The sequence below is a fragment of the Brachybacterium sillae genome (genome assembly GCF_025028335.1).
In the GTDB taxonomy this organism is placed as follows: domain Bacteria; phylum Actinomycetota; class Actinomycetes; order Actinomycetales; family Dermabacteraceae; genus Brachybacterium; species Brachybacterium sillae.
Genome location: NZ_JAFEUW010000001.1, coordinates 1,257,980 through 1,373,322, shown reverse-complemented (window position 1 = coordinate 1,373,322; position 115,343 = coordinate 1,257,980). Strand labels below are relative to the sequence as shown.

General features: G+C 70.7%; 92 protein-coding genes, 1 tRNA gene and 4 pseudogenes (2 of these 97 running past the window's edge). 57 read left to right on the top strand and 40 right to left on the bottom strand.

The annotated features are described in order from the left end of the window. Both JSY14_RS06290 and JSY14_RS06285 read left to right on the top strand, forming a co-directional pair. Positions 1–856: pseudogene (locus JSY14_RS06290) on the top strand (ISL3 family transposase); its annotated part reaches 290 nt to the left of the window's first position; the annotation flags it as partial. Between the two features lie 58 nt (positions 857–914). Then, positions 915–2,960: a glycosyltransferase family 2 protein gene (locus tag JSY14_RS06285; RefSeq protein ID WP_259557932.1), complete on the top strand. Its 2,046-nt coding sequence runs from the start codon at positions 915–917 to the stop codon at positions 2,958–2,960. A 194-nt stretch (positions 2,961–3,154) separates the two neighbouring features. Here the strand turns inward: JSY14_RS06285 and JSY14_RS06280 are convergent, their stop codons facing one another. Both JSY14_RS06280 and JSY14_RS06275 read right to left on the bottom strand, forming a co-directional pair. Continuing rightward, positions 3,155–4,567, bottom strand: coding sequence for an IS1380 family transposase (locus JSY14_RS06280; RefSeq protein ID WP_432803608.1), 1,413 nt, complete (start codon positions 4,565–4,567; stop codon positions 3,155–3,157). A gap of 121 nt (positions 4,568–4,688) precedes the next feature. Beyond that, the gene (locus tag JSY14_RS06275) at positions 4,689–6,101 is read right to left on the bottom strand and encodes an IS1380 family transposase (RefSeq protein ID WP_432803607.1); all 1,413 of its coding nucleotides are present in this window, start codon (positions 6,099–6,101) and stop codon (positions 4,689–4,691) included. Between the two features lie 124 nt (positions 6,102–6,225). Between JSY14_RS06275 and JSY14_RS06270 the strand changes: the two genes are divergently transcribed. The 3 genes from JSY14_RS06270 to JSY14_RS06260 are packed head-to-tail and all read left to right on the top strand — an operon-like array spanning position 6,226 to position 8,383. Continuing rightward, the gene (locus tag JSY14_RS06270; protein WP_259557931.1) at positions 6,226–6,771 is read left to right on the top strand and encodes a CgeB family protein; all 546 of its coding nucleotides are present in this window, start codon (positions 6,226–6,228) and stop codon (positions 6,769–6,771) included. Beyond that, on the top strand, positions 6,771–7,232 hold the full coding sequence (locus tag JSY14_RS06265) for a glycosyltransferase family protein (RefSeq protein WP_259557930.1): 462 nt from the start codon (positions 6,771–6,773) through the stop codon (positions 7,230–7,232). Before JSY14_RS06270 ends, JSY14_RS06265 begins: the two co-directional genes overlap by 1 nt. 20 nt (positions 7,233–7,252) lie before the next feature. Next, positions 7,253–8,383 carry a glycosyltransferase family 4 protein gene (locus tag JSY14_RS06260; RefSeq protein ID WP_259557929.1) on the top strand — a complete coding sequence of 377 codons (1,131 nt, stop codon included), beginning with the start codon at positions 7,253–7,255 and terminating at the stop codon, positions 8,381–8,383. Between the two features lie 507 nt (positions 8,384–8,890). On the opposite strand, the gene JSY14_RS12410 is transcribed toward JSY14_RS06260, so the two are convergent. Then, on the bottom strand, positions 8,891–9,448 hold the full coding sequence (locus JSY14_RS12410) for an acyltransferase (RefSeq protein WP_285892255.1): 558 nt from the start codon (positions 9,446–9,448) through the stop codon (positions 8,891–8,893). A gap of 611 nt (positions 9,449–10,059) precedes the next feature. Here JSY14_RS12410 and JSY14_RS06245 point away from each other — a divergent pair. The 3 genes from JSY14_RS06245 (at position 10,060) to JSY14_RS06235 (ending at position 13,767) form a co-directional block, all read left to right on the top strand. After that, positions 10,060–11,337, top strand: a complete 1,278-nt coding sequence (locus JSY14_RS06245; RefSeq protein WP_259557928.1) for a glycosyltransferase family 4 protein — start codon at positions 10,060–10,062, stop codon at positions 11,335–11,337. Beyond that, positions 11,247–12,659, top strand: coding sequence for an IS1380 family transposase (locus tag JSY14_RS06240; protein WP_432803606.1), 1,413 nt, complete (start codon positions 11,247–11,249; stop codon positions 12,657–12,659). Before JSY14_RS06245 ends, JSY14_RS06240 begins: the two co-directional genes overlap by 91 nt. A 244-nt stretch (positions 12,660–12,903) precedes the next feature. After that, positions 12,904–13,767, top strand: coding sequence for a glycosyltransferase (locus JSY14_RS06235; RefSeq protein WP_259557927.1), 864 nt, complete (start codon positions 12,904–12,906; stop codon positions 13,765–13,767). Between the two features lie 3 nt (positions 13,768–13,770). On the opposite strand, the gene JSY14_RS06230 is transcribed toward JSY14_RS06235, so the two are convergent. Beyond that, on the bottom strand, positions 13,771–14,262 hold the full coding sequence (locus tag JSY14_RS06230; RefSeq protein WP_432803650.1) for an acyltransferase: 492 nt from the start codon (positions 14,260–14,262) through the stop codon (positions 13,771–13,773). Positions 14,263–14,473: 211 nt separating this feature from the next. Here JSY14_RS06230 and JSY14_RS06225 point away from each other — a divergent pair, with 211 nt between their 5' ends. The 8 genes and pseudogenes from JSY14_RS06225 to JSY14_RS12465 all read left to right on the top strand — a co-directional run. Further along, positions 14,474–16,540 carry an NAD-dependent epimerase/dehydratase family protein gene (locus JSY14_RS06225; RefSeq protein WP_259557925.1) on the top strand — a complete coding sequence of 689 codons (2,067 nt, stop codon included), beginning with the start codon at positions 14,474–14,476 and terminating at the stop codon, positions 16,538–16,540. Positions 16,541–16,583: 43 nt separating this feature from the next. Next, positions 16,584–17,522, top strand: a complete 939-nt coding sequence (locus JSY14_RS06220) for a glycosyltransferase family 2 protein (RefSeq protein WP_259557924.1) — start codon at positions 16,584–16,586, stop codon at positions 17,520–17,522. Between the two features lie 2 nt (positions 17,523–17,524). Further along, on the top strand, positions 17,525–18,670 hold the full coding sequence (locus JSY14_RS06215; RefSeq protein ID WP_259557923.1) for a glycosyltransferase: 1,146 nt from the start codon (positions 17,525–17,527) through the stop codon (positions 18,668–18,670). After that, positions 18,667–20,604 (top strand): ABC transporter ATP-binding protein, encoded by a 1,938-nt coding sequence (locus tag JSY14_RS06210; RefSeq protein WP_259557922.1) that lies wholly within the window; start codon positions 18,667–18,669, stop codon positions 20,602–20,604. Before JSY14_RS06215 ends, JSY14_RS06210 begins: the two co-directional genes overlap by 4 nt. A 174-nt stretch (positions 20,605–20,778) precedes the next feature. Next, the gene (locus JSY14_RS06205; protein WP_259557921.1) at positions 20,779–21,402 is read left to right on the top strand and encodes an alpha-1,2-fucosyltransferase; all 624 of its coding nucleotides are present in this window, start codon (positions 20,779–20,781) and stop codon (positions 21,400–21,402) included. Positions 21,403–21,472: 70 nt separating this feature from the next. Then, positions 21,473–22,024, top strand: coding sequence for a glycosyltransferase family 2 protein (locus tag JSY14_RS06200; RefSeq protein ID WP_349773593.1), 552 nt, complete (start codon positions 21,473–21,475; stop codon positions 22,022–22,024). Positions 22,025–23,326: 1,302 nt separating this feature from the next. Then, entirely contained in the window at positions 23,327–24,856 is a 1,530-nt protein-coding gene (locus JSY14_RS06195) for a sugar transferase (RefSeq protein WP_259557920.1), read from the top strand. Between the two features lies 1 nt (position 24,857). Beyond that, positions 24,858–25,253 (top strand): annotated as a pseudogene (locus tag JSY14_RS12465) (VanZ family protein); the annotation flags it as partial. Positions 25,254–25,368: 115 nt separating this feature from the next. Here the strand turns inward: JSY14_RS12465 and JSY14_RS06185 are convergent. Next, the gene (locus JSY14_RS06185; protein ID WP_259557919.1) at positions 25,369–26,268 is read right to left on the bottom strand and encodes a nucleotidyltransferase family protein; all 900 of its coding nucleotides are present in this window, start codon (positions 26,266–26,268) and stop codon (positions 25,369–25,371) included. 44 nt (positions 26,269–26,312) lie between these two features. Here JSY14_RS06185 and manA point away from each other — a divergent pair, with 44 nt between their 5' ends. From manA to JSY14_RS06170, 3 genes are read left to right on the top strand one after another with little or no spacing between them, the layout of a single operon-like run. Beyond that, positions 26,313–27,515, top strand: a complete 1,203-nt coding sequence (gene manA, locus JSY14_RS06180; protein WP_259557918.1) for a mannose-6-phosphate isomerase, class I — start codon at positions 26,313–26,315, stop codon at positions 27,513–27,515. Next, a complete protein-coding gene (locus JSY14_RS06175) occupies positions 27,515–27,805 on the top strand; it encodes a hypothetical protein (RefSeq protein WP_259557917.1) in 291 nt (96 codons plus the stop codon). The genes manA and JSY14_RS06175 overlap by 1 nt, the downstream gene beginning before the upstream one ends. Then, positions 27,802–29,001 carry a nucleoside/nucleotide kinase family protein gene (locus JSY14_RS06170; protein ID WP_259557916.1) on the top strand — a complete coding sequence of 400 codons (1,200 nt, stop codon included), beginning with the start codon at positions 27,802–27,804 and terminating at the stop codon, positions 28,999–29,001. The genes JSY14_RS06175 and JSY14_RS06170 overlap by 4 nt, the downstream gene beginning before the upstream one ends. Here JSY14_RS06170 and JSY14_RS06165 read toward each other — a convergent pair. Continuing rightward, positions 28,981–30,144 (bottom strand): DoxX family protein, encoded by a 1,164-nt coding sequence (locus JSY14_RS06165; protein ID WP_259557915.1) that lies wholly within the window; start codon positions 30,142–30,144, stop codon positions 28,981–28,983. The genes JSY14_RS06170 and JSY14_RS06165 overlap by 21 nt on opposite strands. Further along, complete coding sequence (locus tag JSY14_RS06160) at positions 30,141–30,725, bottom strand: arsenate reductase/protein-tyrosine-phosphatase family protein (RefSeq protein WP_259557914.1); 585 nt, start codon at positions 30,723–30,725, stop codon at positions 30,141–30,143. The genes JSY14_RS06165 and JSY14_RS06160 overlap by 4 nt, the downstream gene beginning before the upstream one ends. A gap of 66 nt (positions 30,726–30,791) precedes the next feature. On the opposite strand from JSY14_RS06160, the gene JSY14_RS06155 reads away from it, so the two are divergent. The 8 genes from JSY14_RS06155 to JSY14_RS06120 all read left to right on the top strand — a co-directional run bounded on the left by JSY14_RS06155 (position 30,792) and on the right by JSY14_RS06120 (position 40,883). Then, positions 30,792–32,237 carry an aldehyde dehydrogenase family protein gene (locus tag JSY14_RS06155; RefSeq protein WP_259557913.1) on the top strand — a complete coding sequence of 482 codons (1,446 nt, stop codon included), beginning with the start codon at positions 30,792–30,794 and terminating at the stop codon, positions 32,235–32,237. Between the two features lie 150 nt (positions 32,238–32,387). After that, entirely contained in the window at positions 32,388–33,635 is a 1,248-nt protein-coding gene (locus tag JSY14_RS06150; RefSeq protein ID WP_259557912.1) for a M48 family metallopeptidase, read from the top strand. A gap of 50 nt (positions 33,636–33,685) precedes the next feature. After that, positions 33,686–35,152, top strand: coding sequence for an MFS transporter (locus tag JSY14_RS06145; RefSeq protein WP_349773592.1), 1,467 nt, complete (start codon positions 33,686–33,688; stop codon positions 35,150–35,152). 92 nt (positions 35,153–35,244) lie between these two features. Further along, positions 35,245–36,180 (top strand): methylenetetrahydrofolate reductase, encoded by a 936-nt coding sequence (locus JSY14_RS06140; protein ID WP_259557911.1) that lies wholly within the window; start codon positions 35,245–35,247, stop codon positions 36,178–36,180. Further along, a complete protein-coding gene (gene metE / locus JSY14_RS06135; RefSeq protein WP_259557910.1) occupies positions 36,180–38,510 on the top strand; it encodes a 5-methyltetrahydropteroyltriglutamate--homocysteine S-methyltransferase in 2,331 nt (776 codons plus the stop codon). The genes JSY14_RS06140 and metE overlap by 1 nt, the downstream gene beginning before the upstream one ends. Before the next feature lie 164 nt (positions 38,511–38,674). Beyond that, the gene (locus JSY14_RS06130; RefSeq protein WP_259557909.1) at positions 38,675–39,190 is read left to right on the top strand and encodes an aminoacyl-tRNA deacylase; all 516 of its coding nucleotides are present in this window, start codon (positions 38,675–38,677) and stop codon (positions 39,188–39,190) included. 35 nt (positions 39,191–39,225) lie between these two features. After that, complete coding sequence (locus tag JSY14_RS06125) at positions 39,226–40,113, top strand: HipA domain-containing protein (protein WP_259557908.1); 888 nt, start codon at positions 39,226–39,228, stop codon at positions 40,111–40,113. Positions 40,114–40,226: 113 nt separating this feature from the next. After that, entirely contained in the window at positions 40,227–40,883 is a 657-nt protein-coding gene (locus JSY14_RS06120; protein ID WP_259557907.1) for a hypothetical protein, read from the top strand. Positions 40,884–41,050: 167 nt separating this feature from the next. Here JSY14_RS06120 and JSY14_RS06115 read toward each other — a convergent pair whose 3' ends face one another. Next, positions 41,051–42,442: an MATE family efflux transporter gene (locus JSY14_RS06115; RefSeq protein ID WP_259557906.1), complete on the bottom strand. Its 1,392-nt coding sequence runs from the start codon at positions 42,440–42,442 to the stop codon at positions 41,051–41,053. Positions 42,443–42,804: 362 nt separating this feature from the next. Continuing rightward, positions 42,805–44,217, bottom strand: a complete 1,413-nt coding sequence (locus JSY14_RS06110; RefSeq protein ID WP_432803605.1) for an IS1380 family transposase — start codon at positions 44,215–44,217, stop codon at positions 42,805–42,807. Positions 44,218–44,432: 215 nt separating this feature from the next. Here JSY14_RS06110 and JSY14_RS06105 point away from each other — a divergent pair, with 215 nt between their 5' ends. The 4 genes from JSY14_RS06105 (at position 44,433) to JSY14_RS06090 (ending at position 47,901) form a co-directional block, all read left to right on the top strand. Next, the gene (locus tag JSY14_RS06105) at positions 44,433–44,774 is read left to right on the top strand and encodes a lactococcin 972 family bacteriocin (RefSeq protein WP_259557905.1); all 342 of its coding nucleotides are present in this window, start codon (positions 44,433–44,435) and stop codon (positions 44,772–44,774) included. An 86-nt stretch (positions 44,775–44,860) separates the two neighbouring features. Beyond that, on the top strand, positions 44,861–46,825 hold the full coding sequence (locus tag JSY14_RS06100) for a hypothetical protein (protein ID WP_259557904.1): 1,965 nt from the start codon (positions 44,861–44,863) through the stop codon (positions 46,823–46,825). A gap of 9 nt (positions 46,826–46,834) precedes the next feature. After that, positions 46,835–47,503 carry an ABC transporter ATP-binding protein gene (locus JSY14_RS06095; protein ID WP_259557903.1) on the top strand — a complete coding sequence of 223 codons (669 nt, stop codon included), beginning with the start codon at positions 46,835–46,837 and terminating at the stop codon, positions 47,501–47,503. A 2-nt stretch (positions 47,504–47,505) separates the two neighbouring features. After that, entirely contained in the window at positions 47,506–47,901 is a 396-nt protein-coding gene (locus JSY14_RS06090) for a hypothetical protein (protein WP_259557902.1), read from the top strand. A gap of 40 nt (positions 47,902–47,941) precedes the next feature. On the opposite strand, the gene JSY14_RS06085 is transcribed toward JSY14_RS06090, so the two are convergent. The 3 genes and pseudogenes from JSY14_RS06085 to JSY14_RS06075 form a co-directional block, all read right to left on the bottom strand. After that, positions 47,942–48,892, bottom strand: coding sequence for an integrase core domain-containing protein (locus tag JSY14_RS06085; RefSeq protein WP_259557901.1), 951 nt, complete (start codon positions 48,890–48,892; stop codon positions 47,942–47,944). Continuing rightward, entirely contained in the window at positions 48,889–49,206 is a 318-nt protein-coding gene (locus tag JSY14_RS06080; RefSeq protein WP_259557899.1) for a transposase, read from the bottom strand. The genes JSY14_RS06085 and JSY14_RS06080 overlap by 4 nt, the downstream gene beginning before the upstream one ends. 14 nt (positions 49,207–49,220) lie before the next feature. Next, a pseudogene (locus JSY14_RS06075) lies at positions 49,221–50,198 on the bottom strand (IS481 family transposase). A 510-nt stretch (positions 50,199–50,708) separates the two neighbouring features. Between JSY14_RS06075 and JSY14_RS06070 the strand changes: the two are divergent. The 5 genes from JSY14_RS06070 to JSY14_RS06050 are packed head-to-tail and all read left to right on the top strand — an operon-like array spanning position 50,709 to position 57,179. Next, a complete protein-coding gene (locus JSY14_RS06070) occupies positions 50,709–54,041 on the top strand; it encodes an efflux RND transporter permease subunit (RefSeq protein ID WP_259557898.1) in 3,333 nt (1,110 codons plus the stop codon). 9 nt (positions 54,042–54,050) lie between these two features. Next, positions 54,051–54,182 carry a hypothetical protein gene (locus JSY14_RS06065; RefSeq protein WP_259557897.1) on the top strand — a complete coding sequence of 44 codons (132 nt, stop codon included), beginning with the start codon at positions 54,051–54,053 and terminating at the stop codon, positions 54,180–54,182. Between the two features lie 5 nt (positions 54,183–54,187). Next, positions 54,188–55,723: a sensor histidine kinase gene (locus tag JSY14_RS06060; RefSeq protein WP_259557896.1), complete on the top strand. Its 1,536-nt coding sequence runs from the start codon at positions 54,188–54,190 to the stop codon at positions 55,721–55,723. Then, positions 55,704–56,411, top strand: a complete 708-nt coding sequence (locus tag JSY14_RS06055; RefSeq protein WP_259557894.1) for a response regulator transcription factor — start codon at positions 55,704–55,706, stop codon at positions 56,409–56,411. The genes JSY14_RS06060 and JSY14_RS06055 overlap by 20 nt, the downstream gene beginning before the upstream one ends. Before the next feature lie 57 nt (positions 56,412–56,468). Beyond that, positions 56,469–57,179, top strand: coding sequence for a hypothetical protein (locus JSY14_RS06050; RefSeq protein ID WP_259557893.1), 711 nt, complete (start codon positions 56,469–56,471; stop codon positions 57,177–57,179). Between the two features lie 105 nt (positions 57,180–57,284). Here the strand turns inward: JSY14_RS06050 and JSY14_RS06045 are convergent, their stop codons facing one another. Further along, a complete protein-coding gene (locus tag JSY14_RS06045; RefSeq protein WP_259557892.1) occupies positions 57,285–58,949 on the bottom strand; it encodes an ABC transporter transmembrane domain-containing protein in 1,665 nt (554 codons plus the stop codon). After that, entirely contained in the window at positions 58,936–60,204 is a 1,269-nt protein-coding gene (locus tag JSY14_RS06040; protein WP_259557891.1) for a DUF1611 domain-containing protein, read from the bottom strand. The genes JSY14_RS06045 and JSY14_RS06040 overlap by 14 nt, the downstream gene beginning before the upstream one ends. A 277-nt stretch (positions 60,205–60,481) precedes the next feature. Between JSY14_RS06040 and JSY14_RS06035 the strand changes: the two genes are divergently transcribed. Beyond that, positions 60,482–62,422 carry a hypothetical protein gene (locus tag JSY14_RS06035; RefSeq protein WP_259557890.1) on the top strand — a complete coding sequence of 647 codons (1,941 nt, stop codon included), beginning with the start codon at positions 60,482–60,484 and terminating at the stop codon, positions 62,420–62,422. A gap of 30 nt (positions 62,423–62,452) precedes the next feature. Here JSY14_RS06035 and JSY14_RS06030 read toward each other — a convergent pair whose 3' ends face one another. From JSY14_RS06030 to JSY14_RS06020, 3 genes are all read right to left on the bottom strand, one after another. Beyond that, the gene (locus JSY14_RS06030) at positions 62,453–62,707 is read right to left on the bottom strand and encodes a hypothetical protein (protein WP_259557889.1); all 255 of its coding nucleotides are present in this window, start codon (positions 62,705–62,707) and stop codon (positions 62,453–62,455) included. An 89-nt stretch (positions 62,708–62,796) separates the two neighbouring features. Further along, entirely contained in the window at positions 62,797–63,153 is a 357-nt protein-coding gene (locus JSY14_RS06025) for a helix-turn-helix transcriptional regulator (RefSeq protein WP_259557888.1), read from the bottom strand. 80 nt (positions 63,154–63,233) lie between these two features. Then, a complete protein-coding gene (locus JSY14_RS06020; protein WP_259557887.1) occupies positions 63,234–63,704 on the bottom strand; it encodes a hypothetical protein in 471 nt (156 codons plus the stop codon). Positions 63,705–64,263: 559 nt separating this feature from the next. Here JSY14_RS06020 and dnaB point away from each other — a divergent pair. After that, positions 64,264–65,643, top strand: a complete 1,380-nt coding sequence (gene dnaB / locus JSY14_RS06015; RefSeq protein WP_259557886.1) for a replicative DNA helicase — start codon at positions 64,264–64,266, stop codon at positions 65,641–65,643. A gap of 92 nt (positions 65,644–65,735) precedes the next feature. Here the strand turns inward: dnaB and adhE are convergent, their stop codons facing one another. From adhE to JSY14_RS05995, 4 genes are all read right to left on the bottom strand, one after another. Further along, entirely contained in the window at positions 65,736–68,627 is a 2,892-nt protein-coding gene (gene adhE, locus JSY14_RS06010) for a bifunctional acetaldehyde-CoA/alcohol dehydrogenase (protein WP_285892254.1), read from the bottom strand. A 493-nt stretch (positions 68,628–69,120) separates the two neighbouring features. After that, positions 69,121–70,203 (bottom strand): ATP-binding protein, encoded by a 1,083-nt coding sequence (locus JSY14_RS06005; RefSeq protein WP_259557885.1) that lies wholly within the window; start codon positions 70,201–70,203, stop codon positions 69,121–69,123. Further along, complete coding sequence (locus JSY14_RS06000) at positions 70,200–70,334, bottom strand: hypothetical protein (RefSeq protein ID WP_259557883.1); 135 nt, start codon at positions 70,332–70,334, stop codon at positions 70,200–70,202. The genes JSY14_RS06005 and JSY14_RS06000 overlap by 4 nt, the downstream gene beginning before the upstream one ends. Before the next feature lie 188 nt (positions 70,335–70,522). After that, positions 70,523–72,067 carry a pyridoxal phosphate-dependent decarboxylase family protein gene (locus tag JSY14_RS05995; RefSeq protein WP_259557882.1) on the bottom strand — a complete coding sequence of 515 codons (1,545 nt, stop codon included), beginning with the start codon at positions 72,065–72,067 and terminating at the stop codon, positions 70,523–70,525. 57 nt (positions 72,068–72,124) lie between these two features. Between JSY14_RS05995 and JSY14_RS12460 the strand changes: the two are divergent. Further along, positions 72,125–72,616, top strand: a pseudogene (locus JSY14_RS12460) (YetF domain-containing protein); the annotation flags it as partial. Positions 72,617–72,717: 101 nt separating this feature from the next. On the opposite strand, the gene JSY14_RS05990 reads toward JSY14_RS12460, so the two are convergent. Continuing rightward, the gene (locus JSY14_RS05990; RefSeq protein WP_259557881.1) at positions 72,718–75,369 is read right to left on the bottom strand and encodes an excinuclease ABC subunit UvrA; all 2,652 of its coding nucleotides are present in this window, start codon (positions 75,367–75,369) and stop codon (positions 72,718–72,720) included. A 167-nt stretch (positions 75,370–75,536) separates the two neighbouring features. Next, on the bottom strand, positions 75,537–76,481 hold the full coding sequence (gene rarD, locus JSY14_RS05985; protein ID WP_259557880.1) for an EamA family transporter RarD: 945 nt from the start codon (positions 76,479–76,481) through the stop codon (positions 75,537–75,539). A gap of 136 nt (positions 76,482–76,617) precedes the next feature. Between rarD and JSY14_RS05980 the strand changes: the two genes are divergently transcribed. Beyond that, positions 76,618–77,712, top strand: a complete 1,095-nt coding sequence (locus tag JSY14_RS05980; RefSeq protein WP_259557879.1) for an acyltransferase family protein — start codon at positions 76,618–76,620, stop codon at positions 77,710–77,712. A gap of 28 nt (positions 77,713–77,740) precedes the next feature. Here the strand turns inward: JSY14_RS05980 and JSY14_RS05975 are convergent, their stop codons facing one another. After that, positions 77,741–78,211 carry an SRPBCC family protein gene (locus tag JSY14_RS05975; RefSeq protein ID WP_259557878.1) on the bottom strand — a complete coding sequence of 157 codons (471 nt, stop codon included), beginning with the start codon at positions 78,209–78,211 and terminating at the stop codon, positions 77,741–77,743. A gap of 115 nt (positions 78,212–78,326) precedes the next feature. On the opposite strand from JSY14_RS05975, the gene JSY14_RS05970 reads away from it, so the two are divergent. Further along, entirely contained in the window at positions 78,327–79,637 is a 1,311-nt protein-coding gene (locus JSY14_RS05970) for an MFS transporter (RefSeq protein WP_259557877.1), read from the top strand. A 100-nt stretch (positions 79,638–79,737) separates the two neighbouring features. After that, positions 79,738–80,739, top strand: coding sequence for an alpha/beta hydrolase (locus tag JSY14_RS05965; protein WP_259557876.1), 1,002 nt, complete (start codon positions 79,738–79,740; stop codon positions 80,737–80,739). Positions 80,740–80,963: 224 nt separating this feature from the next. On the opposite strand, the gene JSY14_RS05960 is transcribed toward JSY14_RS05965, so the two are convergent. Together JSY14_RS05960 and JSY14_RS05955 are read right to left on the bottom strand one after the other, a co-directional pair. Then, positions 80,964–82,007, bottom strand: a complete 1,044-nt coding sequence (locus tag JSY14_RS05960; protein WP_259557875.1) for an LLM class flavin-dependent oxidoreductase — start codon at positions 82,005–82,007, stop codon at positions 80,964–80,966. A gap of 235 nt (positions 82,008–82,242) precedes the next feature. Continuing rightward, a complete protein-coding gene (locus JSY14_RS05955; protein WP_259557874.1) occupies positions 82,243–82,875 on the bottom strand; it encodes a GNAT family N-acetyltransferase in 633 nt (210 codons plus the stop codon). Positions 82,876–82,913: 38 nt separating this feature from the next. Here JSY14_RS05955 and JSY14_RS05950 point away from each other — a divergent pair, with 38 nt between their 5' ends. Further along, positions 82,914–83,486: a hypothetical protein gene (locus JSY14_RS05950; RefSeq protein WP_259557873.1), complete on the top strand. Its 573-nt coding sequence runs from the start codon at positions 82,914–82,916 to the stop codon at positions 83,484–83,486. Here JSY14_RS05950 and JSY14_RS05945 read toward each other — a convergent pair. Both JSY14_RS05945 and JSY14_RS05940 read right to left on the bottom strand, forming a co-directional pair. After that, entirely contained in the window at positions 83,430–84,701 is a 1,272-nt protein-coding gene (locus tag JSY14_RS05945) for an alkaline phosphatase family protein (RefSeq protein WP_259557872.1), read from the bottom strand. The genes JSY14_RS05950 and JSY14_RS05945 overlap by 57 nt on opposite strands. Positions 84,702–84,948: 247 nt before the next feature. After that, the gene (locus JSY14_RS05940) at positions 84,949–85,218 is read right to left on the bottom strand and encodes a hypothetical protein (RefSeq protein WP_259557871.1); all 270 of its coding nucleotides are present in this window, start codon (positions 85,216–85,218) and stop codon (positions 84,949–84,951) included. A gap of 87 nt (positions 85,219–85,305) precedes the next feature. Here JSY14_RS05940 and JSY14_RS05935 point away from each other — a divergent pair, with 87 nt between their 5' ends. Next, on the top strand, positions 85,306–86,394 hold the full coding sequence (locus JSY14_RS05935) for a serine/threonine-protein kinase (RefSeq protein ID WP_259557870.1): 1,089 nt from the start codon (positions 85,306–85,308) through the stop codon (positions 86,392–86,394). Positions 86,395–86,406: 12 nt separating this feature from the next. On the opposite strand, the gene JSY14_RS05930 is transcribed toward JSY14_RS05935, so the two are convergent. Continuing rightward, the gene (locus tag JSY14_RS05930) at positions 86,407–87,960 is read right to left on the bottom strand and encodes a serine hydrolase domain-containing protein (RefSeq protein WP_259557869.1); all 1,554 of its coding nucleotides are present in this window, start codon (positions 87,958–87,960) and stop codon (positions 86,407–86,409) included. Positions 87,961–88,119: 159 nt separating this feature from the next. Here JSY14_RS05930 and JSY14_RS05925 point away from each other — a divergent pair, with 159 nt between their 5' ends. Beyond that, the gene (locus JSY14_RS05925) at positions 88,120–88,314 is read left to right on the top strand and encodes a CsbD family protein (RefSeq protein ID WP_259557868.1); all 195 of its coding nucleotides are present in this window, start codon (positions 88,120–88,122) and stop codon (positions 88,312–88,314) included. On the opposite strand, the gene JSY14_RS05920 is transcribed toward JSY14_RS05925, so the two are convergent. From JSY14_RS05920 to upp, 6 genes are all read right to left on the bottom strand, one after another. Continuing rightward, entirely contained in the window at positions 88,292–89,113 is an 822-nt protein-coding gene (locus JSY14_RS05920) for an SWIM zinc finger family protein (protein ID WP_259557866.1), read from the bottom strand. The genes JSY14_RS05925 and JSY14_RS05920 overlap by 23 nt on opposite strands. After that, positions 89,110–92,250: a DEAD/DEAH box helicase gene (locus JSY14_RS05915; protein ID WP_259557864.1), complete on the bottom strand. Its 3,141-nt coding sequence runs from the start codon at positions 92,248–92,250 to the stop codon at positions 89,110–89,112. The genes JSY14_RS05920 and JSY14_RS05915 overlap by 4 nt, the downstream gene beginning before the upstream one ends. A 130-nt stretch (positions 92,251–92,380) precedes the next feature. Next, positions 92,381–93,916 (bottom strand): MinD/ParA family ATP-binding protein, encoded by a 1,536-nt coding sequence (locus JSY14_RS05910; RefSeq protein WP_259557863.1) that lies wholly within the window; start codon positions 93,914–93,916, stop codon positions 92,381–92,383. An 832-nt stretch (positions 93,917–94,748) separates the two neighbouring features. Next, entirely contained in the window at positions 94,749–95,567 is an 819-nt protein-coding gene (locus JSY14_RS05905; RefSeq protein ID WP_259557862.1) for a winged helix-turn-helix domain-containing protein, read from the bottom strand. Positions 95,568–95,754: 187 nt separating this feature from the next. Next, positions 95,755–95,883 carry a hypothetical protein gene (locus tag JSY14_RS05900; RefSeq protein ID WP_259557861.1) on the bottom strand — a complete coding sequence of 43 codons (129 nt, stop codon included), beginning with the start codon at positions 95,881–95,883 and terminating at the stop codon, positions 95,755–95,757. Between the two features lie 175 nt (positions 95,884–96,058). Further along, a complete protein-coding gene (upp, locus tag JSY14_RS05895) occupies positions 96,059–96,697 on the bottom strand; it encodes a uracil phosphoribosyltransferase (RefSeq protein ID WP_259557860.1) in 639 nt (212 codons plus the stop codon). 194 nt (positions 96,698–96,891) lie between these two features. Here upp and tadA point away from each other — a divergent pair, with 194 nt between their 5' ends. From tadA to JSY14_RS05855, 8 genes are all read left to right on the top strand, one after another. After that, positions 96,892–97,362 carry a tRNA adenosine(34) deaminase TadA gene (tadA, locus tag JSY14_RS05890; RefSeq protein WP_259559573.1) on the top strand — a complete coding sequence of 157 codons (471 nt, stop codon included), beginning with the start codon at positions 96,892–96,894 and terminating at the stop codon, positions 97,360–97,362. A gap of 173 nt (positions 97,363–97,535) precedes the next feature. After that, positions 97,536–98,372, top strand: a complete 837-nt coding sequence (locus tag JSY14_RS05885; protein WP_259557859.1) for an ABC transporter ATP-binding protein — start codon at positions 97,536–97,538, stop codon at positions 98,370–98,372. Then, positions 98,369–99,244, top strand: coding sequence for an ABC transporter permease (locus tag JSY14_RS05880; RefSeq protein ID WP_259557858.1), 876 nt, complete (start codon positions 98,369–98,371; stop codon positions 99,242–99,244). The genes JSY14_RS05885 and JSY14_RS05880 overlap by 4 nt, the downstream gene beginning before the upstream one ends. A 50-nt stretch (positions 99,245–99,294) precedes the next feature. Further along, positions 99,295–100,341 carry an ABC transporter substrate-binding protein gene (locus tag JSY14_RS05875; RefSeq protein WP_259557857.1) on the top strand — a complete coding sequence of 349 codons (1,047 nt, stop codon included), beginning with the start codon at positions 99,295–99,297 and terminating at the stop codon, positions 100,339–100,341. A 187-nt stretch (positions 100,342–100,528) separates the two neighbouring features. Continuing rightward, on the top strand, positions 100,529–101,545 hold the full coding sequence (locus JSY14_RS05870; protein ID WP_259557856.1) for a methionine ABC transporter ATP-binding protein: 1,017 nt from the start codon (positions 100,529–100,531) through the stop codon (positions 101,543–101,545). After that, a complete protein-coding gene (locus JSY14_RS05865) occupies positions 101,542–102,237 on the top strand; it encodes a methionine ABC transporter permease (RefSeq protein WP_259557855.1) in 696 nt (231 codons plus the stop codon). Before JSY14_RS05870 ends, JSY14_RS05865 begins: the two co-directional genes overlap by 4 nt. Positions 102,238–102,436: 199 nt before the next feature. Next, positions 102,437–103,285, top strand: coding sequence for a MetQ/NlpA family ABC transporter substrate-binding protein (locus JSY14_RS05860; RefSeq protein ID WP_259557854.1), 849 nt, complete (start codon positions 102,437–102,439; stop codon positions 103,283–103,285). A 739-nt stretch (positions 103,286–104,024) separates the two neighbouring features. Further along, positions 104,025–104,570: an endonuclease domain-containing protein gene (locus JSY14_RS05855; protein ID WP_259557853.1), complete on the top strand. Its 546-nt coding sequence runs from the start codon at positions 104,025–104,027 to the stop codon at positions 104,568–104,570. A gap of 338 nt (positions 104,571–104,908) precedes the next feature. On the opposite strand, the gene JSY14_RS05850 is transcribed toward JSY14_RS05855, so the two are convergent. Further along, the gene (locus JSY14_RS05850) at positions 104,909–106,312 is read right to left on the bottom strand and encodes an amino acid permease (protein ID WP_432803604.1); all 1,404 of its coding nucleotides are present in this window, start codon (positions 106,310–106,312) and stop codon (positions 104,909–104,911) included. 208 nt (positions 106,313–106,520) lie between these two features. After that, positions 106,521–108,665 carry a S9 family peptidase gene (locus JSY14_RS05845; RefSeq protein WP_259557852.1) on the bottom strand — a complete coding sequence of 715 codons (2,145 nt, stop codon included), beginning with the start codon at positions 108,663–108,665 and terminating at the stop codon, positions 106,521–106,523. Positions 108,666–109,129: 464 nt separating this feature from the next. On the opposite strand from JSY14_RS05845, the gene JSY14_RS05840 reads away from it, so the two are divergent. The 4 genes from JSY14_RS05840 (at position 109,130) to JSY14_RS05825 (ending at position 112,352) form a co-directional block, all read left to right on the top strand. Further along, positions 109,130–109,699 carry a hypothetical protein gene (locus JSY14_RS05840; protein WP_259557851.1) on the top strand — a complete coding sequence of 190 codons (570 nt, stop codon included), beginning with the start codon at positions 109,130–109,132 and terminating at the stop codon, positions 109,697–109,699. 98 nt (positions 109,700–109,797) lie between these two features. Then, positions 109,798–109,885: transfer RNA gene (locus tag JSY14_RS05835), tRNA-Ser, on the top strand. 187 nt (positions 109,886–110,072) lie between these two features. Further along, positions 110,073–111,791 (top strand): phosphoenolpyruvate--protein phosphotransferase, encoded by a 1,719-nt coding sequence (gene ptsP, locus JSY14_RS05830; RefSeq protein WP_259557850.1) that lies wholly within the window; start codon positions 110,073–110,075, stop codon positions 111,789–111,791. 12 nt (positions 111,792–111,803) lie between these two features. Continuing rightward, positions 111,804–112,352, top strand: coding sequence for an NYN domain-containing protein (locus tag JSY14_RS05825; RefSeq protein WP_259557849.1), 549 nt, complete (start codon positions 111,804–111,806; stop codon positions 112,350–112,352). 87 nt (positions 112,353–112,439) lie between these two features. On the opposite strand, the gene JSY14_RS05820 is transcribed toward JSY14_RS05825, so the two are convergent. The 3 genes from JSY14_RS05820 to JSY14_RS05810 all read right to left on the bottom strand — a co-directional run. Continuing rightward, complete coding sequence (locus JSY14_RS05820) at positions 112,440–112,712, bottom strand: HPr family phosphocarrier protein (RefSeq protein ID WP_259557848.1); 273 nt, start codon at positions 112,710–112,712, stop codon at positions 112,440–112,442. A 71-nt stretch (positions 112,713–112,783) separates the two neighbouring features. Next, positions 112,784–113,926 (bottom strand): mannitol-1-phosphate 5-dehydrogenase, encoded by a 1,143-nt coding sequence (locus tag JSY14_RS05815; RefSeq protein WP_259557847.1) that lies wholly within the window; start codon positions 113,924–113,926, stop codon positions 112,784–112,786. Positions 113,927–114,058: 132 nt separating this feature from the next. Further along, positions 114,059–115,343: the 3' portion of a PTS sugar transporter subunit IIA gene (locus tag JSY14_RS05810; protein WP_259557846.1), read on the bottom strand. It continues 869 nt past the right edge of the window; only the last 1,285 of its 2,154 coding nucleotides appear in the window; its start codon lies beyond the right edge, outside the window; its stop codon occupies positions 114,059–114,061.

Below are 115,343 nucleotides of genomic sequence, written 5' to 3'. Positions count from 1 at the left end.
GGCGGCTGCCGCCGTGGCCCTGCCTGCCGTTGACGAGGTGCCGGTGACGCGCCTGGGCATCGATGAGCACCGCTACCGGTCGGTGCGCTGGTTCCGCACCGACGACGGTGCCTGGAGACGGTTCGAGCCCTGGATGACGACCCTGGTCGACCTGACCACTGGGCAGGTCCTCGGTATCGTCGACGGCCGGGACTCCACCGCCGTCGGTACCTGGCTCGCCCAACGCTCCGAGTGCTGGCGGGAGCGGATCGAGGTCGTCGCCATCGATCCCTCAGCGGCGTTCCGCAAAGCACTGCGGACCTACCTGCCCCGCGCTGCGGTATCGGTCGACAAGTTCCACCTCGTCAAGCTGGGAAACGACATGGTCACCACTGTCAGGCAGCGCCTGGCCCGCACCCATCACGGTCGTCGGGGTCGCAAGGACGATCCGGCCTGGGCGCGCCGGATGCTGCTGCTGCGAGGCGCTGACACCCTCACCCCGCGCGCCTGGGAGCGGCTCGAGGACGTGTTTGGCACCGATGACCCCACCGACGAGCTCTCCGCCGCCTGGGGCATCAAGGAGCAGCTCCGCCGCCTGCTGGCCACCGACACCCTGGCCCAGGCCTGGAACGAACGGATGCGGATGGGTTACTTCGTCCAGATCGCGAACATTCCCGAGGCGACCAAGCTCTACGATACCATCGTGACCTGGTGGGACGCGATCGGGGTCCTCATCCTCACCGGCGCGACCACCGACCGAGTCGAGGCAGCGAACACGGGCATCAAGAACATCAAACGCACCGGCCGCGGCTTCCGCAACGCCGAGAACTACCGGATGCGTATCCTGCTGGCCAGCGCCGCGAGAACCGCAGTGTGAATACCCGCCACAGCAGACCCATTCACCACGAACCACGAAGAGCCGAGAAAGGACTCTGATGGACCTCACCAGTGCGCTCACCGGCGTCGATGTGCTGGTGCTCTCACCGCACCTGGACGACGCTCTCTTCAGTGCCCACACGGTGCTCCGTGACTCGGTGCGCACGGCGCGCACCGTCCAGGCGTGGACAGTTTTCGCGGGTGCTCCCGAGGACCCGACCCCGACGGAGTGGGACCGGCGCTGCGGATATGACAACGCGCAATCGCTCATCCGTGATCGCCGCGCTGAGGACCTCGCCGCTTTCGCGAACCTGCCCGAGGTGGAGGTGCGCCACCTCGACATGTTGGAACGGGCGTACAGCGACCCCGAACGCCGAGAGCGCGACATGACGGAGCTTCTGCGTCTGATCGATGCGTGGAGAGCCGAGATCGGCCCGAAGGGAGGCGTGATTCTTCTTCCCGTGGGTGCAGGTACCCGGATGGCTCCAGGGGTTGCAGATCTCGCCCGTGCCACCTTGGATCGGGTCCGGTCTGCCTTCCCCCGTCGCGGGAGTCGCGCGGCGGCGCCGTCTACCCATACTCCGGTTCCAGCGCCCGCACCGGCCTCAACTCCCGACGCCACCGGCTCCGCGGGTACGGGAACGAGTGGCGCCGATGCACGCTCGTCAGCGGGAGTGGACCTGAGACACAACGCCATCCGCACCGCGGCTGGGGTCGTCCGGTCCGCTCTCCATTGGGACTTCCAACGCCGGCGCGCGGCTGCACAACGCCGCGGCATGCTGGCCAATGAAGATCACGTGGCGGTGCGAGACGTCGTGCGTGAGCACTGCACCGGTGCAGCGGATGTGAAGGTGTGGTTCTACGAAGAGTTGCCCTACTTATGGGGCGAGCGCGGCGATGCGCAAGCCCGCTCCCTCCAGTCGCCGGATGTCCCTCTCGCGCGGTGTGAGGTACCAGTGGATCGCGCCGCCAAGGTCGACGCGATCACGCGGTATCGTTCGCAGGTCCGCCTCATGGATCCGGTGAAGCGTCGCCTGGAAAGCGCCGCCACCCTCCCGGAGACCGAGCGGCTGTGGGTCCCCGTCAACGGGCGGCTGGAGGTGAGGGACGCTTTGGCCCCGGGAATCACGGTAGTCATTCCCGCCTACAACGCGGCCGCCACCATCGGACTGCAACTGGAGGCGCTGAGCCGCCAGCAGGATGCGCCTGAGTTCGAGGTCGTCATCGTGGACAACGGTTCCACGGATGACCTCCTGGGGGCTGTGGAACCGTATCGGAGTGGCCGGCTGGACCTGCGCATCGTCCGAGCGACGGAACGCCAGGGAGTCTCCTACGCAAGAAATGTGGGCATCGGTGAGGCCCGGCGTGAACACCTGGTGATCTGCGATGCGGACGACGTGGTTTCTCAGCACTGGTTGCGAGACATGGCCGCCGCTTTGGCGGGGTGGACGATCATCTCGGGGAGCGCACGCCCCACCCCGGATTCCGCCTTCACCGATGTCGACGCCATCTGGTCGTGGCTGGACTCGGAAGAGACCGGGACAGCGCCCTCACCCCACCCGGCGGATCCCGGATATCCGATCATGATGGGTGGGGACTGCGGGATGCGGACGGCGTTCGCCCGGGCGATCGGAGGTTTCGACCAGTCGTTCGTGCGGGGTTCCGACGACGTGGATTTCGCGCTTCGAGCTCAACACGCTGGGGCGCGAATCGGGCAATTCGCCGGTGCGCGTATCGCTTATCGCGATAGGCCGACCGTACGGGGCACCGCGAAGAAGTCGGCGCAACGAGCATTCATGCACACGCGTCTGGCAGAACGCCATGATCTGTGGTCCACGAGCCCTTCGCTGCGAGGGAATTGGGGCCTTGAACTGCCCAAGGCGCTGCTTGTTACCGGCATGATGGCTCTTCGACTGCGCCGCGCGGACTGGCATGGTGCGGCAGGGCGAGTCGGCATGAGTGCCGGTCTCCTCAGCGGATATGCGTGGCACCACGTGCTGGGACGCGGCGGTGAGCCGGAGCTCGGCATCGGGCTGGACCACGGTTCCGGCCGCGTTGGCGACGTCTTCCACGCCAGCATCAGCCCGGTGACGAAGGAGCTCTGATCCATGGGCCGACGATTGCTTGCCTCGATGTTTCATGGGGCTGGTGAGCGGGGTGGGTCGGCGTCGTTGCCGGTGTTCAGCTGCTGATTCTGGCATTCGGGTGTGACAGATCGTCGCAGTGTCCGTTGCGGGCGGTCGGGTTCCACTCCCGAGAAGAGGAGCTGCTGGTCGTAGGGGCGGGTGGTCTCGCCGGGTTAGGTCTGTGCGACGGTGGTGCGGAGCCGGTTGACGCCGGTCAGGACCCTCACGGCTTCGGGTGCATGTTCGGCGAGGTGGAGGACCTTGTGCCGGGCGCGGCGCACGAGGGTCGCGGGGATCTCGAACAGCCGTGCGCGGAGCCGTTTGGGCTCCCACTTCCGTGCATCATGGCCGGTCAGCGCGATGGTCTGCATCCAGGCGACGAGCTCGCTGGCGAGTTGGATGATCTGGCACCAGATCTGGTTCTGCGCGAAGGACTGCAGCGGGAACTTCTCAAGGCCCATGTCCTTGGCGTTACGGATCCGGTCTTCGCAGCGTGCACGGCGACGGTGCCGCAGCTCCAAGACCGGGAGCTGGCCGCGCGGGGAGTTGGTGGCGAACGCGGTGATGCGCATCCCCTCGTGATCGGTGATCCGCAGCTGCGCCCCAGGATGAGGACGTTCCTTCCGCACGATCACCCGCATCCCGGCAGGCCACCCGGACAGGTCCAGCAGCCCGGTCAGCTCCGCCACCCACGCCCCGTCGCGGATCCCCTCGTCCTCGGTGTCGTAGGCGGGGGTCCACGCCTCCGCCTCGTCGAGGCGTTTCAGCAGGTCAGGGGTGTTCGCGGGGAGGGTGAACCCGACTGAGTAGGCTAGACGCTGCCGCTGGAGCCAGGCCAGGAAGTCTTTGGTGCCGCCGGCCCCGTCGGTGCGGATCAGGATCTTCTTCGACCCCCGCCCGCCCCGGGCCAGCAGGCCCGCAGGCAGCTGCGCGAGAGCCTGCCGGGTGACGGTGATGTGATCAGCGGCGGTGTTCGAGCCGGCGTTGCCGGGGCGCAGCTGGATCGCCAGCGGTTCCCCGGTCCCTTCGCTGCCGTGGTCCAGGAACGCGCACAGAGGGTGATAGCCGAACCCGCGTTTGAACGTCGGTGCGGCCTGCTCCTTCTCACTGTGGACGTTGATCAGGGTGGCATCGAGGTCGATGACCAGCGGGTTCTTCGCACTGACCCCCGCAGCCGGGGAATGGTCTCCGGCGAGGGTCCAGGCTCTTTCCCGCGCGGCCCGGCGGGCCTGGGAGATCGCCTCGATCACGGTGGGCGCGTCCTGGGCGAGGGTGGTGAGCATGCGGGAGATCGTCGGGGTCGAGGCGACGTCTCCGAACAGGTCCGGTTCGCATCGCAGCAGATCAGTATCCGAAGCGTGCTCGCCGCCGATTGCGAGAGTGAGTGCGAGGTCCAGCAGGACCTTCGCCGCGTGGTGCTCGGCCAGCGGTTTCGTCCAAGGAGCCAGTGCTTCACGCAGCGAAGAGGCGAGGCCGGTGGCGTGGATCGTGTCGGTCAGCAGCACCGCGCCCGCATGCGAGAGGGCCGGGACCTCAGCGATGTCCACGCGCGGACGGGGGTAGAAGAACAAGGTAGGGTGGGACACCTGAAAGGTGCTCCTTCCAGCGGATCAATACGAGTCTGAACAACCCGTATCATCCCAGGCCAGGAGCACCTTTCGCCATTCATTCCGCCGGTCGAGACCACACCCCCGTGAAATCTCGAGGTTAGGTCTGTGCGACGGTGGTGCGGAGCCGGTTGACGCCGGTCAGGACCCTCACGGCTTCGGGTGCATGTTCGGCGAGGTGGAGGAGGTTGTGCCGGGCGCGGCGCACGAGGGTCGCGGGGATCTCGAACAACCGCGCGCGGAGCCGTTTGGGCTCCCACTTCCGTGCATCATGGCCGGTCAGCGCGATGGTCTGCATCCAGGCGACGAGCTCGCTAGCGAGCTGGACGATCTGGCACCAGAGCTGATTCTGCGCGAAACCCTGCAACGGGAACTTCTCAAGGCCCATGTCCTTGGCGTTACGGATCCGGTCTTCGCAGCGTGCACGGCGACGGTGCCGCAGCTCCAAGACCGGGAGCTGGCCGCGCGGGGAGTTGGTGGCGAACGCGGTGATGCGCATCCCCTCGTGATCGGTGATCCGCAGCTGCGCCCCAGGATGAGGACGTTCCTTCCGCACGATCACCCGCATCCCGGCAGGCCACCCGGACAGGTCCAGCAGCCCGGTCAGCTCCGCCACCCACGCCCCCTCGCGGATCCCCTCGTCCTCGGTGTCGTAGGCGGGGGTCCACGCCTCCGCCTCGTCGAGGCGTTTCAGCAGGTCAGGGGTGTTCGCGGGGAGGGTGAACCCGACTGAGTAGGCTAGACGCTGCCGCTGGAGCCAGGCCAGGAAGTCTTTGGTGCCGCCGGCCCCGTCGGTGCGGATCAGGATCTTCTTCGACCCCCGCCCGCCCCGGGCCAGCAGGCCCGCAGGCAGCTGCGCGAGAGCCTGCCGGGTGACGGTGATGTGATCAGCGGCGGTGTTCGAGCCGGCGTTGCCGGGGCGCAGCTGGATCGCCAGCGGTTCCCCGGTCCCTTCGCTGCCGTGGTCCAGGAACGCGCACAGAGGGTGATAGCCGAACCCGCGTTTGAACGTCGGTGCGGCCTGCTCCTTCTCACTGTGGACGTTGATCAGGGTGGCATCGAGGTCGATGACCAGCGGGTTCTTCGCACTGACCCCCGCAGCCGGGGAATGGTCTCCGGCGAGGGTCCAGGCTCTTTCACGCGCGGCCCGGCGGGCCTGGGAGATCGCCTCGATCACGGTGGGCGCGTCCTCAGCCAGCGTGGTGAGCATGCGGGAGATCGTGGGGGCCGAGGCGACGTCACCGAACAGGCCCGGCTCGCAACGCAGCAGATCAGCATCCGAAGCATGCTCCCCGCCGATCGCGAGAGTGAGTGCGAGATCCAGCAGGACCTTCGCCGCGTGGTGCTCGGCCAGCGGTTTCGTCCACGGATCCAGAGCTTCCCGCAGCGAAGCAGCGAGGCCGGTGGCGTGGATCGTGTCGGTCAGCAGCACAGCGCCCGCATGCGCGGCCGCCGGGACCTCAGCGACGTCCACCCGCGGACGGGGGTAGAAGAACAAGGTAGGGTGGGACACCTGAAAGGTGCTCCTTCCAGCGGATCAATACGAATCTGAACAACCCGTATCATCCCAGGCCAGGAGCACCTTTCGCCATTCATTCCGCCGGTCGAGACCACACCCCCGTGAAATCTCGAGGCTTGTGCTCAGCCCCGCCTTCCACGACTACGACCGTGCGATCGCGATCGGGTTCGAACGCCAGGGTTTCGACGTGGTCACTCACCTCTACGACGTCAATGCCACACTGCGTCAGAAAGTCCGCACGAAGGCCCGGTATGAGCTACCCGAACGCCTCGGGCGTTCCACCAGCGCCGCCCGTGCCGCCGACGCGAGCGCCCGCTCCCTACAGGCCATCCGCGACACCGCCCCGGACCTGGTGCTGGTGATCAAGGGGGACGTCCTCCACGCCGATGTGTGGGAGGAGCTGGACCGTCGGCGGATCCCCTCGGTGCTGTGGCTGTATGACGAGCTGCGCCGCACCCGGTGGGCCGACGGTACGGCCGACGTGCACCATCCCGGCCGCGTCGCCAGCTATTCGCCGCTCGACACCGAGGCGCTGCGGGCGCGGGGCATCGACGCGGTGCATGTGCCACTCGGGTTCGACGACTCCCTGACGATCCCCACCCGCCCCGGGTGGATGCCACCAGCTTCATCGGTGCCCGTTATCCCAACCGGGAGCAGCTGCTGATGACCCTCGCCGAGGCCGGGGTGCCCGTACGGGTCTACGGCCGGGACTGGTCGGGGGCATGGCAGGATCGGCTGCGCACGTGGAGGTGGCGCACCCCGGGTCTGCCGTCGGGCCGGGATCTCGGGCGGGCCGACGCATACGGGGTGATGGCAGCCTCCGCTGCGACGCTGAACATCCATGGTGACCAGGACGGTTTCACCATCCGCACCTTCGAGACCGCCGGGGTCGGCGGAGTGCAGCTGGTAGACCGGACCGAGGTCTCCCGCTACTACGAACCGGGGGTGGAGGTCGAGGTGTTCGACGGCGCCGACGGGTCCGACGGAATCGTGGAGGTCACCCGGCGTCTTCTCGCGGACCCCGCCCGCGCGGCCCGGATGCGGGAGGCGGCGCGGCGCCGCACCCTCGCCGAACACACCCTCACCCACCGGGCCGCCCAGCTCACCGAGCTGTGGCCCGTCTGATCCGACCAGGGAGGACCCCGATGAGCGCCTGCACCCCGTCAGACCGTCCCAGCGCCAGCACGCCCACTCCCACCCCCACCACCTTGATCGTCACGCCGGTGTCGAACCTCGCCGGGGTCGCCCGCCATGTGATCGACCTTGCCCGGGTGGGGATCCCCGGCTGGCGGATCGTCGTCACGGGGCCGGAGGGGCCGCTGCTGGAGGAGCTGCGCGCCCTCGGCACCCCGGTGGTGCCGCTCCCGCTGGATGAGGCGTCGGTGCCGCGAGCGGTGGCGGCGCTACGGGCGCTCATCCGGCACCTGCGCCCGGCGATCGTCCACTCCCACCTGGCGAAGGCGGACATCCTCGCCACCCTCGCTGCCGCTGCCCTGCCCACCCGCCTGGTCACCACCGAGCATCACATCCCACCGGACCGGTTCATGTTCCACGGCTCCCGCCCGAAGGCCATGGCAATGGAGACTGTGCACCATCTGCGGCTGCGCCGCGTCGGTGCCGCGATGGCGGTCAGTGACTCCACCGCCCGAGACATGCGCCGCTGGTGGCACACGAGCGTTCCGATCACCGTGGTGCACAACGGTGTGGACCGGCTCGAGAGCCCGCCGCAGCGGCACCCGGGGCTGCGATTCCTGTCGCTGACGCGACTGTCGCCGGAGAAGAACGTGCAGGCCACTCTGCGGGCCTTCGCGCTGGTCGCGGTCGAGCATCCCGAGGCGCGGCTGACCATTGCAGGGGAGGGGCCGGAGGCGCCGTCCCTGCGGGACCTGGCCCGAGACCTCGGCATCGCCGACCGGGTCGAGTTCCCTGGTTTCGTCGACCCGGTCACGACGATGGACGGGCACGACGTGATCGTGCAGCCGTCGAAATCCGACAATTTCTCCTACACCCTGCTGGATGCCGTGGTGCACGGCATGGGGGTGGCGGCCAGCCCGATCGGCGGCAACCCCGAGATGCTGCCGCCGCGATGCATCGCGCCCTTCGATGACGACGCCGCGCTGGCCCGGATCATGGTCGAGCAGGGGCAGGACCTGGCCGTCCGGCCGGAACTGCCCGCGTCCGTGCCGACCGTCGCGGGCATGGCCGCGCAGGTTGCGCAGGTGTACGCCGGGGTTCTGACAGGAGGCCCCGAAGTCGCGGAGGGATCGCGGTGGTGAGCGCAATCCTGGAGAACGTTGCCGCGGGATGATTGCGGGCGCGCTTACGCTGGGGCTGGGTACGGGCGCGGCATCGCCTAGCTGAGTCGAGAACACGTGCCGGGGAACCGGGATCGGACGTCATGATCGCACTGTCCTCCAGTCAATGGCTCATCGATGGTCTCTTTCACGGGAGCAGGCGCCGAGTCTGTTCCGGTAATGACGTTTGAGGATCGTGACCGAGCACTCAAAGGCGAGCTGGGACCGGCAGCTCCGGAGACTCGGGCCGAGGACAATCAAGTGATCCTCGAGGAACCGATGGTGCCTAGAGGCGGAGAAGGAGCGTGCGTCATGCCCTGCTTACGCCCGGCGTAATGTCAATTTTCTCCGGGGGCGCCCATGATCTTTCCACTGTGTGCAATGGGGCCGTCAGGGGTCTTCTTCAACTCCTGGCGAGTGAGCCCCGCTGGCCGGGATCTCGCGATAACTCGGCGAGTAGGTGTCACCTGCCCACGGGGGAATCGAGGATCATTCCTGCCCCCGGGGATGCTGCAGCGGCCTGGCCGGCACCCCGGCCACCACGGCCCCGGCGGGTACGTCGCGGGTGACGACCGCCCCGGCGGCGATAGTGGCGCCGTCCCCAATGGTCACACCGCCCAGTACTATCGCACGCTGCCCGATGAACACGCGGTCCCCGATCATGATCGGACCGGTGCCGTGCACCGCATGGCGGTTCTCCCGGTCGTGGTCCGTGGAGGCGATGAACACACCGTCGGCCAGGACGCAATCGGTGCCGATCATGACGCGGTCGATGGCGTGCAGGTGGGCGTCATGGCCGATGTAACAGTTCGCGCCGATGCTGAGGGTGCCGCCTGACTCTGTGGCCAGCCAGGAATTCTCTCGGATCAGGGTGTGCGCGCCGATGCTGATCGCGTCTGGGCCCTGGAGACGTCGCGGTGCCACGATGGTCGCGCCCTCACCCAAGTGGCCGAGAGCCGCGCGGTGGACGGTGTGGCTCAGCGCCCGGGCGGTGTACCAGCGTAGGGTGGACGGCGCGTTGGCGACGCGCTCGGCGAGGCGGCTCATGTCAGCGTCCTTCCTTCTCCGCGGCAGGCGCGGTCATGCCAGTGTCTGTTCCCGAGGCGAGACCCATGGAGGTGAGCTCCTCCGAGGCGGAGGCCCATGCGGTCGAGTCGGCCCCGGGCGGCGTTCCAGTCCGTATACACGGAGACGGGACCATGCTTATCGGTCTCCCGCGAATCCACCGAGACGGGACGCTTACAGCACACGGTGCCGAAGGTGGTCTCGAGCTCGCGAGATTCGTGGCGACCCTCATCGTAGATGGCGCGGGAACTGAGTGACACCGGCGGCGCCTGCCAGCGCTTGAGCGCGCGCACCGCGCCCTGTGGAACTTGGTGCACCTGTGTGCTCAGGGAATCCAGGGCGTACAGCCCATGCCCACCGGCGCGCAGACGGCGCGCCAGGTGTTGGCCGATGAAACCGACGCCCCGGGTCAGCAAAATGGTCATGGAACGGCCACCTCAAGGTGCGGGCTTGGAAGCGGTGCCCCAGGCTTGGAGCAGACTGCGGCAAGTCGGCGCCAGTGTAGACGGTTCCGAACGGGCGTGACCGTCTCGGGACTGGCTACGCTAGGGTCCCGATTGTCCGCCTTACCTGCGATGTGTACGGGAGAAACGATGCCCTCTGCGCGCGTCGCGATCGCCACCAACAACGGTGACATCGGTGGGGGTGAGGTGATGTTGTTGAACATCGCCGAGGCCCTCCGGTCCCTGGGCATCGAGGTGCTGGTGCTGGGCCCCACCGGCCCCGGTGACCTCGTGAGCGAAGCCCGAGATCGCGGTTTCGCCGTGGAGGCACTGCCGGCCGAGGGTCGCCGCGCCTGGATGGTGGCGCTCCTGCGGTGGAGACTGCGTCACCGCGATCTGCCGCTGTGGTGCAACGGGCTGGTGCCCTCCCTCGCCACCGCGGGCATCGGTCCGCGGCTGGTGCATCTGCACATCGTCCCCGAGGGGCTGCAGCGGCCGGCCGCTCGGATCGCGCAGTTCGGCGCGCGTCGCACCGTGGTGATCTCCGAGTTCATGCGTGGCCGGCTCGGCGGTGGCACGGTGCTGCACAACTGGACCGAGGAGATATCTTTCCGCCCTCGCCCGCTGCCTGAGCGGGGGCCGGTGCGGATCGGCTTCCTCGGGCGCCTCACGCGGGACAAGGGAGTCCATGTTCTGGCCGAGGCAGTCGATCGCCTGCGTCGGGAGCACGGCCTCGATGTCCGTCTCGTCCTGGCCGGGGCCAACCGTTTCGGGGATGCGGAGGATGACCGCGTCATCTCCGCAGCGCTGGCACCCCTCGGGGACGCCGTGGAGCGACTCGGCTGGGTGGACCGCACGGAGTTCTTCGCCGGCATCGACGTCGCAGTGTTCCCCTCCGTCTGGGAGGAACCCTTCGGGCTGGTGGCCGCCGAGGCGATGGCCGCCGGCATCCCCTTCGTGATCAGCCGCAGCGGCGCGCTCCCCGAGGTCACCGGATCGGAGCACCCGTGGGTCGTGCGGCCCGGCGATTCCGCGGATCTTGCGCGGGCTCTCTTTCGCCTGCTGCGGGAAAGTGGGCCTGATTCCCTGGGCCCTGAGCTCAAGCGAGCTCGTCGACGGTGGGAACGGGAATTCTCCCCCTCGGCCGGGCGCCAGCGCGTGGCACTCCTGCTCGCCGACCTCCCGCGCTCCGCGGGCGCTCTCTCTGTCACTCTAGCCTCGAGATTTCACGGGGGTGTGGTCTCGACCGGCGGAATGAATGGCGAAAGGTGCTCCTGGCCTGGGATGATACGAGGTGTTGAGACCCGTACCCATCCGCTGGAAGGAGCACCTTTCAGGTGTCCCACCCTACCTTGTTCTTCTACCCCCGCCCGCGCGTGGACATCGCTGAGGTCCCCGCGGTCTCACACGCCGGCGCGGTGCTGCTGACCGACACGATCCACGCCACCGGCCTCGCCTCTTCGCTGCGGGAAGCACTGGCTCCTTGGACGAAACCGCTGGCCGAGCACCACGCGGCGAAGGTCCTGCTGGACCTCGCACTCACTCTCGCAATCGGCGGCGAGCACGCTTCGGATACTGATCTGCTGCGATGCGAACCGGACCTGTTCGGAGACGTCGCCTCGACCCCCACGATCTCCCGCACGCTCACCACCCTCGCCCAGGACGCGCCCACCGTGATCGAGGCGATCTCCCAGGCCCGCCGGGCCGCGCGGGAAAGAGCCTGGACCCTCGCCGGAGCGCATTCCCCGGCTGCGGGGGTCAGTGCGAAGAACCCGCTGGTCGTCGACCTCGATGCCACCCTGATCAACGTCCACAGTGAGAAGGAGCAGGCCGCACCGACGTTCAAACGCGGCTTCGGATACCACCCTCTGTGCGCGTTCCTGGACCACGGCAGCGAAGGGACCGGGGAACCACTGGCGATCCACCTGCGCCCCGGCAACGCCGGCTCGAACACCGCCGCTGATCACATCACCGTCACCCGGCAGGCCCTCGCGCAGCTGCCTGCGGGCCTGCTGGCCCGGGGCGGGCGGGGGTCGAAGAAGATCCTGATCCGCACCGACGGAGCCGGCGGCACCAAGGACTTCCTGGCCTGGCTCCAGCGGCAGCGTCTGGCCTACTCAGTCGGGTTCACCCTCCCCGCGAACACCCCTGACCTGCTGGAACGTATCGATGAGGCGCAGGCGTGGACTCCCGCCTATGACACCGATACCGACGGGATCCGCGAGGGGGCGTGGGTGGCGGAGCTGACCGGACTGCTGGACCTGTCCGGGTGGCCTGCCGGGATGCGGGTGATCGTGCGGAAGGAACGTCCTCATCCTGGGGCGCAGCTGCGGATCACCGATCACGAGGGGATGCGCATCACCGCGTTCGCGACCAACTCCCCGCGCGGCCAGCTCCCGGTCTTGGAGCTGCGGCACCGTCGCCGTGCACGCTGCGAGGACCGGATCCGTAACGCCAAGGACATGGGCCTTGAGAAGTTCCCGTTGCAGGGCTTCGCGCAGAACCAGGTCTGGTGCCAGATCGTCCAGCTCGCCAGCGAGCTCGTCGCCTGGATGCAGACCATCGCGCTGACCGGCCATGATGCACGGAAGTGGGAGCCCAAACGGCTCCGCGCACGGCTGTTCGAGATCCCCGCGACCCTCGTGCGCCGCGCCCGGCACAAGGTCCTCCACCTCGCCGAACATGCACCCGAAGCCGTGAGGGTCCTGACCGGCGTCAACCGGCTCCGCACCACCGTCGCACAGACCTAACCCGGCGAGACCACCCGCCCCACCGACCAGCATCAACCTCTCGGGAGTGGAACCCGACCGCCCGCAACGGACACTGCGACGATCTGTCATACCCGAATGCCACAATCAGCAGCTCAACACCGGCAACGACGCCGACCGTCCCCGCTCACCAGCCCCATGAAACATCGAGGCTAGACTTGGCGGGGATGCGCGTGGCCGAGTAGCGCACGGGCCACCTCGTCCCCGATCTTCCGAGGAGTGCATCATGACTGAGTCCCTGGACGCCAGTGTGGTGATCACTGCGTACAACAACGCCGGCACCTTGGGTGAGCAGCTCGACGCCCTGGCGGCGCAGCGCACCACCGCCCGGTGGGAGCTGATCATCGCCGACAACGGCTCGACGGACGGCACGGCCGCGCTGGTGGATTCCCGTGCTGCGGCTTTTCCCGTGCCGCTTCGCCGGGTCGATGCCTCGGCCGTTGCGGGAGTGCCGCACGCCCGTAATGCGGGTGTGGCCGCTGCGGTCGGATCTCTGATCCTCTTCTGCGATGCCGACGATCGGGTGGCGGAGGATTGGGTGGAGCAGGGCATCCGCGCCCTCGACGGCGGCGCCGATTGCGCCGGAGGGGCACTGCGTGAACTGCGCACTCCATTCGACCCGGGAGCGCCCTTGCTACCCCGGTCCGCCTACGTCGCGACCGCTCGTGGAGGCGGTGTGATCGGTTGCAACATGGTGATGCGGCGTAGCCTGCTCCAGGAACTCGGTGGGTTCGACGAGACCCTGCCGCGATATGGCGGGGACGACTCCGAGTTCTCCCTGCGTATGAACCTCGCGGGAGCTCGGATAATCCCCGCCCCCGACATGGTCGTGTACTTCCGCGCCACCACCGATCCGCGGCAGATTCTCCGCAAGGTCTATCTGGGGTCGCTGGCCGAAGTGGAGATCTGGCGCCGCCATCCTGAGCTCTATGCCGCGCAGCTGGAGCGGGGATACCTGCTGTGGGAAACCCTTTCGCTTCCGCGCACTCTCGTGGCGGCGCGCCGTCGGGGCGGGAACCGTGCCCTCGCTCGGCAGGCGGTGCGGTGGGCGGCCCACCTCCGGGCCGGGCTGGGGCCGCGCCGGCACTGAAGGTCAGCGCGGGGTGGAGCGCAACGGACGCGCCGGGACACCGCCGACGACCTCCCCGGGGGCGACATCCCGGGTGACGACGGCCCCGGCACCCACGGTGGCGCCGTCGCCGATGGTCACGCCACCGAGCACGCAGACGTTCTGCCCGAGGAACACGTGGTCGCCGATCGTCACCGTTCCGGCGTCGCGGATCTCGTGTCGATCGGTGCGGCCGTGCTCACTGGAGGAGACGAAGACGTTGTCGGCGAAGACGCAGCCCCGCCCGATGGTGACGTCCGAGACCGCGTGGAGATGGCAGTTGTTGCCCAGATAGGTGCCGTCGCCGATACTCAGGGGGCCTGAATGGCCGGGCTCGGCGTCGAGCCACGCTCCGGTGAACACCACCACGTCCTCACCGATGGAGATGCGGTCGAGGTTCCGCAGTGAGCGGGGGGCGACGATCACTGATCGAGCGCCGAAGCGCGCGAAGGCGGCGGAGTAGACGGTCCGGGACATCGCCGCGGACAGGTGCCAGCGCAGAGAGGGGCGCAGGGTGGCGATGCGGCGCGCGGCGTGACCTGTGAGGGACAACCCAGGACCTCTTCTCCGTTGCGACTCGTGCTCTGTGACTCTCGTCAGGCGGCGCGGTCGGTGGTGACCGGCCCGTTACCATCGTGACCGGAATACGCCGTTTCAGCCAAGCACGCCGAAGGACGCACGAGGGATCATGACCCTACTCATCACCGGCGGGGCGGGCTTCATCGGGCAGCATCTCGCCCGCCTGCTCGTCGCCGACGGCCACCAGGTCGCCGCACTCGACTCGCTCCATCCGCAGGTGCACCTGGATCCGGAGGCCGCTGCAGAGGCCTTCCCCGGTGCCGTCCATCGCGGCGACGTCAGTGACGAAGCCGCCTGGGCGCAGCCGGGGGACGACATCGAGGCGATCATCCATCTCGCCGCGGAGACCGGTACCGGCCAGTCGATGTACGAACAGGACCGCTACCACCGCGCGAACGTCGAGGGCACCCGCCTTGCCGCCCGAGAGGCTGTGCGCCGAGGTGTGCCGCTGGTGTCGCTCAGCTCCCGCGCCGTCTACGGGGAGGGTCGCCACGAGTGCCCCGAGCACGCCACCACCTTCGGGGCCGTCTGCTGCGAACGCGCCGTGCCCGCGGACTCCACCGAGGACGACCCCCACCGCCCCGTCTCGGTGTACGGGGAGACCAAGTCGCTCGCCGAGGAGGCCGCCCGCCAGGAGATCGCCGGCCGGGTGGGTCTGGGCATCGTCCGCCCCCAGAACGTCATCGGCCCGGGCCAGGCCCTCCACAACCCATACACCGGTGTCCTCGCCGCGTTCCTCGCCCGACTGCGGGAGGGCCGCCCCCTGTCGATCTACGGCGACGGCTCCCAGACCCGCGACTTCGTCCACGTGCAGGATGTCACTCGGATCATCGCGTGGGTCCTGACGTCAGTGCGGGACGGCGGGGAGCTGGTGGTCAACGCCGGCACCGGGCAGCGCATCACCCTGCTGCAGCTCGCCGAATACTCCATCGCCGGGTCCCCCGGGCCGAAGGTGCCGATCGAGCACGTGGAAGTGCACCGCGCGGGGGACATCCAGGACGCCAACGCCGACATGAGCCGCGTCCGCGAGCTCGGTGGCCCGCTGCCGCGAATCTCCCCGCAGGACGCGGTCGCGGACTTCATCCGCTCTTCCTGGGAGAACAGCCCGTGCCCGCCGGGGCAACCGGGAGGCGACTCTCAGAGATCCGCTAGCGAAGTGCGTCGCGTCGTGGCCCCTCGGCGATTGCTGATTGTCAGCCCCTCGTTCCACGGGTACGACGCCGCCGTCGCGGCGGCGTTCACGGAGCTCGGGTTCGACGTCACCACGCACCTGTATGACAAGTTCGCGGGGGTCGGTGCGAAGCTTCATAACAAGCTCGTTCTGGAGCTGCCGGAGCAGGTTGGGCGCGACACCACCGCGCAGCGTGAACAGCGTGCGGCGCGGGGTGTGATCGAGGCCGTGCGCACGGTGCATCCCGACGTGGTGCTCGTCATCAAAGGTGACGTGCTACCCGATACCGTCTGGGAGGCCTTTGACCAGCACGGGGCGGCGACGGTGCTGTGGCTGTATGACGAGGTGCGCCGCACCCGGTGGGAACGGGAGCGGCTGACACTGCCCGGCCGGGTGGCGAGCTACTCTCCGCTGGACTGCCTGGCGTTTCAGCAGCAGGGGATCGATGCCGTGCACGTCCCGGATGGTTTCGACCATCTGCTGGAGGTGGCACACCGACCCGCCACCGACGAGACCACCTTCATTGGCGCGCTCTACCCGAATCGCAGCCGGGTGCTCGAGGCGATCGCGGCGGCTGGGTTGCCCGTGCGGGCTTACGGGCGTAGCTGGTCGCATGACCTGCGCGACCGCGCTCGCACCTGGGGCAGCGCCCGCCCCGCGATCCCTGCGGGCCGCGACCTGCCGCGGGCCGCGGCCTACGGCGTGATGGCGGCAAGCCGGGCCACCCTCAACATTCACCGGGACCAGGACGGCTTCACCATGCGCACCTTCGAGGCGTGCGGGGTGGGGGCAGTGCAGCTCATTGACCGCCAAGACGTCGCTATGCACTACGAGCCGGGCGAGGAGCTGCTGGTCTTCGAGTCCCCCGAAGAAGCCGTCGATCACGTCCGCCGACTGGAACGGGATGCCTCCCTCGCCGCTCGTCTGCGCGAGGCGGGACGCCGACGCACGCTGGCTGAGCACACCCTCGTGCATCGCGCCCGCACCCTCGCCGACCTGTGGTGAGACGCCACTGCCCCCTCGGCCTCGACACTCAGGAGCCGTGAGCATGACCCAGCCCGTCGCATCCGTGATCGTCCCCTCCTACCGCGGCGCCGAGCGTCTGCCGGCGTTGCTCGACTCCCTGGCCCACCAGCAGGCCGGCACCCCCGCCTTCGAGGTGATCGTGGTGATCGACGGGGTCGACGACGGATCGGTGAAGATCGTCGAATCGGAGACCAGATTTCCTATCCAGTGCATCCAGTTCCCGGAGAATCGCGGCAGGGTGGCGGCCCTGAATGCTGGCTTTGAGAAAGCTTCAGGGGATATCTTGATACGCTGCGACGACGACCTCGTGCCCCAGCAAGATTACGTGGCACGGCACGTCGCAGCACACTCGGCGCACTCCTGTGGCGTTGTGGGACTATATCGCAATGTCTTCGCCCAGACCAGGTACTCCGAGGTGTACGGAGAATCAGCCCAGAAGAAGTTTCTTGAGGCCGCCTACAGGACCCCTGACGATCAGGTGTGGCGTTACTGGGCTGGAAACTGCTCCATCAGTCGGCATGTCTGGGAAGTGGTTGGCGAGTACGATCCGACCTACCGCCTCTACGGTTGGGAGGATGTCGATTACGGGTACAGGATATGGCGAGAAGGCTTCCCGGTTATTCTCGACCAAAGCCTTGAAACACCCCACCGGGTCGCTGCTGTTACGGCGGCCGGAAGGGCTCAGCGGGCTGTGTACTCAGGCGCCGCTCGGAGGATTTTCGAGCGCAAGTTTCCCGATACACCCCTTCCTGCGGCCGCGCCGGACTGGACGCTGTGGAATATCGCCGTTCGTTGCGCTTCCCCAGTGGTGGCCCGGCATCCGCGCGCTGTCGGGGGGTTTGTTGATTTCGTTTTGAGATTCGCCCCGCCCGCGCTCGGTCGAAAATTGGTAGCCGTGGTCGTCGAAGGCGCCGCCTGGGGAGGCTACAAAACTGCTCGTCATCACCGGGAGGTGTTCTGACCATGCCGAAAGTCGTCATCGCCCACGACTACCTCACCCAGCGCGGCGGCGCTGAGCGCGTGGTCGCCTCCCTGGCGAAGGCCTTCCCGGAGGCGGAGATCTGGACGCAGTTCTATGAGCCCGACCAGACCTACCCCGAGTTCCAGGACCGGGTGGTCCACACCAGCCCCCTGAATAGCATCGGCATCTTCCGGCGAGATCCGCGTCTGGCGCTGCCGATCCTCCCCCTCACCTCGTGGCTGCTACGGCCACCGGGGGATGTGGTCGTCGCGTCCTCGACGGGCTGGGCGCACGGGTACCGCACCCGGGGCCGGAAGGTCGTGTACTGCCATTCCCCGGCCCGCTGGCTGTACCTACCGGAGGACTACCTGGGGGATGCCGGGCGCTGGGATCCCAAGCGGATCGTGCTGGCACTGGTCACGCCGTTGCATCGGATCTGGGACCGTCGCGCGGCCCTGAGCGCCAACGTCTATCTCGCCAACTCGACCGTGGTCCGCGATCGGATCCGCCGCGTCTACGGTCTGCCAGCCACCGTGGTGCCCCCGCCGTTCAGCCCTGCCGTGGCCGAGGGGTCGAAGGACCCGATCCCGCAGCTCGCCGGGTGGGCCGGGGCCGACGGCACCGAGGGCGGTCACTACCTGGTGGTCTCCCGACTGCTGCCCTACAAGCACGTCGATCGCGTGATCGAGGCATTCCGCGATCTGCCCGAGGCGCGTCTGCTGGTGATCGGCAAGGGGCCTGAGGGGGAGCGTCTACGGGCCCTGGCTCCACAGAACGTGCGCCTGGTCGAGGGGCTCAGCGACGCCCAAATGCGCTGGGCTTACGGCACCGCCCGCGCGCTGATCGCTGCCAGCCATGAGGACTTCGGCCTTACTCCCCTCGAGGCGGGAGCCCACGGGGTGCCGACGCTCGCGCTGCGCGCCGGCGGGTACCTCGACACCATCCGGGAGGGGGTGAACGGGGTGTTCTTCGACGCACCAGAGGTCGAGAGCATCCGGGAGGGTGTGCAGAAGCTGGCGGATCGGGCACCCTGGGACCCGCAGATCATCCGCCAACACACGGACCGATTTTCGGAGGAGCGGTTCATCACCGCCATTCGGGAAGCGATGCGACAGGTCGCCGGAGAGGGAGAGATCAAGGACGCATGACCAGCAAGGGACCCGCCACGAGCGCCGACGCTACTCCGACCGATGCCCACGAGTACCCGTCAACATGGCGCATGCTGCGGCGTGTATTGGACCGCGCCGCCCAGCGCAAGCTGGTTCTGGCGGCCCTGATTTCGATGGTTCTTGCGCTTATGGAGACCGCAGCGATCGTCATCGTGCTTCCGGTAGTGAACCTGGCCACCGGCGCCCCCTTTAATTCTGGCATCCTGGGGATACTGTGGGACCTTTTCGGACGGCCTGACCGTACTCTGTACGGGTTGATCCTGGTGTTGTTCGTGGTGATCACGTTCATTGGCAAAGACGTCGCGACGATGGTCTTCAATTGGTGGCAGTCTGGGTTTATTGCGAGGCAGCGCGCGGAGCTGTCCACCCGTCTGTTCCGCGCCGTCATGAGGGAGGATTACACGCGCTATCGTCTACGATCGGTAAGCGAGTCCTACCGAACTATGACGGCAGCAGTATCCCAGGTGTACGGGTCCGTTGTCGGGGGCATGATCAACATGGTCTCCGCAGGGCTTACGGTAGTTGCTATCGTTGTCGCGTTGCTGGTCACCACCCCCGTCCAAGCACTTATTGCTCTGATATTCTTCGGTGCGGCCGCTCTGAGCTATGTACGGTTCGTCAAACCGAAACTGACTGCGGCCGGGCAGCAGGTCCTCGACGGTTCGGTAGAGATGACTCTTGGGGCCATGCAGGGACTCAACGGCTTTAAAGAAATCAAGCTCCGACAATCGGAAGAATACTTTATTGGGCGGTTCGCGCGTGGCGTCAGGACCCTAGAGCAAGGCGCCCGACTAGGCAACTACTATTCTTCCGTAACTAAGTATCTCCTGGAGATACTTTTCATTTTGGGTATTGGCGCCCTTTTGGTGTACAGCTTTTCCGTCGGGGAAGCCGCTCAGGCGGTGGGTTCACTCGCTGTTTTTGTCGCGGCAGGATTCCGCCTTCTTCCGAACATCTCGAATTTGGTCACCGCGGTGAATAACCTGCGTCTCGGCAATCCCTCGCTGAGACTTGTCTACGACGAACTGGATAGCCTTGACGAGGGCCTGGGCGATACCGGCATGGGCCGTGAAGGGCTGCGGTCGGTGGCGCCCGTGGGGTCCATCGCGAGCAGGGAGACCCCCGCCCCAATGCTCCGCCGCGAAATCCGGTTCGACAACGTATATTTCCGGTATCCCGGCGGCCGCGATGACGTTCTAAAGGGAATCGACCTCCGGATACCGTTCGGGTCGTCCATCGCGTTCGTCGGAGGATCAGGTGCAGGCAAAACGACCATGGTCGATCTGCTGTTGGGTCTTCACCTTCCCACGTCGGGTCGCATCACGATCGATGGCAAGGACATGCAGGAGCATCGCCTTGCGTGGCAACGTCAATGCGCAATGGTAGCCCAGGATGTGTTCGTGACCGAGGACAGCGTGCTGCAGAACATCCTGTTCGATGTGCCCACCTCAGAGGTGGACCGTGTTCGCCTGGACGATGTAGTCGCCCGGTCCCAGCTCGGTGACCTCGTCTCGACGCTGCCCCAGGGCCTGGAAACCTCAGCAGGAGACTGGGGGAGCAGACTCTCCGGTGGACAGAAGCAACGCGTGGGAATCGCGCGAGCGCTCTACCGCAATCCACGCCTCCTGGTTCTGGACGAGGCAACGTCCGCCCTCGATAACGAGACCGAGCGGCGCATCACTGACACCATCGACGCCCTTCATGGCGAGGTCACGGTCGTTGTTGTAGCCCACCGCCTTTCGACGGTCAAAAACGTCGACATGGTGGTGTTTCTCCAGGGTGGTCGCGTCAGCGGCGCGGGAACGTTCGACGAGCTCACGCGCAGCAACAAGGATTTCGCTGAATTGGTGCGCTTGGGGGATCTCAGTGGCTCTTCGGCTTCACAGGCGAGGGAATCCCGGGGTCAAGCATGAGTGACAATGCTTCGCCACAGGTTTCCGCGGCACCGAGGGAGACGTCGTGACGGCATCACGCTCGCTGGCGGGGTCCACAGCACGGCGGATTGTCCGCCCCGCCTTGCATGTCGTGCGGGAACGCCTCGGGCGGCGTGTGACCGTCCGCCCCCCTCGGGAGCCAACGGCGGCAACTTGCTCTACTTGTGGCAGGAGGCTTACATCTCGCTACACGACGGCGAGCCGTTTTTCCTTCTGCAGAACGACCGAATGGTGCCGTGGTTGCAGGAATTTCCGCTTTTGCGTGAGCTGAGCATTCTCGAGGCTGAACAGCGCTTTTTGGACCGCCGGAAGGAAGGGTATCCTAATAAGTTCGGCATCCACTTCACACGGGCAGACAACGAGCTGTTCTGTCGGCGTCTTATTGAAAGCTCTGAATCATTTCGGAGGCGGATGGACCGGGTACGGGCGGAGTTGCGGCCGCAGACGTGTGTCGTGAACGTCAGGCGAGGCGATTATTACACGGTTCCGGAATTTACCGCGCGCTACGCCCTCGACATTGAGGGGCATGTCGGTGAAGCGCTCGAGCTCGTGCGGGGTAGCGGCCGCTCAACCGACGACGTGTTGGTGATTTCTGATGACGTGGCCTGGTGCCGAGAGAACCTGACACGGGTGGCCGGAAAGTTCCGGACGTTGTCTCGCCGCGAGGATATGTTTGACGATCTCGCGGCGCTCGCTACTGCGCCAACTCTAGTCCTGGCTAATTCGACATTCTCCTATTGGGGGCATATATCGCCCAGACTCTCGCACCCGGAGTGATGGTAGTTGCTCCGCCTTATCACGAGATCGTTCCTCGCCGCGGGCCAATCAGCGTAGAAATGGACCCGTTGTGGGTTCGGACCCAAGCGTGACCGCGCAAAAATGCCGCCCGGTTAACGGCACAGATCCGGCGGCATATTTAGAGAGGAATAGTAGTGTGACCGAAGTGCCTCAACTTTCCGTTATTATCCCGTGCTTCGATAGCGGTGAAGGGCTGAAAGATCAGTTATCGATGCTTGTAGATCAAAACGACGCCCCTAGCAGAGAAATCCTCCTGTGCGACAATGGCGGAAACCCATGGCTGAATGAATACGTGGATTCAATGGCCGAACTTCCGGAAGGGGTCGACATTCGCGTCGTGGACGCCCAGACTAGGCCTGGCGCCGCCTACGCTCGAAATCGTGGGATCGCTGAGGCCCGGGCCGCAAAATTGGCGTTTTGTGATGACGACGATTTGGTGCACCCCGATTGGTGTCGTCTTGCCTCCAGACTCCTGGACGAGTACGAGGTCGTCTCCGGGGGGTGGTGGTGCGAACGGATGCAGAGCTCGAAGGCTTGTCGCTTGAGAAAAAACTCCAACTACTCGTCGAGGCGACCAGTGATGTTCCTCCGCGCCCAGTAGGGCGAGGCGCTATGGGCCCCGCTCTTATGGGGGGAACTTTGCCGCCCGGAGGAATGCGCTGAGAATAGTCGGAGGTTTCGATGCAGGACTCGTGGACGGTGGGGAAGACAACGACCTGGGCTACCGTCTGTCTGCGGCCGGTTTGACGATCATGGATTGCGGCGCGATGAGTATTCTCTACATTCGCCCTGACGTGCCTGCCGCGCGCGCCCGCGCCAACAGGAAAGCGGGCCAAGCGTTGGCGCGTGCGACAGCCGCTCGTCATGCTTGGAACCAGGTGCCAGTTCTGCGCCGCCCTCCCGTGCTCGAGCTGGTAAAGGTTATCGTTGCGGCGGGGGCTATGGCTGTATGCCTCAAGCCGAAGGATCCGGCCGGGGTGTTAGACCGCGGGGCGACAGTGTGGGGGCTGATGCATGGGTGGATCCAGTACCGGCTCCTCCGTCGAGATCCCGGTTCTGCGGTTGGTCTAGGGATGGAGCCGTCTCAGGCGACGGAAATGCAGCCTCGGAACTAGGTATATCCGGTCGTGCTGTTACGTGTTGGACATCACAATCGTCGCCAGAATGCGTTGGGTTTGCTGCTCCGTAACAAAGGGTGCTGTGAGGGTGGGCGGTGCACGGTCTCTGACACTGCTGAACGCAGGGGGAGATGAGCGCTGTGCCTCGTACCTCGTATGGAGGGCTCGATGACGATGTTGCTCGCATCCGCGGGAACTGCGAACTTGGTCTTGGAAAGTTTGAGCTCGCGAGTGGGTTTGTAATCTCAGTGGTGTGGTTGGCCAACTGTGCCGCGAGGGTTCTATCAGTGGTGGCAGGCGCCCCGGCGTGGCCTGGTAGTAGTGGAATGCGGTGTGTCGGCGGACGTGTTTGTCATTGTAGTCGGATGAGTTCCTCGACCTCAGGGTCGATTAATGCTCACAGCGGATGGCGCTGCGAAACGGCCTAAAGCGCAGTGAGTCAGCTTGCCTCTAAGACGCGCTGGTTTGGGTCGTCGGTGTGCGCTGGCGTGGGCCTGTGCCTCCTACGGACGGTGGGCCGGCGGGGTTCCATCGCACCGGTGTCGCTCGTTTGAGGGTATCCACGACCGTCGAGGCGTGTCCGTTCAGTGTGGTGGCCTTCGGTGGCTTGCGAAGGGGCCTCCTCGATGGGTTGGCCGCACCCTCTGAACCGGGCATTCCGTACACTGCTGTGGCGACGTGATGTGTCCGGCGTCGCCCGTGGCCTCGATGGCTACTCGGTGGATACTGGTGCGCAGTGGTGCAGGTCAGGGTTTGATGTGTTCTCAGGGGAAACGGAGGTCTCCGTGGCAGTGATCGACGATGCCGTGGCGTCGCCGTCGGCGAACGGAGCCGTGGACCCCGCCTCCGTGCAGGGTGTACTCCCCGATCAGCGCTTCTCCAGTTTCGACCGTATCCGTCACCTGCGGCGTCTGGCGGCGGGCTGCTTGGTGGCGGCGGACCTCCTCATGCTCAGCCTGGCGATGCTCCTGGCGTACGTGCTGCGCCAGTCCGTTCCCGGACTGGGGCACGCCGGTGACCTCTCTGAGAATGTCGCGGTCGGTTCCTGGATCCTGCTGGCCGCGTGGCTGGCGGCGATCTCCCTGTTCGGCGGTTACTCCGCGCGCCTGCTCACCTCGGGGCCGGAGATCTTCCGCAACGTGCTGCACGCGAGCCTCGCGGCGGCCGGTATCACCGGTACCGCCATGTACCTCATGGGCATCGAGCTCTCCCGTGCCTACTTCGTGGTGTTCTTCCTCGTCGGCCCGGTGCTGCTGCTGCTCAACCGGTACATCGGGCGGCTGATTATCAACCGCTCCCGCACCCGGGGCCACTTCCGCCAGGCCGTGGTGGCCGTCGGCACTCTCCCGCATATCTCCGGGATCGCCAGCACCCTGCAGCGCGAGACCTGGCTGGGGTACGAGATCACCGGTGTGATCGTGCCCCCGGGTGATGCGACGAGCTGCCTGGACTGCCCCTACCCGATCCTCGGCGATGAGACGGATCTGCTGGAGCTGGTGCGCCGCGAACGCCCCGCCGTTCTGCTGTTCACCGCCGGGTCTGCCGCCAGTGCCGAGGAGTTTCGCCGCACCGCCTGGCAGCTGGAGGACCTCGCGATCGACGTGATCGTGGTGCCCGCTCTCACGGAGGTCGCCAGCGACCGCGTGCGCATGCGCCCCGTGGCGGGTCTTCCGCTGGTCCACATGGACCTTCCGCGGGCCACCGCCTCGCTGAAGTGGTCCAAGCGGTTGTTCGACATCGTCGCCAGCGCCGGTCTGCTGCTGGTGCTGTCCCCGCTGCTGCTGGTGATCGCCCTGTCCGTGAAGCTCACCGACGGCGGCCCGATCATCTTCCGGCAGCAGCGCGTGGGCCGCGGCGGCGAGCCCTTCGAGTTTCTGAAGTTCCGCTCCATGGTCACCGACGCCGAGGAACGTCTGAAGCGGATGCTCGCCGAGGGCGGGCAGGATCGCGGCAACGACGTCATGTTCAAGATGGCCGACGACCCCCGCATCACCCCGGCCGGGTGGTTCCTGCGCCGCTACTCGCTGGATGAACTGCCGCAGCTGTGGAACGTGCTGCGCGGGGACATGAGCCTGGTGGGCCCACGCCCGGCGCTGCCCAATGAGGTCGACGCCTACGACGACGATGCCCGCCGCCGCCTCACCGTCCGCCCCGGGATCACCGGCCTGTGGCAGGTCTCCGGCCGCAGTGACCTCTCGTGGAACGAGACCGTGCGCCTGGACCTCTACTACGTCGACAACTGGTCGTTCACGCAGGACATGCAGATCCTGCTGCGCACCGTCCGGGCCGTGCTCGCGCCCTCCGGGGCGTACTGAGATGCCCGACCAGCAGTCCCGCGCCTTCAGCTCCGGACCGCGTCTGCGGGCCCTGCGCCTGGCCGCCGTCGCCCTGTTGCTCACCTACCCCGTGGCCGCTGCGGTCTTGCTTCTCGCCAGCGACGGCTGGGCGGTGAACCGGCTGAACGTCGCCATCTGGGTGCGCGTGGTGACGGTGCTGCCGATCACCGGCCTCACCCCCGAGATGTTCGCCGCCTTCGCCAACGTGCTGCTGTTCATCCCACCGTTCGCGGCACTCGCCGCTCTGCTGCCGCGATGGTGGTGGCCGACGCTGGGGCTCGCCCTCAGCAGCACCGTGGAGATCTACCAGTCGGGCATCGGCACCCGCACCCCGGATATCGGGGACGTCGTCACGAACACTCTCGGGGCGGTGCTCGGCACCGTCGTCGGCCTGGCGCTGTACCGCTGGGCCCGCCAGCGTGATGCCCGTGCCCGGGTGGTCCGCGCCCTCGCGGCCCACGAACGTGCTGGCGGCGCGCGCCCCCACGACTTCAGGATCGGCGGGAGCTCCCGCGGCCCGGTATCTGCTGCGCCCACCTCGCCCGTGCCACCGAGCTCAGACGCCGCGCAGCCCGGCCCCACCGCACCACCGACTCCCGGCGCAGCTCCTGCGGCGTCGGTTTCCGGCCGAGGCTAATCGCTAGCCGATCGGGATTCGGATGCATAGCCGCCGCCAACACCGACGCGCGGCCGCGCAGCCCGCGGGCGTCCCGCAGCTGGGCGATCCACATCAGCGTCGGATTCTCCTCGCGCATCAACGCCAGCCAGGTGTGCTCTCCCGGCCGTCCCGCGGCCCGCTCCGGTCGGCCCGTCGCGTAGGCCATCGGGACCCTCGCACCCAGCCGGTCGGCGATGTCATCCAGCTCCGCGCGTTCAGCGGGGGTGAGCTCTTCCCAGGCCACGCGCACGTCATGCGGACGGCGCCCCAGGGCGTCCCGCGCCGCATGGGTGAGCAGGATCAGTCGTTGGCCGGTCAGGTCGGGCACCGCGCAGGCGACGCCACCGAGTTCCCGCTGCTCGCGGTGCTCCCACATCCACTCGAAGGTGGCGACGGGGTCGCGATCGAGGCCCGGGTAGGAGCGGTGCAGGTCCACGGTGCCCCAGCTCGGGTGGTAGTAGGTGGCGGCGTGCGCGAACACGCTGCCGAAGGCGAACTGCGTCATCAATGTCCAGCCGTGCCGGGTGAGCACCTCGATCATCGCGGGCACCCCGGCCGGGTCCACCAGCAGGTCATTGTCGGAGGAGGTCCCACGGCCCCGCGCGAGGACCGGGTCCAGCGCCTCTCCCTTGACGTGCAGGACCCGCACCCCGGCTTCCTGCGCCAGATGTTCCAGCAGCGCGTGGGTGAGGCGCAGCCTCACACCGGTCGGAATATGCACATCTCGGGGCATGTGCCCATACTAGGGACCGCCCCGGGGGGAGGAGGATCCGGACGATGTGGGACCTGACGGGTGCCCTGCAGCACTACGCGTGGGGGTCCGAGACAGCCCTCCCCGCCTTCCTCGGGCAGGAGCCCGACGGCCGTCCCTGGGCCGAGGTCTGGTACGGGGCGCACCCGACCGCGCCCTCCCGGGTGGCGGGGGACCGCACCCTCGATGTGGCGATCGCCCGGGACCCCCGACGCCTGCTGGGCGAGACCGTGTCCGATGCCTTCGGCGGCCGACTGCCGTTCCTGCTGAAGGTGATCGCCCCGGCGAAGCCACTGTCCCTGCAGGTGCATCCGACCCGGGAGCACGCCGCGGAATCCTTCGCCGCGGAGAACGCGGCCGGACTGCCGCTGGACGCCCCGGAGCGCAACTACCGCGACGCCAACCACAAGCCGGAGATGGTGCTGGCCCTGACCACCTTCGAGGCGCTGTGCGGGTTCCGCACGCCCCGCAAGGCGGCGCTGCTGCTGGAGGGCCTCGGAGCGGTCGTCAGTGAACGGATGCTGGGGCTGCTGCGCGCCCACCCCAACGCCCACGGGATGCGCGCCGCGTTCCGGATGCTCGTCACCCCGGCGCTGCGGCCCGACGCCGCGCAGGTGCAGGAGGTCGTGGCGGCCTGCGCCAGCCGTCTCGCCGCCGGCACCTCGCCCTCGCCACGGATCGACCGCATCGTCGCGACGCTGCACGAGAACTTCCCCGGTGACCCCGGGGTGGTGGCGGCACTGCTGCTGAACCCGGTGACGCTGCAGCCCGGAGAGGCGATGTACGTGCCGGCCGGAGCCATCCACGCCTACCTCGACGGCCTCGGGGTGGAGATCATGGCCAGTTCCGACAACGTGCTGCGGGCGGGCCTGACCCCGAAGAAGGTCGACGCCGACGAGATGCTGCAATGCGTCTCCGTGGTGGCGGCGCCGCCGCTGCGGGTGGCGCCCGAGCATCTGACGGCCACCACCGCCGCCTACTACGCCCCCACCGACGATTTCGAGCTGTCGATGATCACCCTGGAGGACGGCCGCGGCCGCTTCCAGCCCCGCCACCGGGTGCCGGGCTCCGGGCCGCGGATCCTCCTGGCGCTTGACGGCCAGCTGCTGGTCGAGACCGACGCCGGGCGCCGCACCCTGCACGGCGGTGAGGCCCTCTTCCTCGGAGCCGTCGACGGCCCCCTGCGCGCCGGAGGCACCGGCCGTCTGGTGCAGGCGAGCGTGCCGTGATGCGGTACCGCGCGGCCCTCGTGGCCTGGGAGGACGACCCGCAGGGCGGACGCTGGATCGCCCCCATGCCCGACGGTCCCATCGGACGGCTGGAGGGCATCGGCCCGCTGCTGCTGGATGTGCTGGCGGAGGCCGGGGAACCGCTCGACGCGGCGGAGCTCACGCGGCGGCTGCGCACGTACGTCCCCGATGCCCCGGACGACGCCGAACAGATCGTCGAGGAGTTCCTGCCGCTGATGGCGCGGCTGGGTGTCGTGACCGCCGAGGAGCAGAAGGGAGGCGCGGCATGAGCGCCGACGCCACCCCGGTCGTGCTGCGGCTCGACGTGCCCGGCGGTCCCGTCCGCGTCGAGGTGTTCGATACCCGCCCGGGGGTCGCCGACCGGCTGCGGGACCTGTGGGCCCACCTGCTGATCACCCAGGACGATCCGCGACCCGACCTCGCCACCGTGGAGGTGCCCGCCCGCGGGGAGGAGGACCGCACCGCGACGGGCGCCGTCGCGTACACACTCAGCGGGGACGTGACCCGGGAGATCCTCTCCGCTCTGCTGGGCCGCCGCGTGCTGCTGCACTCCGGGGTGGTGCGCCACCCGCGTCTGGGCACCGTGCTGCTGATCGGCCCCTCCGGTGCCGGGAAGTCCACGGCCACGAGCCGACTGGCCCGGGAGGGCCGGTACGTCTCCGACGAGCTGGCGATCCTCGACCCGGACACCTTCGAGATCGAGGCGTACGCGAAACCGGTCTCGCGGGTGGTGCGCGAAGAGGGCTGGGAGAAGCACGACCTCGCGCTCGCCGACCTCGACCTGCGGCTGGCCGACGAGATCGGTGCCCCCAGCCAGGTGGTGCTGCTGTCCCGCCGGCGCGACCGGAACGCCCCACCCCGCCCGGGCCGACCCGGATCCGCCGCCCTGGGCGGGCGGCCCCTCCCGGAGGACCTGCCCGAGGAGGACACGGTGCGCCGCGTTCCCCTGGTGCAGGCGCTGCCGCGGATCATCGAGCAGTCCTCGTCCGCCTGGCGGGTGCCGGACCCGCTGGGCACCCTGTGCCGCCTGCTGCAGTCCGTCGGCGGTGCCCTGGAGGTCGTCTACTCCGAATCCGAGCACCTCTCACGCCTGCTGGAGCAGGCTCCTGCGCCGCTGGTGGAGGAGGTCGAGCTCGTCGACGGGCAGAGCGCCGAGGATCTGCCCCCCTTGGCCGCCGGTCCCGCCGAGGGGGAGAGGCTGCTGCACATCTGCCCCTTCACCCAGGCCCTGTTCGTCGAGGACGCCCTGTTGGTGCTCGCCCGGGGGAAGGTCAGCACCGTCACCGGTCTGGGGGCGGCGCTGTGGTCCCTGCTGCAGGAGAGCGGCCCGGCCACCGAGGACCAGCTCGACGCCCGGCTGGTGGCGCAGATCGGTGCCCACCCTCGCAGCCGGGAGTTCGTCGACTCCGCGGTGGCGGATCTGCTCGCGGCGGGGCTGGTGCGCTCAGGCCTGACCGGCCGCTGACCGCTCACTGCCCGGGGTCGCCTCCGGGGCGGGTTCGGGCAGTTCCCCGGCGGCGCGGGCCTCGCGGATCTGCTCGATGATCTCCTCGGCGAACTGCCGCACGCCTTCGCCACCGACCACGGGACCGCCGGCGGTCATGCCGTCGGCGCCCAGCAGCACCGCGCCCGGGTACCCGCTGATCGCGAACGCCCGACGGATGTTCCCCTCCGGGTCCTGAGCGGGCAGACGCCCGGCCCGCTCCCGCACGGACGGGGAGAGCTTGCTCGGTTCCTGGGAGAACAGGGTACGGATCTGCACGATGCCCTCCAGCTCCCGCTCCCACCCGGGGACCTCGTCGAGCACCCTCTCGCAGGGGCCGCAGCCCGGGTTGATCAACAGCAGCAGGTTCGCCTGGGCGGCGGTCGCCTCCCGCAGCGACAGGTAGGACTCATCCTCCAGGCGCATCATGCCGAACGGCGTGACCGAACGCTCGTAGTCGAGCATCCCGTCCTCCCCGATCTCCGACGGGTCCACGTCCTCGGCGTCGACGGTGGTGATCCCCGGGATCGGGCTGGGGCGGGTCGGGGCGGGCTGCCGCGCGGCCGCGGAGGCGGGAGCAGGTGTCGAGGCGCTGTCGGGCCGCAGCCCGCCCATCGCCAGCACCGTCAGGGCCATCGCCATGACGAGGGCCACGGCCAGGGCCAGCAGCGTCACCGGAGCGGTGACCACCGCGGAGGCGAGCGCACCGGCCACGGCACCCCCGAGCGCCAGGCCCGCCAGCACCACCAGCAGCACGTTCCGTGCGGCCGTCGCCCCGGAGACCGTCGGCGAGGCCAGCGAGCCGAAGCACGAGCAGGTGACCTTCTCCTCGAACCCGAGGGCCCGCACGATGATCACCAGGTACGCGAGTGCCAGCAGCAGCTGCGCCACCGCCAGGGCCACCTGCAGCGGGCGCCACGGCACCCAGATCAGCAGCGCCCCGGCGATCTCCGCCAGCGGCACCACCCGCGCCGCCACAGCATGCAGCGACCGCGCCGGCAACCGCAGCGACCGCATGGCGTCCTGCAGCTGCTCGGCGGCACCGAGCTTCGCGGCGCCACTGACCAGGAACACCAGCGACAGCACCACCTGTGCCGCCGGCAGCAGCAGTTCGAGTCCGTTCACAGTGCCCTCCCGTCCGGTCCCACCAGGTCGGAGTGCTCCAGCGGGGCGATGAGATCCGCGAGCACCTCCACCTTCTGCGTCAATGTCGCAGCGACCCGCTCCACAACCTCCCGCGGCTTCCTGTACGGGTCCTCGATGGCGTCCTCCGCGCGGGCGGGCTGGCGGGCCCAGGCCGCCACATGCGAGGTGCGCAGCACATCGCCTGTCCCGACGATCGGCACCAGGGTGTCGATCGCGCCCAGCAGTCCCACCTTCTTCAGGGACCTCGGGTATTCCTGCAGGAGGAACTCCCGATGGTTCTCATCCATCACCAGGATCAGGTCGGCCTCCGCCACGTCCGACGGGCGCAGCTGGTGCCCCCGCTTGTCGGGCGCGGGGATGCCGCGGCGCTCCACCTCACCCTTCATCGGCTCATCCATCGGGGTGCCCCGCAGCGCGTACACACCGGCGCTGCGCACGTCCAGGGACGGCACCAGCCACTGCAGCAGGATCTCGGCATACGCCGAGCGGCAGATGTTCGCCGTGCACACGAACAGCACGGACTGCACCGGAGCGTCCTCGGGCGGGGGAGCGGCGATCATGCGACCACGGTAGCGCGGCGCCCGACCCCAGACGGTGGCCAGAGCCCGGCAGTACCCTCCGATGTCATGAACACCTCTGGCACCCCCGCCGACGCCGCCTCCACGGACCCCGGGATCGACCCCGCGCTCACCGCCCGCATCCGGCCCGTCGTCGAGCAGCTGCGCACGTCCTTCGACCAGGGGCTCACCCGTCCCCTGGAGGCGCGGCTGGACCAGCTCGCGGCGCTGCGCCGCGGCGTGGAGCGGATGCGACCGGAGATCACCGCGGCGCTCGCCGAGGACCTCGGCAAAAGCGCCGCGGAGGCCGAGACCACCGAGATCGGCCCGGTGCTGCACGAGATCGACCACGTGCGGCGGAACCTCGCTACGTGGCTGCGGCCGCGCCGCGTGGGCCTCGGCCTCGCCCTCACCCCCGGGACGGCGCAGCTGCATCGCGAACCGCTGGGCCTGGTGCTGGTGATCGCGCCGTGGAACTACCCGGTGAACCTGTCGCTGAGCCCGCTGATCGGCGCCATCGCCGGCGGCAACACCGCCATCCTCAAGCCGTCGGAGGTCGCGCCCGCCACCTCCGCGGTGCTGGAGGGCCTGGTGGCCGAGCATCTCGACCCCGCCTGGGTGCAGGTGATCGAGGGGGCGGTGCCGGAGACCACCGCGCTGCTGGCCGAACGTTTCGACCTCATCTTCTACACCGGCAACGGGACCGTCGGACGGATCGTCGCCCGGGCCGCCGCCGAGCACCTCACCCCGACGGTGCTGGAACTGGGCGGGAAGTCCCCGGTGTACATCGACGAGACGGTGGACCCGGCCACCGCCGCCCGCCGCATCGTGTGGGGGAAGTTCACCAACGCCGGACAGACCTGCGTGGCACCCGACTACCTGATGGCGCCCGCCGAGGTGATCGAGGACCTGGTGCCGCATCTGCGGCGGGCCGTGCACGAGATGTACGGCGCCGATCCGCACCGCAGCCGCGACTACGGACGCATCGTCAACGCCCGCCACCACGAGCGGCTGATGGGCCTGTTCGAGGGGACCACCGCGGTGCTGGGCGGCCCCGACAGCGCCGATGCCGACGACCTCTACATCCCGCCGAGCCTGCTGCAGGACGTCGACTGGGACTCGCCCGTGATGCAGGAGGAGATCTTCGGGCCGCTGCTGCCGCTGCTGCCGGTGCGGGACTCCGCCGAGGCCGTGGCCCGCATCCGCGCCGGGGAGAAGCCGCTGACCGCGTACGTGTTCAGCGAGGACGAGAACGTGCAGCGGCAGTTCGTGGAGGAGACCTCCTCCGGGTCGCTGGCGATCGGGCTGACGGTCGCGCATCTGGGCGCGGTGACCATGCCGTTCGGCGGGGTCGGGGAGTCCGGCCACGGGGCGTACCACGGTGAGCATTCGCTGCGCGTGTTCACGCATGAGAAGCCGGTGGTGCGCAAACCGCTGCGGCCCGACACCCTGCGCATGGTGTACCCGCCGGTGGGGGCCCTGAAGCGGACGCTGCTGCGGCGGCTGCTCGGCTGAGGCGCGGGACGCGCGGCGTCGACCCGCGACGCCGTGGGCGTCGACGAACGTCGGAGTCCCGTGTCGGCCCGTCCGGTTAGCGTGACGCTCGTTCCCCGCGGGCGCCGGCCGGTGCCCGCGCCCCTCGAGTCACCCGGAGGCCGCCGCACCATGAGCACCACCCAGCTGCCCTCCTTCGCTCCGCCGCCTCAGGGTCCACCGCCTCAGGGCCCGCCGCCCGGCGGTCCCTCGTCGGCGTCGAGCCCGGAGGGTCCCGGCCTGTTCAACGGTGCCACCACCCACGGCGTCATGGGCCGGCCCCGCATCCGTCACCCCTGGGAGATCCCGATGGTGGTGGTCGCGGTGCTGTTCACGCTGCTGTGCTGGGCGCTGTGGATCACCCTGATCGTGCTGCTGTCCGTCGGTGCGTTCCGGCAGGACGTCCGGTTCCAGGAGATGATCCTGGGCCTGCCGCTGGCGATCCAGCTGCTCGTGATCGTCCCCCTGGCGGCGCCGCTGATCTGGTTCGGTCGCGCCATGCTGTACGCGCAGATGCGCTCCCGCGCGGTGCGGATGAGCCCCACTCAGTTCCCCGAGGGCTACCGCATGGTGGCCGAGACCGCGCAGGCCTTCGGCCTGCGGAAGATGCCCGACGCCTATGTGCTCAGCGGCAGCGGTGTCATCAACGCCTTCGCCTCCGGCCACGGCTTCCGGCGCTTCGTGATCGTCCACTCGGACCTGTTCGAGGTCGGCGACGCGGTGCGCGACCCCGAGGCCCTGCGCTTCGTGGTGGCCCACGAGGTCGGGCACATCGCCGCCGGTCACGTGTCGTTCTTCCGTCTGCTGTTCACCAGCCTGCTGTACCAGGTGCCGCTGCTCGGACCCACCCTGTCGCGATCCCAGGAGTACACCGCCGACAACTACGGGTACGCCCTGTGCCCCGACGGCGCCGTGGGGGCGGTGGCGCTGCTGTCGGGCGGGAAGTACCTCAACGGCGAGGTCAACGTTCATGAGCTCGCCGACCGCGCCGCCACCGACCCCAGCCTGTTCGTGCACCTGGTGAACCTGCAGTCCACCCACCCGATCATCACCTGGCGTGCGGCGGCGCTGCGCGACCGCTGCAAACCCGGGGCGATGATCATCCGGCCCCGCGGCAACCTGTTCGTCTCCCCGCTGCCGCCGGGGCACGTGTGGTCCTCCCGCTACCCGTCGCCGCAGGACGCCCTGCGGATGCTCGATGAGGCCGACCGGGTGCGGCCCGCCGGCACCGCCGGGCAGTTCGGCCGCTACCCGGGGGCGCATCCCGACGGCCGGCCGCCCGCCCGTCACGTGCAGCTGCTGACAACGCTGATCTCCGGCCACTCCGGGTACACGGTGCCGCCGGGGCCGTACCGGGAGGACGCCCGACGGATGGGGTGACGCGGCGGCCTGATCGGGCCGTCGGGTGGGCGCCCGCGTAGCCTGGCGCGGTGACCGACTCCGCGCCCTCCCGCCCCTCCGATCCCACCGGCGGTGAGCTCGACGGCGGTCAGCGCCACCGCATGCTCGCGGTGCTGCTGGTGCCGCTGTTCATGGCCCTCGTCGCGATCAGCGTCATCAACGTGGCACTCACCGCCATCGGCACCAGCCTCGAGGCCGACTCCAGTGCCCTGCAGTGGGTCATCTCCGGGTACGCCCTCGCCTTCGGTCTGCTGCTGGTGCCCTCCGGGCGCCTCGGCGACGCCACCGGACGCAAACGCATCTTCCTCGCCGGTGTCGCGGTGTTCACCGCCGGGTCGCTGCTCAGCGGCCTCGCCCTCACCGTCGAGGTGCTGAACGTGGCGCGTCTGCTGCAGGGCATCGGTTCCGGGCTGTTGAACCCGCAGGCCATGGGGCTGATCCAGGCGCACTTCACGGGGCAGGCGCGGGCGCGGGCCTTCGCCTCCTTCGGCACCACCGTCGCGGTCGCCACCGCCGTCGGGCCGCTGTTGGGCGGTGTCCTGATCCAGGTGTTCGGTGAGGACCTCGGCTGGCGTGCCATGTTCCTGCTCAACGTCCCGCTGGGGATCGCATCGGTGCTGGCGGGGCTGCGGTGGATCCCGGGCGACGCACGTCGCGAGTCCCTGCCCCAGCTCGACCCCGTCGGCATCGTGCTTCTCGGCGTCGCGATCCTGGGGATCATGGCGCCGTTCCTGGAGCGCGACGTCAACCCGCTGGTGTGGCTCAGCCTGCCCGCAGGGCTGCTGGTGCTGGGCGCGTGGTGGCTGTGGGAGCACCGGGAGAAGGACCGCGGCCGCGAACCGATGGTGGACCCGGCCCTGTTCGCCAATGAGGGGTTCCGCAACGGCCTGATCATCATCGCCGTGTTCTTCCTCGGCTCCACCAGCATCTGGATCGTGGTGCCGCTGTACCTGCAGATGCACCTGGACCACACCGCGTTCCAGGTGGCGCTGCTCGGGCTGCCCTCCAGCATCCTCGCCGCGATCAGCTCCCAGGTGGGCGGGCGGTACGTGCTGCGACTCGGTCGGAAACTGGTGATCGCCGGGTTCGCCACCGCCGCCGCCGGGCTCACCGGGGTGGCGCTGCTGGCGGCGCCCATCGAGAGCGGCGCCCTGCCGTACTGGGTGCTCACGTTCCCGCTGGCGCTGATGGGAGTCAGCCAGGGCATGACCATCTCCCCGAACCAGACCCTCACCCTCGGCGCCGTGGACCCGCGGTCCGGGGGAGTGGCCGGCGGCATCCTCTCCTTGGGGCAGCGCCTCGGGGCGGCGGTCGGCACCGCGCTCATCCCCGGCATCCTGTTCACCCTCACCGAGGGCGGCGGCTCGTGGCTCGAAGGGTTCGTCATCGCGATCTCGTGCATCGTGGCGCTGACCCTGGCGGCGATGGGCGTGAGCGTGCACGACCTGCGGCGCGAACGGCGGGAGCGGAGGGCCGGGGCTGCCGCGCGGGGCTGAGGTGCCCCACTCCGGCCCAGCCCGCGACCCACTGCGTCACGTGGCGTCACGATCGTGGCGGGCGGCGCCCGCGCCTCCCTAGCGTCCGGGGCATGTCCCTCGCCACCAGCTCCGTCCTGGACGTCGCCCCGCCGCTGCGCCGACGACCGGCGCTCAGCTACGAACTCTTCCCCGCCCGTTCCGACGCCCACTTCGTGGCGCTCCAGGAGACCATCACCCACCTCGAGGCCACCCAGCCCGACTACGTCTCCGTCACCAGCCGCATCGGCCAGCAGAACCTGAACCGGGTCCTGGAACTCACCGATCACGTGCTGTCGTGCACCCGCCTGCGCCCCCTGGTGCACCTCACCGGGCTCGGCTCCACCCGTGAGGAACTCGCCCATGTGGTCTCCGCGCTGCTCGACCGCGGGGTGCGCGGTGTCCTGGCACTGCGCGGTGACGCCCCGCCCGACTACCAGCCCGACGAGGAGGAGTTCCCCTTCGGCCGCTACGTGGTGGAGCTGATCCGGGAGATCGAGGCCTCGCGCAGCGCCCTCCTGGCCGCGGGCCGGGTCGCGATCGGCGTGGCGGCGTACCCGCATCGTCACCCGGAGTCTCCCAGCCGCCAGCACGACATCGAGGTGCTCGTGTCGAAGGAGCGCTCCGGTGCCGATTTCGCGATCACCCAGGTGTTCTTCGACCCCGCCGTCTACACCGACCTGGTGCGTCGCGCCCGCCGCGCCGGGCTGCGGATGCCGATCATCCCCGGCGTGATCCCCGCCGTCGACCCGCACCGGCTGCGGCGTCTGGCCGAGCTGTCCGGGGTCGAAGCCCCCCGCGACCTGCTCCACGCCCTCGACTCCGCGGAGTCGGAGGCCGAGCGTCGCCGCATCGGTGTCCGCTTCACCGTCGACCTGGTGCGCGCCGTGCTCGACGAGGGTGCCCCCGGCCTGCACCTGTTCACCTTCAACCGGCACGCCGAAGCCCTCGACGTGCTCGACAGCCTCGACCTGGACCGTTGGTCCTCTTCCCTCGAAGGAGCCGCCTGATGCCCACCTCCACCACCCCGGCTGCCCTGCCCGCCGCTACGATCGTCGGCTACCCGCGCATCGGCGCCGCCCGTGAGCTCAAGCGCGCCGAGGAGGCCTACTGGGCCGGCCGCATCGACCGCGCGGAGTTCGACAGCCGCACCCGCGAACTGCGTCGCGCCACCCGCGCCCGCCTCGTCGAGCTCGGTCTCACCGGTGACGCCGCCGTCCCCGAGACCTACTCGGTGTACGACCAGGTGCTCGACGCCGCGGCGACCGTCGGTGCCGTCCCCGCCCGCTTCGCCGACGTCGTCACCGGCGCCCTCGATGTCGATGACCTGTTCACCCTCGCCCGCGGCGACGCCGAGCATCCGCCGCTGGAGATGACGAAGTGGTTCGACACGAACTACCACTACCTGGTGCCGGAGATCGGCCCCGACACCGCGTTCGGCCCCGCCCTCACACAGGCCGTCGACCTGTTCCGTGAGGCGCGTGAGGACGGCGTCACCACCCGTCCGGTGCTGGTCGGCCCGCTCACCCTGCTGCTGCTGGCGAAGCCCGCCGACGGCGCTCCCGAGGGCTTCGACCCGCTGGACCGACTCGACGACGTCGTCGCCGCGTATGCGCAGGTCCTCGCGCAGCTGGCGGAGGCCGGGGCGCCATGGGTGCAGCTCGACGAGCCCGGCCTGGTCGCCGACCAGCGGGTGGACGCCGCCGCTCTCGCGCAGGCCCTCCAGCGGTCCCTACGGCAGCTCGCCCGCTCCGCCGACCGCCCGCGGATCCTCGTGACCACCCCGTACGGCGGTATCGGTGACCTGCTGCCGGCGCTGCTCGGCACCGGCGTGGAGGCCGTGCATCTGGATCTCACCCGCGGGGAGCTGCCGACGGTCGAGCAGCTCGCCGGGGTGGCCGGGGTGCAGCTGGTCGCGGGGCTGGTCGAGGGCCGCAGCGTGTGGCGCACCGACCTGGGCACCGCCGCCGCCCGCCTGCAGGAGCTGCGCGATCGCGTGGAGCGCGCCGGGGGCGACCCCGAGGCGGTCGGGGTCGGGACGTCCGTGTCGCTGCAGCATGTGCCGCATTCGCTCACCGCGGAGACCGCGCTGGATCCGCGCCTGGTCGAGACCCTCGCCTTCGCCGACGAGAAGGTCGCGGAGGTGGTGCGCCTGGCCGGCGGTGAGGTGACGCCCGGTGCCGTCGACGGGCCGCGGTCCGTCGTGCGCGACTGGGAGGGTGTGCGCAACGGCTCCGTGTGGGAACGTCAGGCCGCGCTGACCGATGCCGACCTGGACCGCGGCCCCTATGCGGCGCGCGAGGAGGCCCAGCAGGAGGTCCTGCAGCTGCCGCCGCTGCCGACCACCACCATCGGCTCCTTCCCACAGACCGACACCATCCGCACCGCCCGCGCCGAGCATCGCGCCGGTCGCCTCGACGACGACGGCTACCGGGCGGCGATGCGGGAGGAGATCTCGCAGGTCATCGCGCTGCAGGAGCGGCTGGGGCTGGATGTGCTGGTGCACGGCGAGGCCGAGCGCAACGACATGGTGCAGTACTTCGCGGAGAACCTCGACGGTTTCGCCACCACCGAGCACGGCTGGGTGCAGTCGTACGGATCACGCTGCACCCGCCCGTCGATCCTGTTCGGTGACGTGTCGCGGCCCGCGCCGATCACTGTGGAGTGGTCGCAGTACGCGCAGTCGCTCACCGCGAAGCCCGTCAAGGGCATGCTCACCGGGCCGGTGACGATCCTGGCGTGGTCCTTCGTCCGTGATGACCAGCCGCTGGGCCAGACCGCCCAGCAGGTGGCGCTGGCGCTGCGCGATGAGGTGGCCGACCTGGAGGCCGCCGGGCTGCGGATCGTGCAGGTCGACGAGCCGGCGCTGCGGGAGCTGCTGCCGCTGCGGCGCGCCGACCAACCCGACTACCTGCGGTGGAGCGTGGACGCGTTCCGTCTCGCCACCGGTGGAGCGGCCGTGGGGACGCAGGTGCACACCCACCTGTGCTACTCCGAGTTCAACGAGGTGATCGATGCGATCGACGGGCTCGACGCGGATGTGACCAGCATCGAGTCGGCTCGGTCGCGCGGTGAGGTGGTCGAGGCGATCGACCCGCAGCGTTTCGACCGCGGCATCGGCCCGGGGGTGTGGGACATCCACTCCCCGCGGGTGCCGTCGCAGCAGGAGATCACCGAGCTGATCGAACGCGGTGAGGCCCGGATCGGGGCGCGGCGGCTGTGGGTGAACCCGGACTGCGGGCTGAAGACCCGGGCGTATGCGGAGACCGAGGCGAGCCTGGAGCACCTGGTGGCGGCAGCGAAGGACGCCCGCGAGCGGATCGGCGTCGCGGCGGGCTGAGCGGAGGCGGGGCGGGCCCGGGGCGGCTGAGCGGGCCGGCGGCCCGCCCTGCGGCCCCGGCCCGGCCGGCTCTCTCGAGGCCGTCGCCGCTCCGGCCCGCCCTGTCGTGGCCGTCTCCGCCCCGGCCGCCTCACCTGCCCAGTCGGCCGCTCTAGCCTGGGGCCATGAGCCCGCCGACTCCTGCTGACGCCGCCCCCTCCACTCCGGCGATCGATGCCGCCCGCGCCATGGGCCTGGATATCGAGGTGACCCGGCACGGGCGTGTGGGGTCGCTGGAGGAGGCGGCCGCCGCCCGCGGCATCGCCCCGTCCGACCTGGTGAAGACCATGGTGGTGCGGCGCGGCGAGGACGACTACCTGTTCACGCTGGTGCCGGGGGACCGTGAGATCTCCTGGCCGAAGCTGCGGCATCTGCTCGGGGTGTCACGGTTGTCGATGCCCAGCGCCGACGTGGCACACGAGGTCACCGGGTATGCCCGCGGGACGATCACCCCGTTCGGTGTCCGCACCGCCTGGCCCGTGATCGCAGATGCATCCCTGGCGGGTGATCCGCAGCGTCGCATCTCCCTAGGCGGCGGTGAGCACGGCGTGGGGATCACGGTGCGGTCGGAGGACGCCCTGCGGGCCCTCGACGCGCAGGTCGCCGACATCACCGAGCTGCGGCGTGCGGGGGAGCGGTGAGATTGTGGGGGGGCGCACGGGATGTGGTGGGGGCGATGGATGAGATAGAAGTCGTCGATGTCTCGCCGTGGAGCATCGCGGCCGAGGAACCGGCGGGTGATCACCCCAAACTCTGGCTGCGCGATCCCGGTGCTCCAGAGGTCCTGTGGTTGTTCAAGCAGGCGCGTCGGGGGAAGCAGACGTTCCGAGAGGGCAGGGTCGACGACTTCCACTGGGCCGATGCCGAAAGCGAAGTGATCGCCTCCCGGCTTTCCCGATTGATCGATCTTCCGACCGCGACGGTAGAACTCGCGGTTCGTGATGGGATCCCGGGGTGCATCTCTCGAGACGTGCGACCGCCGGGCAGCCAGCTGTTCTCCGGGGATGTCCTGCTGACGGAGGTCTCCACGGACTACGTGCCGAACTCTGTGGATCCTCGCGACCGGACGGGTCACACCCTGGAGAACATTGAACAGGTGCTCCGGCGCCGTCGCCCCACCGAAGGCAGCCCCGGGCGGCCCGATACGGAGGTGTTCGCCGGGTACCTGGTCTTCGACGCATGGATCGCCAATGGGGACCGGCACTCCGGGAACTGGGCGATGATCGAGGGCGCGGATGGGGCGCGACGACTCGCGCCGAGCTTCGACCATGGCAGCGCACTCGGGGCAGGCGTGGCGGAAGATTCCCTGGTCCAGCGGGATCCCCAGGATCACAGCAGACGGGGGAAGGCGACGCGCTTCGGTGACGGTCGGGACGTCACACTGGTCGACTACGCCCTGCGGGCCGTCGATCGCTGGGGTGGCCCGTGGATCGTTCATCTTGTCGGCGTCGATCGTGAGGTGATCGAGGAGATAGTCCGTGCGACCCCTCGATTGTCGGACCATCGACGTATCTTCATCACACAGTTGCTCGCGGAGAACAGAAGGAGGTTGATCGAGCGATGACGCTATCCCCGGCAACCGACGACATCCGTGAGTCGACGACCTTGGACCGCGATCGGTCGTTCCTTGTGACCCGCCAGCCGGCTGACGGGTCGCGCAGGTACGTCCCCGCCGGTGTGCTCACCGCTGTGGACGGTGGGAGGTGGGTCTTCCGCTATACACGCACGGCGTGTGAGGGCGGCCATACTCATGAGCTCCCTGGGCTTCCGCTGACCGAGGAGCCCGTCATCCGGAGCTATCTCTTCCCGATCTTCGCCGAACGGATCATCTCCCCACGGCGTCCGGATCGGGTGCAATACCTCCACGCCCTCGACCTTCCGCCGGACGCCGGCGCGTTCGAGATCCTCTCGGCGACGAATGGCCATCGCCACGGAGACACCATCGAACTGTTGCGCCTGCCGGAGCAGCGCGGCGACGGCACGGTGTCTGCACAGTTCCTGGTTCATGGAGTCCGCCACCGTTCAGAGGAAGAACAAGCGGCGATCGATGCTCTGGCGGCCAACGATCGCCTGCAGCTTCGGCCTGAGCCCGACAACGTGGCCGACAGGCATGCTCAACTGGTCGTATCGCTGCAGGATGTGGCCCTCGGATGGGTCCCTGCGCCTCTCGCTCCGTTCATCGGTTCCTGGAGTGAGGTCGCGGCACGGGTCGTCCACGTCAACGCCGCTGGAGGTGACCCGCATCTTCGTCTGCTGGTGGAGGTGACAGGACGGGCGGTGCAGCCCGACGTCTTGACGATGCCGGAGTGGGACATCCCCTCGTTGAGGGTCTGACAGCGCAGGGCAGGTTCTGCTGCGAGTGCCTGCCCCACGCTGTACCTGCGGGTCTGGCCCTCCGCTGCGGCCCCGACCCGGCGACACCGCCCGGGCCAGGCGCCGGCGCCCGCCCCGGCTCAGTCCGCCCCGGGCAGTCGTCCCGTCCCGTCCCGCCCCGCCCCGGCTCACTCCGCGCCGAGGCGCATCCAGGCGTCGCCGCGCACCCGCCACCCGAGGGCCAGGGCCCGCAGCACCAGGAACCACAGCATGATCGCGAGCCACAGTGCGGCCACGCCCATCGGCCCCGCGGGGGTCCAGGCCGCCACCCCCAGCGCGGGGAGGATCGTCAGCACGGCGACCACCACCCCGGCCCGCGCCAGGTAGGGGGCGTCCCCGGCCCCCATCAGCACCCCGTCGAGCACGAACACATACCCGGCGACGGGCTGGGCTACCATGAGCACCCACAGGGCAGCCCGCAGGTTCTCCTGTACGGCGGGGTCGGGGCTGAACAGCTGCGGCGCGATGTACGAGGCGACCAGCAGCACCACCCCGGTCACGACACCGCCGCCGATACCCCACAGCATCAGGCGGCGGGTGACGGCGTGGACGATGTCGGGGCGCGAGGCCCCCAGGTGGCGACCGGTGAGAGCCTGACCCGCGATCGCGAGGGCGTCCAGCGCCAGCGACAGCAGGGTGAACACGGAGAAGGCGAGCTGGTGGGCGGCGAGCTGCGCGGGCCCGAACCGGGTGGCGACCAGGGTCGCGACGATCAACACGGCGCGCAGGCTGAGGGTGCGCACGAACATCGGCACCGCCTCGCGGCCGACCGCCTGCACCTCGCCGGGCTGGGGCCGCAGCGACACCCCGTACCGGCGGGCTCCCCGTGCGACCACCGCGAGCAGCGTCAGCGCCATGCCCCACTGGACGATCACGGTGCCGACGGCGGACCCCGCGATGCCCCACCCCAGGCCGAGGATCAGCATTGCGTTCAACGGGATGTTCACCAGGGCGCCGCTCACCGCCACGATCAGCGGCAACCGGGCGTCCTGCAGCCCGCGCACCAGGCCCGTCGCGGCCTGGACCGCGAGCATGGCGGGCAGGCCGAGGGCGCCGATGCGCAGGTAGACGAGGGCTTCCCGCAGGACGGCGGGCGTCGGCCCGAACAGGCCCAGCAGCCAGGGCCCGGCGACGAGCAGCACCACAGCGCAGGCCGTCCCGAGCCCGAGAGCCAGCCAGCAGGCGTCGGTACCGCGGGCCAGCGCCTCTCGCATCCGCCCGGCGCCGACGGCGCGCGCTACGGCGGCGGTGGTGGAGTAGGCCAGGAAGATCGCGAGGCCGACGACGGTGGTGAGGATGGTCGCGGCGAGGCCCAGGCCGGCGAGCGCCTCGGTGGACACCCGCGCGACGAAGGCGGAGTCGACCAGCACGAACAGCGGTTCGGCGATGAGCGCTCCGAGGCTCGGGATGGCCAGGCGCAGGATGTCGTGATCGACCTCGCGGCGAGCTGCACGGTCCGACGACGCGGTGGCGGACGTGCGCTCGGGATCGGGGGAGGGCACGGGCGCGGGCGCAGACACGGACTCTGACTCTAGTGGGCGCGCCGATGACTCTCGTGGGGCGCGGGTGCGCGATGCGCGGGTGTGCGCCGCGAGGGTGCGCGCCGCTTTCCGGTGCCGCCCACGGGTCTGGGCAGGGGCCGATGCGTTTGGTCGTTCCGGGTGTCGCGTTCGGCCGCCGCCAGTGGGTCGGGTGTTGATGCGGAGTGCTAGCCTCGATCTTTCATCGGGCTGGTGAGCGGGGTGGGTCGGCGTCGTTGCCGGTGTTGAGCTGCTGATTGTGGCATTCGGGTGTGACAGATCGTCGCAGTGTCCGTTGCGGGCGGTCGGGTTCCACTCCCGAGAGGTTGATGCTGGTCGGTGGGGCGGGTGGTCTCGCCGGGTTAGGTCTGTGCGACGGTGGTGCGGAGCCGGTTGACGCCGGTCAGGACCCTCACGGCTTCGGGTGCATGTTCGGCGAGGTGGAGGACCTTGTGCCGGGCGCGGCGCACGAGGGTCGCGGGGATCTCGAACAACCGCGCGCGGAGCCGTTTGGGCTCCCACTTCCGCGCATCATGGCCGGTCAGAGCTATGGTCTGCATCCAGGCGACGAGCTCGCTGGCGAGCTGGACGATCTGGCACCAGAGCTGATTCTGCGCGAAACCCTGCAACGGCAACTTCTCAAGGCCCATGTCCTTGGCGTTACGGATCCGGTCCTCGCAGCGCGCCCGGCGACGGTGCCGCAGCTCCAAGACCGGGAGCTGGCCGCGCGGAGAGTTGGTCGCGAACGCGGTGATGCGCATCCCCTCGTGATCGGTGATCCGCAGCTGCGCCCCAGGATGAGGACGTTCCTTCCGCACGATCACCCGCATCCCGGCAGGCCACCCGGACAGGTCCAGCAGCCCGGTCAGCTCCGCCACCCACGCCCCCTCGCGGATCCCCTCGTCCTCGGTGTCGTAGGCCGGAGTCCACGCCTCCGCCTCATCGAGGCGTTTCAGCAGGTCAGGAGTGTTCGCAGGGAGAGTGAACCCGACTGAGTAGGCTAGACGCTGCCGCTGGAGCCAGGCCAGGAAGTCCTTGGTGCCGCCGGCCCCGTCGGTGCGGATCAGGATCTTCTTCGACCCCCGCCCGCCCCGGGCCAGCAGGCCCGCAGGCAGCTGCGCGAGAGCCTGCCGGGTGACGGTGATGTGATCAGCGGCGGTGTTCGAGCCGGCGTTGCCGGGGCGCAGGTGGATCGCCAGCGGTTCCCCGGTCCCGTCGCTGCCGTGGTCAAGGAACGCGCACAACGGGTGGTATCCGAACCCGCGTTTGAACGTCGGTGCGGCCTGCTCCTTCTCACTGTGGACGTTGATCAGGGTGGCATCGAGGTCGATGACCAGCGGGTTCTTCGCACTGACCCCCGCAGCCGGGGAATGGTCTCCGGCGAGGGTCCAGGCTCTTTCACGCGCGGCCCGGCGGGCTTTCGAGATCGCCTCGATCACGGTGGGCGCGTCCTGGGCGAGGGTGGTGAGCATGCGGGAGATCGTGGGGGTCGAGGCGACGTCTCCGAACAGGTCCGGTTCGCATCGCAGCAGATCAGCATCCGAAGCGTGCTCGCCGCCGATTGCGAGAGTGAGTGCGAGGTCCAGCAGGACCTTCGAGGCGTGGTGCTCGGCCAGCGGTTTCGTCCACGGAGCCAGTGCTTCACGCAGCGAAGGGGCGAGGCCGGTGGCGTGGATCGTGTCGGTCAGCAGCACCGCGCCGGCGTGTGAGACCGCGGGGACCTCAGCGATGTCCACGCGCGGGCGGGGGTAGAAGAACAAGGTAGGGTGGGACACCTGAAAGGTGCTCCTTCCAGTGGATGGGTACGGGTCTCAACACCCCGTATCATCCCAGCCCAGGAGCACCTTTCGCCATTCATTCCGCCGGTCGAGACCACACCCCCGTGAAATCTCGAGGCTAGTGTGTAACATATCCTTCGAGGCGGCCGTCTCATCGTGTACCCACCCGCAGGGGCGCACACCGTGCCCCTGCCATCTCGAATGGGGTGTGAATGATGCGGAAGTTTACGAAGGCCCTGGCTGGTGCCTCGATCGCGGCCGGGCTCGTGCTCGGCGGATCGGTGACTGGCGCGAGTGCATGGGAGTCGGTGGGCCTGAAGACGCGGTACCCGTCGGTGGGCGGCACCTGGCAGTACGGCTTCTCGAACGCCGCCCTGCGGTCCTATTACACGGTGAACAAGTGCCACGGCAGCTCAGTGCAGAAGACCGAGAACGGCAAGATCGTGAACACGTCGCGCAGCATCAACACCGCCTCGGGCAAGAAGTCGATCGCCGAGATCGCCACGCTCAACTACGCAAGCCTGGACGGGAACTACTTCTACCGCACCTGCTGACGTACTACCAAGGGCCGCTTGCCTCGGCGCGTTCCGCCGCGTCGAGGCAAGCGGCCCTGCCGGCCGGTTCCGTCTCGAGGAGGACTGTGTACCGCAAGATCATCGCCGTCACTGCAGTCGCGCTGTATACGTTGCTGGCGTTCCTGGCAGCAGTCGTGACGGATTTCCATGACCGCTACAACCCGCAGTCCATCGGCGTCAACGCGAAGCTGATCGTCGATTTCTCGCAGTCACAGATCAGCGACGCGGATGCACTCGTCGCGCTGCAGGAACTGGACAGTGACGGCGGGCTCGGGTTGTTCAAGCTCGCGCCCGACCTCGACAGCGCGGGCGGTCAAGTATTCGTCGATCTCAGCGCGGACAGCGCGGCTCAGACCGTCGGGTGGTTCGGCAACTATGCACCAGCTCAGATCGTCGGCGTCGAGCGGCTGGCGAACTCGTCGCCCGACGGTACTTACCTGGTGACCGGCGAGGGGGATCTCGACGGCGCCGTCGACTCTCTCACCGAGCGGGGAGTCATCGTCGACCGCGTAGATGTGTCGACGCTGGACAGCATCCTGAATTTGTCCCAGCAGGCGGGTTTCGCCGCGCCTGTGCTCGCCGCCTGCGCACTGGTCGCGGCGATCACCGTCTTCTGGCTCGCGATCAAGGCCCGTTCGCGTGCGTTGAGAGTGCTCGCTGGAGCTGCACCGTGGCGTATCCAGGCGCAGGACCTCGGCGTGCTAGTGATCACGCTTCTCACCACTGCGGTCGGGGTCGCCGCCGTGGCGTCCTGCCTCGTCGGACTGACTCGGGGTTGGACCTATGTGCCCGTCTTCCTCTCGATCGCTGCCACGTTCGAGGGAGCTACGCTCGCGGCGTCGGTGTTGGTCGCGTTGCTGTTGTCAGCGTCATCGTGGCCGAGCGTGGAGGTCATTGCGCGCCGACTGCCGGCGGTGAAGAGTCTTCGCTGGGCGGCGCGCGTGGTGCAGATCGGGACGCTGATCACCCTGATCGCGTTCGCTGGGCCGGCGTGGGCGGCCGCGGCCGATGCGCAACGCACCGCCGTCCAGTTGGATGCGTGGAACGAACTGTCAGATCAGGTGATGCTTTCCTTCGATATCCCCGATGAAGATATGGACACCGTCGCTCCGCAAGTGGACAGGATCGTGGGCAGCGCGGAGAGCGACGGGGAGGCTGCGCTGTCGTACGCGATTACCGAGGAGCAGTGGGCGGGCGACTTCGGGGAGTACGATGCGATCGCTCTGGTGAACCGCCAGTGGATCTCATTGATGGAGCGTGCTCTCGGCCCCGATGCTCTTCGCCCGGTTGCTCCTGATGCGCTGAACGTAATGCTCTCGCGAGAGCTGGGCCCCTCGCTGGAGCTTTGGAGCCGCGGCGGAACAGAGGCGCGTGGAGTCGACGATCTGAGAGCATTCGAGCCGGCGACCGATGCGCCGTTCCCCGTGATCAATGGCGGCGCGGCCGGGCAGCTCACTTTCTCGAGCGACGTGCTTGTGCTGGAGGTGCCGCGAATCAGCGCGTTCTTTGATGCGCCCAACATCGTCAGTCTCGCGTCGACCGGGAACATCGTGTTCACAGGCGTCGCCTCGACCCAGAACCGCCTCGATGCCGAGAAGCTCACTCCTGATGGGCTGGCAGAACTCGGCATCGAAGGCACCATCCGCCCGCTGTACGTCGCGGAGCAGGGCATCCTGGAAGCGCAGTTCGCGGCTTATCTCTCGCAACTGCTGGCGATATCGCTCGCGGCCCTCACTATCGCATTCTTGGTGGCCTCGGCCGTCACCGCCATGATCTCGGGACTCATCAACGCGCGTCGCGACTTCCCCCTGCGCTTGACGGGATCGACTTGGGCAGAAGTCGTGCGGTCCCGCGCATTGCTGGACGTCGGCATGGGCACCGTGATCGCGATCGTGATCATCGCGATCCAACCCGTCTCGACCATGGCGGTCACGGCGCTTGCCTCCGCGTTCGCCATCATCGCCATCTACGGAAGCCACTTGATCGCCGCACGCGCGGTCTTCGACCGTGTCGTGCATCGAAAGCTCTAGGAGGATCCCGTGCTGATCGAAGGAAACAACCTGTCGGTAGCGATCGACGGACGCGAGATCGTCGCGGACGAGTCCGTGCGATGCGCACCGGGCGAGATGACCGCTCTAGTCGGCCCGAGCGGTTCGGGCAAGACCACCTTGCTGCATGCTCTCGGCCTGCTCCTGCCGGTGAGCCGCGGGCACATCCTCGTGGACGGCAAAGACGTGACCAGTTATGACGGTGGACAACGCCGAAGGTTCTGGCGGGATCATGCGGCGTTCGTGTTGCAGGACTATGGAATCGTCGATGACGAGTCCGTCGGGTTCAACGTCACGATGCGCGGGCAGCGTCGTGCGACGAACGCGGACGCCCGCCTGAGCGCCGCGCTGGAGCAAACCGGTCTAGCGGGCCGCGCTGGCGAAACCGCCAGTCACCTCAGCGGTGGAGAGAAGCAGCGGCTGGCACTTGCGCGAGCAATCTACCGCCGCGCGTCGGTCCTGTTTGTCGACGAACCCACCGCGTCTCTCGACGCGCGCAACCGCCACACGGTGATCGAACTCTTCACCGGCTTCGCACGGCAAGGAGCAACCGTGGTCGTCTCCACTCACGACGAGGAGATGATCGCCGCCTGCGACAGCCGCCACCCGATGGGGATGCGAGAAGTCCAGACCGTGACCACCGCAACAGGCAGGAGATGACAATGACCACCCAGCAAGAACAGCAGCAGTCGGCATCGAAGCGTAACCGCACCGCGACCGTCACGATTCTCGGGCTGATCGTCGTTGCCGGCGTGCTCGGCGCGGCCGCCCTCTTCGGAGGACTCTTCCCGAGGAGCGCGACGACGCATCCGCCGTGCGACGAGTTGCCGACCAGCCAAGAGGTGGACGCCGCGCTTGCTGCCCACAGCGAACTCGCCGAGCAACTCACCGCTCAGGGAACGGAGATCACGGTACAGGTCGCGAACCCCTGCACTGATGCTCCCGACGCGGCCCTCATACAGGTGAACTACGCCACAGACCAGGAACGCACCAAAATCGATCAGGTGCTCACCAACGCCGACGGATTCGGCGTTCCTGTTTACGTCGTCAAGAAGTAAACGGGCGGCGGGTCGCCGCGAGCCGAGCTGCTGTCCCGCGTCAAGTAGTTGGCAGGATTTCTTCTGTTTCAAAGGTGGGGGTGGTGGGGTCGGCCAGGCCGAGGTGCACCTCCAGTGGCCGGTTCCAGGCGATCGCCTCATGCGGGCGCTCGGTGTTGTACTCGACTCGGTAGTCCTCGGCCCGCTCGATGAGCGTCAAGGCGTCCGGGATCTCGTCGAGGAACAGCCGCTCGTACTTCAGCGTCCCGAACCCGCGTTCGCGTGACCCGTTCTGGCCTGGCGACTTCACCCGGGTGCGGACATGCCGAAGCTCGGGGTGACGCATGATGAACAACTCGAAGTTCAACGACCGGAACGGGCCGCCATTGTCCGTGACGATGGTGAGGACCGGCAGCAGCTCCCCGGTGTCCGCATCGACCTGACACTCGTCGACGAGCGGGTGCCCGCACAGACGCTCGTACTCGGCCAAGGCGAGTTCGATCGCGGCGATCGCGTCGTACTGGTTCGCCGTCGGCGACACATGGAACGGGTACTCGAGCTTCGAGAACCATTCCCGACACCCCGCGATCCGCCAGGTCCCGCCCTGGGTGGTCTCGAACTCGCTGAAGTCCAGCTGCCACACCTGGTTCGGTCCGGTCGGGTTGCGAGCGAACGCTGCCTTCCGGTCCTTCGCCAACTCCCGGCGCTGCTTCTGGTACTCCGACGGCACGATCAGCCCGTCGTCACGCAGCAGCCGCAGCACCGTCGCCTGCGACACCTTGTGCCCGTCGTGCCGCGTCATCGCCCAGATTTTCCGGTGACCCCTCGTCGGCTTCGCCAGCGCATGCTTCACCACCAGCGGCCGAGCGGCATCCCTCGCCGGCTGCGGCCGCGGCCCCTTCGGCGGCTGTTCCTGCCGCGCCTTGGCCTGCCAGCGTCGCCAGGTGCGTTCGGGCATGTCGATCAGCTTGCAGAACCTCGCGGTCGACATGCCCGCCTCGACGCGGATCACCTCGAGGTCCTCGAAGGGCCCAAGCGTCCCTCCGCGGACTTCTTCCATACCCGGATCTCGACCGCCGCCTCACCGAGCGCCTGGGTCAGCTCCGCGACCTCCGCCTCGAGCTGCTGCTCCCGGGTCGAGGGCCCGTTCTTGCCCGCCGCGAGACTCGTCTTCCCGGCCTCGAGGAAGTCCGCCTTCCACCGGCCGATCGACTGCTCGCTGACCTTCTCGCGCCTGGCCGCCTCGGCGATCGTCATCTCGTCGGCGAGGATGCTCAGCACGATCCTCGTCTTCTTCTCCACCGGGATCACAGGTGGTCTTCCCATGTCGAACTCTCCGCTCAGGACTCAATCAATGGTCCTGCCACAAAGTCTGACGCGCGACATTCGGCAGGGGTGGAGCCTCCGAGCTCGGTGTGGGGTCTGTGGTGATTGTGGTGATGGAGCCAGTTGTCGTAGGTGGCTGCGCGGTCAGCGTCTGACTGGTAGGTCTGCGCGTAGGCCCACTCGGTGGCGAGGGTGCGGTTGAAGCGCTCGACTTTCCCGTTCGTCTGGGGTCGGTAGGGGCGGGTGTGGCGATGCTTCACCCCGGCACCGAGCGCGTCGGTGAACGCGTGCGAGCGATAGCAGGACCCGTTGTCGGTCATCACGGCCGTGACGGTGATGCCGTGCTCGGCGAAGAACGCCCGGGCGCGGGTCTAGAACGCTGCGGCGGTCTCCTTGCGTTCATCGTCGAGTTGCTCGGAGTAGGCAAGGCGGGTGGCATCGTCGACCGCGTGATGCAGGAACGCGTACCCCAGTCCCTGCTTCTTGTTGTTGCGATTCCCGGCCTGCCTGCCGAGCATGCGCCAGCCGCCGCCGTCCGGGATCCGGCCGAGCTTCTTGATGTCCACATGGACCAGCTCGCCCGGGATCTGCTTCTCGTAGCGGACCGGCGCGGTCTTGCGGACCGGGAGCCCGGTGGCCTGGTCGAGATGATGTAGCAGCGGCATCCGGTACCGGGCGAGAACCCGCCCGACCGTGGAGCGCGGGATCCCGAGGTGGTAGCCGATGCGGTGCGGTCCCCACCGCCGGGTGAACCGCAACGACACGATCCGATGTTCCCGCCGCGCCGACAAGCGTGACGGCGAGCGATGTGGGCGTGACGGCCGGTCGGTCAGCGACTGTCCTGCCCGGTATCGCCGGGCCCACCGCGACGCGGTCGCCGGTGAGACCTGGAACCGTTCCGCGGCCCGCCTGACGGTCCAGCCGTCATCGACGATCAGGGAAGCGAGTCGGCGACGCCCCTCCGGCGTCAAAGGCGCGTTAGCGTGAATCACGAAGACCTCCGTGGAACGAACTGTGAGTGTGGTTACCCACATCGTTCCCGGAGGTCCTCGCCTACCTCAGCCGTTCACAACGTGTCGGGGAAGAACAGCTAGCGAGTGGAGGACAGCGGATGTCCGCAATTCGGTACGGAGTCTCCCGGGTTGACGTGTCCTGTTGCGTCCCGGGTGTCTGACATGAGGCATATCTGAGGGTCGACGGGTGGTAGATGTGGACACGGAATGTCCGCCATTCGTCAGTCTCGCGGGAGTGGTTCCGGATCACGACACGACGGCGCGACGCCCCGCGTCGTGGAGTAGCCCCGCTGTGGAGCGGTCTCGCTGCCCACGGTCCCGCTGTGGAGCGGTCTCGCTGCCCAACGGCCCCCCGTGGCATGGCCCCCGGCGCGCGGCGTCTTTCGTTCAGCAACCCCCGCCGAAAGTCGCACGTCGGCTGTCGGGGCCCCGTGGTCGAATGGAGCCGCGCCCCGGATCGGGGTCGCACGCCGCGTCCCGGGAGGTTCCGTGCATCGCCTCGCCCAGCTCAGCCTCGCCAACCGTGCCTTCATCGCGCTCGTCTGCGTGGTGGTGTCGGTGCTGGGTGCGCTGTCCATGACCACCCTGCGGCAGGAACTGATCCCGTCGATCGCCCTGCCGCAGATCCAGATCGTCACGCCCGCCGTCGGCTCCTCGTCGGAGCAGGTCGATACGCGGGTCTCCGGCCCCATCGAGCAGGCCGTGCGGGGCCTCGAGAACGTCGAATCGACCCGTTCGACGTCCCGGCCGGGTCTGTCGATGGTGACGGTGGAACTCACCTACGGCACGGACGTGGCCCGCAGCGCGAACCAGGTCGATGCCGCGCTGTCCCGCATTGATGACCAGCTGCCCGAGGGCGCCGACCCCCAGGTGATCTCCGGAGGTTCCGGGGACATCCCCGCCGTCGTCCTCGCCGTGTCCTCCGACCTCGCCCCTGCGGAGCTCGGCACCCGGCTCGACACCGCTGTCATCACCGAACTCGAACGCATCGACGGGGTCTCCTCCGTCATCGTCGCCGGCGCGCCGGAGCAGGTCGTGCGGATCACCCCCGACCAGGACGAACTCACGGCCCGCGGCCTCACCGATGACGACATCACCGCCGCTCTCGACGCCAGCGGCCTCAGCGTGCCCGGGGGGACCGTCACCGACGGCAACCGCTCCCTGGATGTGACCGTGGGCCGGCCGCTGTCCTCGATCGAGGACCTCGAAGCCATCACGATCCTCCCGCCCGCCGGGGCCGATGCGCAGGGCCAGCAGGGCGCGAGCCAGCAGGGTGCGGGGCAGCCGGGCACGGGACAGCAGGGGGCCGACGCCCAGGGCCAGCCCGCCCCCGCGTCACCCGCCCCCGTCACCACCCTCGGGGACGTCGCCACGGTCGAGCGCACCACCGAAGACCCGACCAGCGTCTCCCGCACCAACGGCCGCGAATCCCTGGTCCTGGTCGTCACCGCCACCGCGACCGGCAACGTCGTCGACGTCTCCGACGAGGTCGCCGCGACGCTGGAGCGCACCCTGCCCGGTGTCGGCGGGAACGCCCGCCGCGACGTCGTCTTCGACCAGGCACCGTTCATCCAGGACTCCATCGTCACCCTGGCGGAGGAGGGCCTGCTCGGTCTCGGCTTCGCCGTCGCCGTGATCCTGCTGTTCCTGCGGGCGCTGCGGCCGACGCTGGTCACCGCCATCTCCATCCCGCTGTCGCTGCTGATGGCCTTCGTGGGGATGCTGGTCTCCGGCTACACCCTGAACATGCTGACCCTCGCGGCCCTGACGATCTCCATCGGCCGCGTCGTCGACGACTCCATCGTGGTGATCGAGAACATCACCCGCCACCTCTCCTACGGCAAACCCCGCACCCGCGCGATCCTCGACGCCGTCCGCGAGGTCGCCGGCGCCGTCACCAGTTCCACCCTCGCCACCGTCGTGGTGTTCCTGCCGGTCGCCGTGGTCTCCGGCATGGCCGGGGAGCTGTTCCGGCCGTTCTCCCTCACCGTCGCGATCGCCATGCTGTCCTCGCTGCTGGTGTCGCTCACCATCGTGCCGGTCCTCGCCTACTGGTTCCTGCGCGCCCCCAAGGCCGCCCGCGACCTCGACCCCGAGGACACCGCCGCCGTCGCGCGTGTGCGGGAGGCCGCCGAGGTGAAGGAGCGCCGTGGCCTCGCCCACCGCCTCTACGCCCCGACGCTGCGCACCGCCCTGCGCCACCGCATCCTCACGCTGCTCGCCGCCGTCGCGGTGCTCGTCGGCACCGGGTTCCTGCTGCCCCTGCTCACAGTCAACTTCCTCAGCGATTCCGGTCAGAACCTCGCCTCCTACCGGCAGACCCTCCCGGCGGGCACCAGCCTCGACGAATCCACCGACGCCGCCGGACGCGCCGAGGACGCCCTGATGGCCGTCGACGGCGTGCGCACCGTGCAGACCACCATCGGCGCCGACCAGTTCGGCATGGGCGGCACCCCCAACGAGATCAGCTACCAGGTCACCACCGATGAGGGCGCCGACCAGGAGGCGCTGCGTGCCGACATGCTCGCCGCCCTCGAGGGCATGCCCGATGCCGGGGACATCGAGGAACTGACCACCGGCGGCCCGACCGGCTCCACCTCCGTCGACATCCAGATCACCGGCCCGACCCCCCAGGCCCGCGAACAGGCCGAGAAGGCGATCCGGGAGCAGCTCGACCCGCTGCCCGAGGGTGTTGCCGAGATCGCCAGTGACCTGCAGGCCGAACAGCCGACCGCGCAGATCACCGTCGACCGGGAGGCCGCCGCCGAGCGCGGACTCACCGAGGAGGCCGTCGTCGGGCTGGTCGCCCGGGAGCTGTTCCCCTCCGCCATCGGCACCATCACCCTGGACGACCAGGACATCGACATCCGCCTCGCCGGCAGCCAGGACGTCTCCACCCTGGAGCAGCTGCGCTCGATGGACGTCGCCGGGATCCCGCTCACGGACGTCGCGACCGTCGAGGAGGTGCAGACCCGCCCGCAGATCGTCACCGACAACACCCGCCAGACCGTCACCGTCTCCCTCACCCCGGCGGGGGAGGACGTCCGCACCGTCACCCAGGCCGCACAGCAGGCGATCGACGCCGCCGACCTTCCCGACGGCGTGCAGGCGACCCTCGGCGGCACCGCGGAGGACATCGCCGACACCTTCGGTCAGCTGGGCATCGCGATCGTCGCGGCGATCCTCCTGACCTACGTGCTGCTGGTGTGGATCTTCAAGTCCCTCATGCAGCCGCTGATCCTGCTGGTGTCGATCCCCTTCGCCGCCACCGGAGCCTTCGTCGCGCTGCTGGTCACGGGGGTGCCCCTGGGATTGCCCGCCATGATCGGCCTGCTGATGCTGGTCGGCATCGTCGTCACCAACGCGATCGTGCTGATTGACCTGGTCAACCAGTACCGACGCGCGGGCCAGGGTCTCGACGAGGCCCTGGAAGCCGGTGCCCACACCCGTCTGCGGCCGATCCTCATGACCGCCGCCGCGACCGTCTTCGCCCTGCTGCCGATGGCGTTCGGGATCACCGGCAGCGGTGGTGGGTTCATCTCGCAGCCCCTCGCGGTGGTGGTGATCGGCGGCCTCGTCTCCTCGACCCTGCTGACGCTGGTGATCGTGCCGGTGCTGTATCGGATCGCCGAGGGCCCGGGGGAGAAGCGGCGCCTGCGCCGTGAGGCCGCCGAGCAGCAGCGGCGGGCCGATCGGGAGGCGCGGCAGACCGGTGAGGCGCGGCAGACCGGTGAGGCACGAGGGGCCGTGGAGCCGCGGGGCGCCCGCGACGTCAGCGAGAACCCCGAGGGCCGCGGTGATACCTCGCCGCCCGCGCCCTAGTCTGGACCGATGCGAGACCCCGCGCCCTCCGCGCCGCCGTGCGACACCCCCCGGCCGAGCCTGCTCCTGCGGCTGGTGATCCCCCTGGCCCTGCTGATCGGTGACCGCATCTGGTGGCCCGCCCGGGTGCCGCGAGGGTGAGCCGCATGTCCACGCCTCCCCGTCGCACCGTCCGGCTCCGCGTGCTGGTCGTGATGCTCACGGTGATGGTGCTGGGCTTCCTGCTGACCGGTCTGGTCACGTTCCTGCTGCAGGTGCGGTCGCTGGAGGACAACGTCCGCGGGCAGCTCGACCAGGAGGTGGCCGAGCTGCGCACCGCCGCGGAGTACCGGGCGCAGGACCCCGGCGCCCGCACCGGGGTCGCGAACCTGCTGCAGGCGGTGACCCGGTCCTCCGCCCCGAGCGACCATGAGGCGGTGCTGGCGATCGTCGACGGCACCCCCGCGTACCGGCCGGTGGAACAGGACTTTGACCTGGCCGATCCGGAGACGCTGCAGCAGGTGCGGGAGGCGTACGTGCCCGGACGCACCGTGCACACCACCCTCGACGTCCGCGGCCGCACCGTCCGCAGCGTGATCGCGTCGGTGCGTGTGGAGGGTGACCCTGCCGAAGGCATCTTCGTCGTCGGCATCGACGTCGGCCCGCAACACCGGGAGATCTGGCAGCGCGCCGGTGCGTACGCCGCTGCGGCCGCCGCCTCCGTGCTCATCGCCGGCACCGTCGGGGCGCTGCTCATCGGCCGCCTGCTGCGCCCCCTGGAGACCCTGCGCCGCGCCGCCGAGGAGGTCACCCACACGGACCTGTCGCGCCGGGTGCCGGTCCCGCCCACCGACGATGACGTCGCCGCGCTGGCCCTGACCGTCAACGGCATGTTGGAGCGGCTGGAGGACGCCTTCGACGGGCAGCGGCAGTTCCTCCGCGACGCCGGGCATGAACTGCGCACCCCGCTCACAGTGGTGCAGGGGACCCTGGAGACCACCGACCCCGACGACCCCGCTGACGTGCGCGAATCCCGCGAGATCGCCCTGGAGGAGCTGGAGCGGATGAGCCGCCTCGTCGGTGACCTGTCGGAGCTCGCTCGCGCGGGTCGGCCCGATTTCCTCACCCCGCGGCCCGTGGACCTCGACCTGTTCGCGCAGTCGCTGCTGGCCAGGGCCGAACACCTCGGCGGCGACCACCACTGGCTGTTGGAGGACTCGCCGGCAGGCGTCGCCGAATTCGACGATCAGCGACTCGCCCAGGCAGTGCTGCAACTGGCCGCGAATGCGGTGCGATACAGCCCGCCCGGCACCACCGTCACCCTCGGCGTGCACCGCCGGCCCGCCGACCGGACCGAACACGGCGAGATCCTCGAAGTGCACGTGGACGATGAAGGCCCGGGGGTGCCCGAGCACGAGCGGGAACGGATCTTCGACCGGTTCGCGCGGGGGACGGGCGTCACCGACACGGCCGGCACCGGCCTCGGCCTGCCCATCGTCCGGGCCATCGCCCAGGCGCACGGCGGCAGCGCGCATGTCACGGCGGCCCCCGGCGGCGGGGCGCGGTTCGTGCTGCGGGTACCGTCCCGGGGGAGCAGGACCGACGGTGCCACCGACGATCCCCACCCCCACAACCCCGATCCCGTTCCTGAGCCCGCCCCTGAGTCCCCCGGAGAACGCCCCGATGAGAATCCTGATCGCTGAGGACGAGCCGCGGATCGCCCGGTTCATGGACAAGGGCCTGACCGCCGCCGGATACACGACCACCGTGGTGCATGACGGCATCGCGGCCCTCGACCTCGCCTCGGCCGGGGAGGCCGATCTGCTGGTGCTCGACGTCGGCCTGCCGCGGCTCGACGGCTTTCAGGTGCTGCGGGCCCTGCGGGAATCCGGGTCCACGCTGCCGATCCTCATGGTCACCGCCCGCACGGGAGTGGAGGACACCGTGCAAGGGCTGGAGCTCGGGGCCAACGACTACATCGCCAAGCCCTTCCGGGTGGAGGAGCTCATCGCGCGGGTGCGGTTGCGGGCCCGGGAGGCCGCCGGGGCGGTGCACGACGGTGGGGCCTCGGACGTCCTCACCCACGGTGATCTGAGCCTCGACCTGCGCACCCGCATCGCTCGCTGTGTGGTGGACGGGCGGCCACGGGAGGTGGAGCTGTCGGCCCGCGAGTTCGCCCTCGCCGGGGTGTTCCTGCGTAGCCCCGACCAGGTGCTCACCCGCGACGTGCTGCTGTCACGCGCCTGGGGGTATGACTACGACGGCGCCTCCAACGTCGTCGACGTGTACGTGCGGTACCTGCGGGGGAAGCTCGGGGCCGATCGATTCGTGACGGTGCGCGGCGCCGGGTACCGGCTGATCAACCCGCAGCATCGCCCCGACGCCAGATGAGAGACCTCTCATCGTGGCCTCACCGGCATCTCACGCCGCACCGCCACCCTGCGGGTCATGAGATGGCTGCGGACCTCGGCGGCAGTGGGCGCAGTGGGCGCCGCCGCGATCACCCTCGCCCTGCTGCCCGAGGGGGCCACCCCGACCGATGACGCCCCCGGGGTGGTCGTCGGCAGCCCCGCCCCTGGCAGCGACCCCCGCGGTGGCGTACCCGGTGATGCGCGCGGTGGCTCTTCCGGCACCCTCGTCGACGGGAACCGCTCGGGTGGCCGCGACGCCGAGGCCGGGGACGTCGAGACGACGGGGCTGGCGCTACCGGTTCGTCCCGGCGCTGATCCGGGCCGGGAGGCCGGGGAGGCGTTCGCCGCTCCGACCAGCACCCTGACAGGCACAGGCCGGGTGCCAGCGGCCGATTCCGCCTCCGGTTCTCCCGCCCCGTCGGGTGCCGAGCGGGGGTCTGACTCGCCCCGCACCGCCGACCGCGACGGCGAGGTCGCGCAGACCGAAACCTCCCGGAACGGTGGCGACGGTACCGGCACGGGACGCACCCAGCGTGACTCCACCGATGATGCCCCCGCCGAGCGAACCACCACCCCGCGCGCATCGTCGGGTTCGACCGTGCCCTCACCGCGGCCGGCGCCCTCCCCGGTTCCGCGTCCAGCTGCCCCGGCCGGCGGTGTGTGTGAGTGGGACGACGGCGCCTGGGAGTGCGACGACGACAGCGACGATGACGGTGACGACGATGGCGACGACGATGGCGACGACTGACCCGATGCGCTGACGACGACGGGTGGCCACCCGCTCGCCTGGCCACCCGCCGACCTCGCCCGTCGGGTCGGCCTCTCCGGCTCTCGCTGAATCCGGCGGCGTCTCTCAGTCTGCTGCGCCCCCGGCACCGCTCTCCACCGGGTGATCGACGGCACCGACGGCCTGCGCCAGCTCGTCACCGCAGGTCATCACCACCACCCCCGGGTAGGCGCGCAGCTCCCGGACCAGGGCCTGCCGCCCTTCTGGGTCGAGGTCGGCATCGATGCCGTCCAGCAGCAACAGCGGGGGAGTGCCGTCCAGGGCTCGGGTGAGCAGCAGACGGGCTCGATCCGGGCGGCTCAGCGGTTCCCCACCGGAGCGCAGCCGCGTGCGCAGGCCCTTCGGCAGTCGCGACAGATCACCACCGAGCCGCTGGAACAGGGCGACGGCCTGCTCCTCCTCACCCTCGGGGCGGCGGTATCGCAGGGCCCGCAGCAGCGGGCCGCGCTCGATCACGGCCCCGGCGGCGGCATGCCCCACCAGTTCGCGGCGGGCGCGCCACCCCAGTGCTCGCAGGTTGTGACCGGCCACCCACACACTGTCGGGGTTCTGCTCCGGGTCGGACGTTCGGCCCACGACCCGGTCCAGCAGCCGGCTTGCCTCCGTTGGCACCGGACCGGTGAGGCGCACGATCATCCCGGGCAGACCCCGCACCGGGCCGTGCCGGTCCGTCAGGCCGGGGAGCTCCAGATGCACGGGGCCATGCCGGCGCCCCTGGGTGAGGGCATGCTCCTGCTCGCGGGGAGCGGAAACCTCAGCGGAGGCGCGCTCGTGCTCCCGGGCGCGGGCGCGGGCCTCCTCGGCGTCCTCGAGGGCGGGGCCGAGAACGGCGCGAGCGGCGCGGAACGTCTCGCGACGTTCGATGATGCGGCCGAGCTCCAGCACCGGTGCAGCGGCCAACCCGGCGATCGCCATCGCTGCGACGGTGGTCGACGCCGGCAACGCCAGGAATACCCCGGCCGCGGCCACCGCCAGGGTGGACAGGGACGACACGGTGGTGCCCGCGGCCTGCAGTGCTCCAGCAGCCCCCGCCCGCTCCACGGCGTGCTCGACCACGTCCGCACTGGCACGGTCCATGCCGCGCAGTTCCCGGTGGGTTCCCCCGGAGGCGAGGATCGTCGGCGCTGCGGAGACCGTGTCGCCGATGCGGGCGGCCAGGCGACCGCGCTGCCGGCGCAGCTCACGGGTGCGCTGGAACATCACCCGCGACCACACCGCCAACAGCACCGCCAGCAACGCCAGGGGCGCCGCGAACACCCCCGCCAGGGCCGGGTCCAGCAGGGCCAGCGCCACCGCCGACCCGGCGACCAGCGGGATCCCGACGGCCAGCGGGGCGATGCCCTGACTGACCCAGCCCCGCACACTGCTCAGGTCGTTCGTGGTGCGGGCCACCGTGACACCGAGGGACGTGGTGGCCCCGGGGGTGAGGGCATCACGCAGCAGACGCCCGCGCAGTTCGTGCACGTAATGCTGGCCCAGGCGCTCGGCGAGGACCCGCTGCTGCACCGTCAGCGCGCCCAGGGCCACCGCCGCCAGCACCAGCACCGCCGCAGCGCGGAGGAACAGATCCGACACCCCCGCGGGCGCCGCCTGCATCCGCACCAGCGCCCAGGCGGACACCCCCGCCACCGCCGCCTGCAGCAGCCCCAACAGCACCAGGATCGCGAGCCAGGCGGTGCGGGGGCCGCGCAGCAGCGGCGGTAGCGGGCCGGGGCGGTCAGCGGTCGGCATCGGTGCGGGTGTGAGCGGGGTCGATGCGGGTGCCCGCACCGGGGGCGCCGGGGACACCGTCACGGCTGCCGGTGCCGTCGGCGGCCGGTCGGATCTGCGCGAGCAGCGAGCGAGCGGTGTCAGCGTCCGCCAGCTGCATGGTGGGCACCACCGGGGCGTGGACAGCACGGCGGGTCTCTGCGGTCGCCAGCGGGGAACTGGTGAGCACCCCCGTCACGGCAGCGGGTGCGCGGCCCAGATCCGCCAGGGCGCGGGTCCCGCCCGTGGCCCCGAGGGCGTCCCCGGCGGCGAACACGATCCCATCGACCACCTGCGCGAACGACTCGGAGGCCAGCAGCTGCGCGGTCTCCCCCTGGAACAGCCCGTCAGCGATCTCCACCAGCACCACATCAGCCGTGCCTGGGGTGTCGGCACCGGCGATGAACCGTTCCAGCGGCTGCTCCGCGAGTGCGTCGACCAGGCTGTGGAAGAGGTCCTCGACCTCCTGCAGTGTGAGCCGGTACGTGGAGGAGATGCCGAAGTCGGTGAAGTCCAACACCCGGTGGGCGCCGGCGTCGCGGAACAGGCCGGCGTCATTGCCCGCCCCGGTGCCGGTGGCTTTGCCTGCGGCGACGCCCAGGCCCGCGGCAGCGAGCCCGTGCGCCAGGCACGCCAGCGCCGTCGACTTCCCGGAGTTCATGGAGGTGCCGAGAACGGCGATCACCGGGATGTCCAGGGCGCGGCGGGATGCCCGCTCGACCGCCGGCCGCACCTGCAGCTCCGCCAGACGGGACAGAGTGAGAGGCCCGTGTGCATCGCACAGCACCCCGACCGGTTCGAGGCAGGTGGGTTCGTCCAGACGATCGTGCTGGTCGATGACCAGGGAGGCGAGACCTCCGGCAGCCGCCAGATGACACGGACCGAGGTCCTCCGGCAGCTCCGCGAGGAACTGGTCGGCGGCGTAGCGGGCGCCGTAGGCGACGACGATCTCATCTCCGAGGAAGAGGGTGGCGCGGCGGGAATCGGGGCCCTCGAGTCGCTTGTGCTGGCCGATCGCCGTGACACGGGCCAGGACCAGCTCCCCGGTGGCGGGTCGATGGTCACGGTCGGACAGGTGCAGCCCGTCGAGGTGGGGCAGCTGCGCGGCGAGACGGCGGGTCTGGTAGGCGTGCTTGGCGGCGGCGACGCGCGCCCGCACCGCGTCGGGGGTCGACGCGGAGGGCGCCGGCAGCGGGGAGACAGGCGAGGGGGCCGGGGTGTCGAGCAGAGCAGTCATGGCGGGCCTCCGGGAGGTCGGGATCCCGGTGCGGCGGGGGCGCCGTCCACCGGGGTGGGACGCGAGTGAGTCCACCGAAGGGGAATGAGGAGCACGTGAGGGAGGGATGAGAGTGCTCTCATCCAGGCCGCCCGCCCCCGGCTCGGTGAACAGCCGATGACGGCCGGGCCCGGGGCGGGCGGCAGGCGGTATTTTTGATCGCATGGCACCTCCCGGACCTTCACGCGCCGAGCCGGTCGGGTCCAGGACGCACCCTCTGGGCCCGCCCGGTCCCGGGGTGTCCGAGTCATCCCCCGATGCGAAGAACGGGGCCGTGGCCGGCGGAGGCTCTCCCACCGCCTCATCCCTGCCGTGGGTCCCCGCGACCGGCGCGGCGCTCGCCGAGGAGGATCTGCGGCTGGCTCTGCGTCCGGCGCAGTTGCCGCTGCCGTTCCCCCGCGGCCCCCTCGGGGTGGCGCAGCGGCTGCGTGACCTGCTGGGTGCCGGGCGCCCGGAGCGGGCCCTCGCGATGCTGCACCGCACCGCGCAGGTGCAGGGCACCCCGGCGGAGGAGGTCGCGCTGTGGTCGGCCCGCGGACTGGTCCTCGACGCCGCCGACCGACCCGAACGCGCCGTCGAGGCCCGGGCGGCCCTGCTGAGGGCGTGGCAGGAGCTCGGAGCGGCCGACCTCGCGGCAGCACTCGGCGGGGTCTATCTGGACGGACTGACCGCAGCGCCACAATCGGAGGGCCGCGACCCGTCGACTGATCGGGGCGGGTGGCGCGGGCGCGCCGAGACGGATGCGGCGAGTGCCCGGGGCCGTCGCCGTGGTCAGGTGGCGATCTCCGAGGATCTGCGCATCCTCGCCCGCGGCCTGGTGGAGCCCTTCATCCGGGAGCGGCTCGGCCCTCCGGTTGAGGCCGTGAGGCTCGAGGCGGCCCTGGCGGCCCTCGACCGGTTGCGGGCGGGGGCCGCGGCAGCGGTGCCCGGGGTCTCCGAGGCGGTGCTGCGCGCACGCTCAGCGCAGGTGCTGCTGGCCCTCGGTCGTGATGCCGACGCCGCCCGCCAGGCCCTTGACGCCCTCGAGGTCCTGGAGCAGGAGGTCGATGCCGCAGAGGCCGACGGGCACCCGGAGACGCTGGCCCCGACCCTGGCGGTGCGACCGGCCCTCGCGGCCCGCGCCGTGCTGGCGCGGGCGCTGCTGCACGACCAGCCCCTGGCCGCCGCCGAACAGGCCGTGCGGGCACTGACCGCGATGGGTGACGTGGATAACCCCACGGTGCGGGTCGCTCTGATCGACGACCTGGTGACGGCGCTGATGGCGGCCGGCCGGGTGTCGCAGGCCACGTATGCGGCCGGCCGTCTGGCCTCCCTGCAGCGCACCCTCCCGCGGGAGCAGGACCGCACCGGCGCACTGCTCACTGTGGCCGCGCAGCGGCTCAGCGTCGGACGGATCGAGGCGGCCGATGGTGCGCTGCGGGAGGTGCAGCGGATCCTGCGTGAGCATCCGGATCGCCGCACCGCCCTGACGTCGGCCCGGCTCACAGCATCGGCCCGCCAGCAGCAGCGACGTCCCGCCGAGGCCGCGGCCGCGCACCGCGAGGCCGCCCGGCAGGCCCGGCGCCTGGTGGATGATCTGAGCACTCCCGTGGCCGAGCGGCCCGGCCTGTTCCGGCTCGAACTGGGGGAGGAGTCGATGGCGTTGCGCCAGGCCCTCGACGCCCAGGAATGGGGGCGGGCGGAGCGTTCGGCCGCGCTGATCCTGCGGCGTGCAGATCCCGCGACCGGGCCGGGTTTGCTGGAGGCCGGGCAGGTGTGGGAGCACCGTGTCGACGCCGAGGTCGGGGCGATGCTCGCGGCGGGCCTGCACGCGGCGGGTCTGCACGCGGAGGGTTTGCATGCGGCGGCGGACGACGCCGGTGGCCCCGCCGACCTCGAGAGGGAACCGCGCCTGACAGCACGCGGGGAGTACGGCCGGCGTCGTCTGGCGGCGCTGCGACTGATCGATGCCGTCCCGGCCGGTCAGGAGCAGCGTGCGCAGTATTGGTCGGCGTACGTGGACGACCGGCACGCCGAGATGCTGGAGCGATTCGACGAGAGGGCGCGGGCGCTGCGAGCGGCCCGCCGCGCCCGTGACGCGTGGGTGGCGCTCGGCGCCGACGCCGATGCCGCGCGGATGACCGCCCTGATGCAGCGGTTGCAGGCCGAGGGCCACGGTGGGGTCTCCACTGGAGGCTGACGCGACCCTCGCGCGCAAGGTCCTACGAGGTCAGGCGGTGGAGCCACGCGGAGGCCGCGGCATCCGCAAGGCACTGATCAGGCGCTTTCCGAGCTGCTGTGCGGGTCGTTCCACCAGGTGCCAGGACAGGAAGGCCGCAAGCAGGGTCAGTGCCAGGCTGAGCACGAGGTGGAGCAGGATGCTGAGGCGATCGACACCGACCACGGACATGAGCTGCTGCAGGGGGAAGGCGTACAGATAGGCGCCATACGACAGGTCATTGCGCTGACCGAGGCCGGTGCGCACGAGCGCTCCCAGGCCGAGGACCAGGTATCCCCGCACGCCCGGTGAGCCCGTGCGATCAGATGCGTGCGCAGAGCGGTCGCTCCCGCGCCTTATTGCAGACGAGCGCGCTCGATGCCCTCGAGGTGGTGGTGGCCCACTGCGGTGAGAGTGAAGTCCTGGCGCTTCGCGCCGGTGCGAGCCACGTCCGCCCGGGAGATCTCGAGGGCACCCGCGTCGGCCAGGCGCCGCAGGCTTCGGTAGAGGCCGCGCTCACTGAGGCCCCACCCGGTGGCATCCTCGACGAGCGGGGCGAGCTGCGCGGCCGAGACGGGGCCGTGATCGCGGACGAGGCGCAGCAGCACGAGCGTGGTGGCGGACTTCTTGTGCACCTCGAGCCACGAGCGCGTCAGCTCCTCTACCCAGGCTGTGTCCTCCTCGGAAAGTCCCGGTGCGGGCCGCGACGGCACCGGGCTTCCCGGTCCGGAAGGCATCGGGGCGGGGGGTGGCGTGCGGCGGGACGCGTTCTCAGGGGCGCGGTCGGAGCGGGTCACGGCCGGGCAGCCTCGTAACCGCGAGAGAGCAGGGCGCCGATCGTATGCAGCAGCAGACCGCAGCCCCAGATCGTCGGCATCGACAGCAGCACTCCACCCCACGCGGCGAGGTCCAGCGGTCGGTCCGTCAGCGCGCGTCCCAGGGCGTGCACACCGAAACCGAGGTTCACCGTCAGGTACAGGAGCACATGCGCCATGACCACCCCATAGCGCACGCGACCGAGATTGCGGCCTGGCAGGGCCACGAAGACGGCGGCTCCGAGGGCGACGACGGCGAGCAGGAGCATCGGGACCAGGGTCGGGCCGCCGCTGATCGCGACGGCGATCTGGACGACGACCGCACCGGTCACCAGGGCCGCCGCGTAGGGGAGCAGGGCGGCGTGGGCGTCACGGGCGGGGGAGTGAGGCGGGTGATGTGCCCGAGATGAGTCGTCCGACGGGGTCGGCAGGGGAGGGGCAGCAGTCATAGGGATCTCCTTTCAGGGCCCCCGAGGGTCGAGGGCCGGTGCGGCGGGTCCGACGATCGATGCGGGGGCGGCGGGGGGCGAGGAACTGTGCGGGGGAATGGTCTGTGGCTCTCTGCGGTGACGAAAGGTAGTGAACCTGAGATTCAGTGCGTCGCTGTCATTCCAACCGATCTGCCCGGGGCTGTCAACAGGTACTGAACCAAAGGTTCTCGTCCGAGTGTCCGATGACGCGCGAGACACCCGGCACCCCAGGTCGGACCCCGCGCGGTTCGTCACGCCCGCGATCCGGGACACCGGTACGCCGAACTCGCGAGTGGCGGACACCAGGTGTCCGCGTCTGCCCTGGGCGGGCGTGTCCGTGGCATGCCACGGGCAGCGCGCGGATGCGGTCACGGGATGTCCGCCACTCGCGAGTGCTCGGGGGGCGGTCCCGATGCTCCTACGGTGGGGTGCTCGTGACTACCCGAGGCGGCTGGCGCCCGCGTCCACCGTCCCGCGTGCCCCGCCCCCCGTCCACCGTCACCCCTCGGGTGTCGGGCCCCACTCCTACACTGGCCGAGTGAGCCAGAACGACGCCCTGCAGACCGGTCCGGACCGAGGCCTGGAGCGCACCCCTCCCCAGGATCTGAACGCGGAGCGAGGCGTGCTCGGCGCGATGATGCTGTCGAAGGACGCGATCGCGGACGTCGTCGACAAGCTCAAGGGTTTCGACTTCTACCGGCCCGCGCATGAGCTGATCTATGACGCGATCATCGACCTCTACGGCCGGGGTGAGCCCGCCGATCTGGTGACCGTCTCCGATGAGCTCACCAAGCGCGGCGAACTGCAGCGCATCGGCGGCGGCGCCTACCTCGCCGACCTCATCGACGTGGTGCCCACCGCCGCCAACGCCGGGTTCTACGCCGAGATCGTCGCCGAACGCGCCACCCTGCGGCGCCTGGTCGAGGCCGGCACCCGCATCGTGCAGCTCGGCTACGCCGCCGAGGGCGGGGAGATCGACGACGTCGTCAACGAGGCCCAGGCTCAGGTGTACGCCGTCACCGAACGCAGCCAGGCCGAGGACTTCGTGCCCCTCGGGGCGGTGCTGGAGGAGACCCTCAACGTCATCGAGGCCACCCAGGGTCGGGGCGGCCAGGTCACCGGCATCCCCACCGGCTTCGAGGAATTCGACGAGCTCACCCAGGGCCTCCACCCCGGCCAGATGGTGATCTTCGCCGGCCGCCCCGCCATGGGCAAGACCACCCTGGGCATGGATGTGCTGCGCAGCGCCGCCATCCACAACGGCATGGCCGCCGTCATCTTCTCCCTGGAGATGGACAAGACCGAGATCACCATGCGTCTGCTCTCGGCCGAGGCGCAGGTGCCGATGAACCGCATGCGTGACGGCTCCATGGACGACCGCGACTGGCAGGCGATGGCCCGTGCCACCGAGCGCGTCAAGGCGGCGCCCCTGTTCATGGACGACTCCGCCAACATGAGCCTGATGGAGATCCGCGCCAAGTGCCGGCGGCTCAAGCAGAAGCACGACCTCAAGCTCGTCGTCATCGACTACTTGCAGCTCATGAGCTCCGGCAAGCGCGTCGAATCCCGCCAGCAGGAGGTCTCCGAGTTCTCCCGCGCCCTCAAGCTCCTCGCCAAGGAGCTCGAGGTGCCGGTGATCGCCATCTCCCAGCTGAACCGCGGCAACGAACAGCGGCAGGACAAGAAGCCCATGATGAGCGACCTGCGCGAATCCGGGTCGATCGAGCAGGACGCCGACCTCATCGTCCTCATCCACCGCGAGGACTACTACGAGAAGGAGACGGACCGCCGCGGCGAGGCCGACCTGATCGTCGCCAAGCACCGCAACGGCGCCACCAAGACCATCCCCGTGGCCTTCCAGGGCCAGTACTCGCGCTTCACCGACATGGCCCGGGACGGCGGCGGCTACTACGGCTGACGCTGCGGTGACGACGGCTGACGTGAACGACGGCGGCCCCGGGACGCCCATGACGTCCCGGGGCCGCCGTCAGCGCTCACACGCTGTGGCTGTCAGGCCTTGCCCTTGACCCGCTCCTCCTCAGGGTCGATCGAGTCCACGAACTCCGCCGTGTCGCGGGCCGCGTCGGCGTCGCCGGCCGCGGCCGACGAGGCGCCCGAGCCCTTGCGCGCCCCCTTGCCGGAGCCCTTCGCGGACGAGCCACGGGCCGTCGACCCCGCCGACTCCTCAGAGCTCGACGCGGACGCCGACCCGGAAATCGGCTCGGCCGTCGGCGCGGTGCTCGGATGGATCACCGAGCCGCCATGCGCCCGGGTGTACCCGACCTCGCCCTCGAAGGCGTCGTGGATGAGCTCCTTCAGCTCCGCCACCAGCGGCTCCTTCGGGTTCGCCGGGGTGCACTGGTCCTCGAACGCCCGATAGGCCAGGTCGTCGATCACGCTCTCCAGCCGCTCCGCCGTCACCCCGTTCGCCTTGAGGCTCATCTCGATCCCGAGATCCTCGGCGAGCTTGGTGACCTCGTCGATCAGGGACTGCACACCCTCCTCGACGGTCGAGGCCGGGAAGCCCATGAACCGTGCGAAGTCGGCGAGATCCTGGTCGGCCCGGTACGACTCGTACTTCGGGAAGATCGCGTGCTTGTACGGCCGTGTGGCGTTGTACCGGATCACGTGGGGCAGGAAGATCGCGTTCGTGCGCCCGTGGGCGATCTCGAACTCCGCGCCGCACTTGTGGGACAGCGAATGCACGATCCCCAGGAACGCATTGGCGAAGGCCATACCGGCCATCGCCGAGGCATTGTGCATCTTCTCCTTGGCCTCCATGTCGTTCTCCAGCACGGCCGCCCGCATGTTCTCGAAGATCAGCTGCGCCGCCCGCACCGACAGGCCACGCGTGTAGTCACTGGCCATCACCGACACGTACGACTCGATGCAGTGCGTCAGCGCGTCCATGCCGGAATCGGCGGCGGTGCGCCTCGGCACCGTGTCGACGAACTGGGCGTCCACGATCGCGACGTGCGGCGTGACCGCGTAGTCCGCGATCGGGTACTTCACGTGGGTCTCCGAGTCGGTGATCACCGCGAACGGGGTGCACTCCGAGCCGGTGCCGGACGTCGTCGGGATCGCCACGAACTGCGCCTTCTTCCCGAGCTTCGGGAAGCGGTAGGTGCGCTTGCGGATGTCCATGAACTTCTGCTTCATGCCGAAGTAGGACGCCTCGGGCTCCTCGTAGAACAGCCACATGCCCTTCGCGGCGTCCATCGCGGATCCACCGCCCAGCGCGATGATGCAGTCGGGCTGGAAATCGCGCATACGCTCGGCGCCCTTGAAGACCGTCGCGGAGGTCGGGTTCGGCTCGACGTCGGAGAAGATCGTCCAGGCCACCTCCTCCTTCCGCTTCTTCAGGTGGTCGATGAGGACGTCGACGTACCCGAACTGCACCATCCCCGGATCGGAGACGATGAACACGCGGGAGATCGCCGGCATCTTCTGCAGGTACTGGACCGAGTACCGCTCGAAGTACGTCTTCGGGGGCACCTTGAACCACTGCATGTTGTTCCGCCGTTCTGCGACCCGCTTGACGTTGATGAGGTCGATGGCCGAGACGTTGCGCGACACGGAGTTGTGGCCGTACGAGCCGCACCCCAGGGTCAGCGACGGGATCAGCCCGTTGTAGACATCGCCGATGCCGCCCAGGGCGCTGGGGGAGTTCACGACGATGCGGCAGGCCTTCATCCGCAGACCGAACTCACGCTGCACCGCCTCGTCGGTGGAATGGATGACGGCGGTGTGGCCGAGGCCCCCGAACTCGAGCATCTCCTCGCAGCGCGCGAAACCCTCGTCCTTCCCGGAGACCGTGGCCATCGCCAGCACCGGGCACAGCTTCTCGCGGGAGAACGGGTGGCCCCCGCCGACTCCCTCGATCGGCACCAACAGCAGCTTCGTGCCCGCGGGAACGTCGAAGCCCGCACCCTTCGCGATCGCCTCGGCGCTCTGACCCACCACCGAGGCGGCGATCGACCCGGTCTCAGTGACCATGAAGGCCTCGAGCTTCGCGCGCTCCGCCTCGGAGACGACGTGGCTGCCGAACTTCTCGAACTCGGCGATGACGTCCTGCGCGATCTCCTCGTCGAGGAAGATCGCCTGCTCGGAGGCACAGATCATGCCGTTGTCGAAGGTCTTCGACAGGATCAGGTCGTTCACCGTGCGGGCGATCTTCGCCGTGCGGTCCACATACACCGGCACGTTGCCCGGGCCGACGCCGAGCGCCGGCTTGCCGGTCGAGTACGCGGCCTTCACCATGCCGGAACCGCCGGTGGCCAAGGTCAGCGCGACGGTCGGGTGGTTCAGCAGGGCGTTGGTGGCCTCGATCGACGGCTGCTCTATCCACTGGATGCAGTGTTCCGGGGCGCCGGCCTCCACCGCGGGGGCCTCATACATGACCTTCGCGGCGGCGCTCGAGCACGTCTGCGCGCTGGGGTGGAACGCGAAGATGATCGGGTTGCGCGTCATGATCGCGATCAGGCACTTGAACATCGTGGTCGAGGTCGGGTTGGTCACCGGGGTGACACCCGCGACCACACCCACCGGCTCGGCGATCTCGGTGATGCCGGTCTGGTCGTCCTCCCGGATCACCCCGACGGTGCGGTCGTCCTTGATCGAGTTCCAGATGTACTCGGTGGAGAACAGGTTCTTGACGCACTTGTCCTCGAACAGGCCGCGGCCCGTCTCCTCGATGGCCATGCGGGCGAGCGGCATGTGCTGATCCACGCCGGCCAGGGCCATGGCATGGACGATGCGGTTGATGCGCTCCTGGTCATAGGCGCCGAAGGCCGTGAGGGCCTGCGCGGCGCGGGAGGCCAGCAGGTCGATGTCGGCGGCCGGTGCGGGGGCACCGCCGGCGGCGGAGGTGTCGGGCGAAGTCGAGGGGCGAGGGGATGCCATGGTGACTGTTGTGTCCTTCGTGTGCGTTGGGGACGCGTCCGCTCCGTCGGAGCTGACGTCCCTGACGCTATGGGGAAGGTCACAGCCGTCTCAACGGCGCTGGAGGGGTGATCGTGCTATGAGCATCGCCGCTGGTCAGCGAAGGTTTCGGGGTGGCGGGCGGCCGACTACGTCCGACATGCCGGAGGGCGATCTCGGTTGTGTGTGACAGACATCACTCCGGAGGAGGCCTGTGGAGGGGGACGGCTGTCCCGGCTTGACCTGCGCCTTTGCGGAAGGCTGGAGGCTGGGAATCCGGAGCCCTCGGGCGGGATCCCGGCACGGGCGAGGGGTGGCTGGCGGACGGGTTGTGCACCGGGGGACCTGGGTCCCCTCGCGGGAATATCCGAGGTTCGATTGCGACCCAGATCACATCAGGTGAGGGTGGGTCGAGGGGCGGGGCTCTCAGCGCGATGGGGGGCGCCCGTAGTTTCGGCCCGGGAGAGGCTCCCGGTCATCGGCGGCGCGGTGGCCGTTTGGGAGGAACCAGGACTTCCGGGATCGCCCGTCGCATATAGAGGTCGAAGTGGGGCACAGTGAAGGCTGCGTACCCGTGCTGAGGGGTGTATAGCAGCCCCATGTCGATCAGCTCGGCTCGTGTGGGGCCTAACTGTGTCGATTCCCTGTCGAGGACGGCTGCGACATCCGCCGCCTTCTGAGGTTCCGGTCCCAGCTCCGCCATGGCTCGCAGGTAGGCGGTCTGCAGTTCGGTCGCGCGATCCAATCGCACGCGGAAGAACGATGAGTCGAGTTTGGCCTGGTAGACCTCCTGCGCGATGGCGACGTCGTCTCGAGTGATGGGGGACGAGTCCGCGACGCCCCACACCGCTGAGCCGAGTTCCTGGATGAAGTACGGGTAGCCGCCAGTGAGGTCATGGGCGAGCTCGAGGGCGTCAGCGGTGAACTCGACCGACTCCTGTCGGGCGGGCCCGCGCATCGCTTCGAGGGCGTCGGCGTGTTCCAGGTTTCCGATGGCAGGGAAGGTGAACAGGCGTTCTGCGTAGGATTTTGCGTCGCCGGCCAGTTCCGCCACCTGAGGCAGGCCTGCGCCGACCACCAGAAGGGGAAGTCCGCGTTGGACCGTCTTGTGGAGGGCGATGATCAGTGCCTCCAACTGCGGCCGCGAGAGGAATTGGATCTCGTCGATGAGGAGCACGACGCCCCGGTTCGCATCCTGTGCCGCCTCGCCCAGGGTGAGCAGGACATCAGTGAGATCCATGGACAGGTCCTGGTGGTCCGCGAGGCCTTCGATCATGTCGACGTTCATTCCGGCCTGCAGCTGCCCCGTAGCGTCGACGGACACGGTGAATGCTGAGAGAGCCGCGGCGGCGCGCTCGAACCGGGCTGTCCATCGGGCCCGCGGGGAGAGTTCGAACAGGGCGGCGCGCAGCCGCATAGCGAGGTCGCGCCGGAACCGGTGGTCATCGTGCTTGACTGCCTCGTACTCCACCACGGCCCACCTCTCGGTCAGCGAAGCGTCGCGGAATCTGCCGAGGAGGACGGTCTTCCCGACCCCGCGCAGGCCAGTGATGATCATGGAACGCGCGGATCGGCCGCGGGCCACGCGCTGTGCGCCACGTCGAAGGTGGCGAGCTGGTCATCGCGGCCCGCCAGCACGTCAGGACGCTCGCCCGCGTTAGGGGTGTAGGGGTTCCTGATCGGGTCCACGCCGCTCCTTGGGGACTTTACCGACTTTAGGTACCTTTATCTGCAGCGCCTAAAGTGTCGCAAGCTCCCTAAGATGCCGTGAGGTCGGCCCGGTGGTGCCCCCGCGCGGAAGTGGAGCGACACGGTGTGGTCGGACGCCAGGGGTGACCGCCCTGAGGAATCTGCCTCCGCCACGGTGGGCACGGAACTCAGCTTCCGTCGTCGGCGAGCATCGTCGTGCGCAGCACGTCGATCACCCGGTCGGCATCGGTGTCGGGGTTCAGGAACGCCAGCCGCAGAGCCGGCTCCCCCTGCACGGAGGTAGGGACGCACAGAATCGTGCCGTCCTTCGCCAGGCGCCGAGACCACCGCGCATACGCCTGCGCGTCCCAGCCGGGGCGGCGGAACATCACCACGCTGAGCTGCGGTTCCATCACCAGCTCCAGGTGGTCCGCCTCCTCGATGGCCCGTGCCACCTGCCGCGACAGCGCCAGGCAGTGCTCCACCGCATCCCGGTACCGGTCGGTGCCATGCGTGGCCAGCGAGTACCACAGCGGCAGGCCGCGGGTGCGGCGCGACAGGTGCGCCGCCAGATCCGACGGGTTCGACTCCCCGCGGTCGATCGCATCCAGGTACGCCGCATGCTGCGAGTGCGTGGCCGCCGCGGGACGCGGGTCGCGGTACAGCAGGGCGCAGCAGTCATACGGGGCGAACAGCCACTTGTGCGGGTCGACGATGAACGAGTCGGCCTGCTCGATCCCCGCGAACAACGGCCGCGCCGACGGCGCCAGCAGTGCCGCCCCGCCGTACGCGCCGTCCACATGCACCCACGCGCGGTGGTGATGCGCCACCTCCACCACCGAGGCGATGTCATCGACGATCCCCGCGTTCGTGGTGCCCCCGGAGACGACGACGGCGCAGATCCGCGGGTGGGCCTCCATCGCGGGGCGCAGCGCCTCCCCGGTGAGCCGGCCCTTCTCGTCGATCGGGATCGTCACCACGTCCATGTCCAGCAGCCGCGCGGCCGAGGCGATCGACGAATGCGCCGTCGATGCGCACGCCAGCGCCCAGCCCCCGGCGGGTCGACCACCGTGCATCCGACGGGCATGCTCGCGCGCTGTCGCCAGCGCCGACAGGTTCCCGCTAGTGCCGCCGGCCACGAACACCCCGGCGGCCTCCTGCGGCCAGCCCAGCAGGCCCGCCAGCCAGTCCAGCACCTGGTTCTCGGCGAACAGCGCACCCGCGCCCGACTCCCACAGCCCGCCGAACACGTTCGCGGCGCTGACGACGGTGTCGAAGGCGACGGCCGCGCGGGTCGGGGCACCGGGGATGTACGCCAGGTTCATGGGGTCGTCGGCGGCGCGGGTGGCCGGCAGCAGCACCCGGTCATACAGCTCCATGGCGCGCTGGGCACCGATGCCCTGGGGCGTGATGGTCTCGCCGACCTCGGCCTGCAGATCCTCGGCGCTGCGGGCCGTGGTCTTCGGGTCGGTGGCGAGGGTGGTGTGGGAGGCGGCCCAGCTCAGCGCGACGGTGACGGCCTCATGCTCATCGCCCCAGATGCGCGACGGCGGGCGGCGGCGCTGCAGGGCATCGGACGCCTCGGTGAAGGCGGAGCGCTCGGCCGCGGTGGCTGCCGGGGCCGGGGCGGTTCCCGGGGCCGGGGCGGTTCCCGGGGCCGGGGCGGGGGTGTCCGGCTGGCCCTGCGAGGCGGTGGTGTCCGGCGTGGGGCGGGGGCGATCGTCGGTGGTCACGGGGGACATGGTCCCACGGGGCGTGGGGCGTGGCCGGGCGGGGTCGAGAATGGGCCCATGGCGGCAGAGATCTGGTCCCACGTCGGCATCACCCCGCTCGGCGCGCTCAGCGTGGCCCTCGCGACGGTGGTGCTGTACCTGGTGCTCGTCACGCTGGTGCAGGTGTCGGGGCCGCGGTTGTTGGGCAGCCCGTCCGTGCTGAGCTGGGGGGTGATGGTGCTGCTCGGGGCGCTCACCGCCCGCGCCATGCTCGGTGACTCCCCGACGCTGATGGGTGCCCTCGTCGCGCTCGCCACACTGCTGGTGATGGAAGCGACGCTGGGTCGGGCCGGGGCCGCATTGCACGGTCTGGGGGCGAAGCGATCCCCCGGCCGCCGGCGAGGCGGGGCCGATGTGGTGATGGTGGCCGGGGAGCCCGTGGCCGCGGCACTCCACCGGCGGCGCCTGGAGCCCGAGCACCTCGCCGTGCTGCTGCGCCGCGCGGGGGTCCGACACCTCGAGGATGCGGCGCTGGTGATCCTCGAGGCGCGCGGGCAGATCTCGATCGTGCGGGCGGGGGAGCAGATCGACGCTGCGCTGCTCGCGGGGGTGCGCGGCGCGGAGCGAGTACCCCGGCCCTGGTGCGGGACTGAACCGCCGGGCCACGCCCGTCAGTCGCGACCCCTCAGCCACGGCCCCGTGACGCTCGCCGGGTCGGCCGCGACCTGCGCCGGCGTGCCCTGCGCCACCACCCGGCCGCCGTCCTCCCCGGCGCCGGGACCCAGGTCGATCACATGGTCGGCCCGGGCGATCACCCGCACGTCATGCTCGGCGATCACCACGGTCGCACCGGAGTCCACCAGGCGGTCGAGCTCGGCCAGGAGCCGGTCGATATCGGCCGGGTGCAGCCCGACGGTCGGCTCGTCCATCAGGTACAGGCTCTGCCCGCGGCCCGTGCGCTGCAGCTCCGTGGCGAGCTTGATGCGCTGCGCCTCACCCCCCGACAGCTCGGTGGCGCTCTGCCCCAGCCGCAGATAACCCAGCCCGATACGGGACAGCGCCCCGAGCGCCCGCGCCACCCGCGGCTCATCCGCGAACACCCGGGCCGCCTCGTCGACGGTCAGCTGCAGGACATCGGCGATGGTGAGCCCGTTCCAGGTGACCTCGAGGGTCTCGGGGGCGTACCGCGACCCGCCGCACCGGGGGCAGGTGACGTACGTGCCGGGCAGGAACAGCAGCTCCACCTCGATCTGGCCGGTGCCGGCGCATTCGGGGCAGCGGCCCTCCGCCACGTTGTAGGAGAACCGGCCGACGCCCCAACCGCGCCGCCGGGCCTCCGCGGTGTCGGCGAACAGGCGCCGTACCCGGTCGAACAGACCGGTGTAGGTGGCCAGGCACGAGCGCGGGGTGCGGCCGATGGGGCGCTGCGTGATGTGGACCAGGCGGGTGAGGCCGTCAGCACCGTCCACGGCCTCGACCCGCACCTGCTCGGCGGGGTCGGGGGCGCCGGCCAGCAGGGCCGGGTCGGTGGCGTCGTCGGGGGCCTCGTCACCCGCCTCGGGGGCATCGGCGACGGTGGTGCGCACCCTCTCGCCCATCACCGTGCCGAGAACATGCGTGAGCAGGGTCGACTTCCCGGCGCCGGAGACGCCGGTGATCGCGGTTAGTGCCGCCCGGGGCAGGTCGACGTCGATGCCCTGCAGGGTGCGGGTGCGCACGCCGCGCAGACGCAGGATCTGGTCTCCGCCGCGCACCGGCAGCTCCGCGCTGCCCCGCAGCACCGGCGGGTCCAGGTGCAGGTAGCGCGCGGTGCGGGACTCCTCGACCTCGGCGAGCGCCTCCACCGGCCCGGAGAACAGCACCCGGCCGCCGCCCTCCCCGGCGTCGGGGCCGACGTCCACGACCCAGTCGGCCTGTTCCACCAGCGACATGTCGTGTTCCACCAGCAGCACCGAGTTGCCCTCGTCGAGGAAGCGGCGCATGAGCTCCACCAGCACACCCTTCTCACTCGGGTGCAGCCCGGCCGACGGCTCATCCAGCACGTACGCGACACCGAACAGGCCACTGCGCAGCTGTGCCGCCAGGCGCAGGCGCTGCAGCTCACCGGTGGAGAGACTGCGGGCGGGGCGGTCGAGCGACAGGTGGCCGAGGCCGAGGCCGACAAGGGTCCGCAGCGCGGGCAGCAGGGTCGGCAGGAGGATCCGCTCGGCCTCGTCCTCGGGGCTGCCGCCGGTGCGGGGCAAGTGGTCGCTGCGCTCCTGCAGACGCTCGGCCAGGCGCCGCGTGGGCAGCGCCGCGAGGGCCCAGATCGGCTCCCCTAGGTAGGTGACGCGCAGCGCGTCGGGCGTCAGGCGGTGGCCCTCGCAGGCGGGGCACACGCGGGTGTCGAAGAACGCGAGGACGCGACGGCGGGAGGACTCCGCGGCCGTGTGCTCGAGGGTCTCGCGCAGGTAGCGGGTGACCGAGCGCCACTGCCCACGGTAGGTGCGCTGAGCCTTGTGCGGCTCCCGCTCGGGGTGGACGGTCACGACGGGCTGCTCGTCGGTGTACAGGATCCACTGGCGGGTGTCGGCGTCGAGGTCCCGCCACGGACGGTGGATGTCGACGCCGAGGGTGGCGAGGATGTCGCGGAAGTTCTTGCCCAGCCAGGCCCCCGGCCAGGCGGCGATGGCGCCGTCGGCGATCGACAGCGACGGGTCCGGCACCATCGACTCCTCCGTCGGCTCCCGCAGGACCCCGGCGCCGTGGCAGGTGGGGCAGGCGCCCTCGGGGGTGTTGGGGGAGAAGTGGTCGGAGGTCAGGCGGCCGCCGTGCAGGGCGGAGCCGCGCTCCAGCACGTCGGCAGGGTGATCGCCCGCGCGGGAGTACAGCATCCGCAGGGAGCTCGACAGGGTGGAGACGGTGCCGACGGTGGAGCGGGAGCCCCCGGCGGCGGTGCGCTGTTCCAGGGCGACGGTCGGCGGCATCCCGCGGACGTCCTCGACGCGGGGGTCGACGGCCGATCCGATCAGCCGCCGGGCGAACGGCGCCACCGACTCCAGGTAGCGGCGCTGCGACTCCCCGTGGAGGGTGCCGAACGCCAGCGAGGATTTGCCCGAGCCGGACACCCCGGTGACGGCGACGAGGCGGCCGCGGGGCAGGTCGACGTCGACGTGGCGCAGGTTGTGCAGATGCGCGTCGTGGACGTGGATGTGGCCGGGGGTGGGGTGTGAGGCGGGGTCCGGGGCGGAGCCGGGGGCGGAGTCGAGGGCGGAGCCGGGGGCGGAGTCGAGGGCGGAGCCGAGGGGATGGCCGGGGGTGGCAGGCGCCTGGGAGTCGGGCATTCGCGCACCGTAGCAACGACGCATGGACGGCGGCGGAGTGGAGCGGGGTGGTGACTGGCGAGCGAGCGGGGTGACGCGCGTCACCGAGCGGCCGGCCCGGCTTATTCCCGTCCCGGTGCTCCTGTGCGTTCTGACGTGTTCCGTTCCACGGAGTGGAAGTGAACGCGTCAGAATGCGACGTCGGAGCCGTCGGAAGCCGACCCCAGCCGCGCGGCCCGGCGCCGCACCCGGTGCGCCCGCACCGAATCCGTGGTGAGCAGCGCGAGCGCCACCCACACCAGGGCGAAGCCGAACCACCGCACCGTCGGCACCTGCTCCCCGAGCAGGAACACCGCCACCAGCAGCTGCATCACCGGGGTGAGGAACTGCAGCAGCCCGATCGTCACCAGCGGCACCCGGGCGGCTGCCGCAGCGAACAACAGCAGTGGGATCGCCGTGACGATGCCGCTCGACGCCATCCACACCGAGTTCCCGGCGCCGCTGCCGAACGTGGTGCGGCCCTGCAGCTCGACCACCACCAGGATCATCGCGGCGACGGGCAGCAGCACCGTCGTCTCCGCCGCGAGCGAGCGGAAGGCGGTGAGACGGGGCCCCAGACGGTTCTTCAGCAGGCTGTACCCGGAGAAACTCACCGCGAGACCCAGGGCGATCCACGGCACGGTGCCCCGGGCGATCGTGAGGAACAGGCAGGCCGCCGTGCCCATCGCGACGGCCGCCCACTGCAGCGGGCGCAGGGTCTCCCGCAGCACCAGCACCCCGAGCGCGATCGTCACCAGCGGGTTCAGGAAGTACCCGAGCGCCGCCTCCGAGGTGTGGCCGCTGTTCACGGCGACCACGTAGATCAACCAGTTCGCCCCGACGGCCAGCCCCGCGAGCACCACCAGCAATGCCCGGCGGGGATCGGCCAGCAGAGGCCGGACGAACCCCAGGTCGCGGCGCAGAACGATGACGAGCGCGCACACCACGAACGCCCACAGGATCCGGTGGGCCACGATCTCCCACGGACCGGCGGGCAGCAGCTGGCGGAAATACAGGGGGAACACGCCCCACAGCACGTAGGCGAGGAACCCGTACGCGGTTCCCCGGGCGGTCTCGTCACGGGTCTGGCTCACCCCGGAAGGGTAGGCGGAAGAGCAGGCGCCGACAGGGGGTCGCCTAGGATCAAGCCGCCGCAGGCCTCCCGGCACGCGGCATCTCAGGCCCGCCCGGGAGGAACGCCCGTGACCAGCACCCCGACTCCGCCCCCCCGTGACACCGCGCTCGGCCCCGACCACCGGGCGCAGTGGCTCAGGCACCGGTCGACTGGACCTGGTCGACGCCGTCCGTGGCAGCGCCATGCTCCTGGTGGTGCTGAGCCATGTGCTGCGCGGCCTGTTCGCGGCCGGTCTGGTGTCGGCCGACGGGACCGCCTGGGGCGTGCTCGACCGCGCCCTGTACCTGGTGCACATGCCGATGTTCGCGCTGATCGCCGGCACGTTCATCCCGCGCAGTGTCGACTCCCGCGGCCTCGGCGCCTTCAGCCGCAACCGGGTGGAGACCCTCGGCTACCTGTTCCTACTGTGGACCCTGCTGCAGGGCACCGTCGAGGTCCTCACCAGCCCCGTGAAGAACGTGCCGACCACCTGGGGGCAGGTCGCCGACCTCACCCACCCGGTGGGGCACCTGTGGTTCCTGCCGTTCATCCTGGTGGCGAGCCTGTTGACGGCGGCCGTGGCCCCGTGGAGGTCCCGCGCCCGCGCGGCCGGGGCGCTCGCCGTCGCGGCTGCGCTGTCGCTGCTGACCTGGGGTGCGGTGGGCGGCATCATCGCGATCCAGGTGCTGCCGCTGCTGGTGTTCGTGATGCTCGGTGCGGTGATCGGTGCCGCGCGGGTGGAGGCCTTCGCCGGTCGGACGCCGCTGCCAGTGCTCGCAGCCGGCGGTCTCGCGCTCCTGGTCGGCTGGGTCGCCCTGGCCGTGCCGCCCAGCACGCTCATCCCGTCGGAGCCGTCGATCGCGCGCACGGTCGCAGGTCTGGCGGCGGGGGTCGCCGGCACCGTGGTCAGCGGGCTTGCTCTGGTGATGCTGGTCGGGGCGGTGTCGCGGACGATTCCCGCGGTGCGGCGCGCCCTGGCGTACTGCGGGCGCACGTCCCTGCAGATCTACCTGCCGCACATCATCGCGACCGCCGGCTCCCGGGTGGCGCTCGGCATGGCGGGGGTGACGCACCCCTGGGTGCACCTGATCGCCGGCACCGTGGTCGGCGTCGCGGCGCCGCTGGTGCTGTGGATCATCGCCCGACGGTGGATGCCGTGGCTGTACGCAACGATCTGGCGCACCGGACTGGTGGCCAGCCGCGAGGGCTGAGGGGAGGCCCCGAACGGGCCTGCTGATATCAGCGGGCTCGGCGCTCCGCCTCCGCGGCGATATCGGCGAGATCGGTGTCCATCGCCTTCGTCGTCACACGCATCCCCAGGGCACCGAGCGCCCGTCCGACCATCGCGAGGGCCCCGGTGCGGGCCGGGCTCGAGGCGCCGAACACCGTCGTCAGCTTGGTCTGATCCCCGGGCACCGGCTCCAGCAGGAACTCGGAGCGGTACTGCGTGCCCTTGTGGGCGGCCGTGACCGTGGTGCGGTGCGGGGCGTCGACCTCCACCACCTGCATCTCCTCGGTACCGCGCATGCCCAGCATGGAGCGGGTCTCCCGCCAGCGGGTGCCGACGGCGTACGGGCCGGGGGTGAGGACCTCGACCGACTCCACACCCGACAGGAACGTGGTGGCGTTCTCCAGATCCGTGAGGACGGACCACACCACCTCGGGGCGGGCGGCGATGAGGCGCTCGCGGCGCACGTCGATCGTGTTCATGGGGCTGAGCCTTCGGGGTGGCGGCACTCACCCGGTGCGCGGCGGGACGGCGTGACGGGGCGGCATCCCCTGGCCACCGGCGACGAGGCGCGCGCCGAACCGGTAGAACTGTGCGGTGCCCTCCGTGACCCCCTCGGTGCCCCCGACCGATCACCCGCGCTCCGCCCGTACGACCCCCGGTGTAGACACCGCATCCCGTTCCCGCGCGACGCCCCGCGGCGGCCGTGCCCTCCCGCCGCTGCTCATCGTCCTGGTGGTCGCGTCCCTCGCGATCATGCTGCGCCCGGCCGCCGCAGCCGTCGGACCCCTCCTCGAGCCCCTGACCACCTCCCTCGGTGCCAGTGACCTCTCTGCCGGTGCCCTCACCGCCCTGCCCTGCCTGGTGTTCGGCCTCGCCGGCCTGACGGCGGTGCCGCTGGCCCGTCGCACCGGCCTCACCGGCGCCCTGGTGCTCGCCATGCTGCTTCTGGTCGTCGCCGGGAGCGTGCGCACCCGCGTCGGCGATATGGGGCTGTTTCTGCCGCTCAGCGCGCTGGCGCTCGCCGGACCTGCGCTCGGCAACGTGGTACTGCCCGCGTGGATCAAGGTCCACGGTGGCCGCCATCGCGTGGCCCTGATGACCCTCTACAGTTCGGTGCTCTCCGCCGGCGCGTTCCTGGCGTCGCTGCTGGCGGTGCCGCTCGCCCCCGACACCCCTGAGGGGTGGCGTCTGTCGCTGCTGTGGTGGGTGCTGCCCGCGGTGGTGCCGATGCTGCTCGCCGTCGTGGTGCTGCGCCGTGCCGGCCACGACTTCCCGCCGGCCGAACCCCGCGCCGTGGGCCGCACCGACGGACGTCGGACCCTGCTGCGGGCTCCGACCGCGGTGGCACTGACCGCCCTGTTCGCTCTGCAGTCCGGCAACGCGTACACCCAGTTCGGGTGGCTGCCGCGGCTGTACGCGGACGCCGGGATCGGGCCGGCCGCCTCCGGGGCGCTGCTCGCAGTGGTCGCGGGGCTGGGCATCGTCGGCGGTCTGGTGATGCCGGTGGTGATCGACCGCTCGCGGCACCTGCGGGCGCTCTGCGGCCTGTTCGGGCTTCTCACCGCCGGGGGATATGTGGGGCTGCTGCTCGCCCCGCACGCGGGGGCGCTGCTGTGGGCGGTGATGCTGGGGCTGGGCGGCTTCACCTTCCCGACGGTGCTGGCGCTGATCCCGGCGCGCAGCCGGTCGGCGGAGATCACCGCGCGACTGTCGGGAATGGTGCAGCCGCTCGGGTACATCGTCGCGGCGCTGATGCCGCTGGGAGCGGGGGCGGTGCTCGCCGCCACCGGCTCGACGACTCTCGTGCTCGGGCTGCTGGCCGGGTCGGGGCTGCTGTTGGGGCTGGTGGGGCTGCGCGCCGCGGCCCCTGTGGTCGTCGACGATGAGCTGGCCCAGGCGCGCTGAGGGATGCGTCGACCGCTGCGGTGGCACCCGTGGGCTGCCGGTGCCGGGTCACCCTGTCGGCTCTCCCCGCAGTGTCACCCCACCGTGCGATCATGACGCCATGAGCCCCAGCGCCCACCCGCACTACGTCACCGACGACACCATCCCGCCCGTGACCGACCGCGAGATCGCCCCCGCTCGACGGGGCCGCCTCTCCTCGCGTGTGCGGGCGTTCCTGCCGCAGGAGCTCATGGCGCAGTGGGCGCGCCGCACCCACCGACCCAGCACACCCTCGCGTCGTCTCGTGCCGGCCGCCCAGGTCACCCGCGAACGCCTCGGCGGCACCCCCGTCACGTGGATCCGCCGCGACCTCGCGGGCGCCGGTGCCCTGATCCACCTGCACGGAGGCAGCTACGTGCACGGGGAGAACGCCACCACCTGGGACTGGCTCGCCGAGGTGCAGCGCCGCACCGGTGCCGCCGCCGCGATGGTCCACTACCGGATGCCGCCCGCGCACCCCTACCCGTACGCCCTCGACGACACCCTCGACGCCCTCCAGGCGATGGTGCGGGAGACGACCGTGCGCGAGGGGCGCTGGGTGCTGTCCGGCGACAGCGCCGGCGCCGGCCTGGCTCTCGCCACCGCCGTGGCGCTGCGCGACGGCGGCCTGGAGCTGCCGCGCGCCCTGGTGCTGACCAGCCCGTGGGTCGACCTCACCGGCACGGATCCGCTGCGACCCGTGCAGCAGGAGCGCGAGCCCGCCATGCTCGCCCAGAACCTGCAGCGCGCCGCCCGGGTGTACGCGGGGTCGCTCGATGAGTCCGATCCCCGCGTCAGCCCGCTGTTCGCCGACCTGCGCGGCCTGCCGCCGGTGCACCTGCTGGCCGGGGACCGCGACCTCCTGCTCGGTGACTCCCGTCGCCTGCGCGATGCCCTGGTGGCCGCGGGTGTGGACGTCGAGTACGTGGAGGTGCCCGGCGGGGTGCACAACCATCCGTTCCTTCCCGGCGGAGCGTCCGTGCAGTACGCGCGTCGGGCGCAGATCGAGGCCGTGCGCGGCCACCTGGGGCTGTGCGAGGCCCCGCTGACCTTCCCGCTGCCCGGGGGCGCCGAGGGACACTGACGCCGCGGGACGGGGCAGTGCGGGTGCGCCGATTCCCGAGCCGATGTCGCGATGTGCGCGCCTGGTTTCCACGTACTGGAAACCAGGCGCGCACATCGCGCACGGGGCGAGGGCGGGGGCGGGAGCGGGCGCGCATATCGCGCACGGGGCGGGGCCTGGTGCGCACGGGGCGGCGCCGGGTGGGCACGGCATGGGGGATGCGCCCGGCGCCAGCCCCGCCGGCGTCAGCGGCCGAGGATCTCCCGCACCCGGGGGATGACCTCCGTGCCGTACAACTCGATCGAGTGCATGAGGTGCTCGTGCGGCACGGTGCCGGTGGAGTACTTGAGGTCGAAGCGGTCGAGCCCCAGCAGGTCGATCGTGCGGGCGATCTTCTGGGCGACGGTCTCGGGGCTGCCGACGTACAGGCTGCCGCCCTGGATCTCCGCCTGGTATTCGGCCTCACCGCTGGGGCCCCAACCGCGCTCGGAACCGATCTTGTTGCGGTTCATGATCCAGGCGTCGCGCAGCTGGTCGATCGCCTCGGCATCGGTGTCGGCGATGTGGCCGGGTGAGTGCACGGCCACGGGCAGAGCTCCCTTGCCGAGCTGCTCGGAGGCCTGATGGAACAGGTTCACGTACGGGGCGAAGCGTTCGGCCGGGCCGCCGATGATCGCCAGGCGCAGGCCGAGGCCGTGGGAGGCGGTGCGGACCACGGAGTTCGGGCTGCCGCCGACGGCCACCCAGGTGGGCAGGGTGCGCTCCATCTCGGGGTAGACGCGCTGGTCGGTCAGCGGTGGCCGGGTGGTGCCGGACCAGGTCACGGGCTTCTGCGGGAGCAGCTTCACGAACAGATCGAGCTTCTCCTCGAACAGCTTCTCGTAGTCCTGCAGCTGGAAGCCGAACAGGGGGAACGACTCGGTGAAGGAGCCGCGGCCCAGGGTGATCTCGGCGCGGCCGTTGCTGAGGGCGTCGATGGTGGAGAAGTGTTCGAACACGCGCACCGGATCGTCGGAGCTGAGCACCACCACGGCGGTGCCGAGGGTGATGTTCTCCGTGACGGTGGCCAGGCCCGCGAGCACCGTGTCGGGCGCGCTGATGGTGAAGTCGGGGCGGTGGTGTTCGCCGACGCTGAAGTGGTCGACGCCGACCTGGTCGGCGCGCACGCCTTCGGCGATGACGTTGCGCAGCACCTGGGCGTGGGTGAGCGGGGTGCCGTCGAGGCCGACGGTGGTGTCACCGAAGGTGTCGAGTCCGAAGGTGAGGGGGCGGGTGGTGGTCTCGCTCATGGTGACCTCCTGGGAGTGGTCGAGGGGTGGCGCTGGCGGGGGTCGGGCACCGGGCCCGGAGAGATCGGCCCGGGGTGCCACGCCACCGCGAGATAGTCGTAGAATATTCAACTACAGCGTGGGTTGCAACATTCCCGGGCCGACGTGCGGGTCGCCGGGCCAACGCGCGAGTGGTCGGGCCGACGTGCGTGGTGCCCCTCGCGGCCGCGCCCCTCGCTCCTGCACCGCTCTGCGTTCACAACCCCCGGTGCATGATCACCAGGTCATGCCAGCGTCCGAACTTCCGCCCCGCCTCTGGCAGGAACCCGGCGCGGGTGAATCCGCACCGTTCATGCACCCGCAGCGACGGCCCGTTGCCCGCCTCGATCAGCGCCACCATGGAATGGCCACCGAGGTGGCGAGCGTGCTGCACCAGGGCCTCCAGCAGCAGACGCCCCACGCCGCGCCCCCGCGCCGCCGCCTCCACATACACCGAGTCCTCCAGTGTGTGCCGGTACCCGGAACGGGGCAGCAACGGTCCGACCCACGCTGCACCGAGAAAGGTTCCCGGATCGGTGCCGGTGTCCTCGGCGACCAGAACCCGACCATGCTCGACGAGCTCCCGCGCCCACGCCACGGTCTCCGGGCGGGGTGGGACCTCCTCGATCCACAGACCTGGGCTGTGCCGGATGGCGTCCTCCCGCTGGGCGACGAGGGCGCTGATGTGGTGCTCGGCACCGGGCAGGATCCGCACCGCCCCGGGCCCGGAACCGCCGTGGCCAGAGCCCCCGGGCCCGCAGTCCCCGGGCGCGCAGTCCCCGGGCCCGCAGCCCCCGTGGCCGGAGCCCCGGACGGAGGAACGGATGCGGTGCGGGCCGTCGGCATGCATGCCGGGAGCGTAGTGGATTCCGCGCCTATCCTGGGCGGATGGTCGGATCGGGAACCGGGGCGGAGGCCCCGTGGCAGGGCACCCTGCCCACCTGCCTGGTCGATGCCGTGGAGGAGACGGGGTCGCGTCTGGCCCCTCCCGGAACCCTGCGGGTGGTGGTGCAGCGGTTGCGGCTCACCGAGAGGGGGCGGCCGGTGGGAGTGCACTGGCAGGCCGGGGCCATCGCCGACGTCGACGGCAACCTGGTGCCGGTGGAGCTCACGGCGTTGTTCGACCGGGCCGGCGACGAGGACCTTCTCGACGCACTCGAGGTCGGTGCGCAGCAGCTCCTGCGGGACCTCGCCGGCCAGGGCCTGGAGGCTGTGGACGTGCTGCGCCTCACCCGTGACTGGCGCCGCGACCCGGTGGCGCATCTGCGGTGGGGCGTGGAGATCGGCCCGGAGGAGATCGGGGCGGTGCCGCGCCCGGACGCCCTCTACGACCCCGCGTTGGACCTGCGGCTCAACGCCCCGGACCTGGAAGCCCTGCAGGATGCGCGCCGTGCGGCGTGCTGCTCATGGACGCGCCGGCTGCGGAACTGGGTGCGGGACGCCCTGCCCTGGGGCCGCTGAGACCTGGGTCGACGGCCCCATCGGCAGTCCCGCGACCGTCGCGAGCGCGCGACCCAGCGACGCCCAGGACTGCGGGCCGACGATGCGGTCAGCCGCCTGACCACCCAGAAGCACCCCGACGGGTGCCTCGGCGTCGGCCACGGCCCGCGGTCCGGCGTAGTACGGGTCCTCCCCGGAGACGATCTCCCGCTGGGTGGCGGACCCACCGATGACGGTGCCGAGATCCCCGTCGATCACCGCGATCACGTCGGTGTCGACGGTCGCGCCGAGCCCGTCGTCGACCGGCCTGACCCGGACAGGTGCCCGACGCGCGAGAGCGAACAGGGTGTCGACGGCGGCCTCCCGCAGGGCCTCCGGCAGGTCGCGGCGCACGTGCAGGGCACCGTGTGGGCCGTCGGGCCACACCAGCGTCGACCACGACGCAAGACCGGTGCCGTCGGTGCGCAGCAGCCCGGCGTCGGCCAGGGCGACGTTCGGGTGGACCAGGTGTGTCACCGGCACCAGCGGGCGGCCGGGCAGGACCGCCACCACGTCCTCCGGGGTGGGGCGCACAGCCGTCAGCACCTGCTCCAAGTGCGTGGCGAGGTCCCCGACGGCTCGCCGCACCCCGGGGGAGTCGACCCCGTCGCGGCGACGCGCCTCGGAGAGGTCCGCGAGGCGCAGGGCCAGGAGGTCCACCCGGTGGGTTCGCACGACCTCGGCGGTGATCTCGGCGGCGAAGGCATCCTTCGGGACCGCGCCGAGCCGCACCCCGGCGTCGCGACGCGGTGCGAGGTGGCCCTGCGCCATCCGCGGGGAACTGGTCGCGAGGGTCATGGCCCAGCGGTCGGGGTAGTCGCGCAGCTGCTCGACCAGCGGCAGACACCAGTGGATGGGGGCGCCGGCGGTCGCGGGCCAGCGGATCGCTGCGGTGGCGCGGCCCTGGGCGTGGCCGGCATCGAACAGCGTCGGTGCAAGCAGGGACGCGGCGAACCAGTGGGCGCGCGGCCCGCTGTGACTCGGATCGAAGGGCACCTGGGTGGGCACCCCGGTGGCGGCGACGGTGCGGCCGGTGGAGAGGCTCACCAGCGCGGGGTCTGATTCGGAGGGGCCGCCTCCGACGAGCGTGAGGCCCCGGCAGGGCGTCGGGCGCGCCGGTAGCGTGTCGAGGATGCGCTCCAGTTCCCCGGGGGAGGCGCCGTCGACAGCGACGACGACGAGGCGTGCGGCGTCCATGCCGGGCTCCCTTCCCTGGAGGCGGTGTGTCGGGGATCGGGGCGTGGCCGGTGCGCGGCGGGGCGCACGGGAGCGCGCCCGCGACGTCTCGGCAGGCTAGGGGGCACGGGTGACGATGCCAGGTGGAGGGGGTGAGCGGTGGCGCACCGCTCGGTGAACAGCGCTTGAACGCCCCCGGGGCGGGGTCGGTGGACGGGGCGCGGGGGTCTGGTGGGGTGCGGGACGGGGCGTGGTCGGCGGGCGGGCGTCAGCGGATGTCGGGCGCGCTGGGGTCGCCGCGCCCGGCCTCGGCCTCCTGGGCCCGGCGCACGGTGCGGGCGGCGCGCTCCTCCCGCTCGACGCTGTGGCGCAGCCCCTCCTCATGATCCCCGGGCCGCGCGGGCCACGCCGCCATCGCCACCCACGTGGCGACGGTGAGCAGACAGATCACCGCGATGCCGACCCAGAACAGGGTGGGGTCGGGATCGGGAGCGCGGGTGAGGTCGAGCCACTCGGGGGGACCGGCCGGGACGAACACGCGCTCATGCTACGCGGCGGGGGCGTGGCCTGCGGATTGTGCACAGCCAGGAGGTAGGGCGGGTGCCGCTCCTACGATGGCCGCATCATGGCCGACGTCATCGCCGGGCGCTTCGCGCTGATCGACCGCATCGCCCGCGGGGGTTCGGGCGATGTGTGGCGTGCCTGGGATCGGAAGCGTGAGCGGATCTGCGCGGCCAAGGTGCTGCGGCAACGGGACTCGGAGGATCTGCTGCGTTTCGCCCGCGAGAAGGGCGTCACCTTCGATCATCCGCACCTGCTCACGCCCGACGGCTGGGGTGCCGAGGACGAGCACGTCGTGATCGCCCTGCCTCTGGTCACCGGAGGAACCCTCGAGGCGCTGGTGTCCCGGCACGGCCCGCTGGGGTCCGAAGCTGTGACCGTGATCCTGCATCAGGTGCTCGACGGTCTGGCCCATGTGCACGCCGCCGGATGGGTGCACCGCGATGTGAAACCCGCGAACGTGCTGCTGGAAGCGCACGGGCTCGTGCCGGTGCACTGCCGGCTCGGTGACTTCGGCATCGCCGTGCACCACCGGGATGTGCGGCTGACGCATGTGGGGATGCTCAACGGCACCCCCGGGTATCTGGCCCCGGAGCTCTTCGACGGGGCCGGCCCGGAACCCTCCCACGATGTGTATGCCGCGGGGGTGCTGGCCCTCGCCCTGCTCAGCGGACGCACGCGGCGGGAGGACCGGGAGCTCACCGCGGCGCGGATCGACCAGGAGCTCGCCGGGGCGCCGGAGCCGTTCGCGGCGGCGGTGCGGCGCATGCTCGCCGAGGATCCGGACGATCGCTTCCGCGACGCGGCCGCGGCCCGGGATGCCCTGCCGACCCCACCGGCCGGCCCGGTGCACTGGGCCGACGGCCGGCCGCTTCTGGTCGCCGACACGCTCCCACCGTGGCCCGAAGGGGTGGACGTGCCGCACGCACGGGAAGCACGGGAGGCACGGGAGGCACGGGAGGCGCCTGAGGCACGGGAGGCGCCGGGCGCCGCCGCGGGGTACCGGGCGGCAGGGCGACGCACCGCGTCACCACAGCCCGGCGCCGACGGCGAGGTGGCTCGGGCCTGGGTGGTCTCGCTCGGCGCCGGCGCGGCCGCCGCGATCACCCTCGGCGGCGCCGCCGGCCTGCTCCTGCGAAGCCTGCTGGGCTGAGAGCGTCCCCGATCAGTCGCTGACGGTGGTGACGTCGAGCGCCTGCACCCGCGCCTGCGCGCGCGGGTCGAGCAGCAGGTCCACCTGAGCGGCGCGGTGGCCCTCCCCGACGGGCTCCAGGACCCACCGCAGGTGTGCCCGCGACATGACCCGGGCGGTGTCGACCGTGAGTTGCTCGAGCGCGGAGGCGTCCAGACCGGCGGTGCTGAGCGCCAGGTCCAGCCGCCGGCGCCGCTCCTCCCGGGAGATGTCGGGGTCCATGTTGTCGGCGAACCACGCATCCGCCAGGGCGTCATCCCCGGTGCGCAGCCACTGCAGCATCGCCTCGGCGGCCTCCCGGGCTCGCGGAGCGGCCTCGAGCGGACGCGGGGCCAGCAGGTCCGGGCTGTGCCGACGCAACGCCCGCAGCGCCTGCATGCCCAGCGGCACCGCCGGGGCGTACTTCGAGTTCGCGAGCACCACCACGCCGACGCCGCTGTCGCGATGCCACGCCATGAAGGACCCGTACCCGGGGTAGCCGCCGGAATGGGAGACGATCTCTCCGAGGTCGGCGAACCGCTCCACCACCAGCCCGTACCCGTAGGCGCGGATGCGGTCGAAACCGGGGGAGACGCCGTCGGCCCCGGCGGGCAGCGGCGGCATCGGCTGCACCCGGTGGAACTGCTGCATCTCCCGGCGCGATGCCGCCGACAACGGTGCCGTCGCATCCTCGGGCTCGGCCTGCGCGGCCTCGGGCTGCTCCGCGGCGGCGAGGAACCGCACCCAGCGGGCGACGTCGTCGACGGTGGAGAACAGCCCCGCCATCGCCCCGTACACGCCGGGGTCGTCGAACGGCACCTGTTCGAAACGGGTGGCGTCGGTGCGCTCGTTCAGACGGTGGCCGATCGCCAGCCGGGAGGTGTCCAGGCCGTCGCGGGAGTAGGCGGTGTCGCTCAGACCCAGCGGCTCCAGGAAGACCCGGCGGATGTACTCGTCATACCCCTCGCCGGAGACCTCGTCGATGATCCGGCCGAGCAGGGAGAACCCGGTGTTGGAGTACTCGAAGCCGGTGCCGGGGCGGTGCACCCAGCCCAGGCCCCCGCGCAGCAGCTGGGCGAACTCCTCGCGGGTCATGGACTCCTGCCGGTCGCCCCACGGGTTGTCGGTGACGAACCCGGCGCTCATGGTGAGCAGATCCCGCACCGTGATGACGGGGGAGTCGGGCGTGGCGGGGGTGATCGCGGCGGCCTCCGGGACGTAGGTGGCGGCGGGCTCGTCGAGCCGCAGTCGGCCCTCATCGCGCAGATGGAGGATCGCCGCGGCGGTGAAGGACTTCGACATCGAGGCGATGCGGGAGATGGTGGCGCGATCCATCGGGGCGGAGCCCTCGTCGGGGGTGCCGTCGGTGAGGGCGCGGTGGCCGGCGGCGCCGTGGGCGAGGATCCGCTCGTCGTGGGCGTGGCCACCGATGACGGCCCAGGTCACGCCGCTGGTGCGGTGCTCGGCGACAGCGGTGTCGAAGAGCTCGGTGAGGGCGCGGACGGCGTCGTCGGAGGGCAGGGGAGCAGGGGAGGTCGTCGTGGGCATGGATTCACTCTAGGAGGCCCCCGCGACAGTCGAGGACGACAGCCGAGGGCGACAGTCGAGGGCGGCTGGGGTGACGCGGGCCCAGGGGCCGCCCGGGACGGTGCGGTACCGTCGCCCCACCTCGTCGAGAGACGGCGGGGCGAACCATGAGGAGGATCCATGAACCTCGGCGACAAGATCCAGAACAAGGCCCAGGAGCTGTCCGGCAAGGCCAAGGAGGGCCTCGGCGACGCCACCGACAACCGCGATCTGCAGGCGGAGGGCGCGGGCGACCAGGCCGAGGCCGGCACCCGCCAGGCTGGCGAGCACATCAAGGACGCCGCCAAGGACCTCAAGGACGGCTTCGGGAAGTGACATCCCCGGCGGTGCGATAGAACGCCCCCAACGCCTCAGCGGCGCGCTCGCCGATCAGCGGCACCAGCGCTGCCGTCTCCACCAGGGCCGGGTCGAATGCGACCCGGTCCTGTGGTGTCTGCGGGGCCGGGTCCGCGGCCGGCATATCGGCCGACGGTGCCGCGGCGGGGTCTGCCTCCCCGGCCGAAGGCACCGGGGCGGGGTCTGCCCCGTCGGGCGACCGGGCACCCCGCGCGTGATCCGGTGCCGGTCCCCGCGTGGGGGCCGGTGCGACCAGATCCCCGAGCTGCAGCCCCCGCAGCGTCAGCAGGTGCAGCGGATGCTCCTCCACGGCCTCCACCAGCACGTAGGCGAGCGCGGCCACATGCACGCAGGGGCCGGGCCAGTCCGGGCAGGAGCAGTTGTGACTCAGCTCCTCCGTGACGGTCTCCCGCGGCAGGAGGGTCACGTCGTTCGCGCGCAGTTCCTCCTCCACGGCCTGCGGGAAGTCACCTCCGGCGAGGGCTGCGGGCAGCTCCGGATGCGACAGGGCGATCCGCACGAACACCTCACGGTCACCGGGAAGGAACGCCCGCAGGTCGATCTCGGGCTCGGCGAGGGAGCCGTCATCCCCGAGCACCCCGCCGCGGGCCCGCTGCGGCGCCACATCGATCCACTGCACCCGCCCGGCCCGCGCCAGGCGCCTCCCGGCGGTGGCGCGTGCGGGACCCAGGTGCGCCTCGAGCCGCTCCCGCAGCGCCACCGCCCACCAGGTGCGGCCGATCGCGCCCCGCTGCGCCCGCAACCGGATCCCGCTCATCCCTGCACCTCCGACCGATCGAGCACCAGCAGCTCCCGCAGCGCCTCCGCATCGAGGCCCGCGATCCAGCCCTCGCCGCTGCCGACCGCACTGGTGGCGAGGTCCTGTTTGGCGGCGATCACCTGGTCGATGCGTTCCTCCACGGTGCCGGCGCTCACCAGCTTCCGCACCAGCACGTTCCGCCGCTGGCCGATGCGGAAGGCGCGATCCGTGGCCTGATTCTCCACGGCCGGGTTCCACCAGCGGTCGATGTGGATCACGTGGTTCGCGGCGGTGAGGGTGAGGCCGGTGCCGCCGGCGCGCAGACTCAACAGCATCGCGCCCGGCTGATCCGGGGTGGACTGGAACTGCGCCACCATCGCGTCGCGCTGCGCCTTCGGCACCCCGCCGTGGAGGAACGGCACGTGCAGACCGAAACGCTCCTCCCAATACGGCAGCAGCATGTGCCCGAAGGCGGTGAACTGCGTGAACAGCAGGACCTTCTCCCCCTCGGCGAAGGCCGTCTCCAGGATGTCGTCGATGCGTTCGAGCTTCCCGGAGCGGTGCGCACCGTCGCGCAGCAGGGCGGAACCGTCACCCAGATAGTGGGCGGGGTGATTGCACACCTGCTTCAGCTTCGTGAGGGCGGAGACCACCACACCGCGGCGCTGCCGCTCGTCGGCCTCGTCCACCTGAGCCATCATCTCCGCGACGATCGCCTCATACAGCCCGGCCTGCTCGGGGGTGAGGTTCACGCGGGTGGTCTCCTCCTGCTTCTCGGGCAGGTCGGAGATGATCGCCCGGTCGGTCTTCACACGCCGCAGCAGGAACGGGCCGGTCAAGGCACGCAGCCGGGAGATCGCGGCGGGGTCGGACTCCTGCTCGATCGGATCGGCGATGCGTTCCTGGAAACGTGCGGCCGGCCCGAGCAGACCGGGGTTGACCACCTCCATGAGGGAGTGCAGGTCCCGCAGTCGGTTCTCCACCGGCGTGCCGGTGAGGGCGAGCCGGTGCCGAGACGGGATCGCCCGCGCCGCCTGGTGCACCCGGGTGTCGGGGTTCTTCACGTGCTGGGCCTCATCGAGCACCAGTCGATGCCACGGCACGGCACGGAGGATCTCGCTGTCGCGGTCCAGCAGAGCGTAGGTGGTGAGCACGAGGTCCACCTCACGGGCGCCCTCCACGAAGGAGTCGTCGCGGATCCGGTCGCCCCCGTGGTGCACGTGCACGGCCAGGTGGGGCGCCCAGCGGGCGGCCTCCCGCTGCCAGGAGCCCACCACGGACATGGGGCACACCAGCAGGGTGGGGCCGATGGGCGTCGACGTCGTGCGTTCCCGCTCGGTGCACAGCAGTGCGAGCACCTGCATCGTCTTCCCGAGGCCCATGTCGTCGGCGAGGATCCCGCCGAGTCCGCGCTCGTGCAGGAACCACATCCAGTCCAGGCCGCGCTGCTGGTAGGGCCGCAGCGTCGCGGTGAGGGTGGCGGGGGACCCGACGGTGGGGAGGTCCGCGTCGCCGCGCAGCAGATCGGCGAGGCCGACCGGCCCGCGGGGCCGATCTCGGCCCTCCTCGGGGCCCCACTGGACCTCGACGTCCTCGGCGACCTCGCTGCCGATCAGGGAGAGCATCTCCTGCCAGGATGCGGCGCCCTCGACCTGCGCGGGCACCAGGCGGGGGGTGTCGGCGCCGGCCGCGCCGGCCGCGCAGACCGCTTCGGCGGGGCAGGCGGAGGTCTGCGCAGCGGGAGCATCGGGCATCCCGGGGGCTGCGCCCGAACCGTCCGGGCCGTCCTCCCGCCACCGCTGCCGGGCCCGCCGGGAGAACGCCTCGAGGAATCGTTCCGCCGCGCGCAGCGTCCCCGGGTCCAGCCGCACCCATTCCCCGCGCAGCCGCACCAGCTCCGACTGCGCCTCTCGGATCTCGGCGATCTCGTCCTCCGTCAGATCCACGTCCCCCACGGCCACCGACCAGCGGAAACTCGCCATGGCCCGCAGGCCGACGCTCTCCCCGGCGGGGCGTTTCTCCTCACCGGAGTGCTGGTCGTCGACCGCGTCGGCACGCACTCGCGCCCGCTGCTTCGTCCACTGGCGGGGCAGCAGCACCGTCACCCCTGCCAGCTCCAGCGAAGGGGTGTCGTGGGCGAGGAACGCGGAGGCCTGCGCGGTGGTGAGCACCCAGTCGACACCGGTGTCCTCCACCTGGGCGGTGCGCACCGTCGGGGCCAAGCGCAGCACCTCCGCTGCGGCCTCGGCGGCCCCCGCCGGGCTCACATCACCGACCGCCCTCAGATCCGCCACCGGGTGCACGGTCCCGTCCGGTTCGCGCAGGCAGGTCTGCAAGGGCCAGCCGGTCCCCAGCGGCGGTTCATGCAGCCGCACCACCAGGGCGTTGTCGGTGGACTGCAGCTGCACCTGCGGTCGGGCCGCCCGGATCATGTCCTCCAGCGCACGCTCCACACGCCGCCGGTGGGGAAGATCCGCAGAGATCAGAGCGCGCTGCGGACCGAGCGCTGCACAGAGCTCGGCGCCGAGAGCGTCCACGGTCGAGGCCGCCGGACCGGTGGTCGCGGTCCGGTCGTTCCCCCCCGGCATCGGACTGGTGTCGGCGAAGGCGCCCCGGGCCAGGGCGTCGACGATCAACGCCACCAGAGGATGCACATCATCGGCGACCGGGCGCCACTGGGCGCGCACCCCTGCCGGGGATTCCTCGAGGCGGGGCGCCACCTGGCGCGCGTCCACGATCTCCTGGGCGCGGGCGCGGGCCGCGACGATCGGCAGCAGCGTCGGCAGCGCCTCCGCCTCGGTGCCGAGGGGCAGGGGAGCCCGCTGCTCCACGAGACCGACGACGACACCCTCCGGATCGTCCTCACCCCCGTCGGCGGCGACCGTCACCAGTGCCGCCGCGAGCGAGGCCAGCACGTCACCCTCCAGAGGCAGCACCGGAAGGCGTCGTTCCGCCCCGTTCGGCAGATGTTTGGTGATCCGGTGCCGCAGCTGATCCGGTGCCCCCTCGAGGGCCTGCCGCACCGGAGGCGGCAACAGTGGACGCACCGCCCCCAGATCTGCGCGATACCGGGAGGTGCGCGGACCCGTCGGCTCCCGCAGCCCCAGGGCGAACCCGAGCTGGGGGTCCTGCTCAAGGCTCAGGCGGATCGGCATGGACCCAGGGTAGGGCTCGGGTGTGACAGACGGACGGGCCGCGGGCACCCGGGGGAGAGATCACGCGGCGGACGCATCGCCGCGGGAAGGAACGGTCGGGGGTGGGCGGAGACCGGCCCTCGCCGGACGCTCAGAGACCGTCGACGACCGCCGCGGCGGCCGCCTGCCACGCCTCCTTGGTGTACGGCTCCAGCGCCGACCAGTTCAACGGCGTGCCGGAGACGAAATGCTTCTCGTACGGCACCTCCACCACGGTGCGGGTGTGGGCCCCGAAGTGGTCGTGCAGCCGCCGGCGCAGCTCGCGCTCACCGTTGCCGGGGGCGGAATGCGACAGGATCGTCACCGCCCGATCCACCTGCTCGCTGAGTCCTGTGGCGCGCAGCTCGTCGATCATCCATGCGGCCGCGTTGAAGGTGTCCTCGCGCAGCGTGGAGACGATCACCAACTGGTCCGCGGAATGCACCGCAGCCAGCCAGTTCGAGGCCCGCACGTTGTTGCCGGTGTCGATCACCTTGATGCGGTAGAAACGCGACAGGATGCGGTCCAGCGCCTGGAAGGCGGCGCCGTCGATGGAGGCTGCCGACCCCGGATCCTCATCGGAGGCGAGGATGTCGAACTGGGTCTCACCCTGGGGCCGCACATACTGGTCCATCTGCGCCACCGAGGCGGTGCTGCTGTCCAGCCGGTCCAGGTCATGCAGCAGATCCAGGGCGGTGCGCTGATGCTCCGCCGGGACACCGCGCCAGCCGAGGGTGCCGCGGGTCTCGTTGTTGTCCCAGGCCAGCACCCCACCGCCGCGGACCGATCCCATCGTGGCCGACAGCATCAGGGTGGCAGTGGTCTTGTGGGCACCGCCCTTGAGGTTCACTACCACGACGTTCTTCGGGCCGTCCAGAGGCTTGCGGATCCGCTCGACCTGGTCCCGGTGCAGACGCTCGGCGCGGGTCGGCGGCAACAGGATCGCGCCCCCGGTGAGGCGGGCGATCGCCCCGGGGAAACCGCGCGTGGGGGTCTGGCGGGCGATGCGCCGCGAGGAGGTCTGCAGATCCTGCAGGGTGGGGCGCCCGTCATCGGAACGGGGCGCGGAATGGCGGGGCGCGCCGACGGGCGGCTGCGGGGCGCGGGCCTCACGCGCCTCCCGCGCCGCCCGAGAAGCGGAGGGGTCGACGGTCGACGAGGCGGTGGGGCGCGGCTCTGACGGCGTCGACGGCGGCGCCGGGTGCCGCGGGGCGAACGCCGCATCCGGCAGCTCAGCGGGGCGCTCCTCGACAGGGAGCTTCTCGGCGGAGGCGCTGGGCGTTGCGGAGACGTGACCGTCCGCGTCGACTGCCACGTGCTCCCCGGTGACGGGCTCCCCGGCGCGACGGCGACGCCCGCCGCGCGACTCCTGCCGATGCGGTCCGTCGATCGGCGGGCCGTACAGGGGACGATCATCGGCCGGACGGCCCGTGATGCGGCCGTTCGGTGAGACCTGGAGGTGATGCACCACGTCGGTCTCCACGATCACCACGTCGACCGGACCGCCCTGAACGCGGGCCTCGTCGATGAAGACCCGCTTGACCTGCGAGCGCACCTCGGGGAGGGATGCGGCGTCGATCTCCACGGGGCCGTCCGCCAGATGCACCGTGGCGGTGGTGTCGGAGGTGATCCGGGCCTGCGCGATCATCGGGTGGCCTTTCCGAGTCGGTGAGGGGTGCCGTGGGGCGTGATCGGTGCCGCGGACGGGCGGAATCCCGGCGCGGTCGGAGGGCGAGACCCTCCCGGGGTCCACTCTAGGTGCTCGGCCTGGTCACCCGGGGTCCGCAGCAGCAGGGGGTGGGGCCTCAGGCCGGACGCGGGGTGCCGCCGAGCCGCCGGGTCACCTCGTCGGCGGCCGCGGCCGAGACCGACGTACCGATCTACCTTCCGGACGCACTCGGCGGGAAAGTTTTGCGCATTCTTGGCACCGTTCCCGAGCGCCCGCGCAGATACACCGTGGGGGTTCCCACTCCACCACTCGTTCTCACGCCGCAGCGCTGTGACCAGCAGGATCGCGGGAGCCCTCGGTGGTGTAACCCCCTGTGGGATCCTGCGGGACTTGACCGAGGCTTGACCTGCCGACCTCTCGACAGCCCGCAGAAAGCCTCCCGCCGGGGGACAGCGGCGGAATGCGGGGAACAGGGCGTACGCTCAACACCGTCTCATCGCCCCCACCGGCGCGCCGGGGGTGGCGGTGAGGATCGTCGGCAGGTCACTCGGTGCCCCGCTCGACATCAACTGAAGAGACAGGCCACCAGATGTGCCGCGCCCATTGGTCCCCCTCACCGGGCGCGGCCGGACGGATCACCCGGTTCCCCCGATTCCGGGCCCGTCCTGCCTTGCCGTCCGCACCCCACCCCTGACGGTCGGCAGGCCTGACGAGCGGTCCGTGAGCCCCCGCCCTCGTGGCGGCGCGAGAGCTCCGGACCGCTCGTCGCATTCCGGTGCGCATTCCGGTTGTCGGATCAGGGGCTACCGGATCAGCCGATGCCGAGGATCCGCACGTCGCTGCCCGGGTCGAGGCGGTAGCCCTCCCCGCGCACCGTGCTGACCAGCCGACGGTAGCGGCCCAGCTTGTTGCGCACCCGGCGCACGTGCACATCCACAGTGCGCTCCCCGGTCTCGCCGGTCGGGTCGCACCACACCTGCTCCATGAGCTCGGCGCGGCCGACCACGCGGCGGGCATGACGCGCCAGGTGGGCGAGCAGCTCGAACTCGCGGTGGGTGAACTCGACATCCGCACCGTCGATCCGCGCCCGGCGCCCCAGCAGGTCGATCACCAGGCCCGACGGGGCGGTGGACGGGCTGGAGGGGCTGACGGCCGTGGCGTCGAGGACGCGCCGCCGGGCGATCTCCACATCCCGGCGGGCCGGCGCATTCGGGGAGACCACGCCGGGCCGACGGGTGCGCTGGGGGCCGACCGCACTGAGGTTGCGTTCGGGAGCGAGCGAACGGGCGGACGATCCGCGGGCGGTGGTGAAGGACACCGGAGCGTCCACGGTGACGCTGGCACGCGCTCGGTGGGCGGACGCCAGCCGCGTGGCCTGGTGCCGCAGGGTGTCGGCGAGGCGGGCGGCGTCCACATCGGACGTGCCAGCGGGCAGCTCCAGAGTAAAGGTGACGGTGACGGTGCCCGCGGCTGCGGTGCGCTGAGGCGTCGACTCCGCAGCGGGGGACAGGCGCAGGCGTCGGGTCGGGTCGTCAGAGGTGCGGACGGCGGGGGCAGAGGTCGGGCGGCGGACGCTCTGCAGGTGCGGGGTGGCGGGGGCGTCGGCAGGGCGGGTGAGAACGGCGGTCATGACAGGAGCTCCTGGGCTCTGGCGCTGCGCGAGAGTCGGTGTCGCGGCGCAGATGCGAGTGGTGGACCCGGGATCCCTGATGGACCTGCGGTGCGGTCTCCATCGTCGGGCCGTGCTCCCGGTGGCACCTGGAGCCCGCGCCCCTCGGCCGGCTCCTGTCAGCCGACCCCGGAGGTGTGGTGCAAGCTCAGAGGCTCGGCTGACGCTGCATCATGCGCATCATCATCGACGCGCGCATCATCATGGCCGGCATCGCGGGCGCAGCGAAGCGGACCACCGAGGAGGTGGCCGGCGTGAGCGCACGCGTGATGGACATGGCAGTGAGGATGCACCGGAGGGCGGGCGCGACGCAAGTCCCTGTCCATGATGTGGGCGTCGTGATGTGGGCGTCGTGCGGGGGCGATGCCGCGGCGGTCACCGCTTCGGGTGTCCTGCCGGTCACCCTGCCTCTCGCCCCGGGCGGGCGCCGTGGTCAGCCGCCCCGCCGGGCGTCAGTCGACGACACCGAACAGGCGGTCACCGGCGTCGCCGAGACCCGGGACGATGTACCCCTTCTCGTTGAGCCTCTCGTCGATCGCGGCGGTGACCACGGTCAGGTCGATCTCCGGGTCGATGGCGGCCTCGAGCTTGGCGATGCCCTCCGGTGCGGAGAGCAGGGTGACGCAGGTGATGTCGCGGGCGCCGCGTTCATGCAGGTACTCCACCGCTGCGATCAGGGTGTTGCCGGTGGCGAGCATCGGATCGAGCACGAAGCACTGCCGCCCCTGGAGATCCTCGGGCAGACGGTTGGCATAGGTGGTGACCTCGAGGGTCTCCTCGTTGCGGACCATCCCGAGGAACCCGACCTCGGCGGTCGGCAGGAGGGTGGTGAGGCCGTGGAGCATGCCCAGGCCGGCGCGGAGGATCGGCACCACCATCGGCTTGGGCGCCGTGAGCTTGGTGCCGGTCATCGACGTCACCGGGGTCTCCACCTCGGCGGGGCCCACCAGCACATGGCGGGTGGCCTCATACGCGAGGAGGGTGACCAGCTCGTCGGCCAGCTGTCGGAAGACGCTGGAGTGGGTGGTGCGGTCGCGCAACACGGTGAGCTTGTGGGCGACGAGCGGGTGGTCGATCTCGAGGACGCGCATGCGGCGAATCTACCGGAGAGAGCGTGGGCCCACCGGGGACCAGCGACCCCGCCGGGCCGCGTGCGGGCTGCCGCCGTCGCGGTGCCGGACCAGCGCCTACCCTCGTCACCATGACGACCCCACCGCCCCCGGCCGCACCCGGCGCGCCGACCGTCAGCGCGCCCAGTGAACCGGGCGCCGCCGACGACGCCGCGATGGTGCTCGCCCTGGAGGACGCCCGGACCGCGGGGGAGAGGGAACCGGCGGATGTGCCCATCGGGGCTGTGGTGCTCGACGAGAGCGGCGCTGTGATCGCCCGCGCCGCGAATCGGAGGGAGGCCGACGAGGACCCCACCGCCCACGCCGAGATCCTGGCGCTGCGCGAGGCCGCCCGGGCACGGGGCCGCTGGAACCTCAGCGGATGCACACTGGTCGTGACGCTCGAACCGTGCACCATGTGCGCCGGGGCGATCGTCCTGTCGCGGGTGGACCGGGTGGTGTTCGGAGCCCACGACCCCAAGGCCGGGGCCGCCGGGTCCCTGTACGACCTGGTCCGCGAACCGCGGCTGAACCACCGGGTGCAGCTCACCGCGGGGGTGCGGGAGCAGGAGTGCGGGGACCTGCTGCGGGAGTTCTTCCGGGCGCGACGCCGACGGTCCCGGGTCTTGCCACAGAACCTCGCGTGACCAGGGAGCAGGTCTCGCCCCGGTGACAGCCATCGGGACACCGCCCGTCGCTGCCCCGGGCGCTCTGCGTGACCGCATGCCGGTCGGCCGTCCCGAGCCGTGAGAATCCCCGTATCGTGGGCCCATCCTGCCGCCCGCCGGGCGGTGTCCGCCCGCGCCAGGAGGTGCCGCCCGTGACCGACCGCCCCTCGGACGTCGCCCCTGCGGGCGCCGCGACCGCGCCTGCGTCGGCGACCGCCCCCGCAGTCCGCGCCGACCGGGTCTCCAAGGTCTTCTTCTCCACCGCCGACCAGCCCGTGTGGGCACTCGAGGACGTCTCCCTCGACCTCGCCCCGGGGTCCTTCACGTGTGTCGTCGGCCCGTCGGGCGGCGGCAAATCCACCCTGCTGCGGATCATGGGTGGCCTCGAGGAGGCGACCAGCGGCACCGTGGCCCTCGACGGCGGCGGACACACCGTGCGCGCCGCCTTCGTGTTCCAGGAGCATGGGGTCTTCCCGTGGATGACGGTGCTCGAGAACGTCGCCTTCGGTCTGCGCATGGCCGGGATGGCGCGCGGCGAGCGGGAGGCCGTGGCCCGCGAATGGATCACCCGCGTGCGGCTGCAGGACTTCGACCGCGCCTACCCGCACCAGCTGTCGGGCGGCATGCGCCAGCGTGTCGCCATCGCCCGCGCCTTCGCCACCGGCAGCCCGGTGCTGATGATGGACGAACCCCTCGGCGCGCTCGACGCCCAGACCCGCATGCTCATGCAGGAGGAACTGCTGGCCCTGTGGGAGGCGGAGCGTACGACGGTGCTGATGGTCACCCACGACATCGACGAGGCGATCATCCTCGGCGACCGGATCATCGTGCTGTCGCCGCGGCCCGGACGCATCACCGAGGACATCACCGTCCCGTTCCCGCGGCCCCGCACGCGACGGATCGAACAGGACCCGGAGTTCACCCGGTTGCGCACCCACATCTGGGAATCACTGCGGCAGGAGAACCGGTGGACGGAGGAGAACGCATGAACACCCCCGTTCCCCCCACCTCCGCCTCCGCCGCGGAGCACGCCGACCGCCTCGTCGAGAGGGAGCGCCGCACCCTCGAGGCCGCCCGCGCTCTGCGCACCCGCGAGAACCGACTGCGCCGACGGGACGCCGCGCTCGCCGTCGCCACCCCCATCGGCCTGCTGCTGCTGTGGGAGGTGTGCGCGCGCCTGCTGATCATCGACCCGCGGTTCTTCCCCGCACCGACCGCGATCCTCCGCGCCGGCGCCGGGATGATCGCCGACGGGGAACTGTGGCGACACACCGGGCCGACGCTGCTGCGGCTCCTGGTCGGCGGGGGCCTGGGGGCGCTCGCCGGCATCGTCGTCGGCCTGGTCATGGGCACCAGCCGCGCTCTGAACGCCGCCTTCGGACCGCTGTTCGCCGCGCTGTACCCGCTGCCGAAGATCGCGATCTTCCCGATCCTGCTGATGATCTTCGGGCCCACCGAGATCCCGAAGCTGCTGTCGGTGTTCATCACCACCTTCTTCGTGCTGCAGATCAGCACCGTCGCCGGGGTGCGGGCGCTCGACCCGAAACTGCTGGAGGCTGCCCGCGCCTACGGGGCCACCGGCCTGGCACGGTTTCGGCACGTGGTGCTGCCCGGGGCGCTGCCGTTCGTGCTCAGCGGTCTGCGCACCGCCACCGGCACCGCCGTCGTCGTCATCACCGCGGTGGAGTTCACCGGGGCCTCCACCACGGGCCTGGGTTACCTGATCTGGAACTCCTGGCAGCTGTTCATCCCCGAGAAGCTGTACGTCGGGCTCGTGACCATCGGCCTGATCGGCGCCCTGCTCACCTGGGCGCTGGGACTGCTGGAACGCGTGCTCATCCCCTGGCGGGCGCGACAGTGACCGTCGCCGCCCGCCCCACCGCATCCCTCCGCCCCTGACAGGAGTCCGTCATGCGTCGTCGTTCCCTGCTCTCCGCCTCCGCTCTCGCCCTCACCGCCGGAGCCCTCAGCGCCTGCGGCCCCGCCATCACCGGCCGGGACGCCGGCGGCTCCGGATCCGGCTCCGGCGGCGGCGCCGGTGCCGCGTCCGGCACGGTGCGCGTCGGCCACCTGCCCTCCAGCCTGTTCGCCCCGCTGTACATCGCCGATGCGCAGAAGCGCTTCGCCGATGCCGGCATCACCCTCGAGCTGGTGCCATTGAAGTCCGGGCAGGACGGCGTGCCGATGCTCGCCTCCGGGAAGCTCGACGTCATGGTCGCGGGGTTCAGCGCCGGCATGTTCAACGCGCTGGCTGAGGGGCTCGCGTTCAAGATCGTCGGGTCCATGGGGATCTCTCCGGGTGATCCGGAGGCGTCCCCCACCGCCCTCATGGCGCGTCAGGCGCTGATCGAGGACGGCACCATCACCTCGGTCGCGGGTCTGGCCGGACACAAGATCGCCGTGGCCGGTGGCGCCGGTGCGACCGGCGGCTATCTGCTGGCGTCGATGCTCGAGGGCGAGGGTCTGACGCTGAAGGACGTCGAGGTGGTGAACCTCGCGACGCCGGATCAACAGGCGGCTCTGCAGAATGGTTCGGTCGACGCCGCCACCCCCTCGGCGCCGTTCTCCACGGCGATCGCGGAGGCCGGCATCGCGACCACCGTGGCCGTGCCCCGCCAGGGGACCACCGGCACCGGCGTCGTCTATTCGGAACAGTTCCTCGGGGTGGAGCTCGCGCAGCCGTTCTTCACCGCCCTCACCCAGGGGGCGCAGCAGCTCACCACCGACGGCCCCCAGACGGACGAGGTGTACGACATCCTCGCGGCAGCCACCGGGCAGAAGGTGGAGGTGCTCCGGGCCTCCCCGATGTACACCTACCTGCCGGACCTCGCCCCGCAGCCGGAGCAGCTCGACGCCATGCAGAACGTGTGGCTCGACGCCGGACTGATCACCGCTGCGCAGCCGGTGACCATCGCGGACGTGGTCGACGCGCGCTTCGCGCAGGGCGCCCGCGGCTGACGGTGCCGGGCGGTCGCCGGGGTTGGACGGCTGACGATGTCGGACGGGTCGCCGGGACCGGGGCCGGCAGGTCCGCGACCCGGCGTCCCCCGCGCATGTCGTGATCTCCCGCACCTTCGGGGCCTGATCGTGTCGGAATGTGAACAGAAACGGTCACAGAGTGGCCCTCACCTGCTCCACTGGACGGGTGATCACTCTCGACGGCCTCACGAAGGTCTTCCCCGCGCCCGACGGCGGTGAGCCGGTCGTCGCCCTCGACGGCATCGACCTCACCGTCGGCGCCGGCAGCATCCACGGCATCGTGGGCCGCTCCGGCGCCGGGAAGTCCACCCTCATCCGCTGCCTCACCGGCCTGGAGCGTCCGACCTCCGGCCGGGTGGAGATCGGCGGCACCGATATCGCAGCCCTGAGCGGCACCTCCCTGCGCACCGCCCGCCGCCACATCGGCATGGTGTTCCAGCACGCGAACCTGCTGGACTCCCGCACGGCGCTGCAGAACATCGCCCACCCGCTGGAGATCGCCGGGGTGCCCCGGGCGCAGCGGGAGCAGCGGGCCCGCGACCTGATCCGCCTCGTCGGCCTCGAGGGTCGCGAGCACAACCACCCGGCGCAGCTGTCCGGCGGTCAGATCCAGCGCGTCGGCATCGCCCGCGGTCTCGCCTCCGAGCCGAAGGTGCTGCTGTGCGATGAGCCGACCAGTGCGTTGGACCCGTCGACCACTCGCCAGATCCTGCAGCTGATCCGTGGGCTGCGGGACCGCCTGGGCATCACCGTCCTGATCATCACGCATGAGATGAGCGTGGTGCGGGAGATCTGCGACGAGGTGACGCTGCTCGAGCACGGCCGCGTGGTGCAGACCGGCACCCTGCTGGACGTCGCGAGCGACCCGACCGGTCCGCTGTCCTCCGAGCTGATCCCCCTGCCGCCGGCGCCCACGGGTGTCGACGACGTGATGGTCGACTGCGACTACGGCCGCAGCCCCACCATCCACTCGGCGCAGGACCTCGTGGCGCACGCCGCCACCTACGACACCCGCGCCACCATCGTCGCGGGAACGATCGAGACGATCTCCGGGGTCCAGGTGGGCCGCGTGCAGATCGCCCTGCGGAACAACGACGGTTCGCCGATCAGCCGCCCCGGCCTGGAGAAGTTCCTGGGCGAGCTGCGTGAGGCCGGTGTGGTGGCGAAGGAGGCGACCCGATGAACGAGATCCTCGACAACCCGGTGTTCACCAGCTGGGATCCGAACACCAGCCTGTGGTCGAACACGCTGATCACCCTGTACATGACGCTCGGCACCATGCTGTTCACCGCCCTGATCGGGATTCCGCTGGGCGTCGCGCTGTACGAGACCTCGCGCTCGTCCAGCCCGGCCGCGCGGTGGATCAACCGGGTCGTCGGCTTCGTGGTGAACGTCGGCCGATCGTTCCCCTTCATCATCCTGATCATCGCGCTCATCCCGGTGACCCGCTTCGTCGTCGGCCGTGTGACCGGCCCGAACGCCGCGATGTTCGCGCTGACGATCTCCGCGATCCCGTTCCTGGCACGCCTGATCGAGATCAACCTGCGGGAGATCTCCGCCGGGAAGATCGAGGCGGTGCAGATGATGGGTGCCTCCCGCTGGCAGGTGATCCGGCAGGTGCTGCTCCCGGAGGCGCTGCCCGGTATCATCGGGTCCCTCACCACCACCGCGATCGCCGTGATCGGCTATACCGCCATGGCCGGTGCCGTCGGCGGGCAGGGTCTCGGTGACCTCGCGATCCGCATGGGCTACCAGAGCTACGACAACGTCGTGATGATCGCGACCGTGCTGGTGCTCATCGCGATCGTGATCGCCGTGCAGGCCCTGGGCACCGCCCTGGCGCGGAAGGTCGACCACCGCGCCCAGAGCAGGTGAGCACCCGCGGTGTCGTCTCGTCCCCGGGACTTCCGATCCGGCTCGGCCGGGCCGCGACGCCGGCGGGTTGACCCCGCCGGCCCGGCCCCTCGAACTGACCCCCACGATCTGACCCCCACGATCTGACCCTCACGATCCGACCCACCTCTCACATCCTCGGGTGCCGCACCCGCGACGCCCCGACCGACAGGAGAACCCCATGACCGCTCTGACCCGCCGCACCCTGTTCGCCTCCGGCGCAGGCCTGGCCGCCGTCACTCTCGCCGCCTGCGGCGCCCGCGGTGGCGCAGCCCAGGGCCCCGAGGAGGAGAACGGCGTCACCGAGATCGCGATCGGCGCCAGCCCGAAGCCGCACGCTGAGATCCTGAAGTTCGTGCAGGACAACCTGGCCAAGGACGCCGGGCTGAACCTCAAGATCACCCAGTACACCGACTACCAGATCCCCAACCAGGCCCTGAACGACGGTGACATCGACGCGAACTTCTACCAGACCCCGAACTTCCTGAAGCAGCAGGAGGAGGAGAAGGGCTACGACTTCTTCGCCTTCGAGGGCGTGCACATCGAGCCGATGGGTCTGTACTCCAACTCCCTGACCTCCCTCGAGGAGGTCCCGGACGGGGCGAAGGTCGCCATCGCCAACGATCCGGCCAACACCGGTCGCGGCCTGGGGCTGCTGCAGTCCTCCGGGCTGATCACCCTCAAGGAGGGGGTGGACGTCGCCCAGGCCACCCCGGCCGATGTCGCCGAGAACCCGAAGAACCTCACCTTCACCACCCTCGAGGCCGCCCAGATCGCTCGCTCGCTGGACGACTTCGCGCTGGGTGCCGTGAACGGCAACTACGCCCTGGAGGCGGGCTTCAACCCCAAGGAGCAGGCGCTCTTCCTGGAGCCGGGTGAGAACAGCCCCTACGCGAACCTCGTGGTGTGCCGCGAGGCCGACAAGGACAACGCGGGGCTGAAGAAGCTCGATGAGCTGCTGCACTCCGAGGAGGTCAAGAAGTTCATCACCGAGACCTACACCGACGGTTCGGTGATCCCGGCGTTCTGACAGGGGCGGGGGCACGGGGCTCGGTCGCGGGCCCCACGACGCCCCCGGGCCTCGGTCTCCCGGCCTTCGTGATGTGCCGCCTCAGTTCCCAGATGGGGAACTGGGGCGGTGCGTCGTTGGGGGCGGGACCGGTTGTGAGGCGGTGCGTCGTGAGGGGCGGGGCCCGTTGTGGGGCGGCAGGTTGTGAGGCCGGGGCCGGCCTTTCCTCCCCACGGTGCCGCGATCCACAGGGAGCCCGTCGCCCACCCGACCGTTCCATGCCCGGCCCTAGCGTGCCGGCATGACAGCTGAACCCGTACCCCCGGCCGCCCTCACCCGGTCCGCCCCCACCCGAGGCTCGAGTCGTCGCGTCGACGGGCCCCCGGTCCGCGACGTCGCGGATCTGGCGCCGGGCCGTCTGTACTCACAGGGCGATCTTCGCGCGCGCGGTATCCATCCCCGGGTGCTCGCCTCCGATGCCCTGCTGCGGCCGATGCGCGGGTGGTGCACCCGTGCCGACGCGCCCGCTTCTCTTCTGCAGGTCTGCAAGGTGCTCCAGACTGAGGTCGTACCCGGGGCCGTGATCAGCGATGACACCGCGGCGGAGCTCTGGGGACTCCCGCTGCCGCTGTCCCTCCGACGGGAGGGCGGGGCGCGCCTGCACTGCACGGTCCCCCGGACCTCCACGCAGACCGGTCATGCCGGGTCACGCATCGTGGTGCACTCTCGACGGCCGTCTCGCACGTTTCGCCATCACGGTGTGGAAATCGCCGACCCCGTGGTGGTTCTGCAGCAGATCTCCGGGAAGCTCACGGACCTGGAACTGGTGCAGTGCTGCGACGCTCTGGTCAGCGACCGCACGGGCCCGCCCCTGGTTCCGCTCGCGATGCTGAAGCAGCGAGCCACTGCGTTGACGGGCAGGGGAAGCAGGCGTGTGCGGGCGGCGGTCGAGGCGGCGAGGGAGCGGGTGTGGTCGCCGGCGGAGACCGCTGTCCGGCTCTTGCTCGCCGAGGAGGGATTCCCGGAGCCAGAGACGAACGTGGTGGTGGTGGACCCGGACACGCGCGAGGTCTTCGTCGTGGACCTGCTCTATCGCGCGGTGCACGTGGTCATCGAGTACGACGGGGACCTGCATCGGGTGGACCGACGTCAGTGGCAGCGTGACCGACACAAGGATGAGGTCCTGCACCGGCTCGGGTATGTGGTCTTGCGGATCACGGCGGCCGACCTGCGGAATCCCTTCCGGTTCCTGCGACGGCTGCGTGGGGCTCTGGCGCGGGCCGGGGAGGTAGGCGTAGCGAGCTGAGGAGGCGCCCGGGGGGATCGGGTAGTCCTCCTCGTGTGGGGGCGTGGGGAGTGGGCGTGGGGCGGTGGCATGGTCTCCCCGCCCGCCGGAACCTTAGGGCAGACGCTGCAGTGTCCTGTCTGCCGCGTCCGCATCGGTGAGGGACCTCAACATGGCTGCGGTTCGTGAGGTGCTGCGTCTGTTCCAGGAAGTGGAACGGGAGCGGTACATCGCGGGGTGGGGATGCGTGGGCGCGTCCGAGGGTGCAGTGAGGTGCTGCGTCTGTTCCCGACAGTGGTACTGAGGTGGCACGTTACGGGAAGAGGGCGCGGGGGCGGGGCGCCGCTGCCTGCGCGGCGTCAGACCCGGCCGCTGAGGTCCGCGTCCTCCAGACGCACCCGTCGGGACCCGGTCACAAGGCGGTGGCCGATCCACAGCGCCGCGAACACCGGCAGCCCCACGTAGGCGCTGAGCACCTCGAGCAGACGCGCCTCCAGCACGGCCTCATAGTTCTGCCCCAGGATCACCACCACGCACAGCGCGAACGCCAGCAGCGGCCCGGCCGGGAAGAACGGAGCCCGGTAGGGGAGATCCGACAGCGCCCGGCCCTGCCGCACCCAGGCGCGCCGGAACCGGTAATGCGCCACCGCGATCGAGATCCAGGCCAGGAAGCCCGTCAGGGCGGAGACGCTCAGAAGCCACTCGTAGGCGGCACCCTGACCCACCAGCGCCGAGACGAACCCGGCGGCGCCCACGGCGGTGGTCGCCAACAGTGCCGGCACCGGGACCCCGCGGCGGCTAACCCGCGCAAACAGCCGCGGTGCCTGCCCGGACACCGCCAGGGCGTGCAGCATGCGGGTCGAGGCGTAGAGGCCGGAGTTCCCGGCCGACAGGATCGCCGTGAGGATCACGGCGTTCATCACCGACGCCGCGAACGCCACGCCGGAGCGCTCCAGCACCAGGGTGAAGGGTGAGGAGGCGATGTCCGACTCCCCGTTGCGCAGCAGGTTCGGGTCGGTGAACGGAAGGAGAGTCCCGATCACCGCGATCGCACCGATGTAGAACAGCAGGATCCGCCAGAACACGCTGCGCAGCGCCTTGGGGATTTCGCGGCGCGGATCCTGGGCTTCACCGGCGGCGATGCCCACCAGCTCGGTGCCCTGGAAGGAGAACCCGGCCACCAGGAAGATCGCCACGATCGCGGGGATGCCGCCGTGGAACGGCGCATCGCCCAGCGTCCAGTTGGTCAGACCGGGGGAGCCGCCGCCACCGGGGCCGCGCCCGCCGAGGATCCCCAGGATCATTGCGACCCCGGCGATGAGGAACACGATCACCGCAAGCACCTTGATGGTGGCGAGCCAGAACTCGCCCTCACCGTAGGTGCGGGAGGAGACGAGGTTCAGTGCCAGGATCACCGCGAGGAACGCCCCGGCCCACACCCAGTTCGGTACCCCCGGGAACCAGAACGCCATGATGAGCCCCGCCGCGACCAGCTCCGCTGCCACGGTGATCGCCCAGTTGAACCAGTAGTTCCACCCGGTGGCGAAACCGAACGACGGGCTGACGTACCGCGTGGCGTACGTCTGGAACGACCCGGAGCTGGGCACATGCGCGGCCATCTCCCCGAGGGACTGCATGAGCAGCAGCACCATCAGCCCCATCACGGCGTACGCCACGAGTGCGCCACCGGGACCGGCGGTGGCGATCGACGCCCCGGAGGCGAGGAACAGGCCGGTGCCGATGGCACCGCCGATCGCGATCATCCGCAGGTGCCGCGGCCGCAGGCCACGCTGCAGACCGCCGTCGGTGCCGGGGTCCGCGGGCTCCGTGCCCGTGGTCCGCGGGGTGACCGACGGCCTGTGAGCCGGGGTGGAGGCGGGGGTTATGGGGGCTCCTCTCCGGGACGGGCGAGGAGAACCTAGCACCGCGGGCGGCACCCGGAGGGCTCCGGGTGCCGCCAGGAGTCGCAGGTCACCGCGGGGCGGTCGGCAGGGGCTCGGTGGCTCCCAGCTGATCCAGCAGCCACGCCAGCTCGTCGGCCCGCTGCTCCCACTTCGCATACCGGCCGGACCGCCCGCCGTGACCGGCCACCATCTCGCAGCGGAACACGATCGGGCGCTCGCCCTGGTCACTGGTGACGGTCTCCCGCAGACGCGCCACCCACTTCGTCGGCTCGACGAAGAACACACGGGTGTCGTTCAGCGAGGTGGAGGCGAAGATCGCCGGGTACTCGACGGCACGGATGTTCTCGTACGGGGTGTACGACTTCATGCACTCGTACACCTCGCGGCTCTCCACCGGGTTGCCCCACTCCTCCCACTCGCCGACCGTCAACGGCAGCGAGGGGTCGAGGATGGTGGTCAGCGCATCGACGAACGGCACCCCGGCGATGATCGCCCGGAACCGCTCCGGCGCCAGGTTCGCCACCGCACCCATCAGCAGCCCGCCGGCGCTGCGACCCTCCGCCCCGAGCCGTGCCGGGTCGACCCAGCCGGTGGAGACGAGGTGATCGGCGCAGGCCACGAAATCACTGAACGTGTTCGGCTTCTCCAGCAGCTTCCCGTGCTCGTACCAGGCGCGGCCCATCTCCCCGCCGCCGCGCACATGTGCGATCGCGACGACTACGCCGCGATCCAGCAGTGACAGGCGCGTCGCCACGAACGTCGGGTCGATCGACGCCTCATAGGAGCCGTACCCGTACAGGTACCCGGGGGCGGTGCCGTCGGCCTGGACCTCCCGCCGCGCGGCCAGGGAGATCGGCACCCGGGTGCCGTCGGCGGCGGTGGCCCACAGTCGCTTCTCCACATACAGCTCGGGGTCATATCCCGGCACCGCGGTGCGTTTGAGGATCGTCGGCTCCCCGCCGTCGATCGGCACCTCCGCGACGGTCCCCGGGGTGAGCAGGCTGGTCAGCTCGTAGCGCAGGCGGCGAGTGTCCCATTGGGCGTTCTCACCCAGCCACACGGTGTCGAGCTCGCCGCCGTGGTCCACCCCCCAGGCGGCGTTCACATCCCAGCGATCCGCGAGGGCCTCGGCCCCCTCCCGGCGCGGGATCACCCGCACCGTCGCGAGCCCACCGGAGCGCAGCTCCAGTGCTGCCGCCGTCGCGAACGCCTCCACACTCTCCAGGCGCTCCCCCTCGGCGGCGCGCAGGATGTCGTGCCACCGGTCGGGCTGATCCAGCGACGCCACCGCCAGAGCGAAACCCTCGCACCCGTCGTTATGGACGACGAGCAGGTGGTCGCCGGCGTGCTCCACCCCATACTCGACACCGGGGCGGCGGCCACCGGCCGGCACCGGCGCGGACGTCGGATCCGACAGATCCAGCAGCCAGCACTCCGAGGTCGTGGTGGAGGACGCCTGGATCACCAGGGTCGACTGGTCCCGCGACGTGGTGAAGCCGACCGTGAACCGCTCGTCGGGCTCCTCCAGCACCAGCACGTCGTCCTCGGCGGGGCCGCCGATGCGGTGCCGCCAGATCTGATGCTGCCGCCAGGCGTCATCGACCCGGGCGTAGAACAGCCACTCCTGGTCGGCGGAGAACGCGAGCCCATACCCGGCGCCGGTGACCGCCTCATCCCGCACCTGCCCGGTGGTCAGGTCCGTCACCAACAGGGCGTAGCGCTCATCCCCGGCGACGTCCACGGCATGGGCCATGAGGTCCGCCCGCGGCGAGATCCGCAACCCGCCGACCTGGTAGAACGCGTGCCCCTCGGCGGCGGCCTGGGCGTCGAGGATCACCTGCTCGCCGTCCAGCATGTCCCCCGGGGTCACCGTCGGCGGGGTGTCGTCGGTGGCGGGAACCCGCGTCCACCGCGGGTAGTCGTGTCCCTGGGTGGTGCGCACCAGGTACCACCAGTCGCCGCGGCGCACCGGCACCGTCAGATCCGTCTCCTGGGTGTGGCCCACGAACTCCTGCACCAGGGTGTGGCGCAGCCCGTCGAGATGCGCGGTGCGGGCGTCGGCATAGGCGTTCTCGGCCTCCAGGTGCGCGATGACCTCCGGGTCCGTTCCGTCGCGCAGCCAGTCATACGGGTCGACGACGACATCGCCGTGGGCGCGACGTTCGATCGGGCGCCGGGCGGGACGGGGCGGGGCAGGAGGAGTGACAGTCATACGGGCGATCCTAGGGCGGCGTCAGCTCCGTCACACCCGTACACTGCAGACACCCCGTCAGCGACTGCGCCCGCAGATCCGCGACAGGGGCCGCCCCGCAGGGAGGAGACGCGCCATGGGAGCGCAGGCCGAGGAGCCCTTCGCGGTCGCCCTGCGCCACGCCATCGCCCAGCAGGCGATGCCGCTGTCAGCCCTGCGCGATGCCCTCGCGGAGCGCGGCGTGCGGGTGAGCATCGCGAGCCTGTCGCACTGGCAGTCGGGCCGCAGCCGACCCGAACGGGACGCGTCACTGGAGGCCGTGGCCGCCCTCGAGGAGATCCTCGGCCAGCCTCCCGGTGGTCTGCGCACCCATCTGGGCCCGCCCGCCCCCGCGGCCGCACCGGCGCCATCCCCTCCCCGGAGGGGATCCGCACCCAACGCGACAAGATCGCGCAGGCCCGGGAGATCCTCGGATTCCCCCAGGTGTGGAGATCCCGAGGCGCCACACTCTGTACCAGCGGTACCTCGTCGACTCGGAGGGCACGACACAGCGTGCCGAGCTGCGGATGCTCGTGCGGGTGCCGGCCAGCGGACCAGCCCGGCTGCTCGCGTTGAATCAGTACGAGGAGTCCGAGAGTCCCGTGCATGGGGAGACCATCGCCCTGGACAACTGCCGGGTGGGGCAGCGGGTCGACTTCCCGGAGGGCAGGATCCACGGGGCAGAGATTCTGCTCGACGGCGACGATCAGCGTGGACAGCTGGTGTATTGCGCCTATGCCCTGGACATGCACGGTCTCCCGGCGGAGTCGTCGATCTCCACGCAGTTCGCCTTCACTCAGCGTGCCCGTGACGCGATCGTGGAGGTCAGCTTCATCGGGCGTCGTGCTCCGCGGTCCTTCATCGCGGTGCGGGAGACCGATCGCGGCCTGGAGGAGACGCCGCTGCGGCTGGGGCCCGGTCGCCGTGTGCAACTGGCCGAGCCCGACTTCGGGCCGGGCCGCCTCGGGATCCGCTGGTCCTGGGACGACGCCGACGAGCTGCCCGACGAGGAATGACGTCGGCCGTGGCGTGGGGTGGCGCCAGGCGTGACCTGCATCGCGCAGCCCGCCCGCCCGAGTGGGGCCGAGCGCCGAGATGGCGTAGGATCTCCGGCGGTAGCGTGTCCGAGCGGCCGAAGGTGCATCACTCGAAATGATGTGTACGGTAACCCCGTACCGCGGGTTCAAATCCCGCCGCTACCGCTCCTGACCAGGGACAATGTCCCGTCTTTGGCGCCCCCGTCGCACTGCGGCGGGGGCGTCGTCGTCTGTCGAGGCGGCGGTCGTGGTCGGAGAGGGACGGGGGTCCGGGAGCCGTCGAGGCGCCGCGCCGTAGCATGGGGTGACCGAGGTCGCAGCCCCGCGACGTGTCCACACCGGGAGGATCCCCATGACCGAGTACCGCGGAGTCGCCGTCAGCGCCGGCAGGATCGTCGGCCCGGTCCTCACCATGGCCCCGCCGGTCGCCGAACCGCCGGCCGGCGCCACCCTGCCGGAAGGGACCGATGCGGCCGCCGAGACCGCCCGCCTCGAGCAGGCTGCGCAGGCCGTCCGCGTCGCCCTGGAGCAGCGTGCCGCCAGCGCCCACGGCGGCGCCAAGGCCGTGCTCGAGGCCACCGCCCAGATGGCCGCCGACCCCACCCTGGTGCAGTCCGCCGCGGGCCGCGTCGCCTCCGGGATGAGCGCCGAACGGGCCGTGTGGGAGGCCGGCGACGAGGTCGCCGTCATGCTCGAGGGCCTCGGCGGGTACATGGCCGAACGTGCCGCCGACGTGCGCGACGTCCGCGCCCGTATCGTCGCCGAACTGCGGGGGGAGCCCGCGCCAGGTATCCCCGGCTCCGACACCCCGTTCGTGCTCGCCGCCCGCGACCTGGCCCCCGCCGACACCGCCACCCTCGACCCGCAGGTGGTGCTCGCCCTCGTCACCTCCGACGGTGGACCCCAGTCGCACACCGCCATCCTCGCGAGGCAGCTGGGTCTGCCCGCCGTCGTCGCCGCCCGGGGTGTCGACACCCTCACCGCCGGTACCGAGGTGTTCGTCGACGGTGCTGCCGGGACCGTCACTGACGAGGTCACCGAGGACCACCGCCGTCTCGCCGAGACCTGGGCCGACCTGCAGCGCAACCCGCTGACGTATGAGGGCGGCGGTGCCCGCCTCAGCGACGGCACCGTTGTGCCGCTGCTGGCCAACATCGGTGGCGCCGAGGACGCCCGCGCCGCTGCCGAGGCGCACGCCGACGGTGTCGGCCTGTTCCGCACCGAGTTCCTGTTCCTCGACCGCGACGAGGAGCCCTCGGTGGAGGAGCAGACCGCCGCGTACACGGCGGTGCTGCAGCACTTCCCCGGGAAGAAGGTGGTGGTGCGCACCATCGACGCCGGCGCCGACAAGCCCCTGCCGTTCCTCACCGACACCGATGAGCCCAACCCGGCGCTCGGTGTGCGCGCCTACCGCACCAGCTGGGAGAAGCCCGAGGTGCTCGCCCACCAGTTGGAGGCCGTCGCCGCCGCGGCGCAGGCCACCGAGGCCGACGTGTGGGTGATGGCGCCGATGATCTCCACCCTCGAGGACACCGAGGACGTGGTCGGCCGCATTCGGGAGGCCGGTCTGCGCACTGCCGGGATCATGGTGGAGACGCCCAGCTCCGCCCTCACCGCGGACCGGCTGTTGCAGGTCGCGGACTTCGCCTCGATCGGCACCAACGACCTCACGCAGTACACGATGGCCGCCGACCGGCAGCTCGGGGCACTCGCCGCCCTCAACGATCCGTGGCAGCCCGCGGTGTTGGCCCTGGTCGGGGCCACCTGCCGCGGGGCCCGCGCCGCCGGTGGGGACGCCGAGGAGGCCGCCGGGGACGCGGTCACGAAGCCCGTGGGGGTGTGCGGGGAGGCCGCCGGGGACCCGGCGCTCGCCGTGGTGCTCGTCGGGCTCGGAGTGTCGACCCTGTCGATGACGCCGCGGTCGTTGCCGGCGGTCGCGCGGGTGCTCGGCTCCGTCAGCCGCGACGAGGCCCGGGTTCTCGCGCAGCGGGCCGTCGGCGCACGCACCGCCGTGGAGGCCCGCGAGACCGTGCGGGCGGCGCTGCCGGTCCTCGCCGAGCTGGGACTGTGACACCCTGAGGTCATGACGGACCGCCGCACCTACCTGCTCGTCGACGGCGAGAACATCGACGCCACGCTCGGGGGCAGCATCCTCGGGCGCCGCCCCCGACCGGAGGAACGGCCCCGTTGGAACCAGCCGCTGGCGTTCATGCAGCGCACCTGGGGCCAGTCCACGCGGGGACTGTTCTTCCTCGCCGTGGACGGGGAGATCCCCGTGCCGTTCGTGCAGGCGCTGACGACCCTCGGGTATCAGCCGATCATGCTGAGCGGTGAGGGCAAGGTCGTCGACATCGCGATCCAGCGCACCGCTGAGGCGCTCGTGGACCGGTCCGACGATGTGGTGCTGCTCAGCCACGACCGGGACTTCGCGCCGCAGCTGGCGCGGCTGCGGGAGGACGCGCAGCGGCGCGTCGGCCTCATGGGCTTCCGGGAGTTCCTCTCCTCGGAGCTGCGGGCGTTGGAGGGCGTGGAGTTCTTCGACCTCGAACATGACGTCGAGGCGTTCACCATCGAGCTGCCGCGCCTGCGGGTCATCGCGATCGAGGAGTTCGATCCGCTCGAGTTCCTCTGACCCGCCCCCGGCGGGCAGCACGATGCGTCGGCCGACGGGCCGGGAACCGGCCGCCGGCCGACGCGATCAGACGTGGACGGGGAGGGCTCAGCCCTCGGCGTCGAGGTCCTTCTCCAGCAGCTCGGCCAGGGCGTTCACCGACTCCTCGGCGCCCTCGCCCTCGGCGCGCAGCGTGACCTCGTCGCCGTGACCGGCGCCGAGGGTCATGAGCATGAGGATGCTCGAGGCCTGCACGGGGTTGCCGCCCACCTTCTCGATGGTGACCTGGGCGGGCTGCTCACCGGCGGCCTTGGAGAAGATCGCGGCGGGACGGGCGTGCAGCCCGGAGGCGCTGGCGATCTTCACGGTGCGCTCTGCCATGACGGGGAACCTTTCGACGACGAGGGTGCCCGGGACCGGACACCCTGGGGCCAGCATATCCGGCGCGGGGCTCAGAGCTCCGCGATGCGGCGCTCGACCTCGCTGCGGATCGACGGGTACAGCGGATGCTCCGGCTCCAGACCGGTGAGGGTGCGGGTGACCTGGTCGGCGTCGCCTCCGGTGAGGAGCTGCTGGACCCGCGTGACCTCCTCATCGCCCTCCGGGGTGAAACGCAGGGCCGCGGCGAAGGCCGAGACCAGGCTGTCGTGATTCAGACCCCGTTCGGCGAGCTCCGCGGCGGGGCCGATGATGCGCTCATGCCGGGAGAGCTTCCGCTCGGGGGCGCGGCCGACCCGCTCGACCGTGTCGGGCAGATGCGGGTTCGCGAACCGCTGCAGGATCTTCTCCACGTACGCCTGCTGGGTCTGGGCGGCGAACCCGTGCTTGGCTACCAGCAGTGACGACGTCTCAGCCAGCACCGCCGCGACCTTCGGCCGCACGTCCTTGTCGGTGACGGCGTCGGCGATCTTCTCGAGGCCCGCGGCCCACCCGAACCAGGCGGTGGTGGCGTGGCCGGTGTTCACCGTGAAGAGCTTGCGCTCGATGTAGGGGGCGAGGTCCTCCACCCAGGTGATGCCGGGGATGTCGGGCTCCTCACCGGCGAAGGGACGCCGGTCCACCGCCCACTCGTGGAAGGTCTCCACGGTGACGTCGAGACCCGCGTCAGCCGCCTGCGCGGGCACGATCCGGTCGACGGCGGTGTTGGCGAAGAAGGCGCGCTCGTCGAGATCCTCACCCGTGTAGGCCCTGCGGACCTCGGCCTCCAGGATGTCGGTGGCGTTGATGGCGTTCTCGCAGGCCATGACGGCCACACGGGGGGTGTCGGCGGGGCGGGCCGCGATACCCGCCGCGATCGCCGGGGCGACGAACCGCAGGATGTGGGCGCCGACGGCGGTGGTGACGATCTGGGCGGAGGCGATCTCCCGTGTCAGTTCCTCCGCCTGGGTGGCGGAGTTCAGGGCCCGGAAACCGGTCACGACGGTGTCGGTCGGTGCGACGCCGACGGCATGCACGGTGTAGGAGTCGGCCTGCTGGAGAGCCTCGATCAGCGGGGCCGCGACGTCGGCGAAGACGACCTCGATCCCGGCCTCGTGCAGCAGCAGACCGACGAAACCGCGGCCGATGTTCCCGGCACCGAAATGGACTGCCTTCATGAATGGTCTCCCTGCTGGTGATCGATCCCGGGCGGGCCCGGGGAGAGGCGGGACGGGCCGCGGACGCGGGACGCGGCGCCGTCACGGGTGACGTTACCGCGCCCCGCGTCCGGGGGCACCTCGGGGGTGGGGTCAGCGCTGCTCGTCGAACAGCGCACGGACCTCCTGCGGAGTGGTGGCCGCATCGAGGCGGGCGACCTGGGCCGGGTCGGCGAAGATCAGCGCCACACTCTGCAGCAGCGCGAGGTGCTCGTCACCGCGGCCGGCGATCCCGACGACGTACCGCACCGGGTTGCCGTTCCAGTCGATCTCCCGGTCGTACCGCACCAGCGACATGCCGGAGCGCAGGATCGACTCCTTCGCCTCGTGGGTGCCGTGGGGGATCGCCAGGCCGTTGCCCATGAACGTGGAGACGGTGCTCTCGCGGTCATGCATCGCGGCCACATAACCGTCCTCGACGGCACCGGCCCGCACCAACAGGCCGCCGGCCTCGTCGATCGCGTCGTCAGCGGAGGCGGCGACCCCACCCAGCACGATCGAGCTCAGCGGCAGCACCTCGGTGGCGGCACCGTCCGCAGGGGCCTCCGCCCCCGGGGCCGAGCTGGCCTGGGTGGGGGTGGGCTCGGCGCGGTGGCTGCCGGTGGTGGCGGCGGTGGGGGCTGTGGCGGCGGCCACCGGGGCGGGTTCGGCCGGCCCGTCGGCCGTGGCGGCACCCTGGCCGCTGCGCTCACGGATCAGCTCCACGACCTCGTCGTACCGCGGCGAGTTCATGAAGTTGTCGACGCTCACCTGCACCGCGGAACCCGTGCGCTGGGCGGCGCGGGGGGTGAGCTCCTTCTGCGTCACCACCACATCCCACTCGTCGGAGAGGCTGGCGATGGACTTGTTCGTCACCTCAACGTCGTCGAAACCGGCGGCACGGACCTTCTTGCGCAGCACCGTCGCGCCCATGGCGGAGGACCCCATACCCGCGTCGCAGGCGAACACGATCCGACGGATCGGGCCGGTGGCGCCCGACGCTGCGGCGGCGGCCGCGACGGAGCCGGCGGCCCCGGCCCCGGTGAGGGCACCGGCGACGGAGGACTTCTTGCCCTTCATCTCCTCCATCCGCGCGGTCGCGGCGGCGAGGTCGTCGTCCCGGTCCTTGCGGCCCAGACGCAGCAGCAGCGCGGCGACCAGGAAGCTCACCAGGGCGGCGCCGAGGACGGACAGCAGCACCGTCAGCTGGTCGCCGCGGGCGGCCATCGTCATGACCGCGATGATCGAACCCGGGGCGGCGGGGCCGACGAGCCCGTTGCCGAACAGCACGTTGAGGAACACGCCGGTCATGCCACCGGCGATGGCGGCGATGATCAGCAGCGGGCGCATGAGCACGTAGGGGAAGTAGATCTCGTGGATGCCACCGAAGAAGTGGATG

Coding starts and splice junctions, on each gene's coding strand:
- JSY14_RS05815 (WP_259557847.1), bottom strand. CDS start 113,926: ATGAAGGCAGTCCATTTCGGTGCCGGGAACATCGGCCGCGGTTTCGTC.
- JSY14_RS05905 (WP_259557862.1), bottom strand. CDS start 95,567: ATGACCGCCGTTCTCACCCGCCCTGCCGACGCCCCCGCCACCCCGCAC.
- JSY14_RS06150 (WP_259557912.1), top strand. CDS start 32,388: ATGAGCACCACCCAGCTGCCCTCCTTCGCTCCGCCGCCTCAGGGTCCA.
- manA (WP_259557918.1), top strand. CDS start 26,313: ATGTGGGACCTGACGGGTGCCCTGCAGCACTACGCGTGGGGGTCCGAG.
- ptsP (WP_259557850.1), top strand. CDS start 110,073: ATGACCGAGTACCGCGGAGTCGCCGTCAGCGCCGGCAGGATCGTCGGC.
- JSY14_RS06090 (WP_259557902.1), top strand. CDS start 47,506: ATGACCACCCAGCAAGAACAGCAGCAGTCGGCATCGAAGCGTAACCGC.
- JSY14_RS06050 (WP_259557893.1), top strand. CDS start 56,469: ATGAGATGGCTGCGGACCTCGGCGGCAGTGGGCGCAGTGGGCGCCGCC.
- JSY14_RS06080 (WP_259557899.1), bottom strand. CDS start 49,206: ATGGGAAGACCACCTGTGATCCCGGTGGAGAAGAAGACGAGGATCGTG.
- JSY14_RS06160 (WP_259557914.1), bottom strand. CDS start 30,725: ATGATCGCCGCTCCCCCGCCCGAGGACGCTCCGGTGCAGTCCGTGCTG.
- JSY14_RS05930 (WP_259557869.1), bottom strand. CDS start 87,960: ATGCCCACGACGACCTCCCCTGCTCCCCTGCCCTCCGACGACGCCGTC.
- JSY14_RS05860 (WP_259557854.1), top strand. CDS start 102,437: ATGACCGCTCTGACCCGCCGCACCCTGTTCGCCTCCGGCGCAGGCCTG.
- JSY14_RS06285 (WP_259557932.1), top strand. CDS start 915: ATGGACCTCACCAGTGCGCTCACCGGCGTCGATGTGCTGGTGCTCTCA.
- JSY14_RS06215 (WP_259557923.1), top strand. CDS start 17,525: ATGCCGAAAGTCGTCATCGCCCACGACTACCTCACCCAGCGCGGCGGC.
- tadA (WP_259559573.1), top strand. CDS start 96,892: ATGGTGCTCGCCCTGGAGGACGCCCGGACCGCGGGGGAGAGGGAACCG.
- JSY14_RS06260 (WP_259557929.1), top strand. CDS start 7,253: ATGAGCGCCTGCACCCCGTCAGACCGTCCCAGCGCCAGCACGCCCACT.
- JSY14_RS06265 (WP_259557930.1), top strand. CDS start 6,771: ATGACCCTCGCCGAGGCCGGGGTGCCCGTACGGGTCTACGGCCGGGAC.
- JSY14_RS05915 (WP_259557864.1), bottom strand. CDS start 92,250: ATGCCGATCCGCCTGAGCCTTGAGCAGGACCCCCAGCTCGGGTTCGCC.
- adhE (WP_285892254.1), bottom strand. CDS start 68,627: ATGGCATCCCCTCGCCCCTCGACTTCGCCCGACACCTCCGCCGCCGGC.
- JSY14_RS05875 (WP_259557857.1), top strand. CDS start 99,295: ATGCGTCGTCGTTCCCTGCTCTCCGCCTCCGCTCTCGCCCTCACCGCC.
- upp (WP_259557860.1), bottom strand. CDS start 96,697: ATGCGCGTCCTCGAGATCGACCACCCGCTCGTCGCCCACAAGCTCACC.
- JSY14_RS05845 (WP_259557852.1), bottom strand. CDS start 108,665: ATGACTGTCACTCCTCCTGCCCCGCCCCGTCCCGCCCGGCGCCCGATC.
- JSY14_RS05900 (WP_259557861.1), bottom strand. CDS start 95,883: ATGTCCATCACGCGTGCGCTCACGCCGGCCACCTCCTCGGTGGTCCGC.
- JSY14_RS06245 (WP_259557928.1), top strand. CDS start 10,060: ATGCCCTCTGCGCGCGTCGCGATCGCCACCAACAACGGTGACATCGGT.
- JSY14_RS06055 (WP_259557894.1), top strand. CDS start 55,704: ATGAGAATCCTGATCGCTGAGGACGAGCCGCGGATCGCCCGGTTCATG.
- JSY14_RS06210 (WP_259557922.1), top strand. CDS start 18,667: ATGACCAGCAAGGGACCCGCCACGAGCGCCGACGCTACTCCGACCGAT.
- JSY14_RS06005 (WP_259557885.1), bottom strand. CDS start 70,203: ATGATCATCACTGGCCTGCGCGGGGTCGGGAAGACCGTCCTCCTCGGC.
- JSY14_RS06225 (WP_259557925.1), top strand. CDS start 14,474: ATGACCCTACTCATCACCGGCGGGGCGGGCTTCATCGGGCAGCATCTC.
- JSY14_RS06220 (WP_259557924.1), top strand. CDS start 16,584: ATGACCCAGCCCGTCGCATCCGTGATCGTCCCCTCCTACCGCGGCGCC.
- metE (WP_259557910.1), top strand. CDS start 36,180: ATGCCCACCTCCACCACCCCGGCTGCCCTGCCCGCCGCTACGATCGTC.
- JSY14_RS05850 (WP_432803604.1), bottom strand. CDS start 106,312: ATGATCGCGATCGGCGGTGCCATCGGCACCGGCCTGTTCCTCGCCTCC.
- JSY14_RS05960 (WP_259557875.1), bottom strand. CDS start 82,007: ATGAGCGAGACCACCACCCGCCCCCTCACCTTCGGACTCGACACCTTC.
- JSY14_RS06040 (WP_259557891.1), bottom strand. CDS start 60,204: ATGACTGCTCTGCTCGACACCCCGGCCCCCTCGCCTGTCTCCCCGCTG.
- JSY14_RS05975 (WP_259557878.1), bottom strand. CDS start 78,211: ATGAACACGATCGACGTGCGCCGCGAGCGCCTCATCGCCGCCCGCCCC.
- JSY14_RS06170 (WP_259557916.1), top strand. CDS start 27,802: ATGAGCGCCGACGCCACCCCGGTCGTGCTGCGGCTCGACGTGCCCGGC.
- JSY14_RS06060 (WP_259557896.1), top strand. CDS start 54,188: ATGTCCACGCCTCCCCGTCGCACCGTCCGGCTCCGCGTGCTGGTCGTG.
- JSY14_RS05865 (WP_259557855.1), top strand. CDS start 101,542: ATGAACGAGATCCTCGACAACCCGGTGTTCACCAGCTGGGATCCGAAC.
- JSY14_RS06105 (WP_259557905.1), top strand. CDS start 44,433: ATGATGCGGAAGTTTACGAAGGCCCTGGCTGGTGCCTCGATCGCGGCC.
- JSY14_RS06175 (WP_259557917.1), top strand. CDS start 27,515: ATGCGGTACCGCGCGGCCCTCGTGGCCTGGGAGGACGACCCGCAGGGC.
- JSY14_RS05920 (WP_259557866.1), bottom strand. CDS start 89,113: ATGAGCGGGATCCGGTTGCGGGCGCAGCGGGGCGCGATCGGCCGCACC.
- JSY14_RS05825 (WP_259557849.1), top strand. CDS start 111,804: ATGACGGACCGCCGCACCTACCTGCTCGTCGACGGCGAGAACATCGAC.
- JSY14_RS05955 (WP_259557874.1), bottom strand. CDS start 82,875: ATGCATGCCGACGGCCCGCACCGCATCCGTTCCTCCGTCCGGGGCTCC.
- JSY14_RS06155 (WP_259557913.1), top strand. CDS start 30,792: ATGAACACCTCTGGCACCCCCGCCGACGCCGCCTCCACGGACCCCGGG.
- JSY14_RS06045 (WP_259557892.1), bottom strand. CDS start 58,949: ATGCCGACCGCTGACCGCCCCGGCCCGCTACCGCCGCTGCTGCGCGGC.
- JSY14_RS05925 (WP_259557868.1), top strand. CDS start 88,120: ATGAACCTCGGCGACAAGATCCAGAACAAGGCCCAGGAGCTGTCCGGC.
- JSY14_RS06065 (WP_259557897.1), top strand. CDS start 54,051: ATGCGAGACCCCGCGCCCTCCGCGCCGCCGTGCGACACCCCCCGGCCG.
- JSY14_RS06125 (WP_259557908.1), top strand. CDS start 39,226: ATGGATGAGATAGAAGTCGTCGATGTCTCGCCGTGGAGCATCGCGGCC.
- JSY14_RS06230 (WP_432803650.1), bottom strand. CDS start 14,262: ATGTCCCGGACCGTCTACTCCGCCGCCTTCGCGCGCTTCGGCGCTCGA.
- JSY14_RS05910 (WP_259557863.1), bottom strand. CDS start 93,916: ATGATCGCGCAGGCCCGGATCACCTCCGACACCACCGCCACGGTGCAT.
- JSY14_RS05880 (WP_259557858.1), top strand. CDS start 98,369: ATGAACACCCCCGTTCCCCCCACCTCCGCCTCCGCCGCGGAGCACGCC.
- JSY14_RS05935 (WP_259557870.1), top strand. CDS start 85,306: ATGGCCGACGTCATCGCCGGGCGCTTCGCGCTGATCGACCGCATCGCC.
- JSY14_RS06140 (WP_259557911.1), top strand. CDS start 35,245: ATGTCCCTCGCCACCAGCTCCGTCCTGGACGTCGCCCCGCCGCTGCGC.
- JSY14_RS05965 (WP_259557876.1), top strand. CDS start 79,738: ATGAGCCCCAGCGCCCACCCGCACTACGTCACCGACGACACCATCCCG.
- JSY14_RS05950 (WP_259557873.1), top strand. CDS start 82,914: ATGGTCGGATCGGGAACCGGGGCGGAGGCCCCGTGGCAGGGCACCCTG.
- JSY14_RS05945 (WP_259557872.1), bottom strand. CDS start 84,701: ATGGACGCCGCACGCCTCGTCGTCGTCGCTGTCGACGGCGCCTCCCCC.
- JSY14_RS05990 (WP_259557881.1), bottom strand. CDS start 75,369: ATGCCCGACTCCCAGGCGCCTGCCACCCCCGGCCATCCCCTCGGCTCC.
- JSY14_RS05820 (WP_259557848.1), bottom strand. CDS start 112,712: ATGGCAGAGCGCACCGTGAAGATCGCCAGCGCCTCCGGGCTGCACGCC.
- JSY14_RS06130 (WP_259557909.1), top strand. CDS start 38,675: ATGAGCCCGCCGACTCCTGCTGACGCCGCCCCCTCCACTCCGGCGATC.
- JSY14_RS06235 (WP_259557927.1), top strand. CDS start 12,904: ATGACTGAGTCCCTGGACGCCAGTGTGGTGATCACTGCGTACAACAAC.
- JSY14_RS12410 (WP_285892255.1), bottom strand. CDS start 9,448: ATGAGCCGCCTCGCCGAGCGCGTCGCCAACGCGCCGTCCACCCTACGC.
- JSY14_RS06020 (WP_259557887.1), bottom strand. CDS start 63,704: ATGACTGCTGCCCCTCCCCTGCCGACCCCGTCGGACGACTCATCTCGG.
- JSY14_RS06185 (WP_259557919.1), bottom strand. CDS start 26,268: ATGCCCCGAGATGTGCATATTCCGACCGGTGTGAGGCTGCGCCTCACC.